This window comes from Bacillus sp. EB106-07-01-XG149, from assembly GCF_058791555.1.
The window spans coordinates 706,408-816,522 of record NZ_JBYTDP010000002.1; the positions used below are offsets into that span (position 1 = coordinate 706,408).

Genomic DNA, 110,115 nt, shown 5'->3' on the forward strand with positions numbered 1-110,115 from the left:
TTGATTATTATCCATTATCGGCATCATATTCGGCATTTGATTGTTATCCATGATTGGCATCATATTTGGCATTTGATTGTTATCCATTATCGGCATCATATTTGGCATTTGATTATTATCCATTATCGGCATCATATTCGGCATTTGATTGTTATCCATGATTGGCATCATATTTGGCATTTGATTATTATCCACGATTGGCATCATGTTTGGCATTTGGTTGTTATCCATTATCGGCATCATATTTGGCATTTGGTTGTTATCCATTATCGGCATCATATTTGGCATTTGGTTGTTATCCATGATTGGCATCGTATTTGGTGGTTGATTATTATCCAACATTGGCATGATGTTTGGTATTGGGTTATTATCCATGATTGGCATCATATTTGGTGGTTGATTATTATCCAACATTGGCATCATATTTGGTGGTTGATTATTATCCAACATTGGCATCATATTTGGTGGCTGATTGTTATCCAACATTGGCATGATGTTTGGTACTTGAATATTTGGCGGTATTACTTGCGGAATGACTACATTCTCTTTCGATACATTTGGTGACACTATATTTCCTACATTTTCTTTCTTTACTTGTGGTGATACTATGTTTCCTACATTTTCTTTCTTTACTTGTGGTGATACTATGTTTCCTACATTTTCTTTCTTCACTTGTGGTGATACTATGTTTCCTATATTTTCTTTCTTTACTTGCGGTGATATTATATTTCCTACATTCTCTTTCTTTACTTGCGGTGATATTATATTTCCTATATTCTCTTTCTTCACTTGCGATGATACTATATTTCCTACGTTCTCTTTCTTCACTTGTGGTGACACTATGTTATCTTTTTTCGTTTGCGGAGAAATGATGTTATTAGGTTTCATTTTAGTAATTTGAGGAGCAATTAACTCGCTTCCTTTTTTAATTACATCTGAAATTTTATATTCTTTTTTTGCTTTTATTGGTGGTTGCGGCGGCTGTGGTAATACATTTATCGAAAACTTCGTGTTTTCTTTTTCTGCTGGTTTTTGTTTTTCTATAACAGGTGGTTTTTGAATAACAGACGGTTTTTCAACTGGTTTTTCTATTTGAATTGGCTTTTCTTTTTGCACCTCTTTTTGTGGCTTTACCTGTACTTCTTTTTGCGGTTTCACTTGCATTTCCTTCTGTGGTTTTACCTGTACTTCTTTTTGTGGTTTTACTTGCATTTCCTTCTGTGGTTTTACCTGTACTTCTTTTTGTGGTTTTACTTGCACTTCTTTTTGTGTTTGTTGCATTGCAGGTTGCTGTGTAATTGGCGCTGATTGATACGTAACTTCTTCCTCATCCTCTATTCCAAGCGGAGTTGGCGTTGCTGCAAATTCTTTTTGTTGTACTTCTTTTACGTATTGTTTTGGAGGTGATGAACCTGCTCCAGCATGTTGTTTCACGTGAACGCTGTTTGATGGTACTTTAATTTTCATACCTGGCATGATTAAATCTGGATTACTAAGTTGTGTATTTGTATTTTTCAACGTATCAAAATCCACTCCGTACTTTTTCGCAATTTTCCAAAGGGTATCCCCTTTTTGCACGATATGAATTTTCAAATTTTCCCCCTCCTGTATAACTTATCTATAAGTAACAAATCTCATGAAGTAACCCTTTCTAAATAACGTTAACTTCTTTTCACTTGTATCACTTCTTCGATTTTCAATATCATTAGAAGTGGAATAAGCATAAGAAAATCGCAATGATTTCTTCAAAACAATGTATGCCCATTTCGTTCTCGTTATGATTATATGCATGAAAAAAAGCAACAGAAATACCGTTGCTTTACACACGCTCTAACATACGATTTAATGCAAGAACCGCTTCTTCAGTCACTTGTTTATCTACGCTAATAACGTTAATTTCTTCTCCTCTTTCTACCGTTTCAAGCACCCATAATAAGTGCGGCAGATCAATTCGGTTCATCGTTAAACACGGACACATAAATGGATTAAGTGAAACAATCTCTTTATCTGGATGTTGCTGAATAATTCGGTTCACTAAATTCATCTCTGTACCAATTGCCCATTTACTTCCAGGTGGCGCTGCTTCAATCATATCAATAATATATTTCGTTGATCCTGCGTAATCCGAAGCATCAACGACCTCATAACAACATTCTGGATGTACAATAATATTCATATCCGGATGATTTTTCCGTATATTCTCAATGTTTTTCACTGTAAAGTTTTGATGAACCGAACAATGCCCTTTCCATAAAATCACTTGAATTCCTTCTATATCTCCATCGTACTCTAATGAATCTGTATGTGGGTCCCATACTGCCATTTTATCTAATGGGATACCTAAATCGTATGCTGTATTTCTTCCTAAATGTTGATCCGGTAAAAAGACAAGACGCTCTTTTTGTGTAAACGCCCAAGACACCATTTGTTTTGCATTAGAAGAAGTTACTGTTGCTCCGCCATTACGACCACAAAACGCTTTAATTGCAGCTGTAGAGTTAACATATGTTAACGGAATCATCGTATCTCCAAATAATTTTGCGAGCTCTTTCCATGCCCTTTCTGTTTGTTCAATATCTGCCATATCTGCCATCGAACAACCTGCACGCATATCTGGCAAAATAATGATTTGATCATCTGTCGTTAACATATCTGCTGTTTCTGCCATAAAGTGTACACCGCAAAATACAATATATTTCGCTTCTTTATTGCTCGCTGCAACTTGTGCAAGCTGAAGTGAATCTCCTGCTGCATCAGAAAATTGTACCACTTCATCTTTTTGGTAATGATGTCCTGGAATAAATAGTGTTTTCCCCATTTTTTCTTTAATTTCACGAACACGCTTTTCCATTTCTTCTGTTGTCATCGTGTAATAACGCTCTGGTAACATCGTTTCAATCGGTTGCACTTTTTCTAAAATACTCATATTCCTTTCTCCCCCTCTAAGCCACTTTCCTTACGCCTCAATATTGAAACTAATATCAAGTGCTTTCACTGAATGTGTTAACGCTCCAAGTGAAATATAATCGACCCCTGTTTTTCCATATTTCGATAAATCTTCAATTGTAATGCCTCCTGATGCTTCCGTAACGATGGCACTTGGTACAATCTTTGAAAACTCCCGGATCTCATCTGGCGTACGGTTATCAAACATAATAATATCTGCACCAGCAGCTACAGCCTCTCTCACTTGCTCCTCCGTTTCTGTTTCCACTTCTACTTTCACCATATGTCCTAATTTTTCTTTCACCGATGTAACAGCTTTCGTAATAGAACCAGCAAAAGCAATATGATTGTCTTTAATCATGACACCGTCATATAAACCGAAACGGTGATTAAATCCGCCTCCGCACACAACTGCATACTTATCAAACATGCGTAGCCCTGGCATCGTTTTTCGCGTATCGCAAATACGTGTATGGCCGCTATCTAAAGCAAGAACAGCTTTATGTGTCATCGTAGCTATCCCGCTCATACGCTGGATAACGTTTAATATAACGCGCTCTGCCGTCAATAACGAAGCAATTGGTCCTTGCGCAGTTGCTATTATTTCGCCTTTTTCTACAAGATCTCCATCTTTTTTATGAAGCTCCACTTCAATTCTTTCATCAATTAATTTAAATCCTTCTTCAATTACTAAACGCCCCGCAAAGACACCTGTATCCTTCGCAAGAAACGTTCCTTTTGAAAGTAAATTGTCTGGAAAAATAAGCTGAGATGTTACATCTCTTTCTCCTATATCTTCTAGAAAAAATCGATTTAATGCTTCTTTCACTTTTATCATGTTCATAGAGCCCTTCTTCCCTTCATCACACAAGTTGTAGTTTTCTTCTCACTCGAACGATCTCTTTTTTTACGCTATTTCTATCTGGATAGTCATTTCGATAATGGCCACCAATACTTTCTTCTCTTTGCAAAGCCGACACGACTATAAGCTCACAGGCTGTTAACATATTAATAAGTGTTATCTCTTCATTTGTAAGAGCATCATGTTGTAATATCATATTTCGAACACCGTACTTTCTAAGCCATCTCTTTGCATAAGATAAACTTTGCTCTGTTCGCACAATCCCAACATATTTCATCATGCATTCTTGTATTTCTTCTTTCGCCGGCAAATGATTCAGAACGATAAACTTCTTTTCCTTCTCAGCCACGTTGTTCCAGCTTTCTTTTGTCGCTTTGGTTAAAATATGTTGTCCTATTCTTTTTCCAAACACAAGACCTTCTAATAATGAATTACTTGCTAATCTATTTGCTCCATGAACACCATTACAAGCTACTTCACCGACCGCATATAAATTTGGAATGGACGTCTCTCCATCACAGTTCGTTTTCACGCCGCCCATATGAAAATGAGCACCGGGTACGACTGGAATGCGTTTTTCATTTATATCGACACCATTCTTTTTACACAATGATGATACAGTCGGAAAACGTTCTTCGAAATTTTGGATAGACTCGATATTTACATACACTTGTTCACCCGCCAAAAGCTGCTCATGAATCGCTCTTGCTACTACATCACGTGGTGCGAGATCGTGATCAGGGTGTATATTCATCATAAAACGCTGCCCTTTTCCATTCATAAGGATAGCTCCTTCACCACGGACAGCTTCAGAGACGAGGCCGCAGCATCGCCCGTTCGCGTATAACATTGTTGGATGAAACTGTACAAACTCTAAATCTACGAGCTCCCCGCCTGCGCGGTACACCATCGCAAGTCCATCACCCGTAATGGTCTTATCGTTAGAAGTAAAGACGTATAAACCGCCAATCCCGCCTGTTGCTAACACCGTATAATCTGCAACGTAACGCTTCAACTTCCCTTCACTAGTTCTTGTTAAAACTCCAACACATTTATCATTTTCTATAATAAAATCGAGCACCATTTCCTGTTCCACTACCGTAACGTGCGGAGCTACTTCTTGAATAAAATGCTCTAATAAATTCTTTCCTGTTGCATCGCCACCTGCATGTAAAATACGACGCTTTCGATGTGCGCCTTCTTTTCCAAGATGAGGACCCGTTTCATCTCCATCAAATTTCATTCCATTTTCAATGAGATTATTCATTTCTTTCGGCCCTTCCTCGACTAAATAACGGACCACATCTTCATTGTTATAATGACATCCTGCTACTAACGTATCTTCAAAATGATCATTTGGATTGTCATATGTTGCAACCGCCGCGGCAATTCCACCTTGCGCTAAATATGTATTATTATTACGATTTGTTTCCTTTGTGATAATAATCACATTCTTTTCGTGACAAATCTCTTTCGCAACACGAAGTGCCGCAACGCCACTTCCAATAATTAAGACATCTGCACTTGGCATAATTGTTGCCTCCTACTTTACACTTTTCAACTGTCTTGACACCTATATTTACATAGTTTTAAAATAATGACAAGAGTTTTTTTATAATTCTTATTTTCACTACCATTAAAAAAATATAAGAAATGTAACTCTTACTAAGGAGAGGAACTTACATGATGATATATCTTGACTATGCAGCTACTACACCTATGAGTGAAGAAGCATTACACACATATATGAAAGCAGCATCGCAATACTTTGGAAATGAACAAAGTTTACATGATATTGGAGGAACAGCCTCTTCTTTATTACAAGTTTGCCGAAAAACATTTGCTGACATGATTGGTGGAAAGGAACAAGGGGTATTCTTCACAAGCGGCGGCTCGGAATCCAACTACCTTGCGATTCAATCCCTTCTCAATGCTCGAAATAAGAAGCACATTATTACGACACCTATGGAACATGCATCCATTCGAAGTTATTTTCAATCCTTACAATCAGAAGGGTATACAATTACTGAAATTCCTGTTGATGAAGGCGGGCTAATTCATTTAGATGATTTAGAAACAGCCATTACAAAAAATACTGTTCTAGCAAGCATACAGCACGGAAACTCTGAAATCGGAACCGTTCAAAACATCACAGAGATCGGGGCACTTTTAAAAAAATATAACGTTTTATTTCATTCAGATTGTGTACAAACATTTGGTAAACTTCCTATCAATGTTTTTGAGATGGGAATTGATAGTCTCTCTGTTTCAGCACATAAAATATACGGACCAAAGGGTGTTGGCGCTTGCTATATAAATCCCCAAGTTCGCTGGGCACAAATCTTTCCGGGAACTTCTCACGAAAAAGGGTTTCGCCCAGGTACAGTGAACGTTCCTGGCATCGCATCTTTTTTAACAGCTGCTGAGAATATATTAAAAAATCAACAAGAAGAGAGCTTACGTTTTAAAGAGTTACGCTCCTACTTTTTAAGACATTTACAAGCGCTTCCTCTAGAAATTCAAGTAGAAGGTCATTCTACTTCTTGTTTACCACATATTATTGGGGTTACAATAAAAGGAATAGAAGGTCAATATACAATGCTAGAATGTAATCGCCATGGTATTGCCATTTCCACCGGAAGTGCTTGCCAAGTCGGTAAACAAGAACCTTCGAAAACAATGCTTGCAATTGGAAAAACGTATGAAGAGGCAAAACAATATGTTCGCTTCTCTTTCGGACAACAAACAACGAAAGATCAAATTGATACTACTATTCATGCACTACACACAATTGGAAATCAATTTTATAGAGGTGTTAAATCATAATGAAACAAAATGACCAAAAAAAGATTTTAGGTGAAGAAAGACGACAGCTCATCCTTCAATGGCTTCTCGCTGCAAATGAACCGTTATCTGGGAATGAACTATCGAAAAAGACAAATGTAAGTAGACAAGTTATCGTGCAAGATATTTCCTTGCTTAAAGCACGAAACGAACCGATTATTGCAACTGCTCAAGGATATTTATATTTAAAACCACAAGAGAAACAACAAGCTTTCGAACGCGTAATTGTATGCCAACATAAACCAGCAGAAGTACGTCAAGAACTTACAATGCTTGTTGATCACGGCGTTACGATTAAAGATGTAAAAGTTGAGCATCCTGTATACGGTGACTTAACAGCATCCATCATGGTAAGTAATCGATTTGATGTAGAGCAATATTTACAAAAAATCGAAAGCACGAATGCTTCCTATCTTTCGCAGCTAACAGATGGTATTCACTTACATACAATTGAGGCAGATTCAAAAGAAAAGTTAGATGCTGCTTGCGAGGCTCTAGATAAAGCAGGATTTCTCGTTTATTAATTCATGTAAAGCACAGAGTTTTTATCATTCTCTGTGCTTTTTTAGTGATATAATATTGTAATCAATTGTAAAGGGGATCAAACATGGGAATTGAACTCGTTCACTTTAGCATTGGCAAACCGAAACAAATGAAATATAGCGAAGATAAAGAAATGATTACTGGTATATGTAAAGAATTTACAGAAGAAGCTTTTCTCTCAAAAGATGGATTTTGTGGTGATGATGTAGCGGATTTAAAACACCACGGGGGACCTGATCGCGCAGTTTGTGTGTACCCACACGAACATTACGCACTATGGGAAGAAGAATTTCAAACTACGCTTCCAGCTTCCACATTTGGCGAAAACATTACCGTAACAAATATGTTAGAGCGTGATGTTTACATCGGAGATACATATCAACTAGGTGAAGCAATCATTCAAGTGACACAAGCGAGAGTACCTTGTAGCACAATTTCAAAGCGCCTTGGTATTCCTGGCATACTGCCGCGCATTGTAGCAACTGGATTTACTGGTTACCTATGCCGCGTTCTTCAAGAAGGTACTGTACGTAAAGATTCTAAAATTACATTACTAGAACGTCAACCGAGCAATGTTTCTGTCTTGTTCTCTAACGAAATTTATTTTCATAATAGAAAAGATAAAGATGGCATCGAAAAGATTCTTGCTGTTCCAGAACTAGCCGATATTTGGCGTGGTCAGTTAGAGGATCGTCTTGCGAAGTTAAAATAAATAGAATCCCACCATTTATAGGTGGGATTCTATTTATATATCACAAAATGTATTATCCGATGAAATTATATTAGCGATTAGAAGGGAAATATCGACAGTTCATCCACTTCTCTCACAACCAATAAGAAGAATAACTCCCCAGCACAGTAACAGAAAAGCCGAGTGCTTCAAGTTCCATCGTTACGCCTGGCAATAATACATCATCGTATGCTTTATCGACATCGATTAAGAAAAAGTAATTTCCAAGACCTGTTTTCATCGGGCGGGATTCGATTTTTGATAGATTTAATTTTCTCCATGCGAAAGCTGATAACACTTGATATAGTGCTCCTGCGTAATCAGCAGGTAACGTTATCATAAGCGTCGTTTTCTCTCCGCGGTTTTCTCCGTTATTTGGGAGTATTGCTTTCTTTTTTTTATGGAGCACGAGGAAGCGTGTATGATTATTTTTATGCGTATGAATGCTACGTCTTACGATCGTTAATCCATATTTTTCTGCGGCTGCTTCATTTGCAATAGCAGCGATTTTTTCTTCAGGATGTTCTTTCACATATTGCGCAGCAGCACTTGTTGATGTCATATCTCGAACAGTTACTCCTTTTAATTCTTCATTTAAAAACTTGTGGCACTGTGCAATGGCATGCGGATGAGAATGCACCGCATATACTTCATCCCACACTCCTGCATACTGCGGATGTACAAGTAAATGCTGCTGAATTGGTACTGTAATTTCTCCTACAATGGAGAGCGGCTGCTCATGTACAAGATAATCAACCGTTATATTCACTGAACCTTCTATGGCATTTTCTAACGGTACAACTGCGAAGTCTACATTTCCATTTGCAGCTGCATCAATACAGTCTGGAATCGTGCGATACGGTACATGCTCTGCTTCCGGAAAAAAACGACTCACCGCCATATTTGTAAATGTTGCTTCCGGTCCTAAATATCCTACTCGAATCATCGTCTTTTCCCCTCTTTTTCGTTTTCTTACTGTTATACCATACTTTTTTATATTCTTCTATGTAAATTTCGAATATTTAAAAAAGACTAGCGTTTGCTAGTCTAAATGTTTCCTATATTCTCTTTGAGCGAAAAAGAAATAAACGATGCATGCAGCGATATAACACAGAATAAACAAGCCTACTTTTCGTAATGAACCATCCATAAAGATCGTATTATGAAACGTATATAGCGCAACTGCACTATGCATACTTCCTACTATAATTGGCGCAAAAAATAGCATACACAATTGCCAACGGGAAACTTTCCACACTTCTTCTTTCGTCATTCCAAGCTTAGAAAGTGCACCGTACCCTTTACGATCCGATGCAATATTATGAAACCATTTAAAATATACGATGCTACATGATGTAAGGAAAAATAATATACTAATGAATGAGCCCATAAATAGAGTAATATCACCGAACGATTTCATATTCACATATAGCTCCATATTACTTCGAAATGCATTATCTTTATCTTGTTTCATATGTTTCCGTAAATCTTCATTTAATTTTTTCGTATTTTCGATATTTGGTAATGTATAGCTTCTATATATCATTTTCTCAGAATCAGAAACCTGATTTGCTATACTGTCAAAGTCTTCATCATTCGTGACGAAGAACAGACCATTAATGTACGAAGGGTGATAGTTAAATTGTACCCCTTCCTTTTGACCGTTAAATACGAATGAATATGTTTGATTCATTACTTGTAATTGAATCTCTTTTTGATCATATATATACGGATGATTGTATTTACTATAATAAACGAGTGTAACTGTCCCTTTTTTAGGATGATACGTTTTCTGTTTTTGTTTTCTTGCCTCTTGATTGTATTCACTTTCTTTAATGAGCGGCGCTACTTCTGTTTCTCCCTTATTGGACTGAAAGGATGCATACACTCCAACAAAACTCATAGTTTGAAAATCATTATACCCATATTGATGCAATAATTGTTCAACCGCACCTTCCGCAAAGACTTCATGAGAAGAAGTACCTTTTTCTATGTAAGAAAATGAGTGTACTCCCCCGCCCCGCCACATATCTTGCATACCAGAAAAATATAAAAATACCGTACCTGTTGCCGTAACTACAAACGTCGTTGCCATTGACATTAGAAAGAAAAAACGACCATTTTCCTTCATTCGATGTGACAATTGATTCACTATAAATAAATACGGGTATGTATACATAATCTTTTTATTTCGTTTTATCATTTCTAATATTTGAGCAGTGCCGTGTGTAAAAGAAAAATACGTTCCGAAAAAGACAAGTATAGACACAGGGAAAAAATAGAATGCTATCGTTGTCACCGTCGCTTGTAACGCTAACGCATATCCTATCCCTAAACAAATAAAGCCGAATATACAAAGCCACATTGATGTTTTCTTCTCTTTTTTATCTGCTCGAAATTCTTTCAATAACCGAATGATTTTTATATTCCATATTCGTAAAGCACTTATAAAAGATAAAACAACAAATACGAACATATACGTAATAAACGTTCCCCCAATTGCTCTCACATCAAATATGACAGGGAGTTCTTTCGGAAGCCCCAGTAACATACTAAACACCATGAAAAAGAGCTTTAAAAAGATTATACCAAGCCCAATACCGAAAATATTAGCAAATACCCCGATCAATATTTGCTCGGTCATAATTACTCCTATTACGTTAGATTTCGTTGCCCCCATTAACATATATAATCCTAATTCTTTCTTACGTGCCTCTATGAAAATAGAAGTAGCGTACAAAATAAATATGACGAAAAAAGAAATAATTATAACATTACATATGATAAGTCCCCAGCGTACGTTTTGATACCACATCGTCTCTTGCATATACGGATGTACAATGACAGACATGTATGCAAAAGACGCAAATATTGCAAAACAACTACTTAAGAAAAACACTTTATAATTACGCCAATTTCCTTTTATATTTTGCAGCGCTAGTTGCCGAATGTTCATCTATCGTCCCCCTATAACTTACTACATAGGCAAAAAGCTAGAGGTTTCTCTAGCTTTGCACGTGTTTCAAATATCCCCTTTGCGCGATCATAAAGTAAATCGCAGAAGCTACAATGTATGCTCCAATTACAATCGCTCCTGATTTCCATAAATCAATATAGAGCATTTTCCCTAACGTATGAAGAGCAAATCCACTATGAATTGCACCGATTAAAATTGGGATAAAGAAGATAACGCCCATTTGTCGAATTGCAATTTTACGAATTTCTTTATCTGTCATACCGATTCTCTTTAACGATTTAAATTGAATACGATCTTGTTCTTTATCGTTAAACCATTTAAAGTATGTCATACTACAAGCGAAGAAGAAGAACAGTACAGCTACAAAGAAACCGATAAACATCGTAATTGCTCCTGATTCCCTTATATCTTTATAAGCGAGCACCGAGTTATTTAATTCCTCTTGCTTATCCGATGCAACTTCCTTTTTCAAATCTAACACAAGGTCTTCCGTACTTTTCCAGTCTTCTATATAATAACCGTAATATTTCGTCTTTTCTTCATCTGGTACGAGCTTTGCGTATTTCTCAAAATCTTGATCATTCACAATGAGATATTCACTATCATTAAAAACAGAAAATGGAGTTGGCTCATTTAATTGAACAGACTGCGTTTGTCCGTTAATTTTAATTTCATACGGTTTCGTACGATCTATCTTCATCATATCGTTTGCCATATCCATTATGACCATCGTTGCACTACCTGGTGCATTATGAACTTCTCTAACTTGCTCTCTCTTTTGTTTACGTACTTCAGCATTATATTCTTTTTCTGAAACAATCGCCATCGGTACTTCATGTTCACTGTTAAACATCGTGATTTTTTGAGTTCCAGGAAGTTTTACGTACATTACTTCTCGCGCTTCTTCAAATCCGTGTTTTTTTATTAATTCTTTTGCCTTTCCTTCTTTGATGACATTATGCGTATTTATTCCCTTTTCCTCATACGAAATAGCATGCGGGGTACTAGTTACTGCCTTATAACTCATATCCTCAAAAAATACGTACAGTGTACCAACTGCTGAAGATACAACGGCCGTAATGATAGAAATTACAAATAGAAAACGAGCATTATCTTTCATTTTATAAATAAGATTGCTAAGTACGAACATATTTGGATATGTATAAAAAGATCTTTTTCTTTTTTGCAATGCTTTTAATACGACTGTACTACCTTGTGTAAACAGTAAATAAGTTCCGCCTATCGTCAGCCCTACAATCGGTAAAAACAGAATGATAAAATTCATAAATGTCACTTGGAAGCTCAGTACATATGCAACAATAATACATCCTATACCAACTACACATAACGATGTAAATGCAAAAGGTTCTACTTTTTGTTTTCTTGCTTCTCTTAATAAATCAATAATTTGCAAGCGCCCTACTGTCCAAACACTAAACAATGATAGGATTAAAAATAGAATAAAGTATATACCTGCTGTAATAAGAATTGCTTTACTATTCCATACGAGTGGAAGTGTTTTATCTATTTTCAATATTACGCTTAATGCTTGGAAAAATAATTTTGAACAAAGCATGCCAAGCCCAATACCTACTACAATTGCAATGCTACCTAACATAAGCTGTTCTAATATAATCATTCGGCCAAGTTGAGATTTTGTTCCGCCTATTAATGTTAATAGACCAAACTCTTTTTTTCTTGCTCGTAAAAATGTTGAATTTGCATATAAAATAAAGAGTGCTGAGAAGATGACTACAATATAATTCATCGATTCTAGCCCTTTTGAGATCATCCCTCTCATACTAATATTACCACTTACGACATCTGGATGATAAATAAAGGAAGCATACATGAAAAATACGACAATCGATAAACAGCTACTAATAAGGAAAGCTTTATAATTACGCCAATTTCCTTTTACGTTATTAAGCGCGAGCTGGCGAAAGTTCATGATATTCCCCTCCTAGCATCGCAAGTACGTCCAGAATTTCTTGGAAAAAGGCTTGTTTCGTTCTTCCTTTATGTATTTCTGAAAAAATTTCTCCGTCGCGAATGAAAAGAATACGTTCGCAATAACTCGCCGCTACTGGATCATGCGTTACCATTGCAATTGTCACTTTCTTTTGTTCATGTAAATCTTGCAACGCGCTCATTAATGATTTTGCTGACTTTGAATCTAAGTTTCCAGTTGGCTCATCCGCTAAAATTAACGTCGGTTCATGAATGATCGCTCTCGCAGCTGCTGCACGTTGTTGCTGTCCGCCTGATACTTCATATACTTTTTTATTTAATATTTCTTCGATATTTAAGAACTTTGCAATCTCAAGCACTTTTGCATCGATTTCATTTACAGATTTCTTCGCCATTACAAGTGGTAAAATGATATTTTCTTTAATCGATAACGTATCAAGTAAGTTAAAATCTTGGAAAATGAACCCTAAATGTGTACGGCGAAACTCTGCTAATTTTGCAGCACGCATTTGATTAATTTCTTCGCCATTTACAAGCACATGACCTGAAGTTTGCTTATCAATTGTTGCTAATAAATTTAAAAGCGTTGTTTTCCCGCTTCCTGAAGGACCCATAATCCCTACAAATTCGCCTTCTTCTATTTTAAAATTTATATCATTTAAAGCAGTCGTCGCTACTGAACCTTTTGATTGGTACACCTTTGTTAATCCTTTTACTTCAAGAACACTCATTTCTAATCCCCCTATGTGTTTTCTTCTTACATTTACTATAAGAAAAATAAGAAAAAGAAACGAGTGATTTCCCTTACAAAACGTTTTGTTATCTTACAGTTTTGTCATTTTTCTCATTAATGTATGATATTCTTCATCTTTTGCAAATTGGAACGTGAATGTTGTCCCTTCCCCTTCAGCCGATTGCACATACATTCCATGATGTAAATTATCGCAAATTTCCTTCGTAATATATAAACCCATTCCAGTCGCTTCTCTCGTTTTACGGCCATTTATTCCCGTAAAGAATGGATCAAATATACGCTTTACATCTTGCTTTGGAATACCAATTCCATTGTCCTTAATATGTAGTAACACCTTTTGATCTTTCTCTTCAATTTGAAATTGAATTTCCTTTTTCTCTGCTTCTGAAATTTTCGTATACTTAATTGCATTTACAACAATTTGCCCTATAGCAATACTTAGCCATTTTCTATCAGATGCAACCATACAAGTATCTTCATCAAACATTACTTTCGGAAATACCGACGATTGAATGAAAGATTTTCGATTTTCATTAATAATCCCCCTGATGATATCTATCACATTTACTACTTCTACTTTATAATCTTTCGCAAATTGCTCTAACCTTGCCATATGTAACGCTAAATCTAAACCATTTAGTATACGATTATTTTCTTCGCGAATACTTTCAACTGTTGCTCTTGCTTCACGATGCTCTTTACCAAACTTTTGTAATAGCAATTCTATAACCGATACTGGTGTTTTCATTTGATGAATCCATTGGTTCATAAATATCATTTGCTGTTGTTCTTTCGCATGTTGTTTATGAACTTCATTCATATATTGCTGTCTTAATAGCGTAAACGATTCAACAACCATCTCTTGCTCTGACGTATAAGAAGTATCAATAAGTAAAGAGTCGTGTAATGTATTTCCGCTAGCAACATATTTTTCGATTCTTTTTAAAAATACACTTCGTTTTCGATAATCGTAAATGAGGTATACAATAAATACAACTGTCCCTAATAAAAGCCCATATAACCACGTACTCCAATCAATGGATCTTTTTTCTAAAAAACTTTGCAACTGCAAAACGAGCCCAAATAAACAAAGGCTACTAATATAAGAAAGAAGTAAAGAAAAACGGTCCATGAAGTAATTTTTAACCTTCATGCCCTTCGCCCCACTCTGTAAGAAGCGCATAACCATATCCGCGTTTCGTTACAATTGCATTTTGAATGCCTAGCTCCTCTAGTTTCTTCCTTACGCGTTTTACATTTACGGTTAATGTATTATCATCAACAAAAGCTATCTCATCCCACAGGGCTTCTAACAGTTCTTCACGCGTTACATATTGATTTGCTTGTTTCATTAAACATTCTAATAAGTAAAATTCATTTTTTGTCAGCTCCGTTTGTTGCCCCTGCCACTCAACAATGTGCTGGGACGGAAATAACAACAGTCCATTTACACCTAAACAATCACTCTCAGCAACAGAGGCATACTCACCATAGCCACGACGAAGTGCACTTTTCACCTTAGCCATTACAATATCTAAATGGAATGGCTTCGTAATGTAATCATCTCCACCATTCTCGATCGCCATTACTTGATCCATTTCCCCTGTTCTTGCAGAAACAAAAATAATCGGCGCATTCGATACAGTACGAATTTGACGACACCAATAAAAACCATCAAAATATGGTAAATTAATATCCAGTAATACGAGATGAGGATTTATTTTTACGAACTCATCTTTTATATGACGTAAATCACTTGCTCTAAATGATTGATAGCCATACCTTTCTAAATGCTCCTCTAATATTCCCGCTATTTTTTCATCATCTTCTACAATTAATATTTTATACATGTTCGTTTTCTCCCCATAAAAAATTCTTCCAAAGCCACTCCTTGTTCTATTATAAATTGAAAATTAAATTAGTGGGTATATTTTCCTATACGAATCAGACATTTACAATAAAAAAAGACTGCCATATTTCGGCAGTCTTAATCGATAAATTCAAATTGATATTCAAGAATTTTTACAATATCTCCGTCTACTGCACCACGTGCACGAAGGGCTTCATCAATACCCATTCCACGCATTTGACGAGCAAATCGGCGTACAGATTCATCACGTGAGAAGTCTGTCATTTTGAATGTTTTCTCAATATCATAACCAGAAATAACAAATGTGCCATCACTTTCGCGTGTAATTTCAAAATTAGATTCAGATTCAAATTTGTACATTACACTTGCTTCAGATTCTTCTACATCATCGTACATTGGGAATTCTGGTGTTGTTTCTAATAAGTTCGCTACTTCAAATAATAAGTCACGAACACCTTGTTTCGTTATAGCTGAGATTGGGAAAATTTTCACTTCGTCTCCCAATTTTTCTTTAAATGCTTGTAAGTTTTCTTCTGCACCTGGCATATCCATTTTGTTTGCAACAACAACTTGTGGACGCTCAGTTAAACGCATATTGTATTCTTTTAGTTCACTATTGATTGTTACATAATCTTCATATGGCTCACGGCCTTCTAAACCAGACATATCGATAACGTGCACGATTACACGTGTACGCTCAATATGACGTAAGAATTGGTGTCCAAGTCCGACGCCGGCATGTGCGCCTTCAATTAGTCCAGGAAGGTCAGCCATAACGAAGCTGCGGTTATCACCAGTTTCAACAACACCAAGATTTGGAACGATTGTTGTAAAGTGATACTCTGCAATTTTCGGACGCGCTGATGATACAACAGATAATAATGTAGATTTACCTACACTTGGGAATCCAACAAGTCCAACATCTGCTAGCACTTTAAGTTCTAACGTGACATCACGTTCTTGACCTGGTTCACCGTTCTCAGCGATTTCTGGCGCTGGGTTCGTCGGTGTTGCGAAACGTGAGTTACCACGACCACCGCGGCCACCCTTTGCGATTACAGCTGTTTGTTCATGCGTTACTAAATCGGCAAGAATTTCACCTGTTTTTTCATCTTTTACTATTGTTCCCGGTGGAACCTTTACGATTAAATCTTCAGATTTACGACCGTGCTGACCTTTACTCATTCCATGCTGACCACGATCAGCTTTGAAATGACGTTGGTAGCGGAAGTCCATTAATGTACGTAAGCCTTCCTCAACAACAAAAACAACATCTGCACCTTTACCACCGTCGCCACCTGCTGGGCCACCTTTAGGTACATACTTCTCACGACGATACGCAACCATTCCGTTACCACCGTCGCCGCCTTTTACATATATCTTGACCTGATCTACAAACATTATTTCACCACACTTTTTTCGATTGGTTGTAATATAACTGAGACTTCTTCGTCTCGTACTGTATAAGAAATGGAATACCATTTATTGTTTTGGTTCGCAAGCCAATTCTGTAGTTCTTCTACACTCGTTAGCTTACCACGAAAATCAAAAAAGAAACGAGCATTCTCCGCGTCACATTCAATTGTGATACAAACATAATTTTCAACATATACGTCTAAACTATGCTGAAGTATTGAGAAAAATTGATTCGTCCATATACATACAGTCTCATCTAAGTGAGATAAGTTATGTAATTTCCCTAATACTTCGTACTCCAATAAGCACGGCTGCTGTTTCCAATTATATGTTAAAATCCACTCTGAAAATAAAGGCATTGATAGCCCTATCAGATTGGATTCTTGTCTCGCTTCTTGGACAAAACGATCGATGAGACTATGAATCTCTTCCACTTTTCCAAGGGAAAGGTTTCCTTTCACCATCTGCATACGATTGAGCCAATCATGTCTTGAATGACGCAATGCATCTATAATTGTCCATTTTTCATTCATTTAGATACCCCTTAATATAGAAAAACTCTAACCTGCACTCAGGTTAGAGTTTTCCGTGAGTTCTTATGCTTCTTGAGCAACAGGATATACGCTCACTTGTTTGCGGTCACGGCCAAGACGCTCAAAGCGTACTACGCCGTCAACTTTCGCGTATAAAGTGTCATCGCCACCACGACCAACGTTAACACCTGGATAAATTTTTGTACCGCGTTGACGGTAAAGAATTGAACCACCTGAAACCGTTTGACCATCTGCGCGTTTAGCACCAAGACGTTTTGACTGAGAGTCACGACCGTTCTTTGTACTACCTACACCTTTCTTAGATGCGAAAAACTGAAGATCTAATCTTAACATACGTTACACCTCCTGCACTTTTTCTATTAAACGGATATACTTTCCGTAATCAAGTTCGATCGTCTTAAGCGAAACAACCAATCCTTCTAAAAGTATCTGTGCTTTTTCTGCTGTATGAACGTCTAAATCATTAGGCAATTCATACGTTAAGAATCCGCCGTCACTTCCGAGTTCAATAGTTGCCTGCACATTACAAAGTTCTTCCACTGCATTTATAGAACCAAACACAACCGCTGTAGTTCCAGCACAGACAAGATCTTGTCCATGTGGCGCATAATTGGCATGTCCAGTCATTTTAAATGATTGGATACTTCCTAATTTCGTGCGACTTATCGTAATTTTAATCATGTTAACCTGGATTAAGCGTTGATAGCTTCAACAACTAGCTTAGTGTAAGGTTGACGATGACCTTGTTTCTTACGATTGTTCTTTTTCGCTTTGTATTTGAAAACGATGATTTTCTTAGCGCGACCTTGTTTTTCAACTTTCGCAGTAACTGTTGCACCTTCTACAACTGGGCTACCAACTTTAACGTTTTCGCCACCAACGAAAAGAACTTTGTCAAAAGTAACAGTTTCACCAGCTTCAACATCTAATTTTTCAATGTAGATTGCTTGACCAGCTTCAACTTTAATTTGTTTTCCACCTGTTTCGATAATTGCGTACATACTTGCACCTCCTCTTAATTACTAAGACTCGCCAAAAACGAGGTAGACATAAATGTCTTTAGGGAACCTGTCTTGTGCGGTTGTAGCATATAGCCGTTTAGGTGCTATAAACTATAACATAAAGATGTTATCATGAATCATAGACGGTTGTCAATAAATGTTCTACTAACTATTTTTTCCGTTCTACAATTTCTGTTTTACTTCCAAAACGAATAATAGCATACTTTTCGATCATATCATCTTTGAAATAAATTTCAAATGGAATATTTTTGTGTAATTCTTTTTGCAAGAATTGTTTTTGTAATTCTTTAGGTGCCGCGATTAATACTGCCTCATCCTCTATATTGCCATATGTAATTAGCTCTCTCTCTAACTCATACGCAATTGTTTCATATGACATCACATACCCCGTCGCTTTGCACGGTACACACTCTTCTAGTAATACGTCGCGTAAAGAATGTTTCTTACGTTTACGTGTCATCTCCAAAATCCCTAACTCTGTAAAACCGAGCACTCTTGTATATGTGCGATCATTTTGCATAGCAGCCATCAGACATTCTCTTACCTTTTCTTTATCTTCTCTTCTTTTCATATTAATAAAATCAATTAATATCATACCACCGATATCACGCAGTCTTAATTGACGTGCAATCTCTTCAGCTGCCACTTCATTTGTACGAAGGACTGTATCTTGTAAATTCTGTTTTCCAGTAAACTTGCCCGTATTCACATCAATTACAGTCATCGTCTCCATTTGTTCCACAATTAAATAAGCACCATTCGGGAGCCACACAATTTTTTGAAGTGCTTTCTCGATCTCACGCTCTATTCCAAAATGGTTAAACATTGAAGATTTTTCATTATAAAAAGATACTTTTTCTTTTCCGATCTTTTCTTCTAATTCTTTTACTATACTTCTTGTATCTACAACTACTTTTTCAATCGTTTCAATCGGATTCTCTTGGAATACACGATCTAAAAAGGTCGCCGGTCGATGAAGTAGTAACGGTGCCTTTCCTTGGCCCTCTTTTCTTTTTAGCTCTTCATATAACTGCTGTAACCTTTGCATTTCAGCTTGTATTTCTTCAATTTCTCCTTTTTCAGAAGCAGAGCGGAAAATATAACCTCCTGTCCCTTCTACCTCAATTTGGAGTAGCTGTTGCCTTCTTTTATTGTTTTTTATTTTCCGAGAAACCGCACGCATTTCATCATATGGCATATAAACGACATATTTCCCGGTAAATTCTATGTTCGCCGTCAATTTCGGTCCTTTCGTATCAATTGCCTCTTTCACAACTTGCACGAGTACTGCTTGCCCTTCATGTATACGATAAGAAGATGGTACATCATCGTATGAAAGGTACGCATGTTTTTCTAAACCGATGTTTACAAAAGCTGCGTTCATTCCAGCAATCGTTCTTACGATACGTCCAACATAAATATGCCCAACAATCTCTTGTTCTTCATTTCGTTTCCATAAAAACTCAACAATTTTTTTCTTCTCTTCAATTGCAACGCGTTTTTCCGATCCTGCATAGTTCATATATAACGTTTTCAAAATTCTTTCCTCACTTTATAATCTTCTTTGCTTTTACAATAATAAAAGGTTAGTGCTATCGTCAACACTAACCGATTAATTCTTCAACAGATGAAGTTGTTCGTTTTTCAGTAAAATACGCATAGAGTAATTCATTTTCATCCAATGTGTAATGTTCTTTATATTTTCCATGGACGATAATAGAGTGCTTATACCCTCTACGAAATTTTGTGAATATCTTATATAAATGATCTTCGGATTGCACTTCAATAGGTGCAATCTTTTCAATTCCTCTTTTGTTCCCATAATAACGTTCTAATAAAAAACGCATAAAGGCATACTGTCTTTGTTTCCACTCTTGATATAACGACACCGCTAAAAATATGAGTAATACCCACATCATAATATTGTTACTATTCCAAAGTAACTGCCACACTAGTATTACACTAAAAAAAACACATGATAATTTCATCATCTTTTCATGTGCTTGTAAATAAGGAAAACGATATGATAATACGTTAAACAATACTTTTCCACCATCAAGCGGCCAAATAGGTAGTAAATTAAATGCTAAAATAATTATATTATTCCATATAAAGAAATAATATAAATCTGCACCCAGCCAACCAGCTTCAAACACTATATAACCTACCACCATCATCCAAATATGTTGTATAGGCCCTGCAATTACAACAACAAGTTCCTCTTTCAATGACTTATTCCCATGTTCCTCAAGCTCAGCCACACCACCAAACGGTAAAAGTTGAATCTTTTTAATACGCCAATTGTAGTGTGCCGCCGCGAAGGCATGCCCAAGTTCATGGATAAGAACGATACAAAATAACAGTAGTAACTCTTTAAAACGTGCCGTAAAAATACCAATGACAATAATAACCCAAAACAACGGATGCACTGAAATCTTCGTTAAAACTTCTCTATATTTAATCAAATGAAATCACCTGGATCGGGTCAATAAATTTTTCATTCTTTTTTATCGCGAAATAAAACTTACCATTTTTATTATTCGCATCATTATTCACCGTTCCAATTTTTTGTTTCTTTGAAACGTAATCATATAATTTCACTGTCATGTCATTTAAATTCGCATACCACGATTCTGTTCCATCTGCATGCTGAATTTGAACCGTATTACCAAGCTCCTCTTTCTTACCTGCAAAAACAACTAGCCCTTCATTCACTGACTCAACAGTTGCATTTGTAGCTGTTTGAACAAATACACCTTGGCCATTTTTTTGAAACCCTTGCATCACCTTTCCAGAAGCAGGGATGGCATAATCTTTTTGCTGAATAGTTCCTTCTTTTTTCTCAGTAGGTGAATAAAATACGAGCGGTTTTCCAAACTGCTTTTCGTACCATTTCGCTACAGTAGCAAACTGAAATTCTTCTTTCATCACTTTTTCTGTAACAGCTTTAGCACCGTCGAAAGAAGGGGGTGCATTCTTATATAAAATAGCGACAGAAAGAACTAATATTGCTGATAACAAAACTTTGAAGAAAAATACTTCTTTTCGAAATAAAGGATGAATTTCCTTTTCTCCTTCTTCAATAAATACTGTTTCACTATCAAAATTTCCACCAGCAAAATACTGCTCTTCCTCCATCCTTTCTTGCTCTGCCTTCCTTTTCGCAATCCGTTTTTTAATTTCTTCTACACGTCTATTCTTCATACTGTCTCCTTTCTTTCGTTAAGCTAATTTAAATAGAAACAGTTGTATACAGTTTGTACATATGTATGAGCTAAGAAAGGAAGATATTCGTGTGAAGAAAAAAGAAAGCACTTCGCATATGTGCGAAGTGCTTTTAACGGATTCCAAAGAAGTTTTTCATCTTTGTAAATACCGATACCTTTTCTTGTCCAAATGCTTGCAATGGTACATTCTCACCCAACAAGCGTCTTGCAATATTACGATAAGCTAACGCTGCTTTTCCGCTCGGTTGCAACGCTACAGGTTCACCTGTATTTGTAGCACGAATAACTTCATCATCATCCTCGACAACCCCAAGAAGCTCGATTGACAATGTACGTACGATTTCATCAACATCTAACATATCCTGCTCATGAAGCATATGACTACGCACACGATTAATAACAAGTTTTGGTGGTTCAATATCCTCTTTTTCTAAAAGCCCGATAATACGATCCGCATCGCGCATTGAGGATACTTCTGGCGTCGTAACAACGATTGCTTTATCCGCACCAGCTACCGCATTTTTAAATCCCTGCTCAATCCCCGCAGGACAATCAATTAATATGTAATCATAATCTTGACGTAATACTTGTATTAATTCATCCATTTGTTCAGGTGTTACCGCTGATTTATCACTCGTTTGTGCTGCAGGTAATAAATAAAGATCATCAAAACGCTTATCTTTAATAAGCGCCTGAGGTAAACGGCAACGCCCTTCAACGACATCAACAAGATCAAATACAATACGATTTTCCAGCCCCATTACTACGTCTAAGTTTCGAAGACCGATATCTGTGTCAATTAAGCACACTTTCTTTCCAGATAACGCCAGGGCTGTACCAATGTTCGCAGACGTTGTAGTTTTACCTACTCCGCCTTTTCCAGATGTAATTACTATTGCCTCTCCCACAGCTATACAATTCCCCTTTCTAACTTTGTTAAATTAGGTCTAAGATGAGTGAGAAGTTGCAGTCGATCGACAACAATGTGATTGTTCTCATTAATATACGCACATTCTGCCGCCTCCGCTCCGTCTTCTTTCTCTTCCGGAGCCCGCATTGCCACATCACTAATTCGAAGTTGCATCGGGTTCATATCAGATGCAGCGATTACAGCATCCGAATCCCCATAATACCCAGCATGCGCAATTCCTCTTAATGATCCTACGACAAAAATATTCCCCCCAGCGATAACCGTTCCGCCTGGATTAACATCTCCAATTAACAATAAATTTCCTTTTACATGTAAAACTTGTCCAGAGCGAACAATTTTGGAAATAGGGACAATTTCTGTTTCTTCTTTCCAAGCTATTGCTTCTGCTTTCGTTATAACATCACTTTCAATTGAATCCACAACAAGATTCTTTTTATTACGAATTAACGTACGAATCTCTTCTTGTTGGACTTCTGTTAAATAACGATTTCCCACTTTCACATGCACTTCAATTAAAGAGCGCCCATCACCATCATAGTAATGTGTAGAAAGCTTTTCATCCAGTTCCTCCAGTAATTCAGAGAATGAACAACAATCATCTAAATGAAGCGTTATTCCGTCTTTTGTCCCTTTTATTGTTACATTTTGTTGCTTTTTTTCTTCCACTAAAGTTCACCCCACCGATTCAATTCGACATAAAATTAGAAAATCCTTTTTTCTTTTTCTTCCATCGCTTTTGAAAGACGCACTAAATATCGTCTCAGTGGGAAACAAACTATCAATAAGAAAATTGCATTTAGCAATAAAGTAGACAGGAGACGATCTGTGAAAAAGACATACGCTGACATATGAGTACGTCCTAACAAAGTTAAAAATCCATACACATAATACTCTAGTGCTACAATGCTAGCTAGTACAATAGAAGCAACAATAAATAAATTCAATTGTAGTATCTTCATCACACTATAAACTAAATACGCTAAAATCGGATACGCAAATATATATATACCGACAAGTTCTGTGTATACGGTATCAAATAAGAAACCAAATAAGAGTCCGTAATAAATCCCTTGGACCGGACTATAGTACACAGTAATAAAACATAACACAATTATAAAGAAATGAGGTGCTGCTATACTGTCTTTCCAAAAAACCTCTGTTGGAACAATAGTAGCAAACATATTTTCAAATAGAAAAACAAAAAGGAGCAAAAGAGGAAGAGCTGCTCTTTTTAAAATCTTCATCATCTCTTCTCCCCCTCCTATTCTAATGGCGCTGAAGGCGTTGCACGTTTAGCAACCATAATATGCTCTACGTCATTCAAGTCAGCGGCCGGTTTTACATAAGCTGTTTTTGTTAAGCCGTATGGATCTGGCTGAACATCAACGATTGTTCCAATTACAAGACCTTTCGGGAAAATATCACCAAGTCCAGATGTTACAACTAATTGATCTTTCGTTACCTGAGCATCAGAGCCAATCTTTGTGAAAAGAAGTAAGTGCTTTTCTTTGTCGTAACCTTCAATCAATCCGAAGATTTTCTCATCACCTTGTACGATAGCAGAAACACGATTTGTTCGGCTCATAGAGCTTAGCAATTCTACTGATGATGTAAACTGGGATACACTTTTCACTCGTCCAACTAGACCTTGTGAAGTTACTACAGCCATATCTTTTTTAATTCCTTGCTGTGCTCCTTTATCAATTCCGATTAAATCGTACCATTTATCTGGATTACGAGAAACAACAGTAGATGGAATTTCAGTATATTGGCTATTCAACTCTTTTTTACCCGTTAACTCTTGTAACTTCTTGTTATCATCTTCTAATTGTTTTACTTTCCCTGATAGACCTGCATAATTATCTAATTTTGCTTTTAATTCTTTATTCTCTTCATACGTGCGCTTTACATCCTCTACATTTTCGAAGAATCCAGCTACGTATTTCGCTGGCTTTTGGAATACACGTTCTACAACACCGACAGTGTCTTTAACAAACTGCTCTGGCCATGTTAAACTGTTCCGTTCTTTCAATGAGATTCCAATCAATGCCACGAGAAGAATAATACTAACTAACAAAACAATTAATCTTTTGTTTAAGAAAAACTGTGGCACGTTCACACCCTCTTAATTTCATTGATTTTTATTTTGCAATATTATCGAGCAGCAGTTTTGAAAAGATCGATATTGTCTAATGCTTTACCCGTTCCAATTGCTACGCAATCTAATGGGTCTTCTGCAACAAGAACTGGCATATTTGTTTCTTCACTAATCACTTTATCTAAGTTACGTAGTAATGCTCCGCCACCTGTTAATACGATACCACGGTCCATAATGTCTGCCGCTAATTCAGGTGGAGTTTTCTCTAACGTATTTTTAACAGATTCTACAATTGCATCTACTGTATCTTTTAATGCATCTGCAATTTCTTCTGGCTGAATTAGTACTGTTTTTGGTAAACCACTTACTAAATCACGACCGCGAATTTCCATAGGCTCGATACCTTCTGGCTCGCCTGCAGAACCGATTTCTAATTTTAATGCTTCAGCCGTTCTTTCACCAATCATTAAGTTATAGCTTTTCTTAATGTACTGAATGATTGAATCGTCCATATCATCACCCGCAACACGAACTGATTGACTTGTTACAATACCACCTAAAGAAATGATTGCAACTTCTGTTGTACCGCCACCGATATCAACAACCATACTACCAGTTGGTTCCCAAACAGGTAAGTTCGCACCAATTGCTGCTGCAAATGGTTCTTCGATTGGATAAGCATCACGAGCACCCGCTTGACGAGTCGCATCGATTACTGCACGTCTTTCTACAGCTGTAATACCAGACGGTACACATACCATTACGTAAGGCTTACGTGAGAAGAATCCATTTGATTTTTGAGCTTGTTGAATGTAATATTTCATCATTGTTGCTGTCGTTTCGTAATCAGCAATTACACCGTCTTTCATCGGGCGAAGTGCCACAACGTTTCCTGGTGTACGACCAATCATTTGTTTTGCATCGCTACCTACAGCAACGATTTGTTTCGTATCAGTTTGTAACGCTACTACTGAAGGTTCACGTAAAACTACACCTTTTCCTTTTACATATACAAGCGTGTTCGCAGTTCCTAAATCTATTCCAAGATCGCGAGTAAAGCCACCAAATCCAAACATATTATTTATCTTCCTTTCTTGTTTTCACGGACTCATTTTTTCTTACTTTATATTATAAAAACAGTACGTTTTTTATATCTTTATCCTTCTTGTAGATAAATTTCTACAAAAAACTCATAAATCACATTATAAAACAAAATAAGTAAAAAGCATAGTCTTAAATATGACCTTTTTCCTTTAAACTCACGAATTTATGGTCACCTATTATAATATGGTCAAGCACTTCTATTCCTATAATCTGGCCGCATTCTACTAAGCGTTTCGTTACTTCAATATCCTCTCGGCTCGGCGTGGGGTCTCCTGAAGGGTGGTTATGAAGACATATGATAGAGGCTGCTGCGCGGCGGAACGCTTCTTTAAAAACTTCTCTTGGATGTACAATTGATGTGTTTAAACTTCCAATGAAAATCGTTTGCCTATGTATAACTTGATTTTTTGTGTTCAAATATAAACATACAAAATGCTCCTGCTGCAGGAAGCGCATTTCTTCCATCATATATCTCGCACAATCTTCTGGGCTTCGAATGCTGTATCTATTTTGATATTCTAAACGTACCATTCTTCTACCAAGTTCAAAAGCAGCTATAAGCTGGGCTGCCTTTGCAATCCCAACACCATGTATACTGACAAGCTCTTCTAACGTTGCATCTTTCAACATACGTAAACCATCAAAGTGATGTAAAATTTTATCTGATAACTTTAAAACTGTTTCTTCTTTAGAACCTGTTCTAAGTAACACAGCAAGAAGCTCCCGATTCGATAAACTTCCAGCTCCTTCTAACAATAAACGCTCCCGTGGCTGTTCTTCTTTGACAACATCACGAATACCGTTCATTTCTCCACCCCTTTATTTGTTCTCTCAAAGAAAATCCCATGCAATTTTACGCATGGGTTACATCAATATTAAATTGTTTTAATTCCCGAACAAGACGTGAAATTGGTAACCCGACTACACTATAGTAGTCCCCTTGAATATGTTGAACAAAAATAGATCCTTTACCTTGAATTCCATAACTGCCTGCTTTATCAAGAGGTTCTTTTGATGCAACATATACGTCAATTTCCTCTTCTGTTAATTCCCAAAACGTAACTTCTGTACGCTCGTAAAAAGTGACTGTTTTGTCTTTTGCTATAATTGCAACACCAGTATACACTTCATGTGTTTTCCCTGATAATAATTGCAACATTTCTTTCGCCTCAGCCTCATTAGAAGGCTTTCCAAGAATACGCGATTCATATGTAACAATTGTGTCTGCACCTAACACAATGTAATCACTATTCGTTTCTGCTACCGCAGATGCTTTTTGCAGGGCGAGGGACATAACGATATCAGAAGGTGATGAGTACGCACCAATCGTCTCTTCTACTTCACTTACAATGATTTCAAATGGTACATCCGCTAACTCAAGCAGTTCCTTCCTGCGAGGTGACCCTGATGCTAAAATAATTTTTCTCATATTTTCTCCTTCCTTTCTCACATGAAGCAGAATCATTTACATCAATCGTATCAAAGGAATAGTTTGTCCACAAATGAAAGAAATATTATTTTCTCTAAATAAAATAATACTTTTTACTAAAATACGATTATATTCCTGCCATAGAGAAAGCACTTTGCTCTAAATTCAAAAGAAAAGAAAGAAGTACCTATACTTCTTCCTTCGTCATTTCATTATCCTATTATTTCACCTTTTGGGAAACAATTTTTTCATATGAAAGTATACCATCAATAATAACTTGATTTAATTTCGCCAAAGATTCCTTATCACCTTTTCCATCCTTCACTGTTTGCACAGCTACTGACGTATACATATACAATTTCTTTGCTTCTTCCTGCTTCATACTTTTCCCTTCTTTTCCAATTGCTTTCCACTCTTTTTCAATCGCACCTATATCTTTTGCATTACTTTTTCCACTAGCTTGTACGCTGGAAGCATATTTTGCTAAATGAGTATATAATGGCTGTACTTTTGTTAAAAACGCCCCAACTTCTTTATCATCTTTAAGTAACGCTTTATCTGTTATATCCCAGTTCTTTTTCAATACGGAGACATTATCATTTTTATACTGCGTCATTAATTGATTTATGCCTTGTTCATCGCTAGCAATACCAACAACTAATGTATACTTATCACCGCTCGGTTTTAAAGCTGCAACGCCTCCATTACCTTTCCACTCTTCAAGAGCGGCCTGTCCCTTTTCTTCGGAAGAATAAATCCCTCCTTGCACAAAAAATAATTTCATTGGATCTAATGACGTTCCTGTCTGTGCTTTTTGTTTTTCCTCTTTTGGTGCCGGTGTTTGTTCTGCCGTTCCACCCACCTTTGATTCTTCATTTCGCATCTGCTTCGAAGCTGTTACTTCGCTTCCGCCTGTCGCACCTTGTCCTTTAAGTAACTGTAGCATTCCCATCCCAAACGCCGTACCAATAACAATCGCAGTTGCAACGATTGCAATTAACGTATTGCTCCACTTCTTTCGTTTTTTTTCCTTAGACACCAATTTCGCTTTTTGAAACGGAACAACGTTTTTCGGTCTTTCACTTTCTACTACCATCCATTCAAATTCATCTTTCTTCTTCTCCTCATACTTCGCTTCTGTTCCATTCACTTTCACTGAGATCGTTCGTGATTGCTTGTCCATACACTCACACCTCACCTCTTATCGTTGTCCGCATCATATCATATTCATTTCACAAAAAAACGAGATATTTGTCAGAGGAATTCGCCAAATAACCCTATATATTTATCTTATATGTATGCATTTGACTTCATTTGTAGAACAAAAAAACTAGATAGCAAAGACTATCTAGTTTTTCTCGCGAATATATTTTCGAACTTCCGAAATGAAATAAAGAGAACCTGTTATGATAAAAACATCATTTTCTCCAATCATTTCAACCTTCGTATCAATTGCCTCTTTCCAATTTTCAAAAACTAGTTTTGACTCTTTCTTTGCATACGATGCAAGCTTGTCAGCAGAAATAGCACGATCAAAGGCGAATGTTGTAAAAATAATTTCATCGGCAATGGTTTCTAATTGATCTACCATATTATGCAATTGTTTATCACCTAGGGCAGTAAATAAAACTATTACATTTTTATTTTTGTAATGTGATTCTACTGTTTTCACAAGACTTTCGATACCTTCTGGGTTATGGGCACCATCTATAATAATATCTGGATTGTTTTGCAGTTTTTCAAATCGCCCAATCCAATACGCTTCCTGTAATCCAGTTCTTATTTCTTCTTCCTCAATTAAAAATGATAAGTATGTTTTGACATACATGACTGCCATAAGTGCAAGTGCTGCGTTTCCTACTTGGTGAACACCTTTCATTGAGATTCGCACATCTTCAAAGGTGGCGAAAGGACAAGTGAAATCGAACTGTTCTCCATCTTCGCCAGACTGTTTATGTAACGCTGTAAAATGCTTGCCCATCTCGTATAAGTTTGCATGATTTTCCTTTGCAACTTTTTGAATGACTTGCAATGCTTCCTCATCTCGTACACCAGTAATAACTGGAACACCAGACTTAATAATCCCCGCCTTTTCATATGCAATTTCTCCTAGTGTGTTCCCTAAAATATGCATATGATCGTGGCCGATATTTGTAATAATCGTAAGAACAGGATGAATAACATTCGTAGAATCAAAGCGCCCTCCAAGCCCTGTTTCAAATAAAACAACATCACAGAAATTAACTTTACCGAAATAACAAATTGCCATAACAGTAATAATTTCAAACTCAGTCGCTTCCCCTAAATCCGTCTCATCTAGTTTTTCAACGACTGGCTTTACCATCTTTACAAGTTCAGTAATCTCTTCATCTGCAATTGGTGTCCCGTTCACACTAATACGTTCGTTAAATGTTTCAATATAAGGAGAGGTAAATGTTCCTACCTTATATTTTGCATCTTCTAACATGTAGCGCATATATGTTAACGTTGAACCTTTTCCATTTGTACCAGCAAGATGAACACATTTTATGTGACGCTCTGGATTTCCGAGCTCTTCTAGCATCCATCTCATTCTTTCTAATCCTGGTTTAATACCAAACTTCAATCGGCTATGAATCCACCCTATCGCTTCCTCGTATGTATGTATCACGTATGCTTTCCCCTTTCAAAAGACAACCTTCATACTCCTATTATACGCAAAGAAAAGAGACTCACCAATATAGTGAGCCTCTAAAAAACATTTTACTTTTCAAGATCTGCTAGACGTTGGCGAACTGCTTCACGTTTTTCTAGGTAGTCTTGTTCTTTCGCACGCTCTCCGTCAATAACTGCTGCAGGAGCTTTCGCTACGAAACCTTGGTTTGAAAGTTTCTTCTGTACACGTTCTACTTCTTTGTCGAACTTCTCAAATTCTTTCTCAAGACGTGCTCTCTCTTCATCAAGATTGATAAGATCAGCTAACGGTAAGAATAACTCTGCACCTGATACGATTGCAGTCATTGCTTTTTCTGGTGCTTGTAAATCCGTTTGAATTATTAATTCGCTTGGGTTACAGAAACGCTCAATGTAAGAGCTGTTTTTTGTAAGTTGAGCAAGTACAGCCTCATCTTTTGCTTTAATTTGCATTTGAACTTTTTTGCTCATCGGCGTATTAACTTCTGCACGGATGTTACGAACAGAGCGAATGATATCAACTAGAAGGTGCATTTCTGCCGCAGCTTCTGTATCTTGTAAATCTTCGCGAACTGTTGGCCACGCTGCTACTGTAATAGATTCGCCTTCATGCGGTAAATGTTGCCAAATCTTCTCTGTTACGAATGGCATGAATGGGTGTAATAGACGCATTGTTTGGTCTAATACGTAAGCTAAAATAGAACGAGTTGTTTTCTTAGCTGCTTCATCTTCACCGTATAGTGGAAGTTTCGCCATTTCAATGTACCAGTCACAGAAATCGTCCCAAATGAAGTTGTATAATGAACGACCAGCTTCACCGAACTCATATTTATCCATGTTACGCGTTACGCTTTCGATTGTTTCGTTTAAGCGAGTTAAAATCCACTTATCCGCAACTGATTTTTCACCAGTTAAATCGATTTCTTCATACTTCATATCATCCATGTTCATTAATACGAAACGTGATGCGTTCCAAATTTTATTAATGAAGTTCCAAGTAGACTCTACTTTTTCCATACTGAAACGTAAATCTTGACCTGGTGCGCTTCCTGTTGATAAGAAATAGCGCATTGCATCTGCACCGTACTTCTCGATAACATCCATTGGATCAATACCGTTACCAAGAGATTTACTCATTTTACGTCCTTGCTCATCACGAACTAAACCGTGAATTAATACATCTTTAAATGGACGCTCACCAGTAAACTCTAAACCTTGGAAAATCATACGAGATACCCAGAAGAAGATGATGTCATAACCCGTTACTAATGCATCTGTTGAATAATAACGTTTAAAGTCTGCTGAATCTTCATCCGGCCAGCCAAGTGTTGAGAACGGCCATAACGCTGAACTGAACCATGTATCAAGTACGTCGTTATCTTGATTCCAGTTTTCAATATCTGCTGGTGCATCTGTACCTACGTATACTTCACCAGTTTCTTTATGATACCAAGCTGGAATACGGTGTCCCCACCATAATTGACGAGAAATACACCAGTCGTGAATGTTTTCCATCCAGCGTAAGTATGTGTTTTCAAAACGTTCTGGTACGAACGTTACTTTCTCTTCTTCTTTTTGTTGAAGCTCTACTGCCTTCTCAGCAAGTGGAGCCATTTTTACGAACCATTGTGTTGATAAGTAAGGCTCAACAACTGCACCACTACGCTCACTATGACCTACTGAATGCATATGAGGCTCGATTTCTACTAATACGCCCGCTTCTTGTAAGTCCTTCACTAACGCTTTACGGCATTCGAAACGATCCATACCGTTATACTTACCAGCTTTTTCGTTCATTGATCCATCTTCGTTCATTACTAAGATACGTGGTAAGTCATGACGGTTACCTACTTCAAAGTCATTCGGGTCATGAGCTGGTGTAATTTTTACAACGCCTGTTCCGAAATCTTTTTCTACGTACTCATCAGCAATAATTGGAATCTCACGGCCTACGATTGGAAGTGTAACTGTTTTCCCGATTAAATGTTTGTAACGATCGTCTTCTGGATGAACTGCTACTGCTGTATCACCAAGCATCGTTTCTGGACGAGTAGTCGCAAGACGAATATGACCAGAGCCATCTGTTAACGGATAGTTCATATGGTAGAATGCACCTTGAACTTCTTTATGAATTACTTCAATATCAGAAAGAGCTGTGCGTGTTGCTGGGTCCCAGTTGATAATATATTCACCGCGGTAAATTAAGCCTTTTTCGTATAATTGAACGAATACTTTATTAACCGCATCAGATAAACCTTCGTCTAATGTGAAACGTTCACGAGAATAGTCTAGTCCTAAACCAACTTTCCCCCATTGTTGACGAATGTGAGACGCGTATTCCTCTTTCCATTCCCAAGCTTTTTCAAGGAATTTCTCACGGCCAAGATCGTAACGTGAAATACCTTCTTCACGAAGTTTCCCTTCTACTTTCGCTTGTGTTGCGATACCCGCATGGTCCATTCCTGGAAGCCATAATACATCGTAACCTTGCATACGCTTCGTACGAGTTAAAATATCTTGAAGAGTTGTATCCCAAGCATGACCTAAGTGTAACTTACCAGTTACGTTCGGAGGTGGAATTACAATTGTGTATGGTTGTTTCTTCTCATCTCCTGTTGCTTCGAAATATTTGCCTTCAAGCCACCATTGATAAAGGCCTTCTTCAACGGACATATGATCATATTTAGTTGGTAAATTCTTTTCCGTGTTTGACATTATTTTCCCTCCTTAAAATAAAAAATGCCCCTCATCCAAAAAGGACGAGGGACATCGCGGTACCACCTTTATTTACAAACAAATTCAGAAATTTGCTTATACTCTTAATTTGATAACGGACAAATCCGTCTTTTCCTAATGAGAACTATTCCGTTCAGAAAAGATGCTCCAGGGCTACCTTCTAACATAACTATCTAGAGAATCTCCCAGCTAATGATTCTCCTCTCTGAAGACGTTTCTTGTTATACTCTTCCCCTTCAAGGCATTTATATGATTGTTAATTATTATATACAATAGTGTAAAAAACGAAACCCTATTCGTCAAGATAAATTTAATACTATGGCTTTTGGGGCAAAAAAAGAAGATAAGTAGCATCCTCTACTTATCTTCTTTATCCCGCTATTTGCGGGCAGTAAGATCCCCCACTAATTAAAGTTTCACTTTATCCGTTCCCTTGCTGGGCAGCTTGTAATTGCGAAAGGAAATATTCTATATTGCTAACGAGCCAATGCGATTGTTGTAAGCTCTTTACTCCGAGAAGTTCATTTTCCTCATTGCGACTCTCTCTTCTTTTCTTATAAGACTGGATTTGCCGAATAAATTGCGATGGATACGTCATATACGCAAACATGAGTAGTTGCTCTTCTTTCGTAAAAGGGAAATTTTTTTGGTACATTTGATACCATTCAAACCGATCACTTCGCGCAATTGGATACGTGTTTAAAGACCGAGAATAAAAACCAACTATATCTTGCACTGGTGTTGCAAACTTCGATTTTTCTAAACTAATAAAATAGCCATTCCGTTCATAATCAAATAAGAAATGATTAAGCGATACGTTACCATGCACAAAAGTAATACGTGTTTTTTCTTTTTCCTTCATCGCATCGTTCCACTCAGTTAATTGCTTCGTTGCAAACTCACGAGCCCTCATTACATGATGATAGTACGTACAATATTGCAATTCAAACGGAGACATATACCACTTCGCTTCAGATTCTACGAGAAACTCTTCTAACATCTCACCATCATTCTCCCAGCGATCGGATATATTTGTATAATGTTTTTCTAAATCTTCTTCTGTATACGTTTCTTCTTTCACCGTTTTTTGATGTAACGTCCCGAGAGTTTGAAACATTTTATGGTATTGATCATTATCCTCGCCGTTGCCTTCCGCACGTTCTAACCAAGGCATTAAATAATAATTATACGTCCCGTCACTTAAAATATAATTTCCATCCGTCGCATGGTATATAGGTACATAATTTGAAAAACCGTTCTCCTTCAAATATTGAATATGGTGCAAAAAGTTATTCCGCTCTAACTTCCCGTCTTCTATTTTCTTGAGCGCATACGGACCTTGATTAGTGTAAATTTTCGTTACACTTCCGTGCTCTTCCATATGCTGTGTATCCAATCTGTATTGCCTTACAATGGGTTCATAGCGATTTCGTAATTCAATATCCATACGAATAACCCTTTCTATTCAAAACATAGCCTTTAGGAAAATAAGCGAGTGAAAACACTCACTTATTTCGCTTTTGCCCTTGAAACAGGAATATAAATAATTTGTCCCGCAGTTAAATATATATCTTCTGTTTGATTGACACGATATAAGTTTTGTACAGACGTTTCATAACGGTCTGCAACAGATTCAATTGTATCCCCTTCTTGAACGAAATACATTCTTAACTTTGTAAATTCTTCTTCCGGTTCTTTCGTAAATATTTTCGTTAAATAAAGTGCATTTTCATCTCGCTGTGAATACGTTTCTTCTTCTTGCTCTTCTTGTTTTTTCGCTTTTTCTTTCTTGAAATCTTTTCTTCCGAACAATTCAAATTGTGGCGTTGATTCTTTCTCCTCTTCACGCTCTACAAATTCATGTTCTTCTATTTCCTCTTCCTCTACTTCCTGCTCTTTTCTTTCCTCTAGTTGGAACGGTTCAAATGCGTAATCTTCCCACTCATCTGATTCCTTATAGACTGGTTCTTCTACGTGCGGCGCAGGTCTATTTTCATCCTCTTGTGCTGAATCAGCCTCTAACTCAGCATACGCTGTTTCTTCCTCTTCATCCTCGATTCTTTCTTCATCACATAAACCAGTGATAGATATATCCGCTAATAATTGTAAGCAACCATTTTCCTTTAATTCATAATCAAATTCTTCAATAGATACATATAGTTCTTCAATTACTTTCACACGGTTTCTCGGAATTGATATTTCAAGCGGAAAGGAATGAACAAGTTCATTAACCCCATCTTCCCTTGTTTCTACATAATCAATTGACTTCGCTGGCGATAGATCTCTTAATGAATAAGCCGAATCATCTTGCCGCGCAACATACTCTCCCGTTAAATCTAATTGCCCTCTCACGATAACTTCATGATCAAGCTCTTCTATCTCAACGTCTGGATCTAACGAAATTGACAAAAGTTCTTCGACTTCCTGTCCTTTTTGGAACCAAACAGATTCTTTTAATGAAAAACGTAATGAATGATCTGTTGCCACTTCTTTTCCCCCTCCCAAACTATATGTCATTACAGATTTATGTATGGAAAGCTGATTTTATGAATAAAAAAAAATCACTCCCCTTATGGAGAGCGATTTTCTTTCAACAATTAAGCTTTTAATTTTGACATTGCAATTTCAGCCGCTGCAATCGTCGCTTCAATATCTGCATCACTATGTGCTGTCGATAAGAATAGACCTTCGAATTGAGATGGTGGCAAGAATACACCTTGTTCTACCATTTCACGATAGTAAGCCGCAAAGAATTCTAAGTTTGAAGATTTTGCTGCATCGTAATTAATAACTTGTTCATCTGTAAAGAAGATACCAATCATAGAACCCGCACGGTTAATATGATGCGGAATGCCATGTTTTTCAGCCGCTTTACGTAAGCCAGCTTCTAACATTTCAGCTTTACGCTCAAATTCTACATATGATTCTGGCGTTAACTGTACTAACGTTTCATAACCTGCTGCCATTGCAAGTGGGTTACCTGATAAAGTACCTGCTTGGTAAATCGGTCCGCTCGGTGCAACTTGGCGCATAATTTCTGCTTTACCACCGTATGCTCCTACTGGTAAGCCACCACCGATTACTTTACCTAAACAAGTTAAATCAGGTGTTACACCGTAATAACCTTGTCCGCAATTATAAGCAACTCGGAATCCTGTCATGACTTCATCAAAAATAAGCAATGCACCATTTTGCTCTGTTACTTCACGAAGACCTTCTAAAAATCCTGGTTGCGGAGGAACAACACCCATATTTCCTGCTACTGGTTCTACAATTATACAAGCAATATCATCACCAAATTGTTCGAAGGCGTATTTCACACTTTCTAAATCGTTATACGCTACGGTAATCGTATTTTTCGCTACACCTTCTGGTACACCAGGGCTATCTGGTAAACCTAGCGTCGCCACACCAGAACCCGCTTTAATTAATAATGAATCACCATGACCGTGGTAACAACCGATGAATTTCAAAATTTTGTTACGACCTGTATAACCACGAGCTAAACGTAGCGCACTCATTGTCGCTTCTGTTCCAGAGTTAACCATACGTACAATCTCAATTGATGGTACGCGCTCAATAACAAGTTTCGCTAATTTATTCTCAATTTCCGTTGGGGCACCGAAGCTTGTTCCTCTTTCAGCAACAGATTTTAAAGCTTCAACAACACGATCATTCGCATGACCATGAATTAAAGGACCCCATGATAATACGTAATCGATGTATTCATTTCCATCGACATCATATACTTTAGAGCCTTTTCCGCGCTCCATAAACAACGGATTCATACCAACAGACTTAAAAGCACGAACGGGGCTATTTACGCCACCAGGCATTAAATCTTGCGCCTCTTCAAACGCCGCAATCGACTTATCAAACTTTTTCATTATTTAGCGCCTCCTTCTTGTAACCATCTTGCTGCATCTTTTGCATGATACGTAATAATTAAATCCGCTCCTGCACGTTTCATGCTAATTAATTTTTCAAGTACAACTTCTTTTTCATTAATCCAACCATTTTGCGCTGCTGCTTTAATCATCGAATATTCACCACTTACGTTATAAGCAACTACTGGTAAATTAAAGTTATTTTTCACATCACGAACGATATCTAAGTAAGAAAGAGCTGGCTTTACAATTAAGAAATCTGCCCCTTCCATTACATCTGATTCTGCTTCACGGAATGCTTCCATACGGTTCGCTGGATCCATTTGATATGTTTTACGATCACCAAATTGCGGGGCACCGTGCGCCGCATCACGGAATGGTCCGTAAAATGCTGATGAATATTTCACAGCGTACGACATTACTGGTACGTGTCCAAAACCATTTTCATCTAATGCATGGCGAATTGCTGTTACGAATCCGTCCATCATGTTTGATGGCGCAATAATGTCCGCTCCTGCTTTCGCTTGGCTTACAGCTGTTTTCGCAAGAACTGCAAGAGACTCGTCATTTAAAATAATACCATCTTCAATTACACCGCAATGACCATGGCTTGTGAATTGACATAAACATGTATCTGCAACTACTACTAGCTCAGGGAATTCACCTTTAATTTGCTTAATTGCACGTTGCACAATTCCATGATCACAATATGCTGATGATCCAACTTCATCTTTTTCAGCAGGTAAACCAAATACAATAACAGAACGAATACCTAAATCAACAACCTCTTGCATTTCAGCTTGCAATAAATCTAAAGACATTTGATATACGCCTGGCATAGAAGGCACTTCATTACGAACATTTTCTCCTTCTAATACAAAAATAGGGTAAATAAAATCTTCCGTATGTAAAAACGTTTCACGCACAAGCGCACGCATATTACCGCTTTGTCTTAAGCGACGATGACGATTAAATTGTAAAGAGTTCATAGATTTCTATCCCCATTCTTTTATTTTATAGATTCACAAATGCATTGTAGTAATGCTTCTACAGTGTACTCTTTCGGTATAATAACATGTGGAAAATAAAGGATCGCCTCTTTTTCCGTAATAGGCCCTATACAAGCAATTGTACAGTTTTTTGTCCATTCTCTCCAGTTTGTACCCTCAAGTAAACGAACAAAACTAGTAACAGTTGAAGGGCTTGTAAATGTAATAATGTCTACTTTTCCTACTTCTAACGCTACTATAAGCTCTTGCCTTTTCCCTACATTCTCTTTCGTACCATATACGATTAGCTCATCTAGAGAAACACCAATTTCGCGAAGTGCAACTGGAATTACATCTCTTGCTAAATTCCCTTTCGGAAATAAAATGCACTCGTTTCCACTTAGTCTTTTTACAAACTCTTCTGCAAATACTTCTGCAACAAATGAAGTTGGAACGAAGTCCACTTGATAGCCCCGCTTTTCTAACTCTAACCTTGTTTTCACGCCTACTGCAGCAATTTTAGTCTTTGCGGGTAGCTTCTTTGTCAAACTATCTAGAAAAAAAGCTACCCCATTTTTACTCGTAAAAATAACCCAGTCATACGAATGCAGCTGTCCTGCTATATGTTGAATTTGCCTATGAGCCATACCTTCCATACGCAAAAGCGGAATTTCCAATGGAATTCCGCTCTTTTCTTTCACCGCTACACTCATTTGTTTCGCTTGATGCTGGGCACGTGTAATTAATACCGTTTTGCCAGCGAGAGCGTTCATATTTATTGTTGCCCCTTATTTGCAGCAAGAATGAGTTCTTTGGCGCCTTGTTTAATTAAACGGTCCGCAGCCTCTAATCCTACTTCCTCTGGATTAGTTCCTACTACTGTCTCTTTCAATAAAATAGAACCGTCCATAGAACCGACAAGAGCTGTTAATTCGATTGCATCATTTTCTGTAAGAGTTGCATATCCAGCGATTGGAACTTGGCAGCCACCTTCAAGTTTATGAAGAAATACTCGTTCTGCCGCCACTGTTCTTTCTGTTACTGCATCATTCATATGCGCTAACAACTGTAGTAAATCCTTATCATCCTCACGGCATTCAATCGCTAATGCACCTTGTCCTACAGCAGGTACACATAACGTCTCATCTAAATGTTCTGTAATAACTTCATTATCCCAGCCCATTCTTTGTAATCCAGCTGTTGCTAAAATGATTGCATCGTAATCTTCTTCTTGTAATTTACGTAAACGTGTATCGATATTTCCTCGAATCCACTTCACTTGTAAATCTGGTCTCGCAGCTAATAATTGTGCACTGCGTCTTAAGCTACTCGTACCTAAAATAGCGCCTTCTGCTAACTCTTTAAACGATGCTCCGCTTTTTGAGATAAAAGCATCACGAGGGTCAACACGCTTCGGTGTACAACCAATCATTAATCCTTCTGGAAGTACGGCCGGCATATCTTTCATACTATGTACAGCCATATCAATTTCTTTCGTAAGTAACGCATGTTCAATCTCTTTAACAAACAAGCCTTTTCCGCCTACTTTTGAAAGAGTAACATCTAAAATAACATCACCTTTTGTGACGATTTCTTTCACTTCAAATTCATATGGTAAACCTAGTGCTTTTAACTGATCAATAAACCAGTTTGTTTGCGTTAATGCTAATTTACTCTTTCGTGACCCTACAATAATTTTGCGCATAATTCTCTCTCCTCATTATAAATACCAAAAGTGGAAGTTGGATAAACTGCTTAATAGAAAAATATTGATTAGCATTACGAGAAATGCTCCGATGTTCCACTGCACGATTTTCTTCCCTTGCAACACATCTGCCACTCGTAAATATAGGCCAGCACAATATACAAATAGAACGACAAAAGACCCAATCACTTTCGTATCATACCAATGGAAATTGTCCAATTTCGTATATCCCCATATGCATCCTAATAAAATAGCTAGTAAGAAAAATGGAACAGAAAATAAATTTAATCCGTAAGACATCGATTCTAACTTCGGTAAATTCCCTAACCTTCTTAATCTCGCATTCCATTTTTTCTTTTTTAATAGGCGATATTGCAATAAATACATAATAGAAAAAATGAACGATACAGTGAAAGTTGCATAAGAAATAATAGCCATACCGACATGTACATATACAAGTTCTGAAACTAATTGCTCTGCCAGTACCGGCGACATCTTTCCGAGCGGTGTAAAAATAGAAAAAGCGCTTACGCCAAATGCGACAACATTTGTAAAAAAGACTAAAAAGTCAATTCTCATAAATCGATTAATGACTAACGACATCGTAATCAATAGCCAAACATAAAAATAAATCCCTGATAATAAAGTTAATATAGGGTTCGTTTCTGAATCTGTAGCCCTGAGTAACATAAAGATAGACTGCAGAACCCATACAATCGAAAGTAACCAAAAAGCAAATCGGTTCGCCTTTCGGTTACTTTGGAAATAATCTATAAAATATAAACTAATGCTACAAGCATATAAAATAATTGCAATATGATAAATAATACTGTTATTAAAAAAACTCATCCGATCATCCTTCCAAATTATAAAGATGGAACGGATGGTGTCCACGCTCTTTTATGTTCTACTTCTTCCGCACAACTCTCTACATCTTCCATTTCCAAGTCAAAAATCTTTGCAAATAACGCTAATTTTTCGTCTGCTCCCTTTTCAGCGGCTATCTCTTTCGCTACTAAAATTGGGTCTTTCAATAATTGATTAATAATACTTTTCGTATGCTTACTAATTACTTTTCTCTCACGATCACTAAGATTCGGTATTTTTCGTTCCAAGCTTTCCATCGTTTCACTTTGGATAGCAAGTGCCTTATCACGAAGAGCTGCTATTAACGGAACAACACCAAGTGTACTTAACCACGTTTTAAATAAAACAATTTCCTCTTCAATCATAAATTGAATTTTCTCTGCTTCTTTCAAACGCTCAGCACGATTTGCTTCCACTACTCCTTGCAAATCATCAATGTCATATAAGAAAGAACCTTCTAGTTCATCAATCGCTGGATCAATATCACGTGGCACTGCAATATCCACCATAAATAACGGACGACCAGAGCGCATTTTCTCTACCTTTGTCATCATCTCTTTCGTAATAACATATTCAGATGCACCAGTTGAACTAATTAAAATATCTGCTTCTAATAATGCACATTGCAATTCACTTAAAGGCTTTGCATGTCCCATATATTTCTCAGCCATTACTTCCGCTTTCGTAAACGTCCTATTCATGACTGTTACTTTTCGAGCACCGCTTCCATATAAGTTTTGCAGTGCCAGTTCACCCATCTTACCAGCACCAAGAATAAGCACATGACAATCTGTTAACTCACCAAATATTTTCTTTCCGAGCTCAACAGCAGCATAACTAACAGACATCGCACTTTCACCAATCGTCGTTTCTGAGTGCGCACGTTTCGCTAACGTAACCACCTGCTTAAACAACTCATTAAAAATTGTGCCTGTCGCTTTTACTTGTTGCGCTTCTAAAAAGCTATCTTTTATTTGGCCTAAAATCTGTGTTTCTCCAACTACCATAGAATCTAAACCGCACGTCACGCGGAATAAATGATCTATTGCACCGTCTTGTTCAAAAATAGTTAAATATGGTGCGACTTCTTCTATTTCAAACTGAAACCAATCAGCTAAAAACTTCTTAATATAATACCGTCCCGTGTGTAATTGATCGACAACAGCGTAAATCTCAGTGCGATTACAAGTTGATACAATGACATTCTCTAACACGCTCTTTTGATTTTGTAATGTAGTCATTGCTTGCTCTAGCTCTGCTGCCTGAAATGTGAGTTTCTCACGAAATTCTACAGGGGCTGTTCGATAATTTACACTAACAACAAGAATATGCACGCAGCATGTCCCCCTTCACCCGTTTTATCACTTTATCTACTATCATAATACAACTTTCCTCTTATGAATCTGACAATCGTGTGAACAACCGATTATTTTTTATTTATTCTCCGTATGTAATAAAGGAGATTCAGTAAAACTAATAAAGATTTTCTACTTTATAATGATTATAAATTAATAACTCTATTTGTACGTTACCAAAAAAAGCCCTCATAATCAAGTGATGGAAACTATTCCATATGAATTATAACATCATCTTTCCTATCTTCTTTCATCATGAAGGAAAATATGTATGATTGTTCCAAATTGTAGCACAAACTTTCTCAATACAATGTATTTGACATTGTATTTCTTTTTCGTTATATTGGTTTTACAAAATTAAATTGTGCACAACTTAATTAGGGAGGAGTTATGTATGACAGAGAATTCTTTACATCTAGATAACCAACTTTGTTTTTCTATTTACGCCTGTTCTAAAGAAGTTACCCGCTTTTATCGACCATATTTAGAAGAGATGGGTATTACGTATCCCCAGTACATTACTTTACTCGTACTATGGGAGCAAGATGGACTAACAGTAAAAGAAATTGGAGAACGTCTATTTTTAGATTCCGGTACGTTAACACCTATGTTAAAACGAATGGAATCATTAAAACTTGTAAAACGCGTTCGTTCCAAAGAAGATGAGCGCAAAGTTTGTATTAAATTAACAGAACAAGGTAAAGATTTAAAAGAAAAGGCTTGTTCATTGCCGACAACAATGGCAACAAATTTAGGAATTACAGAACAAGAATATCGTTCTTTATTAATTCAATTAAATAAACTAATTGAAACAATGAAAACAATTAATGATAGAAAAGGGGAATAAACATGGATAAATTATATACTGCTTCAGTAACTGCTACAGGTGGAAGAAACGGAAGAGTAATTTCAGATGATGGCATATTAAATCTTGATGTAAAAATGCCGAAAGCACTAGGTGGTGCAGGCGGAGAGGCAACGAATCCAGAACAACTATTTGCTGCTGGTTATGCCGCTTGTTTTGATAGTGCATTACAACTTGTCATTCGTACAAAACGTGTGAAAGTAGAAAGTACAGAAGTAACTGCTCACGTTTCTATCGGAAAAGATACAGATGGTGGTTTCGGCCTATCTGCTGTACTTGATGTACACGTTGCTGGCGTCTCTCATGCCGAAGCACAAGAACTTGTAGAAGCCGCTCACGGTGTATGTCCTTATTCGAAAGCAACAAGAGGTAATATCGAGGTTACATTAAACGTAAGATAAAAAAATTTAGTAAATAAAAAAAACGCGCGACATTCGTCACGCGTTTTTTGTTTTTGTCATTCTATGAATTGCCTTCCACGCTTCTTCTTTTCCAAGTCCTGTTTCAGAAGAGAATAGAACGATTTCATCGCCAATTTCAACAGCAAGCGTTTCTTTTACAACTTTTAAATGCTTTTGCCATTTCCCTTTCGGAATTTTATCGGCTTTCGTCGCAATAATAATTGTTGGGATTTCATAATGTTTTAAGAAATCATACATCATCACGTCATCATTTGTTGGTTGGTGACGTAAATCAACTACTAATACAGCTGCGTCTAATTGCTCACGCGTTGTAAAGTAAGTCTCAATCATCTTGCCCCATGCTGCGCGCTCTGTTTTAGATACTTTCGCATATCCATAACCTGGAACGTCAACAAAATGCATCATCTCATTGATTAAGAAAAAGTTCAACGTTTGCGTTTTCCCTGGTTTAGAAGAAATACGTACTAACTTTTTACGATTTAAAATTTTATTAATAAAGGAAGACTTCCCGACATTTGAACGACCTGCTAATGCAATTTCTGGTAAATCACTGTCTGGATATTGTTCTGGTTTAACAGCACTAATTACAATATCTGCTTTTGTTACTTTCATTGTTTCACTCCTACTAATGCGTGCTCCAATACTTCATCTAAATGAGATGCAAGCACAAACGTAAGGTTTTCTTTTACGCTTTCTGGAATATCATCTAAATCTTTCTCGTTTTCTGCTGGCAAAATAATTTTTGTTAAGCCTGCGCGGTGAGCACTTAATGTTTTTTCTTTTAAACCACCAATTGGTAATACACGACCACGAAGTGTAATTTCACCTGTCATCCCCACTTCTTTACTTACAGGAATACCTGTTAGCGCAGAAATAAGTGCCGTTGCCATCGTAATACCTGCTGACGGTCCATCTTTTGGAACTGCTCCTTCTGGAACATGAATATGAATATCATTTTTCTCATGGAAATTCGGATCAATCTGAAGCTCTTCTGCACGAGAACGAATATAGCTAAACGCTGCTTGTGCGGATTCTTTCATAACATCCCCAAGTTTACCCGTTAAAATTAATTTCCCTTTACCTGGCGCTACAGACACTTCAATCGCAAGTGTATCACCGCCTGCTGCTGTATACGCTAACCCTGTTGCCATACCAACTTGGTCTGTTTTTTCGGCTTGCCCATAACGGAATATGTGCTTACCAAGTAGATCAACAATGTTTTTCTCTGTTACTACAATGCGCTTGCGTTCTGCTGTAACGATAATTTTTGCTGCTTTACGACAAACTTTTGCGATTTGACGCTCTAGTGTACGAACACCAGCCTCACGTGTATAATAACGAATAATTTCAAGAAGTGCTTCATCACGTACTTGTAAATTACCTTTTCGTAAGCCATGCTCTTTTAATTGTTTCGGCAATAAATGTTCACGGGCAATGTGAACTTTTTCAAGTTCTGTATAGCCAGCAATCGAAATAATTTCCATACGGTCAAGCAACGGACCTGGAACACTTGAAAGTGTATTCGCAGTTGCTACAAACATAACTTTCGATAGATCATACGGTTCTTCAATGTAATGATCACTGAAGTTATGGTTTTGTTCTGGGTCTAACACTTCAAGTAATGCCGCTGATGGATCTCCACGGAAGTCGTTAGACATTTTATCAATCTCATCTAATAAAAAGACTGGATTAACTGTTTTCGCCTTTTTCATACCTTGAATAATGCGTCCTGGCATCGCTCCAACGTACGTACGACGGTGACCACGGATTTCCGATTCATCACGTACACCACCAAGGGATACACGGACAAAATTACGATTTAATGATGTTGCAATCGAACGCGCTAACGAAGTTTTCCCGACCCCAGGAGGTCCTACTAAGCAAAGGATAGGTCCTTTTAATGAATTCGTTAACTTCTGTACAGCTAAATATTCGAGTACGCGCTCTTTCACTTTCTCAAGACCGTAATGATCTTTGTTCAAAATCTCTTCAGAATGAGCAAGATCAATCATATCTTCTGTCGCTTCTGTCCATGGAAGTGCTAATAACCAATCCATATAATTGCGAATAACACCGCTCTCCGCAGAACTTGCTGGTAACTTTTCATAACGGTCTAATTCTTTCAGTGCGGCCTTCATTGTTTCTTCAGGCATCCCCGACTGTTCAATTTTCTCACGAAGTTCTTCAACTTCCCCGCCCTTACCTTCTTTATCACCAAGTTCAGTTTGAATCGCCTTCATTTGCTCACGTAAGAAATACTCTTTTTGCGTGCGCTCCATTGAACGTTTCACTTTTTGTCCAATTTTCTTTTCTAAACTAAGTAACTCTTGTTCATCTTGAATAATTGAAATAAGTGTATGTAATCGTTCCTTCACAGATACAATCTCTAAGATTTCTTGTTTCTGCTTCGTTTTAATCGGCAAGTGAGAAGCTATTAAATCAGCTAATCTTCCTGGCTCTTCTACATCAGCTACCGTTGCAAATGTTTCATTTGAAACTTTTTTCGAAACTTTAATATATTGTTCGAAATGCTCGAGTAATGTACGCATAAGAGCTTTCTCTTCTAGATCATCTTCCACTTCTTCAGTTACCGTTTTGATAGAAACCTGCACTACATTCTCTTCTTCGATAAACTCTACTACTTCAGCTCTATGTAAACCTTCTACAAGGACACGAAGCGTACCGTTCGGCAATTTTAACATTTGCTTCACTTTCGCCACTGTACCTACACTATATATGTCATCTTCTTTCGGATCATCGATATTCATTTCTTTTTGCATCGCTAAAAAGATGATATTTTCATCCATTGCCGCCTGCTCTAGTGCTTGTATCGATTTATCACGTCCTACATCAAGATGCAGAACCATCGTTGGATATACGAGAACGCCTCTTAATGGTAGGAGGGGTACGATTCTTTCATTCGTATTCATACTAGACATAGCACCTCCATAATAAATTAAACTCCTGTTCAACTATTTTATATTACAATACATCTAGATGCAATTGCAGAGATTTTCCGCAATTGTAAATCTCTCGTTTTTTCTCCCTTTTAAAAAGGAAAAGAGACTCCGCTTAAGCATACAAACTTAAACGAAGTCTGGCAAATTTTATTATCATTCATTCTCACATTGATTGTGCATCTGTTTCGTCTACAGTAGTATGTATATCAAGGTCTCGATGCATATTTTCCTGCATAAATGTTAGCTCAAATACTTCTTTTAACTTACGAACAGGAATGATTTCAATTCCTTTTATTGTATACAAAAACGGTTGCATGTTTTCAGCAGGAATGATGACTTTCTTAGCACCTGCTTTTTTCGCGGCTTTTATTTTTGCGTACACACCACCAATAGGTTTCACTTCCCCGTGTATACTTATCTCACCGGTCATCGCTACTTCATTACTCACATACGTACGATGCACTGCTGAATATACACCTGTTGCCATAGCAATACCTGCCGAAGGCCCATCAATTGGGATACCACCTGGAAAATTAATATGTATATCGTACCCTTCTGGCAATACATCTAGAGAACGAAGTACTGTTAATACATTATCTACAGAACCTTTCGCCATACTTTTACGGCGAATGGATTTCGTTTGACTACCAATACTTTCCTCTTCCACAATCCCGGTAACATTTACGGATCCTTTATCTTTCGCCTTGATTGCTGTTACTTCAATTTCTAATAACGCGCCTGTATTTGGTCCGTATACAGCAAGTCCATTTACAAGACCGATTCTCGGAATAGGATAAATACGTTTTTCATATTTCGGTGTAAGTTGACTAGAGTGAACAACCCACTCTATATCTTCATCTTTAATGAAAGAACGTTCTTCATTTATTGCCATACCAGCAGAAATTTGTACAAGGTTAATCGCTTCTCGTCCATTTCTTGCATACATCCCGATCATTTCAATACCATTTTTACCTATTTGCATTTCCACTTTATCAGCTGCATTCTTCGCTACTTTTTGAATCTCTTCTGTATCTAACTCACGGAAAAACACTTCTAAACAGCGTGACCGAATAGCAGGAGGAATCTCCTCTGGCGAACGTGTCGTCGCCCCAACTAAGCGAAAATCGGCTGGCAAACCTTTTTGAAAAATATCATGTATATACGTTGGAATCATCGAATTTTCTTCACTATAGTACGCACTTTCCAAAAATACTTTCCGATCTTCTAACACCTTTAACATTTTGTTCATTTGAATTGGATGTAATTCACCAATCTCATCAATGAACAAAATACCACCATGCGCATCTGTTACAGCCCCTTTTTTCGGCTGTGGGATACCCGCTTGCCCCATCGCACCTGCCCCTTGATAAATCGGATCATGGACTGAACCAATTAATGGGTCTGCAATACCACGTTCATCAAATCTTGCTGTCGTCGCATCAAGTTCGATAAATGTTGCATTCGTACGAAATGGAGATTTCGGATTGCGTTTCGCTTCTTCCAATACAAGACGTGCTGCCGCTGTCTTCCCGACACCTGGCGGACCATATATAATTACATGTTGCGGATTCGGACCACAAAGAGCCGCTTTTAACGACTTAATCCCGTCCTCTTGCCCTACAATATCTAAAAAGGATGTAGGACGTACCTTCTCCGCAAGCGGCTCTGTTAAAGAAATCTCACGCATTTTACGAAGCTGTTCTAATTCTTTTTTCGATTCTCGATCAATTGAAACTTTTTGTGTTCGCTGATTTCGAAGTAAATGCCAAAAATACAATCCGACAATTACACCAAAAACAAGTTGAACAAGTAAAAATATATTTGTCCAGCTCATAATTTATTTCCTCCCGCAATATTTTATCATTTAGTATTTCCGCGGAGGAACATAGCTAAACATAAAGAAAAACAGCAATTATAAAAATTGCTGTTTCTTCTTCGCACTATGCAGATGTTTTTGTATCAAGTACAGTACCGTCTTGTAACACCAATTTCGGCGGTTCATTATCAGCTACTGTTTCTTTCGTCAAAATACACTTCTCGATATCTTTGCGAGATGGAAGTTCGAACATTACATCAAGCATTAAGCCTTCAATAATAGAACGAAGTCCACGAGCACCTGTTTTACGTTCAATTGCTTTTTTCGCAATCTCAACTAGTGCACCTTCTTCAAACTCTAACTCAACATCGTCAAGCTCCAATAATTTTTGGAATTGCTTAACAAGTGCATTTTTCGGTTTCGTTAAAATATCTACAAGAGCATCTTCATCAAGCGGCTCTAGGTTCGCAATAACTGGAAGACGACCGATAAACTCCGGAATTAAACCGAATCTTAAAAGATCCTCTGGTAAAACGTGAGATAAAACATGCTTCTCATTTACATCAGCATTTTTCTTCTCAGCACCAAATCCAATTACTTTCTCACCAAGGCGACGTTTAATAATTGGCTCAATGCCATCAAACGCTCCACCACAAATGAATAGGATGTTCGTTGTATCAATTTGAATGAACTCTTGATGCGGATGCTTACGACCACCTTGAGGTGGAACGCTCGCTACAGTACCTTCTAAAATTTTCAGAAGTGCCTGCTGTACACCTTCACCAGATACATCACGTGTAATTGATGGATTTTCGGACTTACGTGCCACTTTATCAATCTCATCAATATAAATGATTCCTTTTTCCGCTTTCTCTACATCATAATCAGCTGCTTGGATTAATTTTAGTAAGATGTTTTCTACATCTTCCCCTACATATCCAGCTTCTGTTAAAGATGTTGCGTCCGCGATTGCAAATGGAACATTTAAAATACGCGCTAATGTTTGTGCCAATAATGTTTTACCACTACCAGTTGGCCCAATAAGTGAAATATTACTCTTCGCTAATTCTACATCATCAATTTTACTGTTAGAATTAATACGTTTGTAATGGTTATATACCGCTACCGCTAGTGCTTTTTTCGCGTTATCTTGTCCGATGACATACTCATCTAAGATTTCACGAATTTCTACCGGTTTCGGTACATCTTTGAATTCTACTTCTTCGTCCTTCGCAAGCTCCTCTTGTACAATTTCAGTACAAAGTTCGATACACTCGTCACAAATGTAAACACCTGGACCTGCAACTAACTTTCGAACTTGCGTTTGTGTTTTACCACAGAAAGAACATTTTAATTGACCTTTTTCATCATTAAATTTAAACATATTTTCACACCCCTTACAAAGTGCTAACCTCTTGCCTTCGTATGTACACGATAAATGTATCGTATGTAAATACATATTATGTCACTACGTGGCGAGAAATACAAATAATATGACTAGTTATGTACAAATAAAAAAATTTTAAAACTTTTGAAATATGTATATTCGACTTGTAAAGGAAGTTTTCCTTCTTCATCGAAAAGTTTTATAAATATATTTCTATATTTATAAAACAAGGCACGATTAAAATCGCGCCTTGTTATTTTATTATGCAGCGTTGTCTACTAAGAAGTCTACAGCTTTACGCACTTTAAGGTCTTCAGATAAAGCGTCTACGCTTCCAAGAGCTTGCTTGATAGCGTCTACTGGCATACCGTACATTTCAGCCATTTTTTCAACTTCTGCAGTTACTTCTTCTTCAGTAACTTCGATGTTTTCAGCTTCAATGATAGCTTCAAGAACAAGATTGATTCTTACGCGTTTTTGAGCGTCTTCTTTCATTTGCTCTTTTAACTTGTCAGCGTCAGTACCTGTGAATTGGTAGTAAAGCTCAAGGTTCATACCTTGTTGGCTTAAACGTTGCTCGAATTCACGAACCATACGATCTAACTCAGTGTCGATCATAGCTTCTGGAATCTCGATTTCAGCGTTAGCAGCAGCTAATTCTACTACTTCGTCACGCACTTTGTGCTCAGCTTCGTGCTTTTTGCCTTCTTCTAAGTTTGTACGAAGTTTTGTTTTTAATTCATCAAGAGTTGCAACTTCTTCGTCAGCTTCTTTAGCGAACTCGTCGTTTAACTCAGGAAGTTCTTTTGTTTTGATTTCGTGAATTGTTACTTTGAATGTAGCTGGTTTACCAGCTAATTCAGCAGCGTGGTACTCTTCTGGGAATGATACTTCAACTTCTTTAGAATCACCAGATTTAAGACCAATTACTTGCTCTTCGAAACCAGGGATGAAAGTACCAGAACCGATTGCAAGAGAATAGTTTTCGCCTTTTCCGCCTTCAAATGCTTCGCCATCAACGAAACCTTCGAAGTCGATTACAGCTGTATCACCGTTTTCAACAGTTCCTTCTTCTTTAACAACTAGTTCAGCTTGACGCTCTTGTAAAGATTTTAATTCGTTCTCTACATCTTCGTCAGTTACAGTTGTTTCAACTTTTTCTACTGCTAAACCTTTGTACTCACCTAATTTAACTTCAGGTTTCACTGTAACTTTTGCAGTGAAGATAAGGTTAGCATTTTTTTCGAACTTCTCGATGTTGATTTCAGGATGATCAACTGGGAAGATACCAGCTTCATCGATCGCTTCACCGTATGCTTTTGGTAAGATGATATCTAAAGCATCTTGGTATAAAGATTCGATACCAAAGCGTTGTTCGAATAACGGACGAGGCATTTTCCCTTTACGGAAACCTGGTACGTTGATTGTTTGTACTACTTTTTTGAACGCAGCGTCGATAGAGTTGTTTACTTCTTTAGCATCAACTTCGATTGTTAAAACGCCTACGTTACCTTCTAATTTTTCCCATTTTGCAGCCATTTATTCTTTCCCTCCAACTATAATAATGTATGCACATACCTCTATAGATTAAAATCTTCATTATCTCTTTTTTGAAATAACAAAAGTACAAATAATCCTCTAGCAAAAGCTTTCAGATATAATGTTCCAATCTACTAATTGTCTAAAAGACAACTACGGTATATTTTGTTCGAGAATAATATGAAACATATTAAGTAAGAGAATTACACTTCTCTTCTCTTACAAACAGGCAGATTTCTGCCTTTTGCAACCCTTACATTATAACATAGAATATGCTCGTTTCAAGAACCGAACGATTCTTTTTCATAATTATACGGGCAAATATCCTTCTCTTTCAACACGTAATAACCATTGATAGGCAATATGAAACTCTTCTAATTCAATATTATACGCTGTCATAAGCTCTTCTTCATCAATAGTCAATCCGAAACGCTTTCTTCCAATTCTCTCTAAAACAGCAGCCCAAATCTCCACTTTATCCATTAATAGAGCGAATGGGAAAACGCTAATTCGCAATTCTTTCCAATATGTAACCATAGCATCAAATATATCGGGATAATTTTGCTCTAATCGGCTTGATAGTGTATGTATAATGTTATCGGATTGCTCCTCATTATGACCTGTAAATGCTGGAATCACCTTGATTGTATTCCCAAACTTTTCCACCTCTATCTCTTCTTCTATTTGATTTTCTATCATTTTATATAAAATAGAAGTTTTCAAATAAGGGTGCTGTTTTTCGTCTATTAAAAATTTCTTTAAAATAGGTAATGCAAGATCCAAGTCTTTTAACGAAAGTTGCTGAATCGCTCTTAGCTTTTGTCCAAAGTTTTCTCCAAACATTTCATTAGTAAACTCATCCAATTCAAAATTCGAATCGACTAGTGACGTATCTACTTCACTTAACATACCTTCTGCAAATAAAGCGAGCTGTGCTAATTTTTCCTTTTGCTCAGGCATTACATCTTTCGTTTGCAAAACCTTTTCAACGATTTCAATGACACCTTCATAATCATTTGTTTGAACTAAAATCGTCACATATGTTTCAAGAATATCACCAAATAATACAGCTCCTGTTTCAAGTAACTGTTCACATTTGTCTTTCGCTTCTTCCATATGTTTTAATTCTAACAAACAAATAACAGAAGCGAGTTCCGTTTGTTCCGTTTCTGCATTATACTGACGTAATATTTCAAAGCAGCGCAATGCATCTTCGAATTTCCGCTCTTTCAGTGCTAAAAAACCTTCATCAATATATCGCTCTGATAGTTGTGGAAACAATACGACCGTATTTTCTTTTTTATCCATACGTCCGCCTCTTTTTCTAGATTTTAATTATCTTTAAAGTAAATAATATCAAATGAGTAATAAGAACACAACATCCCAAAACCCTTTGTTTGAAATATGAAAATATTTAATTTTTATATTTCAATATAAACAAATCCTTACTAAAAATTAAAAATGTGCAAATAAAAATCCTCAGCAATTAAAGCAGAGGATTCATCATTAATGGAAAGCTTTTATAATAGTGGGGTATATAACAAGGGTAATAATTTGGAGAACAATAATTGCCATAACAATCATGCTAAAATAGAAGATTGGTTTACTTCGCTTCATTAAAAACATAATAATAAGCATCGTACAAGCAAACAAACTTAAGAAGAACAAACTCGTTGTCGAACTAAGTATACCACTCGGGACAAAGAACAATAACACTACACTACAAGTACCTATAATTCCAAATAACCATTCCATTCATTCACTCATTCCCTTTCCCTCTCATGGCAGTTTTTTTTACTAAGCGATTAAATGTTTTACAACATCAACTACATACGTTAATTTCTCATACGCTACAAATCCAAAAGCAACTGTTAAACCCGTTACGATTAACCCTTTCATCATTTCTTCCTCCTCGTTTTATCGTTGTTACCTTCATTATAGAGGATTAGCAATTTGTTACCATCGAACTTCCTTACAGTTACCTTACAGAATTGTAAGATTTCAAAATGGATAGAAAAAAACCTCATATTACTTGAGAGGTTTTCACGGAATTTCTCTATAATTATTTGCAAAATTAACTTTTTTCTCTTGATTATTTTTCGGAGAATCCACTCTTAAACTAATAGATTTACTAAATAACTTAGGGTTGAAATAATCATTCGTTACTTTTCTTAACTTACCTTCAAATGTTTTTAATTATATGAAAACACTTTATTGAAATCGTGTTAATATATTTTTATACAATTAAGAATTTAATTTACAAGGGGGATTCTATATGTTTAAGAAAATGGCTGCAGATGTATTAGGACTAAGCGATGTAGGTTCTGTCATCACACCGAAAGATTACGATAAAGTTGATGCTGATGATTACGTGATGCATGAAGATGGGGAGAAAATTTATTTTCTAATTAAATCAAAATCAGATGAATATTGTTTCACAAACAAAGGATTACTCCACCTAGATGGTACAAGTGCGACAAGTAAAAAACGCACACTACGCCGCTTTAGCTATAGTAAATATCAAATTAAAAATGTAGCACTTGAAACTGCGGGAACAATTGATTTAGATGTAGAAATTAAGTTTCAAATGGGAGATGAGCATTATTCAATTGATGTTCATAAAAAACATATTGAAGAATTAAAAGATTTATATAAGGCTTTACTTAAAATAGAAGAAATTTCATACGACAACGATATTACATTGCAGTATGCACATAAAAGTCTAGATATGGCATCTAACGCTTTCAGCCGTATTTCAAACGCACAAGTAAATTTAGCAGAACAATTTAAAGAAATGAACGAGATCGCCTTTAACTGGCTCGTTGATACGAAGAAACAATATAACGTGAAAGATTATGGTTTTGTCTTTGACAAATTTATTAATAACTAATTTAAAACAAACAAAAAACCTTGTTATCAAAAGATATCAAGGTTTTTTTAACGTCCCAGGAGAGGTTCGAACTCTCGGCCCGCTCATTTTCGTACTATTTTATATATTTTGATCGCAGTCTTAATATATCTTCTCCTTCACGAATGCCTGCCGATCCCTTCCTCACATTTTTTATGACAGTCCAATCTGGGTTAGTTTCATCACCGATGTTCTGTACTGTAAAGTTGCCATCACCATATTTCCGGTGACCTTCTGCCAATTTCTCCGTTAAATCATTCTCATTTGATCTCGCCATCTTTGCGCCATCTCCCTTTTTTATACAACCTTCTTAAACTGTCCAACCAATCACAAGTCCAGTCAATTGGAGATTCTCGTTTTCCGCTTCTATTAATTGTAACACACTGTCGGGGATAAATTCCGATAACGGTGCTCAATCTTACTAGAATGGTAAAAAGTTTTATAACATTCTAAGTGAACAATTGGGATAATACAGATATGGATTTAAGTTCCTTCATAAGCCTATTGATTCTTTAAATTAAACAAGAGAAATAGGGCGCATAAATGGCGCTCTTTTCTTAATGCACTTTAATCTGTTGTATATAATAATTATCATATGTTACTTTATATTTTTTACACCTCTTGCGCATACATCAATTTTTTTAGCGTCCCAGGAGAGATTCGAACTCCCGATCCGTCTTTAACCAAAATATACAAACACTAGTATAATCTGTTTGTTGAATCGTTCATTTTTTCGATCAACTGACCATTTGTTAAAATTCTACTTTTTGCTTCTTTTACATCTTCCCAACTTAATTTTTTTAAAGGACCAATCCTTCATACGTAAAGGATATTTTGTCCCTCAACCTTCAGGTTCTGTATGGTAAGACATCGTTAAAAAAAGCTGTGTAATAAATCAAGATGATCTACTTCATAAAAAATAACATCTCCCCCAAAATCCTACTATCATCTCCAATTCCCTCTCTTTATATCCCCTATGCGTCTTGTACGAAGTTCTACATACCAATCATTTAGCAATTTTGTAATCTGTTCATTGTTCTTAGTTCGTTCCAATAGCGTAGAGTAAACCCTATTGAGATAAAAAACAATTATTAAGAATAAAGGCTTCGTAATATCTCATATAACTTGTCTCAAATATCTTAACGTTGTAAATCCTCATTCTCGGGACGCTACCTCTAATATAATTTGAATGAATAAAAATGATAGATTAATTATTTTTAGATAAAATATCGAATATTTTATCTATTTTTATTGGAGTAAAATAGATACCAATCCACTCCCTTTTTCAAAACAAAAACACCTCAGAATTTTTCCAAGGTATCTAAGGAAATTATTTACCTAACTTCTCAACTTTCACATCTGATTTGCAATCCTCCGACTCCTTTAGGGCATTTTTTAACAAAGTAAGAAAGTCTGTCCCTTGAATAGAATGGTAGTTTGCTAAGTTAGTTATTTTAGAAGGAATTTTATCTCCCCAAGGTGGTCTTTTAGTTAAGTCCTCAATATCCCATATTACCTCTGATGGAGGTATTTCACTCAATGTTTCTCTGATTTCTTCTACATTTTTCAAAGCCTCAGGGACATCTTGCCACTTTAATTTATCAAAATATAAGTCTTTCATTAGTAGAGGATATTTAGTTCCCCATCCCTCAGGTTCAGTATGATAAGAGATTGTTGAGAAAAAGCTGTGTAAAAAGTCAGGGTGTCCTGCCTCATAGAAAAATATGTCTACAGAAAATCCAACTGCCATTTTCATCAGTCCTTTTTAATAAATTTTATTTCAGGTAATGTATTAGCTTTTTTATGTATTTCTGCTCTAATTTCCCTCAGAATGTCACTAGAAACAGTTTGTCCTCTTGTATCTATAATGATAGTTTGCTTTGTGCCTTCAGGCAAGTGAATGGCTCTATCATTTACTTGTTTAACAATTGTATTTACTAAATTAGTTCTCCTTGATTTAGTGGACAAGTCATAATTTTTCACTTCTATACTATGACCCTCTATATAAAAATCAGGTCTAGTACTACCTTTTGTGTATTTAGAAACTACCTCTCTATCCTTAAAAGCAACTTGGTCATCATAATCAGGATGTATCCCACCAATCTCATTTTCAGACTCTCTCCATGAAGGTCTAGCAAACATGAAATAGCTACTTAAATAATTTCCCCAGTGTCCTGATGATGGCAATGTACTAAGTATAGCTTCGCCAGTTAAACCACCACCTGCAAAAGCAGGTTGTAAACGTGGTGGAAAAGCTTCAGTTACTTTGTACATGTTTGCTCCTCTAGCAAGTTTAAAAGCCTTATCAAGACCTTTCCCACCAAGTAACCCTAGACCGACTGATGTTACTAAATAAGAACCCCAGCGGAATCCACTTTCGACATCTCCATGCCAAACGTCATTCATAAAAGAATCCGAGAAAGCGTTCCACATAGCAGGAAGAGTCTCATCATAATTGACAACAGCACCCCACATGTCTGACCATGTTTCACCGTCACCTAACGCTTTAAATCCTTCCCAAGCATCTCCAACACCTTTTCCTGCACCATCATAAAGACCATCCCAAGCTTTCTCTAAATCAGATTTTGGTTTGCCACACATTGCACCTTCTTCAATTGAATTATCAGCCTGACGATTCCTATCTTCTGCAATCGCTTGAATAGAAGCCACCCACTCCATATTTAATTCTTTCGTACTAAATGTACCACTTGCAGGACTAAATCCTTTTCCACTTTGTACTTCTGCAAGACCTGTTGCAATACTAGCGGCTAGTTGAAGTGCTGTTGCGTAATTATTACTAGACGTTCGATTAAATTCATATAGATGTTCTAATTTTTCCTGAATTTTACGCCGCATCTCAATAAAAAGATTTACCATAGCTTCCATGCCCGAGATTGGCATAGCTTGATTGAGTGCTTCTGTACTTGTCATTCTGTCAATCTCTCGAATTTGTTCTAACAATTCTTGTTCAACTATATCTGTGGAAGCGACTTGTGATTGAAATTGATTTGGAAAGGCATCATTCTGACGGATTAATTCTTCACATAAATAAATGATTCCTTGTGCTAAAGGACGAAAAGTTTCTGCGAAGAATGCTTTTGCACTATCGTAAGTTTGCCCTTGTAGAACAGGTATCGCTTGTAAAAGCATCAATCGACTGAATGGCTTGTTCCATACCTTGAATGGTAGCGGAACATACAGCGTTTATGCTATGAGTTTGGCTTTGTACTTCTCCCAAATACATATTTAAACTCATGCATTGCCCCTCCTTCTTTATAAAGTATTTTATAAGAAAATTATACCATGTCTTGTTATTTCACTGTGCCAAATATTTGAAATTACTAACAGGGAGAATGAATGCAATTAGTTACATAATTGAAAATAAAATTGTTACACAAATGTTGAGAAATATTGAAATTCAATTTCCATCAAATTCTATTCTTGCTATTATTATTTATAAGAATATTCAAAAAGGGAGGGGATTTCATGGACGTTCTAATAAAGGGGAATGGACAAATTTCAAAACTACTTAACGAATGGTATCAAGAAATACGTTCACGTAATATAGATAATGCCCATTGTTTAAAAGAAGAAATTAATTCTATCATTCACACTAACGAAGCAGACCCAAAATTGTTACTCTACTATTACCTTTTAGATTTCGGTTATAAATATTTAGTGGATAATTTAAGCATTTCAAAAAATAGCTTTGATAAAATTGAATCTTTTAATATTCCCACAGATAACTTTTTATCTTACTACTACCATTTTTATAAGGCTATTCATTCTAACGCAATCGGTAATTATAGCCTTGCTAAAGAACATTATGATAAAGCAGCAATTTTACTTAAACACATTCCTGATGAACTTGAAAAAGCAGAATTTCATTATAACTTAGCAACATATCATTATCATATTTATCAAGCACTTTTAGCCATTAAGCATGGTACAAAAGCTAGGGACATATTTTCTAAACATGAAAGCTATGAATTAAAAACAGCCTATTGCGATAATTTATTAGGATTAGCTTGTACGCATTTAAGAGAATTTGAACTGGCTGAAGAATACTTTGTTACTGCAATGAACACATTCCAAAAGCAAAAAAATGAGAAAGCAATCTTACTAGTTCGTCATAATTTAGGCTTAATGTATGCGAGTCAAAATCTCTCTATTTCGGCAATTCGATACCTTTCAGAAGTTGTTGAAAAGAAACCTCATAATTATAAAGCTATTTTTGTTAAAGCCAAGGAACACGTCAAGCTAGGTGAAGAAGAAATTGCATCTCAACTCATTGAAAAAGGTTTAACTATCTGCAATGAATTAGGAAATCAAGAATATCAATACCGCTTTACAATTCTAAGAAAAATAAATAAAAAAGTTACTGCCGAAAAATTAGAACAAGCTATGCTAGCAGGAATGAACTACTTTAAAAACGAAAGATTATGGGAGTATGTTCAAGAATACACGGAAGCAGTAGCAGTCCAATTTCATAACGAAGGAAACTTTGAACAAGGAAGTAAATATTTCTATTTAAGTTATGAAGCTAAAAAAGAAATTTTTAAAAAGGAGGCGTTAAAGTGAAGAAAGTATTATTAGGAATGCTATTGATTACAATTGTAACGATAGGCACACATACTTCAGTTAACACTCAAACAGCTATTAATATTATACAAGGTTTAGCTGATGGTGATACAGGTTGATTTATTAAAAACATAGGACGCTTACCTATTCTTAGGACAGCGTTCTTTTTTATCTAACTTTAACTTTGAAAGGATTGAACAACGAAAATGTTTGACGGACTAACAATAGAGACAACAGGCAAATTTACACCTGCATTGACTACAATTATAGCCACCTTACTTATACCAGCTGTATTATATAGTGTTAATAAACTTGTAATAGCGGCAACAACTAAGGAAGTTGGTAAATATGAATAACGTTTAATTCTTCTAAGTATTGCGTATCTGTTACGTGTAAATAGTAGTCATTTATCGTGCGCTCACGTAAGCCTGTCGCCTTCATTTGACATACAACTATTTCGAGGACTTTCTCGATTGTTAAATTAAATTTATAACGATCCTCTGCGGATACTTTCTTTCGCTGATTGCTTTTCAATCTATCGCCAAAAACATTCGATAAGTCCTCACTAATCGTTAATGAATCACGTCTTTTTGACATAAAAAAATAAGCCCCCTAACTCGTTAGCGACCGCACATTGTACGATTCAACTTACGAATTAGAGAGCTTATATATTGCGGACTTTGACGTCACCGCAAAGGTTTCATTAGCGTCCCAGGAGAGATTCGAACTCCCGACCGTACGCTTAGAAGGCGTATGCTCTATCCGGCTGAGCTACTGGGACATGGAGCGGGTGAAGAGAATCGAACTCTCGACCAGAGCTTGGAAGGCTCTTGTTTTACCACTAAACTACACCCGCATATGTTATTTTATTTTTCTTCGTTAGCGCCGTTGCCCTATCGACAATATTTATTATATGTATAACCATACATAAAGTCAACACCTTTTTTAAAAGAGGATAATTTTTCTTATCCTCTTTTAAAAACTGCTTGTTCAACTAGTTGTCCGTCTAATGTTTCAAAACGAACTTCCATTTGATTTTCATCCATTTCTAATAAAGCAAATGTCTTTTCTACACGCTGACGTGGTAATAAAATGCTGCCTGGATTAATAAATAAAACGCCGTCGATTAATTCTGCACCTAATACGTGAGAGTGTCCGAAGCATGCAACTTGCGCCCCTACCTCTTCTGCGTGGTACGCTAATGTTTGTAATGTCATTTTCACGTTATGACGATGTCCGTGCACAACTACGAAACGAATGCCATCTACATCAGTTACAATTTCGTCTTGAAAGTTAGCATAATCACAGTTCCCTTTTACAACATGGAAACCTTGCAGCTCTTCATGAGCAGGCGTTAGCTCTGAATCACCGCAATGAATCATGACATCTACTTTTCCTTCATATTTCTCTTTCAACTGCTGTAATTCCTTCACAGAGCTATGACTATCGCTTACGATTAAAGCTTTCATCAATCTCTCTCCCTTATTCTCCTAAAAACCATTCTGGGATTTTTTCTTCTAATTTACGAAGAGCACGTCCGCGGTGGCTAATGGCATTTTTCTCATCCGAGCTTAGTTCCGCCATCGCTTTTTTATATTCTTCCACATAAAAAATCGGATCATATCCAAAGCCGTTTTCTCCGCGGCGCTGTTCTAAAATATACCCTTCGCACGTCCCGTTTACAATAACAGGCTTTTTATCACCTTCAGGGAAAGCCACTGCTAATGCACAGTAGAAGCGAGCTTTACGCTTATCAAACGCTACATCATTTAATTCTTGTAACACTTTATCAATATTCGCTTGATCATCTTTCGGCTCTCCAGCAAAACGAGCTGAATACACGCCTGGTTTTCCATTTAAAGCATCTACAATAAGACCTGAATCATCTGCGATTACGATCGCATTCAGCTGTCTACTCAGACTATCCGCTTTTAAGATCGCATTTTCTTCAAATGTTTCACCAGTTTCTTCGACTTCTTCAATATGAGGAAAATCGTGTAATGATTTTACTTCTAAATCAAATCGCTCAAATAACTCAGCAAATTCACGTACTTTCCCCATATTTTTTGTCGCTACAACAACTTGTTTCATACTTTCCACCTCTACTCTATATGAGATACGATGTCACCTAACGCTTCTTTTTGCATGTCAATCAGTTGGAAGATGCCTTGTTCCGCAGCATCAAGCAATTCATTTAACTGCGCTCTGCTAAACGTCGCTTCTTCTCCAGTTCCTTGCACTTCAACAAACTGGCCTTTTCCAGTCATAATCACGTTCATATCAACGTCTGCTTTAGAATCTTCTACATAGTTTAAATCTAAAACAACACCTTGCTCTTCAACAATTCCTACTGACGTTGCTGCTAAATAATCTTTTACTGGAATTTTAGATACTTTTTCTGCTTGTAATAACTTCTCGAACGCTAATACCATTGCTACATATGCACCTGTAATAGAAGCAGTTCTCGTTCCACCATCCGCTTGAATAACATCACAATCGATCCAAACTGTTCTTTCACCAAGTGCTTCTAGGTCAACTACCGCACGTAAAGCTCGTCCAATTAAGCGCTGGATTTCCATTGTACGTCCTGTTACTTTCCCTTTACTTGATTCCCTAATTGTACGTTGTTCTGTTGCACGTGGAATCATCGCATATTCAGCTGTTACCCAGCCCTTTCCTTCTCCACGCATAAACGGTGGGACACGCTCTTCAATTGTCGCTGAGCAAATTACCTTTGTATCCCCAACTTCAATTAATACTGACCCTTCTGGATTTTTTAAATAATTCGTATGAATATGTATATGGCGTAATTCTGTTTTCTCTCTACCATCTACTCGCATAAAAATAACCTCCTCATAACTACTTGTTAGTATAGCCAAATTTAAATGTATGATATGTATACAATAAAAGAAGGGGAACCAAAAAAGCAATTCCCCTTTCTTACTTAAGTATATCAAATTATTGAAGATTAAAAACTACCTGTATTCACGTTTTCTGGACGATCGACAGGTTTTATTAACTTTCCGCCCTTTTCATCTATAAGATTCGCTTTACCATTTACTTCAATAGAAACACTTTTCACGCCTTTCTTTTCTGTTAAAGATAAAACTAACGACTTCAATACGTAATTTGAAACCATATTTTTATCTGGGTTTATAAATATATTTTCATTAAAGTTTAATGTAAGATTTCCATCTTGTAACTTCGGATTCGTAATCAACTTAACTCCTGGATTAAAATCATTCAGAAGCGATTGATGAATCGGTCCTTTTACAAGTTCATCTATAATTGCTGCATAATCATTTTCTTTTCCTTCTACAACGCGGCGTGTTACTGGTACGTAGTATTGCTGCTTATTATTATTTTGTGCCATAAAATAAAGTGTAACAGGTTTTGTATTTGTTACATCCGCTACTTGTTCATCATCGAAGTTGATACCATTAGCACGGCTCACCCCTTCACCAAGTGGTGTACCACCAACAGGCATCTTCGCCAATTTCTCACCATTTATTTGGAACTGCACTTGTTTTATTTCTTTAAATTGCGTCAACGTCCAGGCTATTGACTCAACCATCTGACGCTCTTCCTCTTTTGCATAGTTTTTCATTTCTTTAGAGAAATCAATGACTGCCGTCCCATCTTTTTTCAAATCTAGTGTCATCGATGTATTCGCTGGAATGACTGCACGGAACCCATTCGGTAATAGATTCGTTACCGGCCCATCTTTCACAAGGTACTCTAACGTTTGCTGAATGACCTCATTTGCTTTCGGAGTAGGTATCGCTAACGTTTGCGGTACAACATAGCCATTTTTATCAACAAGGTATAGTTCTCTATTTACCGTTTGTCCTTGCTTATCTTTCTTAGCTACTTCTTTCTTTCCACCCTCTGTATACGTAACTTGTTTTGGTGGATCAATTTGTTCCGTTGCTTTCTCCTGATTTATAAAGCCACACCCTGTTAGTAAAACAGCGCTCACAGTAGCACCAACAACCCATTTAAAAGTGGATTTAGGCATGCCATTCCCCCCTAAAATCTAAGTTTGTACTATTATGTATACGAGCTGTTTCACTTTTTAGAACAAGCTGTGCTTCCTATAAACAAAAAAACTCCCGATTTCTCAGGAGCTCACTTATATGGATTCTACTATTATTCTTTTTCTAAATGAATATGTTTCACATTTTCAATCGGTTGACCGAACCATTTTGATGCAATTTCTTTAAATAGGCCTATTTTTCCTGTCGTTAAGAAGAGATGATCACTTTGTTCCTCTCCCTCATTCAACATTTTACTATGGTATAAAATTGTACTTACTTCGCGCGCTGTTTCATCACCTGAACTAATTAGTTGTACTTTATCTCCCATTACTTTTTTAATAACAGGACCTAAAATTGGATAATGTGTACAACCTAAAATAAGTGTATCAATATCAGTATTTTTCAGCGGTTGCAACGTTTCTCGTACAACTTCATACGCCATTTCACTTTCAAAATTTCCACTCTCTACAAGCTCAACGAAAGGCGGACACGCTAAACTTTCTACCATAACACGGTTATTAATAGACTTTAGCGCTTCTTCGTATGCACCACTTTTCACCGTTCCAATCGTTCCAATAATCCCAACATGATACGTGTTTGTCACTTTTAAAGCTGTACGTGATCCTGGGTGAATAACTCCTACCACTGGAATTGGTAATTGTTTCTGCATCTCTTCTAATACAACCGCAGTTGCTGTATTACACGCAATAACTAACATTTTGATATTTAAATCTAGTAAATGCTCCGTCATTTCCCACGTAAATTGATGCACTTCTTCTCGAGAACGTGGACCATAAGGGCAACGTGCCGTATCCCCTAAATATATAATACGCTCTTTCGGCAACTGACGAATTAATTCCTTTGCTACTGTTAAACCGCCAACTCCTGAATCGATAACACCGATTGCTCTATTCAACTTCATCACCCGTTTTCTCATTCATCATCTTATTTTATCATTATATTTTACACACTTTAAGTTCGCTAACTTAAACTGCTTCTGTATGAAAATTTTCATTTGTACCTGTATAGACTAGGACCTTTTTTATTTTGCTCCTTTTTTTCATAATTTGCAAGACAGAAAAATAACCGACCTTCTATATGAAAGTCGGTTTCTTCTATATAAAATGCGTATTTACCACGTTATTTGCCGGGCAGTAAGACCCCACCTCAAAATTCAGCGAAAGCAAAGAAGTTAGGTGGGGATCGGGCTGCCCGTAAAAGCCCGATTGGTTTAACTAATTAAAGTTTCACTTTATTGCTCCATCTTTTTTGGGAAAGAAGACATTCCTATTAATAAGAAGAAATGAGCAGAGATTAAAATGACGATTAAAATAAAATTCAAACGATAACTATTTGTAGATTCCATAGTTTTGCTCGCTACAGCTGGTCCAAATGCCATACCGAAAAAATTAATTAAATTATATAAACCAAGACCGACTCCAACTTTAGCTGGATGTAATGTTTTCGGTATAAATGTGTTTAATGATACTTGAATAGCTGAATAACTCATAAATGTTAAAATAATTGCCACTACAATAACGACTATGTTCCCATTCGGAATAAACCCCAAAATTAAAAAGCCAACGATCATAATGACAGACGCTACATAAATCATATTCACATTTCCAAACGAAGGGACAATCTTTCCAGTAATAAAACTAGATACAATACCAAAAAGTGATGCAACAAACAAAACAATTCCGATAACAAATGGAGACAATCCGTGCTCTCTGCCTAACAGCAATGGTAATAATAATAAACTAGCACATAGCGCCACATTCATTATAAATCCGACCGCTATTAAACGAAGAAATGGTTTATTTGTAAACAACTCAATATCAATAAATGGATGCTCCGCGTTCTTCATACGAACCGTGAATAAAAATAAGAAAGCTACCGATAACATAAATAGCCAACTATTAATATTTACACCTAATAAAACAGTCGTAATGAACGCAAATAATAACACCGCTCCAATGTAATCAAAATGAAACGCTTCATCCGTATGCTGCGCTTCTTCTGGCATAAATTTTATAAGCAAGAAAATCCCAACTACTGAAATAACCATAAATAAAAATAAATATGGCCACCCCAATGTATTTGTAATAGCCCCGCCAACTAAAGGACCAATACCTATCGCTAATGCAATAGAAGAACTAATCATCGCTAATGCACCAGGCTTCTTATCAGGAACAACTAATTTTGCCACTGCAATCATACTAAGCGCAATAAACGCCGCGCCCCCACTCGCCTGCACTAATCTTGCAAGAATGGTAATCGCATAAGATTGATTCATAAATCCAATAATAGAACCCGCTACAAATATGATAATTGAAATAATTAATAGTTTTTTTACACTATAACGATCAGCCAACTTCCCGTAGATCATCGAACCAATACCGACAACTAAGGAATACCCTACTACAACCCAACTTACTTTCGATTGACTAATGGATAAATCGTTCGCCATATCCTCTAACGCTACATTAAATAAAACCGCATTCATCGGTCCTAATAAAACGATAAAACATAATGTGAAAACAAACCATTTTGAATGGTTACTTATATCTCTCCCCATGTGTAACACCTCTCCTGATTGTAGTAACTGTAAATGAAAAATAAAGTGAAACTTTAATTAACGGGGGCTTCATCCACCGCTGATTATTAGCCTTCACCAATCGGGATCTTACTGCCCAGCAAATAGCGGGGTAAGGTTGTTTAGCTCCGCTATCACAACTAAACAACTTCATCAAATGTATAAATTTATCGCGCGACAAACTGAATTCGAAACGAAGCATGTATATTGTTCGATATTCATGGAACTATCATAGTTTCAGCATTACAGTTTGTCAACGAAAAATATACAAAGTAAACCAATTTCGTCTTTTTGGTTTACTTTGTTCAAAGATTGTTATACACTAATTTCGAATCCGATATAAGGAGGACTGACATGGTTATTCAAATTTGCAATTTCTAACTTAATAAAATTAAGTAAATAAAGAACTTTTATATAGAAGAAACATTATAGGAGGATTATGATGAAGAAAAAAATGTTAGTTGTATTAACGAGCGTAGAAAAATATCCAAATTTAAATAGAGCGACTGGGCTTTGGCTTGGTGAAGCTGTCCATTTCGTTAAAAAAGTTGAAGAAGCTGGTTACACAGTAGATTATGTCAGCCCACAAGGTGGCTATACACCGATTGATCCTCATAGTTTAGCAATGGCGGAGAGCGTCGATTGGGAATGGTATCAAAAGAAAGAATTTATGAATCGTCTCGGTTCTACAATGCAACCGAGTGAAGTGAATCCAGCAGACTACGCTGCGATTTATTACGCAGGCGGTCACGGTGTAATTTGGGACTTCCCAGAAAATAAAGAACTTCAAATGATTAGCCGCAACATTTATGAAAATGGCGGAATCGTCTCCTCTGTTTGTCACGGAGCTGCTGGTTTATTTCATATCACATTAAATAATGGGGAACGCTTAATTAGTGGTAAAAAAGTAACAGGATTCTCAAATGAAGAAGAAAAACTAGTTGAATTGGATCAATTCGTTCCATTTTTAACAGAAGATGAACTCATTAAAAATGGAGGGCTTTACGAAAAAGCCGCGCAACCTTGGGAAGCTTACGCTGTAGAAGATAATCGTGTTATAACTGGTCAAAACCCAGCTTCAGGTGGTCCAGTAGCTGAATTAGTATTACAACACATAAAAAATAACATGTAATAAAAAAAGCAGGTTTTCCATTACTATAGGAAAACCTGCTTTTTTACGAAATCATTTGCAAAATAGCAATAACTTCTTTTTCAATTTCCGAATCATCAATTGCTTCTATATACTCTGGTTTAAAAAGTTGGTACTTCTTTAGTTGATAAAAATCAAGTATCGCTTTCTTTAACGTAATATCGTACTGAATACAAAAAGAATGATCTATAATACGTCTTAACATCACATCATCTTGCACCATAAATAATTGTGCGTTCATTTTATTAAAGTAGCCTTGTTCCATACCAGCTTCAAAAAACATTTGCAAATTATGATTACGATTTTGTTGTGCAGCAACTAACCGATCAGATAAGTGCGGATATGCCTCTTTCAAATCTTGTAAAAAGACATCAGAAATATATGTCACACACTTTAAAGAATGGATAAACGTCTTTTGGAAACGTTCTGCAAAAGACATACTTTCATCTTGATTATCCGCATCTCCTTCAAGAAGGTAGTTCATAAAATCTTCTACCACAGCTTCAATAATCTCATCTTTTGAAGAAAAACGTTTATATAAAGTAGCTTTACTAATATCCATATACTTCGCAATTTCATCTATTTTCAATTGGCTAAAACTCGTTTTTCTAATAACGGGCTTTATTTTATTAATATAAGTGTTTGCACACGCAACTTTCCTCATTAAAAGAGCCTCCCCTTTTGTCCATACAAAATAGTATAGCAAATTCACGATTAATTATAAATGAAGTCATTATACTCAATACATCTTTTTAGTTTAAGGTATTTTCATTTGCACTATAGAAAAAATGCCCGCTACCTTTATTAGTAGCGAACATTTTTTCTATAATTTATTTACAGCTCTTCTTATAGCTTTCCCTATTTCCATACTAGACTGCGGGTTTTGCCCTGTAATTAAACGTCCATCTACTACTACATGCGGTGTGAAATTTGGAGCAACATAAAACAAAGCCCCTTCTTCTTTCAATTTACTTTCTAATAAAAACGGCACTCGCTTTTCTAAATGTACAGCTTTTTCCTCATCATTCGTATAACCTGTTAAACGCTTACCGGCACTAAAAAACGAGCCATCCTTATTTTTCACACCGACTAAAGAACTTACTCCGTGACAAACAGCCGCTACAATTCTGTTATTGTTATACATATTCTCAATTAAATTTGCAACATATGGATTACCTGGAAAATCTACAATCGCCCCGTGCCCACCACCAAATAAAACTGCATCATAATCCGAAAAATGAACATTTGAGATCGGCTTCGTATTTTGCAATAAAGAAGCGACATACTTAAATTCACGAGGTATGCCATTTGGAATAGACACTCTATCAATAGGTACTTTACCGCCCTTTATCGACACAATATCAACATCGAACTTAGCCTTTTTAAACACATTATAAGGAGCTGCGAGCTCTTCCAACCACAAACCAGTCGGGTGTCCATTCATATCATGAGCGCTTGTTGAAACTAACAATATCCTTTTCAACATATCCCCTCCTTACTACCTATTTATGTATGAAATGTTCTTATCATTCATATAGCAAGCGGAAAAAACGATAACAACAAGCTGACCTTTTGTATAAAATTCTGCTTGTTGTTCTCGTTTGAATTATTTCGTACAAAGATGTTCACAATCTGATAGCTTTTATCTCCAACGCCACGCAATCGTTTTATCCTCCATATGAATAGCAGGTATATCAATCCCTAAATACTGCTGATTATCCTCATCAAAAACAGACCAATTTCCTTCATATAAAAATTCAGGATCTATGCTTTCAAAATCAAATCCACTATCTTCGTCTACCATCTCACGAAAATATTTTTGGAACGGTTTACTGTTTTCAGATAGACGAATTGTTCCATACATCCATGGCATGTCTCCAAAAACATCTTTAATTTCACCTATCTCCATATCCTTAAAATACAACTTCATATTTGCACCTTCTTATTCATAAATGACAAAGATACCTACCCTGAATGCCTCATCATATTATAAAGTAGTTATTTTTAACGTTTCTTTCTTAAACATATCTTCCTTCTCAAAGTCTGAGATACCTTTTTAAGTTCAAAATATAAACAAAAAAATAGCCGACTCTTCATATAAAAGTCGGCTTTCTTTTTATAGTTCGAGCTCTCCCATGCGAAGAAGCTCAACAACTGCTTGTGAACGTCCTTTAACTCCTAGCTTTTGCATTGCGTTTGAGATGTGGTTGCGCACTGTTTTTTCACTGATAAAAAGTTCACCTGCAATTTCTTTCGTTGTTTTATCTTGAACCAGTAATTCAAATACTTCTCTCTCTCTCTTTGTGAGTAACGGTTTAGATTGATACGCTTTTTCCTTCAACTGGTATAACCCTCCTTGCTTAAGCCAGAGCCGTGTATGTGTAAGTTGGGTGTTTATTTAGTCAAGATATTGTATGAACGAAATGTGCGGGTGGTGAATGAAAATGGGCTTTATTTCACATGTTATTTTAGACTTTTATACAGTTCGCACACTCTTTGTATCCACTCACTTTTCAGTACGCCATATTTGTTCTAGTAATATACTGACAACTGTACCTACGAACAAACCATTCCCGAATATATATTGCATAACAGAGGGTAAGGATTGGAGTGCTCCAGACGGTAAAAACATAACACCGCTTCCAAATAATACAGCAATTCCTAAAACCGTTACATTCCTTTCGTTCATTGGCACTTGTTTTATATTATGAAATCCAATTCCAATTAGCTGTACGAACGAAGCCATTAAAACCGCAGATGCGACAGCGGATGGCAACGATGCTAAGTAACGAATAATACTTGGAAACAGTGACATTACGACTAGTAACATACATGCTAGTAAGAATGATCGTATATACTTTTGTTTCGTTAAACGTATAAATCCCGCCGTCGCTGGTAATGGTACGACACCTACAGTTGAAAATACAGAAGAAATGATATGTGAAATCCCTCCAACCCACGTACCATCCTTCAACTGTTTCTGTTCAATAGTCCCTTTTTGAATAGTAGCTTGATTAATTGCTATAATCGCTGCCACTGTATTTGAAACTAAAATACATACCATAACGAAACTCGATACAGCCATACCTGTATTCCACTTTGGAAGTCCCCAAGCAAATATTTGCGGAAGTTGCACAAAATGAGTTACTTGAGCTGGAATCGTCACTTTTCCTGCAATTAGAAAAAGAATCCACCCACTAATTAATCCTATTAAAACCGCATAACTTTTGACAAAACCTTTTCCGAAGTTAGATAGTATAATAACGAAAAGAAATATGCTAAACGCAATTATTGCTGTAAATCCATCGATTTGAGAAACAGTAGCAGTAATTCCTAGCATCCCTTTTAGAAATACACCGCTTAATTGCAAACATAATAAAAGTAAAAATGTTCCTGTCACAAGTGGCGTAAATAAAAATAAAATACGTCCGATAAAACCAGTTACTCCTAATCCTATTAAAATAACACCGGAAATTATCATTCCTAATTCTAAAATTTGCAACGTACTATGTAATTGATCTTGTCCGACAGTTGCGTAAGCAAGTACGGTAAATACGCCAACCCAAGATCCAGCTGGGCCATCCGCAATTGGTAGTCTATGTCCAAACCACCCTTGTAAAAAAGAAGATATACCAACTACAAAAAACGTACGCTGCATTAAATAAAATATTTCTTCCGTCGTAAGATGAAATAATCCGCCAACGACAATTGGTAGTGCGATTGAATTCGCTAATAAAAATATAAACCATTGCAAAGTTCCCATAATATGATTTTGGTTATGTTGATTGTCCAAATTTTTCATCCTTTCTAGCTTCCCTATAAGAAATATATTGCAAGCATAACAAAGAAGGGTTCTACACTCACAATTAGAACCCTCCTCTAAACATTCAAACGATTCTTTTACACAAGATTATTTAATTCCACCTCATTTAAACTACCAACAACAATATTCCCTTTATGCACGACTAAACTTTTCTCTGTTTGACGCGCTACCGCTTCAGCAGTACATGTTGCATTCGTCAAAACAAAACTCGCTTCATCTCCTACATTCGGCCACGCTCGCTTCCCTTCATCGTTTAACGTTTCTTTGCCTCCCGTAATAAAGCGAAGAGCTTTTCCTAAAGACCTTTCGTCACTCCACCCAAAACGTTCCGCCAATCGATTTGCCTTTTGCATCATATCACCTGTGCCAAACGGTGACCAATGATCAGTAATACTATCATTTCCTAACGAGACTTTCACACCTTTTTTATCTAATAACGGAATTGGGATTACTTGTTTCCCAATTGGCACCGTTGAAGTAATATCAATGTTTAAAGCAGCTAGTCTTTCCGCCACTTCTTCAACTTCTTTATCCGTAACACCACCAAGTCCAAGTGCATGACTAATTGTTACGCGACCTTGCCATCCCGCTTCTTCTGTTAAACTTGCCAATCGCTTCATCGTAAACGTCCCAAGATTATTCGCATCATGCAGATGAATATCAACATCTGCATTAAATTCTACTGCGATATCCATAATGGTATGTAATGATTTTTCAATATCATTATCCACTGTAGCTGGATCCACTCCACCGACTAGATGCGCACCCATACGCATCGCATCTTTCACAAGTTGCACAGAATTGCTGCGCAATAATCCGTGTTGCGGAAAAGCAACAATTCTACCAGAAACCTGATTTTTATATGTTTCCAACGCCGCTAACGTCGCCTCCAAATTACCAAGTCCAATAATCGGATCAACATTACAATGCGTTCTAATATTCGTTGCACCATTTCGAAGCAATAACGCTAACATATTTTCCGCCCTATCTTGAGCAGTTGCTAATTGCTTCGGCAGAATTTTTTCTTCTTCATGAAAACGCGTAAAAATATTCTCTGCTGGCATACTGGCTTTCCAAGGACCACTATAATACGTCTTATCAATATGAATATGCATCTCTTCAAAAGCAGGCAAAATTAATAAACGCTTAGCATCAAGAATTAATACTCCTTCCTCTTGAACAGCCCCTGCTATCATTTTTTTAATTCGTCCATCTTCAATGAGTAAACTACATAACTCTGTTTCTGCTTGGGAAATTCTCCCCTCTTCATATGTATACCCTGATTCAAGCATTACATTAGTCAACCAATATACTGTCATCTCTATTTCCCCCACCCTTTATTAAAAGTTACCTCTTACTATAATTTTAATATCAACTGAAAATTAAGACAATTAATACGACTGTTCCCTAAAAAAAATGTCATACAACCTCATAGTCTTCTCATAAATTTCCATATAGAATAGAAGTATATAGCTTGGTATAAAGTGAAGCTTTGATCAGTAGGGGGGGGTGTTCATCCCCCCACTGATCATTAGTTAAATCAATCGGGCTTTTACGGGCAGTTAATCCCCACCTAACTTCTTTGCTTTCGCTGAATTTTTAGGTGGAGGTCTTACTGCCCGTTAAAACGGGATAAAAAGGAGTAGATTGGAAGATGTCAAAAAGATTATGTAAATCCGAAACTGATAAAATGCTATTTGGTATATGCGGTGGTTTAGGGGAATATTTTGATATTAGCTCTACTCTCATTCGCATACTTTGGGTCATTGCTATTTTATGTTTTGGGACGGGGTTTTTAGTTTATTTTATTTGTTTATTACTTATGCCACGCTCTTACTAATAACATTCTTTCATCTATTTGAGCATAGCGTATAAAAAATCCCCTATAGATTTTTCTATAGGGGATTTTTTCATGAAGAATATTTCATCGTTAAATGTAATACTGCTACTTCATCTTCTTCATTTCTATAACTATGTTTTTTATTCGCTTCAAATTGAATAGAGTCAAACTCATTTAATTCGTATACATCGCTTTCTACTTGAATCGATACTTTCCCTTTCATTACTGTTACAAGCTCAATAGCACCTTCATGATGAGCTTCTGGTTCATATATACTATTCGACCTTAAACAAGCACGATGCATTTCCATCCCCGTTTCTTTCGTATAGCGGAACATCGTTTCTAAATGCCATGCTTGTCCTACATCTACTGCAAATCCTTCTCCGCAGCGCGCCACAGCTACAGGTTCTCCAACAACCATCAATCGCGATAAAGGAATCGATAACCCTTTCGTTATTTTCCAAATGACAGCTAACGTCGGATTCGTTTCGCCTCTTTCAATCTTTCCTAATGTTAATTTACTAACCCCAGTTTTTTGGGCTAATTCTTCTAAACTTAATTTTTGTTCATTTCGAATTTGTCTTAACAGCTGACCTACTTGCTGAATGACTTCTTTCGTTTGCATATCTTCATGTTCTTTCATCTATAAAACCACCTTAAAGTATAAAATAGTTTACTTTTATTATTTTTAAGTATATTATACTATACATAATCATCAAATTCCGAAAGGAGTGCTATGCTTCATGCGCGCAATTTTATTAGGCCTTTTATCATCAGCCTTTTTTTCCGCAACCTTTATTATTAATCGAGCGATGAATGTATCTGGAACGAGCTGGGCCTGGACAGCTTCCTTCCGTTTTTTATTTGCTCTCCCTATTTTATTCCTTATCGTTTTATTTCGCAAAAACTTAAAGGGTTTATGGGAAGAATTAAAGAAACATCCATTAGCGTGGATCGGATGGGGTTCCGTTGCTGGTATTGGTTTCTATTCTTTATTAAGTTTCGCAGCTGTCTTTTCTCCAGCTTGGCTCGTTGCTGGAACTTGGCAAGTTACTATATTAGCAGGTTTACTTTTATCACCATTATTCTTCGTTAAAATAGAAACGAAATCAGGCACAAAACTTGTACGCGGAAAAATTCCACTTCGTAGTTTATATGTCGCATTATTTATTTTACTTGGTGTAATTTGTATGCAAGTGACTGCAGCAGGTCATATTACAATGACTCAGTTCATTTCAGGTTTTTTACCTGTCGTAGTAGCAGCCTTCTTATATCCATTCGGCAACCGAAAAATGATGGAACTTGTTGGCGGACGTCTTGATACGTTCCAACGTGTATTAGGAATGGCAATAGGGAGTCTACCTATAACAATTTTACTTGGTATATATGGATTTTCTACTACCGGTATTCCAACATCCAGCCAAATGTTGCAAGGATTTTTGTTAGCCTTATGTTCTGGCGTGATTGCGACGATGACATTTTTCTTTGCTACTGACTTAGCCAAAGATAACCTCTCTCTACTTGGAGCTGTTGAAGCAACGCAAGCTGGAACGATGGTCTTTACCGTGCTTGGCGAAATTGTTTTCTTGAATGGTTCATTTCCTGGTGGTCTTTCCCTACTTGGAATGATTATTATTATGTTAGGAATGGTTGCAAATAGCGTTTTAAACCGTTCTGCTCCAGTCGTTAAGCAGAAAAAAACTGCATAAAAAAGAGTATAGTTCTCTAACAAAGAACTATACTCTTTTTTTATTTTCCCCCTATTTCGCCTTATCAGAATAGTATTTCATTAGCTGTTTATACTAAAACCTATGTTATAATACGTTTCATGCGCAATATTAGGAGGTAAATTATGTTAAAAAAAGCAATCGCTGAATTTATTGGTACATTTGTACTTGTATTATTCGGAACTGGAGTAGCTGTCATTGGCGGCGGAATTGAAGGAATTGGAACATTAGGAATCGCTATGGCTTTCGGTCTATCTATTGTGGCTATGGCATATAGCATCGGAACAATTTCTGGATGTCACATTAACCCAGCAGTATCAGTAGCTATGTTCATCAACAAAAGAATGAACGCTATGGAACTTTGTTATTATGTATTAGCTCAAATTTTAGGTGGTTTATTAGGAACTGCAACGTTAGTAACGATTTTGCGCTCTGCTAAAACACCTTTAGATAATTTAGGACAAAATGGTTTTGGAACTCTTGGTTTATCTGGAGCATTTCTAGTTGAATTTATTTTAACTTTCGTATTCATTTTAGTTATCGTTGCTGTAACAGGTAAAAAAGGAAGTTCTTCTCTAGCAGGATTAGTAATTGGTTTCACATTAGTTTTAGTTCACTTATTAGGTATTCCGTTAACTGGAACTTCTGTTAACCCAGCTCGTAGTATCGCACCAGCTTTATTCGTTGGCGGAGAAGCACTTTCTCAACTATGGGTATTCATCGTAGCACCAATTCTTGGTGGTATCGTAGCAGCTATTGTTGGTAAATTCATTTTAAATACTGAAAAATAGAATTTTCAATATTTCTGAATAAAAAAAGGCGAGCCCTCATTATGAGGTTGCTCGCTTTTTTACTCTTTCATTTTAGACTTTAAGTTTGTAACTAATTGATCTACCGTTACATTTGCAAGTACGTTTTCCATCGCTTCTTGCGCTTGCATTAAAATAATTTCTAATACTGATTGAATATTAGCTCCTACTGGACATTCAATGTTGGGATTTTCATGGAAGGAAAATAGTTGTCCTTCTTCTACAACTTCCACTGCTTTATATACATCAAGTAATGTAATTTCTTCTAAATCACGAGCAAGTGTCGTACCACCTTTACCAGCTTGTACATCAACAAGTCCTGCTCTCTTCAACATTCCTGTAATGCGACGAATCACAACTGGATTTGTATTCACACTACCAGCAATCCATTCAGAGGTACAGCGAGAGTTTCGATCTATCGCAAGTAATGTCAGCATATGAACACCTACTGTAAACCGACTACTAATCCCCATCTGCACACCCTCCTTTTTATTCATTCTATTAAAAGACGACTCTTATTATTATATACTATTTTTAATTTATACATAAAGAAAAAGCATGATTTCAATAGGAAATCATGCTTTTCTCTCATTATTGACGCTTTATAAATTTCGCTAAATCTTTAAATTTCACTTTATCTGAGTAATTCATTACGCCGTTTACGTAAATGCGGCTTGCAAGTATATTGATGATAACGATAGTCACCAATAAAATTACTAACGTCACACCAATTTCTACAGCCCCAGCTTCACCAGCTACAAGTCTTGAAAATGTAACCATAGGTGTAAAGAATGGAATATATGAACTAACTACAGCTAATGTACTATTAGGATCAAATAATGATTTAATACTAATGAAAAATGCTGCTATACCTAACATTGTAATTGGGAACGAAAGAGATTGCACATCCTCAATTTTTGATACAACAGCCCCAACTGCTGCATATAGCATTGCATATAGTAAGTAGCCCGTAACAAAATATACAACGAACATACTAATTACTACCGCATCCAATTTAGAAAAGTCTAGTGTAAGTCCTATTAAAGATGCGTTTTCTAAATCTACCCAACCTAATAAATATGGTACAAGAAAACCGAAGGAAGCAATAACTAGTAATAGTAAAGCACTAGAAACAATTGCTAAAATTTTGGCATGTAGCATTGTTAATGGTTTTACTTTCGGAAGCATTAACTCCATAACACGGGATGATTTTTCAGATGCTATCGTCGTTCCAATTGCAGTTCCAAACACAATAATAAACATATATAAAACAAACGAGAAAACATAACCAATTCCAAAGGAAGATGCATGATCCTTTACTGCTTCTTGTTTTAACGGAATTTCCATCTGTAACTGTTTTGCTACTTCGGCAGATACATTATTTTTTTCGATCATTACCGCTGTATACTGTTCCTTTAAATAACTTGCCATAAGTGTAGCAGTTGATTGACTCGGAAAACCACTATACATATACGTCACTTCCGGAATACCATTCTTTTCTGTAATATGGAATAAACCGTCTAAATCCCCATCTTCCACTTGCTTACGTAACTCATTAAATTTATCCTTATTTTCTACAGTTACTTTAGCAGACGGAAGTAACTTTGTTACATCACTTTCTTGAACTTTATAAGTATCGCTTTCCGTTACTACCGCAAATTTATCTTTTCCTTTATCGTTATCAGCAGTGAAATGATTAAATGCGAAAAGTCCAAACACAACTAAAAATAAAATCGCACTCGTAATTAATGATTTTTTAGATAAAAATGCTTCCCTGAAATAAAATGAAAATACGTGAGAAAATTTACGCATCGTTATTTCGCCCTCTCTACAAAGATTTCGTTTAACGTCGGCTCTAACATTTTAAATTGTCGTAAGGTAACACCTTGTTCTTGCAACTGTTGTAAAATCTTTAGAGCTTCTGCATCATCTTGTACTTGCACATAAAGAAGGCCTTGTTGTTTTTCATACGATACATGAATAGCTTCTAATCCCTTCGCATTCTCTTCTGTATCTTCAATCGTTAAATTACGGAAACCGTACTCTTTTTTAATATCACTTAACTGGCCTTTTACGACTGCTTCGCCTTTTTTCAAAATACATACATGTTGGCAAAAAGCCTCTACTTGTTCCATACGATGACTAGATAAAATAATGGTCTTTCCGCTCTGTACTTGTTCTTCAATAATGCTAGCTAACATCCCAGCATTAACTGGATCTAGTCCGCTAAATGGTTCATCTAAAATGAGAAGTTCAGGATTATGAAGAAGGGCAGCAATTAATTGGATTTTTTGCTGGTTCCCTTTTGAAAGCTCTCCTGCCGTTTTAAATTTATATTCCGGTATTGCTAATCGTTCTAACCAGTGATCAATAGCAAGATCTACTTCTTTTTTCGACATTCCTTCTAATCTACCAAAATATCGCAACTGATCTATTACTCTACTTTTTGTATATAAACCTCTTTCTTCTGGTAAATACCCAATCGTTACCCCACTAGTCCCAAATGATTTTCCATCCCATGTAATAGATCCTTCATTAGGCGTTAATAATCCGAGAAGCATTTTGATTGTCGTTGTTTTTCCTGCACCATTTCGTCCAAGTAATCCTAGCACTTCACCTTTTGGTAACGAAATTTGCAAACCGTTCACTGCTTTTGATTCCCCAAATTGTTTCGTTAAGTTCTGAATTTGTAAACTCAAAGTATAAAGCCTCCCCTTTAATATCATTCATACTCTCTTTCAAAGACTATGTTTATTCAGGATAAAATATAGCACTACACTTCATCCTCTTAGTATGTAACATCTCCTTAATCCATCATTTGTTCCATTTAGTTAAAATTGTAAATAATATTACGTCATTTGTCAATTATAATTGTCATTTCGACAATAAAAATTGTCAAAATAATTTCCATCATTTTTCTCATCTTTCTAATATAGGACATACTACTATATATACAAAAGACAATATGCAAATGTTCATAAAAAAATTTTTATATTTTAATATATAATATAAGATGATTTTCTAACATCAAGGAGGATACATATGAAGATGAAGAGGGGTATTACCACTTTATTATCTGTAGCGGTTCTATCTACATCGCTTGTAGCATGTTCAGGAACACCAGAGAAAACAGTGGCAAAAGAAGAAAAAGTAAAATTAACAGAACAGCAATTAATGGCTGATTTATGGTATCAAACAGCCGGTGAAACGAAAGCACTTTACTACCAAGGGTACAATATCGGTCAATTGAAGCTTGATGCAGCTCTTGCAAAAGGGACAGAGAAAAAGCCTGCTATCGTACTTGATTTAGACGAAACTGTTTTAGACAACAGCCCTCATCAAGCAATGAGCGTAAAAACAGGAAAAGGCTATCCTTACAAATGGGATGATTGGATTAATAAGGCTGAAGCTGAAGCCCTTCCAGGCGCAATTGATTTCTTAAAATATACGGAGTCTAAAGGTGTAGATATTTATTACATCTCAAATCGTAAAACGAACCAACTAGATGCAACAATTAAAAATCTTGAGCGTGTAGGTGCTCCTCAAGCAACGAAAGAACATATATTACTACAGGATCCGAAAGAAAAAGGAAAAGAAAAACGACGTGAACTCGTTTCGCAAACACATGATATCGTCTTATTCTTCGGTGATAACTTATCTGATTTCACTGGTTTTGACGGAAAGTCTGTAAAAGATCGAAATCAAACAGTCGCAGATTCAAAAGAACAATTTGGTGAGAAATTTATTATTTTCCCGAATCCGATGTATGGCGATTGGGAAGGCGCTTTATATGATTATGATTTCAAAAAATCAGATGCAGAAAAAGATAAAATCCGTCGCGACAACTTAAAATCATTTGATGCAAAATAAAAGAGGATGGCATTCGCCATCCTCTTTTATTTTACTTTCTCTGTTAAAGGCAAGATAAATACTTCCACACGTCTATTCTTTGCCTTTCCTTCTTGTGTATCGTTTGGAGCAATCGAACGGTATTCTCCGTAACCAATCGCACTAAATTTTTCTGGTTGTAATTCTTTATTTTGCAGTAATACTTGCATAAAATTAACTGCCCGCTGCGTACTTAATTCCCAGTTCGACGCAAACTGCGCATTGGCAATAGGGACATTATCCGTATGACCCGATACTGTAATTTCACGAGGTGACGCTGAAACAAGTAAGCTAGACATCTCTTTTGCAATCCCTAAAGATTCTAATTTCACATCTGCTTTCCCCGAATCAAACAGTATATTCTCTAATATTGTCACCATTAATCCCTTTTCAGTTAATTTAGTTTGAAAAGAAGAGGATAATTGTTTTTCATTAATATATTGATCAATCTTTTTTTGTAATGCTTTCAATTCATCCATCTCTTTTTTTTCTTTCGCTCTAGCTTCTTCTTGTTTTTTTGCTTGTTCTGCCTCAAGGCTACTTGCTGATAATTCTTTTTCATCATTTGGCTTTTGATCACTTAAAAATTCTTTGTTACCTGTTCCACCGGCTAATTCACTTCGAAAAGCAACTGCCATCTGTTTAAACTTCGCAGCATCTATACTACTCATTGCGAATAAAACGATGAACAATGCAAATAACAACGTTAACATATCAGAATATGGAATTAACCAAGTTTCGTCGATATGCTCATCATGTTTTTTCTTTTTGCCTCTTCTATTTTTCTTACTCCGCATTTTTTTCTGCTCCTTTTTCTAGCTTTTTACGCTCAGTTGCAGAAAGTGAACCTAAAATGCGGTTCTTCATAATAAACGGATATGTACCTTCTTGTAACATTAATAAACAATCAATGATTAAACGTTTTTTCTCGATTTCAGCTGCAGATTTTTGTTTTAACTTATTTGCAAATGGATGCCATAATACATAACCTGAAAAAATACCAAAAATCGTTGCAATAAACGCACCTGAAATAGCATGTCCTAACTTTTCAATATCAGTTAAATTACCAAGCGCAGCTACAAGACCAATAACAGCACCTAAAACCCCTAATGTCGGTGCATATGTACCAGCTTGAGAAAAAATTGCTGCTCCTTTTGCATGCCTTTCTTCAATTGCTTCTAATTCAGCTTCTAAAATCTGCTCTAAATCTTCTGCGGATACGCCATCAATCACAAATTTCATACCACGCAAAAGAAATTCATCTTGAATTTTGTCTAATTGTTGCTCTAAAGACAAAATACCGTATTTTCTACTTTCTGATGTCCAATGAACAAATAATTCTAGCAACTGTTCATAACTTAAATCCTTTTTATTTGAACCAAAAAGAACTTTAAATAATTTTGGAACCCTTTTTAGTTGATTCATCGGAAATGCTATACATACTGCAGCAAATGTACCGATAAAAATAATTAATGCTGCGGCAGGATTCAATAAGGCATTTACGTCAGCGCCCTTGACGACCATCCCTACTACCACTGCTACAAATCCTAAAATAAGTCCAATAATTGTTGCAAAATCCATTCCCATTCACTCCTAGTCTATACAAGAAGTTCTTTATTCTCGATAATCGCTACATCTTCTTATGTATATATATTACATAAAAAATTCATTTCATGAAAGATAAGAAATGAATTAAATGAAAAAATACTACAATTTCACACATTTTCTGACATTTTCTTTGCATTTCTATTACGTTACGACTCTTATATTTCTTTTTCAGTAAACTAGACTTATAATAAAAAACGATACATATTTTATTAAGAAAGGACTGTGATTACAAGGTATCATGAAAAAGATAATCATTATTTCTGCCACTACTATTGTAATCGGTATCACTTCTTTCGCTTACTTTAGTTCTAAACCACCACTACAAAATGAGGCGAAAGCTGTCGAAAGTCAACAGCATAGTAATCACCAAAAAGAAGAGATTCCTGCTTTTCCAAAAGCTGATCATACTGCAAAGAAGCTAGAAAATGATTTTTCCGTTGTAACAAATCCAGAGTCTAATCTTGTCTTAGTTAATAAACATCGAAAACTACCAGACGGATACACACCTGAAGACTTAACAAGACCAAACGTACCATTTACTAGTCCAAAAGATAAAGAAAAAACGCTACTGCGTAAAGATGCTGCAGATGCGCTTGAAAATATGTTTGAAGCGGCAAAGAAAGAAGGACTTGAACTTACAGCTGTATCTGGTTATCGTTCATACAAACGCCAAAAATCATTACATGATACATACGTTAGACGTCAAGGAAAAGCTGAAGCTGATTCAGTAAGTGCCATTCCTGGTACGAGTGAACATCAAACTGGTTTAGCAATGGATATTAGTTCAAAATCTGCTAAATTCCAATTAGAGCCTATTTTTGGAGAGACAGCCGAAGGAAAATGGGTTGCAAAACATGCCCATGAATTTGGCTTTGTCATTCGTTATTTAGAAGATAAAACAGAAACAACAGAATATTCATATGAACCGTGGCATTTGCGCTACGTTGGTAATCCATACGCTACATACATATATAAACATCATTTAACATTAGAAGAAGCAATGAAAGACAAAAAATAAGAGAGCAAATTGCTCTCTTATTTTTCTTTCACTCTATCATTGTAGTAATTTTTTCTTCCATTCTTCAGGCCACGGTTCGCCTTTTCCCGTTTTTTTCGATGCTTGAACCATCATTCCACGACCGACTAAACAAGCTTCTCCTTCTGCATTCTTCACCATATAATGCAAATCTAAAGAAGAATTCCCAACCGATCCCGCTTTTACATATACCTTCAACTGTTCATCAAAATATATTTGCTTAATAAAATTACATTGTAAATCTGCAACAACGATCATCGTTTCTGAAGATTCATGCGTCCATTCTTGCATAAATCCAAGTTCTTTAAACAATGCGATACGTGCTTCTTCAAAATAGGTAAAGGCAACGACATTATTTACATGCCCAAACATATCTACTTCACCAAAACGAACTTTTACAGGATTGTAAAATGAAAAACCACTTTCCCATCTCTCAAAGTCTTCAATATAAGAAATCCTCTTCATTGTTCCCTCTCCTTTTCGCCTTCAAAATAAACAGAATAAACAGAAAAATAAAGTTATAAATATTGCCTCTTCAACATGAAGAGGCAATATTTATTAATAGTTATTGTCGCTACCAAAGAAATCTTTGAACGATTGAATTGTTGTATCACGGTTTAATGCCGCAATTGAAGTTGTTAATGGAATACCCTTTGGACATGATTGCACACAGTTTTGAGAGTTACCACAGTTTGCAAGTCCTCCATCTCCCATAATTGCACGTAAGCGATCTGCTTTATGCATTTCACCCGTTGGATGTGAGTTGAATAAACGAGCTTGTGATAACGGTGCTGGTCCAATAAAGTCAGATTTACTATTTACGTTTGGACATGATTCTAAGCAAACACCACATGTCATACATTTTGAAAGCTCATAAGCCCATTGACGTTTCTTCTCAGGCATTCTTGGCCCTGGTCCTAAGTCATACGTACCATCAATTGGAATCCAAGCTTTAACGCGTTTTAGAGCGTTAAACATGCGACTACGGTCAACTTGTAAGTCACGTACCACTGGGAATGTCTTCATCGGCTTTAAGCGAATTGGTTGTTCTAACTGATCAATAAGAGCTGTACATGATTGACGTGGTTTTCCGTTAATCACCATCGAACATGCGCCACATACTTCCTCTAGACAGTTCATATCCCATGCAATCGGAGTCGTCTGGTTTCCTTTTGAATCAACAGGATTACGACGAATTTCCATCAGTGCCGAAATAATGTTCATATTTGGACGATATGGAATTTCAAACTCTTGGTCAAACTCTTGTGCATCTGGTCCATCTTGTCTCGTAATGATGAGGCGGATTGTTTTCTCAGACATGTTGCTTATCCCCCTTCTCTTCACCCTTAGCAGCTACATCATGTTTTGAAGAATAGTCACGTTTACGTGGTTTAATTAATGAAACATCCACTTCTTCGTAATGGAATGCTGGTGCATTTCCTTCTCCTTCAAATTTCGCCATCGTAGTTTTTAAGAAGTTTGCATCATCACGATTTGGGAATTCAGGTTTGTAATGCGCCCCGCGGCTCTCATTACGGTTATATGCTCCAATTGTAATAACACGTGCTAATTCAAACATATTTGCAAGTTGGCGTGTAAATGAAGCACCTTGGTTACTCCATCTCGCTGTATCGTTAATGTTAATGCGTTTGTAACGCGCCATTAACTCTTCAATTTTCGCATCAGTTTCTAGTAGCTTTTTATTTTCACGAACTACTGTAACGTTATCTGTCATCCATTCTCCAAGCTCTTTATGAAGAACATATGCATTTTCGTTACCATCAAGCGTTAAAATATTGTTAAATTTCTCTGTTTCGATTAATTCATTTTGCTCATATACAGTAGATGAAACAGCATCAGACGATTTAGAAAGACCTTTCATATACTCAATCGCGTTCGGTCCTGCTACCATACCACCGTAAATTGCTGATAATAGTGAGTTCGCACCAAGGCGGTTACCACCGTGCATAGAATAATCACACTCACCTGCTGCAAATAAACCTGGAATACTTGTCATCTGCTTATAATCAACCCATAGTCCGCCCATTGAATAGTGAACTGCTGGGAAGATTTTCATTGGTAGTTTACGAGGATCATCACCTGTAAACTTCTCATAGATTTCAATAATTCCACCAAGTTTAATATCTAGTTCTTTCGGATCTTTATGAGAAAGATCTAAGTACACCATGTTTTCACCGTTAATACCTAGTTTTTGCTCTACGCAAACGTCAAAGATTTCACGCGTTGCAATATCACGAGGTACAAGGTTTCCGTAAGCCGGATATTTTTCTTCTAGGAAGTACCATGGTTTACCATCTTTATATGTCCAAACACGGCCACCTTCACCACGTGCCGATTCACTCATAAGACGTAATTTATCGTCTCCAGGAATTGCCGTTGGATGAATTTGAATGAACTCGCCGTTTGCATAATATGCGCCTTGTTGATATACAGCAGAAGCTGCTGTACCTGTATTAATAATAGAGTTAGTTGATTTTCCAAAGATGATACCAGGGCCCCCTGTTGCCATAATCACGGCATCAGCTTGGAAACTTTTAATCTCCATTGTTTGTAAGTCTTGTGCAACGATTCCTCGGCACACACCTTCGTCATCAACAACAGCTCGTAAGAAATCCCAACCTTCATATTTCGTTACAAGTCCTGCTACTTCGTGACGACGTACTTGCTCATCTAATGCGTATAGTAATTGCTGTCCAGTTGTTGCACCAGCAAATGCTGTACGGTGATGTTGCGTTCCACCAAAACGACGGAAATCAAGAAGTCCTTCTTCCGTACGGTTGAACATAACACCCATACGGTCCATTAAATGAATGATACCAGGTGCTGCTTCACACATTGCTTTAACTGGCGGTTGGTTCGCTAAGAAGTCCCCACCATAAATTGTATCGTCAAAGTGGATCCATGGAGAATCCCCTTCACCTTTCGTATTTACGGCACCGTTAATTCCACCTTGGGCACATACAGAATGTGAACGTTTTACTGGTACTAAAGAAAATAGTTCAACATTTACTCCTGCTTCTGCCGCTTTAATCGTTGCCATTAAGCCGGCCAAGCCACCGCCGACTACTATAAGTTTCCCTTTCATGCTCTCCCACTCCTTACTGGTTTGCTAGCTGTGGATCGATGAACGCTAATAATGCACTCACACCTACATAGGATAGACCTAAGAAAATAGCTAATGTTACATAAGTAGAGATTCTTTGTGAACGTGGAGATACTGTAATTCCCCAGCTTATGCAGAATGTCCATAGTCCATTTGCAAAGTGGAAAATTGTTGAAACAACACCAACTAAGTAGAATCCAAACATAGCTGGATTGTTTAAAATATCTGCCATCATATCATAGTTTACCTCTTTACCTAACAATGCTTGAATACGAGTTTCCCAGACGTGCCAAGAAATGAAAATCAGTGTAACGATACCTGAAATTCGTTGGAAGACGAACATCCAGTTACGGAAATAACCGTAAGATACCGCATTGTTCTTAGCTGTAAATGCAATATATAAGCCATATATAGCATGGTACAGTATAGGTAAAAAGATGATGAAAATTTCTAGCGCATACCGGAATGGAAGGAGCTCCATAAAGCCTGCAGCTTTGTTAAAAGCCTCTGCTCCTCTTGTTGCAAAGTTGTTTACAATTAGATGTTGCGTCAAAAAGACACCAACCGGGATGACCCCCATTAATGAGTGCCACTTACGAAACGTATACTCGCGGCCTTTCATGTCCCCATTACCCCCTTGAATGTTTGACTGCTGTTTTCAGATTAATTTACAACAATAATGTTTTTTCACTATTGGCATAAGAAAAACTGAAAAAATTATTCGAAATATTTCAGCATAATTTGATAACAAGTTCATTTTACCCCTATTTTTGTCGAAGCGTCAAGAAAACGTATACATAATTTGCATATAATTTGCCAATTCTTTTTCCCTTCTTATATATTCAGATTTCCCCAAAGAAAAATCTGTTTTTATAAACGAGAAATGTTATATAATAATCCCTATAGAAAGAGGGGAATATTGTGAGTAAAAATACAATCGATACAACATCTTTAGAAGATGTTTCATTGAACGCCTTCGCTTATGAATTGCTACGTGAAGAATTACTACCTGATTTAATCGGTAACGATTTAGATGGTATTTTATACTGGTCTGGTAGAAACCTTGCAAGAAAATATCCACTAGAAACAATTGAAGAAGTCATTCAGTTCTTTGAAAAAGCTGGCTGGGGCACTTTAAGCATTATTGAACATAAGCGTCGTGAAATGCAGTTCCAACTTAAAGGCACACTCATCGCTGAACGTCAAAAACAAAACAGACATTCTTCTTATCAATTAGAAGCTGGATTCATCGCTGAACAAATTCAAAAGCAACGAAACGTCGTTGCAGAGTCCTATGAAGAAAAGAAAAAACGTTCAGACTCTATTACATTTCTTGTGAAATGGGATATAAAAGATCTCATTGAAGTGTAGCTTTACCTACAGTCAACTAGACATATAAGTTTAGTTGACTTTTTTGTATTTTCATTCAGTTAGGTTTATTTTAAATCTTCAGAAATTATACCAGAAAATAGAAGACGTTGTAAACTACAACGTCTTCTTATCCGCTAAATAAGTATAAATCGTCTCTGCGACATTTTTCGGCATACCCGCTTCGACAAATTCAGCTAAAGAAGCTTCTTTCATCTTCTTTAATGAACCAAAATGTTTTAACAATACCTTTTTCCGTTTATCACCGATTCCTGGAATATCATCCAGTGCTGATTGAATAACAGATTTCCCGTGTAATTGGCGATGAAATGTAATCGCAAATCGATGCACTTCATCTTGAATGCGCTGCAATAAATAAAATTCTTGGCTATTTCGCTCAAGCATCACAGGTTCAGGTGGATCTCCAATAATTAAATGGGAGGTTTTATGTTTGTCATCTTTTACAAGCCCTGCCATCGGAATATATAAACCGAGTTCGTTTTCTAGAACATCACTTACAGCTGCCAGATGACCTTTTCCACCATCAATAATGATTAAATCTGGTAAAGGCAAACGCTCTTTCAGTGCCCTTGTATAACGGCGTCTCACAACTTCTCTCATAGACTCATAATCATCTGGTCCTTGAACCGTTTTAATTTTATATTTCCTATATTCTTTCTTAGCTGGTTTCCCATCGATAAAAGCAATCATTGCAGAAACAGGATTTGTCCCTTGAATATTTGAGTTATCAAACGCCTCAATACGATAAGGTGTTTCAATCCCGAGCTGCTTCCCTAAATGATCTACCGCTTTAATCGTTCGCTCTTCATCACGTTCAATTAAGTAGAATTTCTCTTCAAGAGCAATCTTCGCATTTTTATTTGCTAATTCTACAAGATCTTTTTTCTTACCACGTTTCGGCTGTGTCGCTTCAACTTCTAAAAAGCGCTCTACTAACTCTGAGTCTATACTCCCTGGAACGACAATTTCCTTCGGCTTAAAATGACTGCTGTTCTCATAAAATTGACCGATAAACGTTAAAAATCCCTCTTCTGGTTCATCGTAGATTGGAAACATAGAAACATCACGTTCAATTAGCTTTCCTTTTCGAACGAAGAAAACTTGAACACACATCCATCCTTTATCAACTGCATACCCAAACACATCACGATCCACTAAGTCACTCATAATCATCTTTTGTTTTTCCATAATCGCATCGATATGAGCAATTTGATCACGCAACTCTTTTGCACGTTCAAATTCTAGTTTCTCTGAAGCTTCATACATCTTTGTTTCTAATTCTGAACGAACTTCTTTATGCCCACCATTTAGAAACTTAATAATTTCATCTACAATTTCTTTGTTTTGTTCTTCCGTCACTTCTTTCACACAAGGCGCTAAACATTGACCCATATGATAATATAAACAAACTTTATCGGGCATATTTGAGCACTTACGAAGCGGATACATACGATCTAGCAGCTTTTTCGTTTCATGAGCTGATTGTGCATTCGGATAAGGACCAAAATACTTTCCCTTATCCTTTTTTACATTTCGCGTAATAAGTAATCGCGGCTGTTTCTCAGCTGTAATTTTAATAAAAGGATATGTTTTATCATCTTTTAATTGAATATTATATTTTGGATCATGTTTTTTTATTAAGTTTAACTCTAAAATGAGAGCCTCTAGATTTGAGGAGGTTACAATATATTCAAAATCTACAATTTCTCCTACAAGCCGCAGTGTTTTTCCATCATGCGAACCAGTAAAGTACGAGCGCACACGATTTTTAAGCACTTTTGCCTTTCCGACATATATAACCGTTCCTTGCTTATCTTTCATTAAATAACAACCAGGTTGATCTGGTAAAATAGCCAATTTTTCTTTTAAATGTTCGTGCACTCGTTACCCTCCATTTCTACATGCTTAGCATCTTTATTTTCACATGAAAACATACTATGCCAAAACACCCAACATACGTTCCTTTATTGTAACGGAAAGGTGTAAAAAAGGAAAATAAAAAAGGCTACCAAATGGTAGCCCTTTATTTTAGAAGTGTTTAGAAACTAATTCTACTAACGCTTCTTTCGGTTTGTAACCTAACGCTTGATCAACTACTTTACCGTCTTTTAATACGAAAAGAGCTGGAATGCTCATTACTTCGAATTGACGAGCAGTTTCTTGGTTTTCATCCACGTCTACTTTTACTACTTTTACTTTTTCGCCTAATTCTGCATCAATTTCCTCTAATACAGGAGCGATCATTTTACAAGGTCCACACCAAGGTGCCCAGAAATCTAATAATACAACACCTTCGCTAGTTTCAGCTGCGAAGCTTTGGTCATTTGCATTTACAATTGCCATTTTATTTCCTCCTTCAAGTATATTCTACCAAGAGTATATCATTAACTTATATACGTGGCGAATAATATGTATCGTTATGTATTGTAACAAAAAAGTGTTCCTTTATACTATATAAAAATACGGATTAAATACTAAAAAGATGAGAGACAGGGGATCTCTCACCTTTTCTATATATAGGGGTACTTCACTTGGAACTCAAGGGTACTCAAATCATGAATGTACTTTTAACTTTTTAAACTCTTCTGTTAAAAGAGGTAAGACTTCAAATAGATCGCCAACAATACCATAGTCAGCTACTTTGAAGATACTTGCTTCTGGGTCTTTATTAATCGCAACGATTATTTTTGAGTTAGACATACCAGCTAAATGCTGAATCGCACCAGAAATACCGCATGCAATGTATAAGTCTGGCGTAACAACTTTACCAGTTTGACCAATTTGCAATGAGTAATCGCAATACTCAGCGTCACAAGCACCACGAGATGCTCCAACAGCGCCGCCTAATACGTCAGCTAACTCTTTTAATGGCTTGAATCCTTCTTCACTCTTCACACCGCGTCCACCAGCGATAATAACTTTCGCTTCAGAAAGGTCAACACCTTCTGCCGTCTTACGGACGACATCTTGAATAATTGTACGTAAATCTTTCACATCTACTGTAATAGAAGACACGTCACCACTGCGAGACTCATCTTTTTCAAGCGTCGCAATGTTATTTGGACGCACTGTCGCAAATAAGATACCGTCTGTTACAATCTTCTTCTCAAACGCTTTACCAGAGTAAATTGGACGAGTAAAGATAACATTTCCACCTTCAACATCTAAAGCAGTTACGTCAGAAACTAGACCAGCTTCAAGCTTCGCTGCTAATTTTGGTGATAAATCTTTACCAAGTGCTGTATGTCCAAATACAATACCTTCTGGCTTTTCTTCAGCATATACAGCTGAAAATGCTTGTGCATAACCATCAGATGTATATGATTTTAATTTATCATTTTCAACTGTCACAACGCGATCTGCACCGTAATGAATCAATTCATTTGCAAAAGAGGCAACGCTGTCTCCAACTAGAAGACCTACTACTTCACCGCCTTCTGCAATTGTTTTTGCTGCTGCTACCGCTTCAAACGAAACGTTACGTAGCGATCCATCACGAACCTCACCCATTACTAATACTTTACGAGCCATAGATTTTCCCTCCTGCATATATAATTTCGTATTTTATTAGATTACTTTCGCTTCTGTATGGAGCAACGATACAAGTTCTTTTACTTGATCTTGCAGCTCGCCTTGTAACACTTTTCCTGCATCTTTCTTAGGAGGCAAATAGATTTCAATTGTTTTTGTCTTTGCTTCCACATCATCTTCTTCTAAATCTAAATCATCTAATTCTACTTCTTCTAGTGGCTTTTTCTTCGCTTTCATAATACCTGGAAGCGATGGATAACGAGGTTCATTTAAACCTTGTTGTGCTGTTACTAAAACTGGTAATGAAGTTTCAATCACTTCCGTATCACCTTCAACATCACGCTCAATCTTCACGTTTGTACCGTCAATTTCAAGTTTTGTAATTGTCGTTACGTACGGAATATTTAACGCTTCTGCTACGCGTGGACCAACTTGTCCAGATGCACCATCAATTGCAACGTTCCCGCCTAAAATTAAATCTGCATCTTTATCTTTTAAATATTCAGCAAGTACTTTTGCTGTCGTGAACTGGTCACCATTTTCCACATCATCTTCAATATTAATTAATACAGCTTTATCGCAGCCCATCGCTAATGCCGTACGAAGTTCTTTCTCACTATCTTCGCCACCGACTGTTACAACAGTAACTTCGCCACCTTGTGCGTCTCTTACTTGAATTGCTTCTTCAATCGCATATTCGTCGTAAGGGTTGATGATGAATTCCGCTTCGCCATCGTAAATTGCACCGTTTTTAATTACGATTTTTTCTTCTGTATCAAATGTTCGTTTCATGAGTACGTAGATGTTCATTCCATTTACCCCCTTGTTTTTCAGAAAGATTCTATCAATTTTAATTTTCTGTTAATTTATATTAAAAAAATAATTGAACTACCTGCCACTAAATGAAGGCTTACGTTTTTCTAAAAACGCTGCTACACCTTCTCTTCCATCTTCACCCGTAAATACTTCACCAAAGATTTGAGCTTCGCGTTGTACACCTTCATAATAATGAGACGATTTCGTCGTTTGCAATAACTCTAGTACAGCACGAGTCGTCGCTGGGCTTTTTCCAGCAATCTGTTTTGCAACTTTAAGCGTATCATCTAAAAATGTTTCTTCAGCAAAAACTCCGTTAACAAGTCCCCATTTTAATGCTTCTGCACCAGTAATCGGTGTACTTGTTAACATCATTTCACAAGCTTTCGCTTTCCCAACATAACGTGGTAGTCGCTGTGTACCTGCAAATCCAGGGATTAATCCAAGTGTTAATTCAGGTAAACCAAGTTTTGCACTTTCAGTTGCAAAGCGCATGTGGCAAGACATAGCAAACTCAAGGCCGCCGCCAAGTGCCGCTCCATGAATTGCCGCGATAACTGGTTTTGAACATTTTTCAACACGCTCAAACGTAACTTGTCCAAGCTGCGCTAATTCTGTCGCTTGCTTCGCTTCAGTAACAGATGTAAATTCTTTAATATCTGCTCCCGCCGAGAAGAAGCGCCCTTCACCGTGAATAACAACAACACGAATGTTATCATCTTTCTCCACTTGATCAATTAATTCAGTAACATCATGCATAACTTGTGAAGACATCGCGTTGGCTGGCGCATGATTTAACGTCGCCACCGCGATATGATCTTCAACTCTTACAGATAGGAATTTCAACATGATCCCTCCCATTATTGACGATAACCACAAGCTGCAATAAGTAGCCCATGTACCGTTTTTGAAAGTGCGACCAGATCATACTTATGATCGCTCATTACCCAATTGGTCACAACTTCATCTACTGTTCCAAAGATCATTTGTCTTGCCACGCGAACATTTAAATCCGCTTGGAATTCACCTTGCTTTATACCTGTCTCTAAAATCTCATCCATAACTTGTAAGTAGCCTTTTAATACTTCATTTATTTTCAGGCGTAAGTCTTGATTGGACTGTCTTAGCTCTAATTGCGTAACGATAGCAAGAGGATCATTTTGTGATAACAGCAAGAAGTGCGTTTCTACCAACATGAATAACTTCGATACAGCGCTTTCAATTCCTGCTGTTTTTTGACGAATTGTTTCGACAAAATCTCCCATCTTCTCTTGAAATAAGGATATTAATATATCTTCTTTATTTTTAAAATATAAATAAATCGTGCCATCAGCTACCCCAGCTTGCTTTGCTATTTTAGAAACTTGCGCTTGGTGGTACCCATTCTCCGCAATCACAATGACTGCCGCATCAATAATTTGATTGTATTTCGGTCTATTTTTTTTCACTTTACTGTCCCCTTCAAGAAGATGACTGAATGAATAGTCATTCATATTCTTATAATACTGACTATTTAGAAAAGTGTCAATCCTATTTTTTCAAAAAGAAAGGGCCTTAGCCCGTTTGCTCATCCTCATTTTTTCTTTTCTCTTCATCTATTAGGACACGGCGTAAAATTTTTCCGACTGTCGTTTTCGGCAGTTCATCTCTAAACTCATATACTTTCGGCACTTTATAAGCCGCTAAATATTTACGCGCAAACTGGTTTAATTCTTCCTCAGAACACTCCGCACCTTCTTTTAACACAACAAATGCTTTAACTGTCTCTCCCCTGTACGGATCGGGAACTCCAATCGTCACCACTTCTTGCACTTTTTCATGCTCATATAATACTTCTTCTACTTCACGAGGATACACATTAAATCCACTCGCAACAATCATATCTTTCTTACGATCTTTCACATAGAAAAATCCATCTTCATCCATGTAACCAACATCACCTGTATGAAGCCATCCGTCTTGTAATACAGCTGCTGTTTCTTCTGGCTTATTCCAATACCCTTTCATAATTTGAGGTCCCTTTACAACAATTTCACCAAGTTCACCCGGAGGTAAAGCCTCTCCTGTTTCAAGTGACATAATGTTTGCCTCTGTATCTGGCCACGGCACACCAATACTTCCTGGCACGCGTTTTTCCCACAAAAAATTCCCATGTGTAACTGGCGACGACTCCGTTAATCCATAACCTTCTACCAATTTTCCACCTGTAACTCTCTCAAACTCTTCCTGTACTTCTACAGGAAGCGGGGCAGATCCACTAATACAAGCTTGAATAGAAGAAATATCATATTCTTTTAAGAGGGGACTATTTAATAGAGCAATATAAATGGTCGGTGCCCCTGGAAATAGTGTGACTTTATGTTTTTTTATCGCTTCAAAAACCATTTTCATATCAAACTTCGGAATCAGCACCATTTTATATCCTTGCATAATACTTAAATTCATTACAGCTGTCATCCCATACACATGAAAGAACGGAAGGACACCAAGAATTACTTCTTCTCCTTCTTTACAATTATATAGCCAATGAGCTCCCATTAAAGTGTTCGAAACAAGGTTTTTATGCGTCAACATAACGCCTTTCGGAAATCCAGTTGTTCCTCCTGTGTACTGTAAAAGAGCTAGATCATTTTCAGGATCACAAGACACTTCAACATTAACATTACTTTCTCGTTCTACTGATTTCCATAGATGAATCGTTTCGCTTTCCGACACATTCACAACAAGATTTTCCTGCTTTTTTTGTACAAATGGATAAAGTAAATTTTTAGGGAAGGGTAAAAAGTCCGCAATCCGAGTTACGATAATATGTTCAATTTTTGTAGCAGATTGAACATTCGTTACTCTCGGAAACACTAAATCGAGACAAAGAATTACTTTTGCTCCCGAGTCATGAAGCTGGTATTCTAATTCTCTTTCTGTATATAGTGGATTTGTTTGTACTACGATACCTCCCGCAAGTAATGTACCATAATAACCAATTACAGATTGCGGACAGTTCGGCAACATAATAGCAACTCGATCACCCTTTTCCACACCGAGCTTTTGAAGATAATTTGCAAACCTCTTCACCTTATCGTGGAAGTCTGAAAATGTAATATCCTTCCCTAAAAAGTGAAGCGCTTTCTTTTCTGGATAACGGGAAGCCACCTGTTCCACATATCCATGAAGCGGCTGAATATCATAAGAAATCGTACTTGGAATTTCTTCTGGATAACTTTTCAACCATGGTTTTTCCACCTTCATTCCCCCTTCAAATACATAAAAATAAATGAATGTTCATTCATGATGGTTGTTTTCATTATATTATAGTCGCCATAACGTTACAATCATAATATTCTGACTTTTATATAACTATGCTTCACTCCATTAACTTCTTATTATATGTATAAACTCTCCTAATCTTAAAAGAATAAAAGAGTTATTATTTAGCTCAACCTTATTATCGTTAACACAGCTCCTGGTGTAGTTGTTGATAACGTTGCAACAGCTAACAAACCAAATAGTTGCAAACTAATGGCACTTCCAGCCGCAAGAGTCGTAATAATTGTTGCACTAAATGATGTAGTTGCCAACGCAGGAGAATTGATCGTTCCAGCAAGAGGTGCACCATTGATTGTAATCCGCGAACTGACTAATAATGAAGCCGTTATATTAATCGTATATGAAATATAATAATTCCCAGCATTTGCAGCCGTAAATACTGTATTTCCCCCGGACACCGTAATTCCCGGACCGATATTCTGATTGTTTGGAAGTGGGACATTTGTTCCACCGAGAAGTACCGATATTGCTGAACCTGACGTATTATTTGCAAAAGCGTATGTTGCCGTTATACTTGTGCCAGTTGCCCCCGTGTCTCCTGTTGGACCTGTTACTCCTGTTATTCCTGTTGCTCCCGTCGGACCCGTTGAACCTGTTACTCCTGTTATTCCTGTTGCTCCCGTCGGACCCGTTGAACCTGTTATTCCCGTCGCTCCTGTTGGACCTGTTGCCCCTGTTATTCCCGTCGCTCCTGTTGGACCTGTTGCCCCTGTTATTCCCGTCGCTCCTGTTGGACCTGTGTCACCTGTTGGGCCCGTTGCTCCCGTCGAACCTGTGTCACCTGTTGGACCCGTCGGACCTGTTGGGCCAAGCTTAGGAACTGTCCCATCACAACTAAAACAGCATGAATCAACATGTACACTATTTTGATTATTACACCCACAATATCCATTTATATTATTGCTCCATGAAGACATGTTGATCACTTCCTTTACATTCGATCTTTTAAGTACAATCACCGAATTAGAAAACACCTATCTAAATAACAAAGAAATACTTTACCTAGTGGATAAACACAGATTTATTCCATACATTCTAGTAATTATTACATGCGATTCGCTCTCCTTTTGCTTGTACTTTCGCCCCATCTCCACAGATTATTAACCATATACATTACACTTTCGTACACAGCCAAGTTCCCATTTAAACTCTCCCATATTCACCAATTTTTTTAGTAAAGAGTCTTATTCTTCATAAATAGCGACTATAATATATAAAAATCCGTATAATTTGTTGTTTTTCGTCAAAATTTTAAAAAAATATTGACACTTAAAATATCCTCATAGTATGATTTTGGTGTTGTAATTGATAACCATTTTCACTTATGGCGCTAATTACAAAAAATACTTAATTTGGGGGCAGAAGATGAAGAGAATTCTCAGTATTTTCATAGTAGTTCTTCTATTCGCTGTTGGATGTGGACAGCAAAAAGAGGAGAAAAAAGAAACAAAGACAGACGATAAGAAACAAGCTATAACAATTAAACACGCTGAAGGGGAAACAAAGTTAGATAAACCAGCGAAAAAAGTTGTTGTACTTGAGTGGGTATATTCAGAAGACTTATTAGCGCTTGGTGTTCAGCCAGTAGGGATGGCAGACATTAAGAATTATAATAAATGGGTAAATACAGCAACAAAACCAGGTAAAGATGTTGTCGATGTAGGAACACGTCAACAACCAAACTTAGAAGAAATTAGCCGTCTAAAACCAGATTTAATTATCACAGCTTCATTCCGTAGTAAAGCTATTAAAAACGAATTAGAGCAAATCGCTCCTACAGTTATGTTCGATCCATCAACAAGCAATAACGATCACTTTGCTGAAATGACAGAAACATTTAAACAAATTGCAAAAGCAGTCGGAAAAGAAGAAGAAGGTAAAAAAGTATTAGCTGATATGGATAAAGCATTTGCTGATGCAAAAGCAAAAATTGAAAAAGCAGACTTAAAAGATAAAAACATCGCAATGGTACAAGCATTTACAGCCAAAAACGTACCAACATTCCGTATATTGACTGATAATTCTACAGCTTTACAAGTTACAAAAAAATTAGGTTTAACAAACACTTTTGAAGCTGGGAAATCAGAGGCAGATGGTTTCAAACAAACAACTGTAGAATCATTACAAAGTGTACAAGATTCAAACTTCATTTACATTGTAGCGGATGATGATAACATTTTTGACACGCAACTAAAAGGTAACCCTGCTTGGGAAGGATTAAATTTTAAAAAAGAAGACAGAATGTATAAATTAAAAGGCGACACTTGGATTTTCGGTGGTCCTGAGTCTGCAAAATCTTTAGCAACACAAGTAGCAGATGTAATGACAGCGAAGAAGTGATTACACGATGAATAGCTTACAACATACACTTCGAGCAAGTCTTGTATTCGGAGGAGGAGCAGCTCTCTTGCTCCTCCTTTTCTTTATTCATATCGGACAAGGTCAAGCAAACATTTCCTATAGTATGATTATTGATGCTCTTATCTCACCGAACCAATCACTAGAGCATCAAACTTTAATCATGCTTCGATTACCTAGAGCTGTAATTGCCATTTTAGCTGGCGGTGCTCTTGCTGCATCTGGGGTCATTTTACAAACGTTAACGAAAAATCCACTTGCTGAATCCAGTACAATGGGTATTCACTCTGGTGCATATTTCTTTCTAGTAGCAGCTACAATTTTCTTACCGAAAGGTTTGCAAATTAACTCACTTCTTTTCACATTTATCGGCGGTGCTATTACTGCTTTATTTGTATACCGTATTTCTGGTGGAAAAAAGGGAACCCCACTTAGAATGGCACTAGCTGGTATGGTCGTTACATTAATGCTTTCTGCCTTTACCGGAACGATGCAGCTTTTCTATGAAAATGAAACAGCTGGTTTATTTTTATGGGGAGCTGGATCTCTTATTCAAAATAACTGGGATGGCGTTCAATTCGCTTTTCCATTTATCATTATTTCTTTCCTAGTTTTACTATTTATGTCTCGTAAACTCAACATTCTCTTACTTGGTGATGATGTTGCTGTTTCTCTTGGTGAAAAAACAGCAGTAACACGTCTTATCGCCTTCATTGCTGCGATCTTTTTAACAGCAGTAATTGTAACTGTTGTTGGACCAATTGGATTTGTCGGCTTAGTTGCACCACATTTAATGCGTCTTATTGGCTACCGTCAACACTTTACTCTCCTTCTCTCTTCTTTCTTATGGGGAGCTGTACTATTACTTGGAGCTGATGTCGTTGGTAGACTAATAGATCCAACTGGGGCTGAACTTCCTGTCGGAGCAGTCACGGCAATGATTGGATCACCTTGGCTTATTTATTTAGTGTATCGAATGATGAAATCGAAACAATATATGAATGATAACGGCGCAAATGCAGCTGGAGCTAGTTCTCGCTATTACTCTTATAAAAAGGTAATCATTATCTCTATCACACTTTGCATTGTGACGATTGCTCTTGGTGTTACAATCGGTAGTAACGCTTATATCGAAAGTATTAAAAATGTTATATCAGGACAATTAACACAATTTGATAAAAATATGATGATGAACCTTCGTTTACCAAGAATGCTCGTTGCTGCTATTGCTGGCGCATGCCTTGCAATAAGCGGGCTTGTTTTCCAAGGTATATTACGAAACCCACTCGCCGATCCTTCTATTATTGGTATTTCATCGGGAGCTGGTGTTGGTGCTTTAACTATTATGTATGTCTTTCCCGCACTTCCTGGTTTCTTCCTACCAATTGGTGCATTTATCGGCGGACTACTTGCAGTTGGAATTGTCCTCTTCTTCTCATGGAAATCAGGATTTAGCCCAACAGCCCTTGCTTTAATAGGAATTGGTATTTCAGCTCTTTGCTCAGCGATTATTCAGATCTTTATCGTTAGAGCAAATTTGAACGTTGCTGCTGCTTTAACATGGCTATCAGGTAGCACGTATGCAAGAGGATGGAATCACTTAGAAAATATCATTCTATATCCATCGCTAATTCTTGTGTTCATTATCTTTTTCTTAATAAAACAACTTGATGTTCTCGTACTTGGAGACGATTTAGCAACGGGACTCGGGCAACCAGTAAATAAAACGCGCCTTGCTCTCATTGTGTTAGCAACACTACTTGCATCTGTAAATATCGCAGCTGTCGGTACGATTGCCTTTCTAGGTCTTGTTGCACCACACTTAGCACGAATCGTCGTTGGTATGAATCATCAAAGATTATTCGTTTGCTCCGCACTATTTGGAGCAATCCTTCTTTCCATTGCTGATTTACTCGGACGAACAATTGCATACCCGAAAGAAATCCCTTCTGGCCTTGTCGTTGCTGTACTTGGAGCACCTTATTTCTTATGGTTGATGAGGAAGAATGGGAAGAAGGTTGGTTAAAAAAAGAGGCTTCTTAATATGAGAAGCCTCTTTTTTATTCGTTCTGATAGGTTAAAAGGAAACTATCTTTTTTTCACGAATGTAACCTATGAACATAACTAGGAGGGATAAATATGTACCAAACTATTGAAGGCTTCTTGCAATCATGGACATACGAGGCTGAGTCTACTCAAAAGATGCTCGATGCATTAACCGATGAATCTTTATCACAAGAAATTGCACCTGGACACTGGACGTTAGGCAGAGTTGCTTGGCATATCGTGACGGCAATTCCTGTTATACTATCTGGCACAGGGCTTAAGTTTGAAGGAGAAACGAAAGATTATCCTGTTCCACCTTCTGCAACAACAATTGCTGATCAATACCGTAAAGTGAATGTAGCTTTTGTTGAAGCTCTTCAAGGCGAATGGACAGATAAAGACTTAGCTACTATTAATGACTTCTTTGGTCGTCCTATGCCGAATTTTATATTTTTAATGACACTCATTAATCATCAAAATCACCATCGTGGACAAATGACGGTTTTAATGCGACAAGCTGGCTTAACAGTCCCTGGCGTATATGGTCCTGCAAAAGAAGAATGGGCTGCAGCTGGAATGGAAGCTCCTAAAATGTAACAACAAAAAAGGACAAGGTGTTTACACATCTTGTCTTTTTCTGTAACTTGTTTCATGTGAAACTATTTTCTACTAAATGGTATTTTATGAGAAAATACGTTAAGATAAATTCATATTAATTGGAGGGAACTAAATTGAATACAAAAAACAAAAAAATAACAATAAGAACTCTCTTATTAACTTCTATCATTGGCGTTATCGGTGTATCTCCTTATTTCACAAGTTATGGTACCCCTTGGGGAAAACAAACAGCAATTGCTGAATCAAAAGAGTATATTACAAAATACTTTAATCTAGATGCAAAAGTCAAAAATACTTCTTACGATTCTAAAATGAATAGCTATGCAATCGCCTTTGAAACAATTGAAGATGGAGAATTTACTATCGAATATAAAGGTCCTAATAACTTTAACATTTCTCCAGGAGTACAAGAGTATTTAAGCAAACACTATAATTTTACAGAGTAGTAACGAAGCATACATATACAAAAAAGAGTTGGTATAACGCCAACTCTTTTTTTATTCTTGTCATACTGTTATATCTTCCTTCTCTATATTTTTAATTCCGTAATATGCAATCGCAGCTCCAATCGCTGCAAATGTGAATTGAAGAGGAAGAAACGTCGCTATAGGAAATATGGGCTGGTTATTAATTGCGATTAATACAACGATAATAGAAGAAACGATTGTAGTCGGCACTGAACGTTTACGCATTCCGAAATATAGAGGAATTAAGCTTATTCCTGCCGTGGCAATGGCTAAAGGAATAAGATTTATCCCTTCTTGAATCAATTGATCTACTGTGAATGAATTAGGAAGAATTGAAAAATAACTATCTATCCCAAAGAAAATTCCTACTACTAAAATGTTCGATACAATAACTGTTATAAATGTTAATGTTGCTGTAATGGCCAACTTACTAACCATCATTTTCTTTCGGTTAATGGGATAAGAAAACATGAGTAATATTGTTTTGTTTTTATATTCATCAATTATTAGTTTCGCTATGAGTACACCACCAAAAATAATGAATGTTGCTCGTACTAATGTACTAGCCATCAACAACATTGTCTGTGGATCCCTTATTTCCGGATCACCTTCTACTTGAGCAACGATGCTCGTAAAGATCATTAATGCCAGTATAGCGATATTTGTAATAACTGCCCCTTTCACATACCAGCCAAGCTTAAACTTTTTCAATTCTAGCTTCATAAGACGTAGCATAATAGTCCTCCTTTCATTTTAAATTTAATCGATATAAATCGCCCCTGTTTTACTTAAAATCTTCACTTCGTTTTTTGCATCACCGATGGTTCCTTCTTTTATCTTTTCTGTATTTTTATCTTTCTTAAGTCCTTTTAAATCTATCATTATGTCAGTCGAATTACTTTTGGCCGTAAGTTTCAATGAAGCTGGGACATCTTTATACCTTACGCCAATGTCGCCTGATTTTGTTTCTATAAATAATGATTGTCCTTCTGTCATATCTTTCAATAATACTTCCCCAGATGTTGAAGTGATGTTCATATTTTCATTTTTTATATTTTTCACATAATTATCACCAGTAGTAGAAGTTATATTTACTTCTTGTAATGAACTATCTTTTAACATTAAATCTCCACTTTCGAATGTGAACTCCCCCTTATCTGCCGATAGTCCTACAATCATTTCATCTCCAGACTTGCCTTTTGTCACAATACTTTTTACTACTATATCGCTTATTTTCACATCACCCGCTTTATTATTTAATACAATTTTATCTATTTCTTTCTTCGGAATAGCTATAGATATACTATTTTTCTTCCTAAACGTAAAACCATTAAAGAATCTGTTCATCCTTTGCTTTTGCTTAATCACAACTTTATTTCCTTCATGTTCTATTTCGACGGGATCTAGATTGTTATCTGCTCGTTGACCTTGAGCGAAAATCACTATTTTGTTAGCGTCTGTACTTTTAAATTCAATATCCCAGTTTTCATTGTCCACTTCTATTTCTTTTATATGATTTATCTCAAAAGACTTTTCTTTCTTAAAATCTTTCCCCTGAAATGTCTTAAAACCAAAAACCACACTAGCAATTGTAATTAATAATATCGCAATTACTATTATTTTTTTCACCATTCATACCCCAGTTCGTTTTTGTTTTAGGCTTGCTTCACGCCACATCGATCTTGTCGATTTTACGAAACGATAGATAACTAATGAAAATCCCTAATAAACAGAGCACTATTGGGATAGCTATAAAATCAAACATACTTACTTGATTGCTTTCAGCCCCAACGTTACCACTAATCAGCATACCAATTATTACTGCCGAAGTAATCGTTGTCGGTGTTGATTTCTTTCTCATCCCAAAAAATAAAGGAATTAAACTTATACCAGATATCATAAATGCACTTATAATAGTAGCTGGAACGATAGCTATTATTTCGCCTATCGTAGCAGGTGTTTCAATCAGTCCCATCATTGGACTCACAAAATATACGAGCAAACTAATAATAAAAGTAGCGATAATCGTGCTCACAAAACAAAAACAAAAAACAATTGTTAATTTCGCTCTCATTAACATTTTCCTTTGCAGTGGGTACATAAATGATAGTTGTATCGTTTTGTTCTTATACTCATCAATTACTAAACGTGATAAAATGACCGAACTAAAAATAATGAATGTTATTCTAATAAAAATATTTGCTAAAGCCATGTTCTGTGTGAAGTCAGAGAAGAGCACGGCTCCCTCGGCTTTCATTCCCAATGCCATAAGGCTTACTGCAGCGAAAATTGCTATAATACAAATTGCTACACTTTTAAAGTAACTAGATAATCGATGCTTTTTCCACTCAAGCTTCATTAATCTAAGCATACAAACCACTCCTCCATTCTTTATATAACTATCTCTACGCTGCTAACATTCTAATTCCAGCAGTAACGAAGCTTAACATTCCTATTACTATTAGAATTAATAACCATTTCCGCTCAGGTTTTCTATAATATAAAATCCCACTTAGGAACATTACGATCAATCCACTTAGTAGATTCACTAACAATCCATTAAGCATGAATGCCCTCTCCATCCATTACATTTAAGAAATATTCCTCTAAGGAACTATGTTTCTTATTAATACTTTCAATTTCCACATCATTCATAATAAGTGCTTTTGAAATAGCTTGCTGCGTCACCTTTAATTCGTACACACGAATCATGTTTCCACTCATTATTTTGTAATTTTTTATACCGAGTTTATCTTCTAAAATATAAGCTGCACGCTTCACATCAGGAACAGTAATTTCAATGTACTCTGTTTGTTTTCCGTTAATACTCTTCATTGAAACTTCTTTTATTAGTTTTCCATTTTGAATTACACCAATTGTATCCGCCATTAGTTCCATCTCGCCTAAAATATGACTAGAAACTAATAACGTAATACCATATTCTTTGCAGAGCATTTTAAATAAGTCTCGTAATTCTTTAATACCAATTGGATCTAAACCGTTAATCGGTTCATCTAAAATGAGTAATTCTGGCTTTGTCATGATTGCTCTTGCAATACCCAGTCGTTGCTTCATACCTAATGAAAAATCTTTTACTTTTTTATCATCTATACCGTGCAGTTTCACTAAATGTAAAGCATGATCAATTGCGCTCTTGTCGTAATACCCCATATATTCACAATGTAATTCTAGGTTTTCCTTCGCCGTTAATTTATCATAAAAGATTGGATATTCGATAATTGTCCCCATGCGCTTTAACAATTCATAAGATGTATCCGTTAACTTCTCACCAAAAATTTCAATATCACCGCTCGTCGGTTTTATTAAATTTGTGATCATTTTCATAATCGTTGTTTTACCTGCACCATTCGGTCCTAAGAAACCGTATATCTCTCCTTTTTTTACATGCATGTTAACGCTAGAAATAACTTCTTTCCCTTTAAACACTTTCGTTAGCTGATTCGTTTTTAATATATATGTCATGTCATTTTCTCCTTTCGCACTACTTTATATTTCTATAATAGACAACGGAAATCTCTTTTTTCTTACCCGTTCCTTACAAATTCCTTACGCTGAAAAAAAGCTTGTAGAATTTACTTCTCTACAAGCTAAAACAGCATCTTTTTTAATACAACTGTAAAAATTGTTTTTTCATACGGCTTACTAGAAAGATGTATTTCTCCGTCCATCGCTTCCACAAGCCTTTTCGTAATCGTTAATCCTAGACCGCTTCCTTGATACAATCTATTTCTTGAATCTTCAAGTGTGTACATACGCTCAAACACTTTATCAATATGAGATTCATCAATTCCTTTTCCTGTATCCCATACATCTATATACACACTCGTTTCATCGTCTCTTAATGTCATCCCAAGTGTCTTTCCATCGTCTCCATATGTAATTGCATTTGATATTAAATTATTTAATACTCTACCTAATACTTCTACATTTCCAAGTGCATATATATTTCTTTCTGGTATATCAATATGAACTTGAAATCCTTTCGTCGTCACTAAATCATAAAAAGACAAAATCTTCTCCCGACAAACTTCATTCATATTTACTTTTGTCATCTCGATTGCCTTGTCACCAGACTCTAGTTTTGCCAAATCAAAAAACTTATGAATCAGTTCCATTACTTCTAGTGTTTTTACATGCACCTTTTCAAGTAATGTTTGCTGTTCTTCTTTATTTATCGTTTTATCCTTATTTAACATTTCTGTATATCCAAGAATAACTGTTAGTGGTGTCTTTAAATCATGTGAAATATTTGAAAGCATTTTTCTCATCGAAATTTCTACTTTTGCATGATCCGCATTCGTTTTCTGTTTTGCATCTAATAGTTGATTAATTGCCACTAATAATTTTTGCAATTCTAGATCATCTGTCATAACGAGTAACTTCTCGCCTGTTTGTCCATTTACAATGCTCTCTAACTTTTCATATGTGTATCGTAAATTTTTGCTACTATTTTTTCTCATTTTATATTGTATATAAATGACACATAACAATATAAAAATAAGAGCCATTAATAAATTGACCATATTACATCACTTCCAGCTTATAACCGATGCCCCATAACGTTTTAATATATTCTGGATTAGATGGATCACTTTCAATTTTCTCGCGCAACCTTCTCATATGAACATTAATAACGTTATCATCACCGTAATACTCTTCGTTCCAAACTAACGTATATATTTGCGCTTTCGTAAATACACGATTTTGATTCTTTACGAATAGCTTTAAAATCTCAAATTCTTTTAAAGTAAGTTTGAGGGGCTTCCCGTTTTTTTCAACCGTAAAATTAATTGGATTAATTGTTAAATCACCAATTTGAATTATCTTTTCTGTTGTTTCTGTAGTCGAATATTTCGTAGACCTCCGAATACCCGCTTTTACACGTGCAGCCAATTCAATCATAGAAAATGGCTTACAAATGTAATCATCTGCTCCCAGTCCTAATCCAACAGCTTTATCAACATCTGTATCTTTTGCCGACATCATTAAAATCGGAACTGCACTTTTTTCCCGAATGATTCGCACAACCTCTAAGCCATCTAGCTTTGGCATCATAATGTCGAGGATAACTAAATCAAAGGATGATTTAAAAAATGCTTGCACCCCTTCTTCTCCGTCAGACGCGATTGTAACTTGAAAACTTTCTTTTATTAAATACTTTTCCACCATCTCTTGAATTGAGATATCATCTTCAACTAATAAAATATGATGTGACATATGTCTATCCCCTTTTTCACAAACATTAACATTTCAATTGTATCGTAACCAATGAATACTGGAAAGAATTATATGAATTTTCAAACCAACTTCCCTTCCTTCCTTAACAATGATATGATAAAATTCACTACTATTGTTCATAATTAACTTTATATAAAGGAGACTTATCATGTCAGAAAACAAAAAAGTAAGCTTAGCTGATTTAATGCGTGAACAACTTGCAAAGAAAAAGCAAGGAAATGGAAATGGTTCAAATAATACAAATCAAAGCCAAGAAACGAAAAAATTACAAAACCAACAAACAAAGAAAACAAACAACCAACGTAGACGTACAGGTGTATAAATGAACGGACAAAAACGCTCTAATATCGCACCCGGTCTTGAAGTTGATATTGTATTAAAACAAGATCAACGCACCGGTAAATTAACACGTGGAATTGTAAAAGATATTTTAACTAACTCCCCTTCTCATCCGCATGGCATTAAGGTGCGATTGCAGGACGGGCAAGTCGGTAGAGTACAAAATATCGTTCAATAAGAAAAGGAGCTCAAGTAAACTCGAGCTCCTTTTTCTTTATTAACCTTTAATTTTCTCGATGAAAACTACTTTTAAATAGTCTCCCTCTTTAAATTGATCAATGGTACGAAAATCTTCTGGTAAAGAATGTTCTTCTAATATTTTGTATTTACCATTCATTTCTTTAAATGCTGTATCGATAAAGCCTTTAAACTTTTTCATATCGAATGCGCTACAATTTGTAGAGGCAACGATAATCCCATTATTTTCTGTAATCGCAATTGTTTCTTTTAATAAGTTTTTATAATCTTTCGCTGCACTAAATGTATATTTTTTTGAGCGTGCAAAGCTTGGAGGATCAAGTACAACCATATCAAATTTCATCTTTTTCTTAGCTGCATATTTGAAGTAAAGAAATACATCTTCTACAATAATATCTTGCGCTTCATAATCAACTTCATTTACACTAAATTGCTCAATCGTTTTACTTAAACTACGATTTGCAAGGTCGACACTCGTCGTTTTATTCGCTCCGCCAAGCGCTGCAAATACAGAGAAAGCACCTGTATAAGAGAACATATTTAATACTGTTCTCCCCTTTGCATATTTATCACGAATTTGTTTTCGAACGTTACGCTGATCTAAAAATACACCAACCATCGCTCCGTCATTTAAATAAACAGCAAAGTTCACACCATTTTCTTTTACGATAAGCGGGAACTCGCCGCGCTCTCCTGCTACGAAATCATCGCCTTCAATGTATTTCCCTTTCGTATCAAAACGCTTTTTCTCATAAATACCTTTAAAGTTTGCTACTTTTTGAAGAGCTGCTATAATCTCATCTCTGAAAGTATAAATCCCTTCACTATACCAACTGACTACATAATAGCCGTCATAATAATCGATAATTAAGCCTCCAAGACCATCACCTTCACCATTTAGGGCACGGAATGCTGTCGTATCACTTGATTTGTAAAATTGCTTTCGTTTATGTAAGGCAGATTTTATTTTACTTTCAAAGAAAGATTGATTAATTTGTTCACTCTCTTTTCTCGTTAAAATCCAGCCGTATCCTTTATTTTGTTTTCCATAATAACCTTTTCCGACAAAATTGTTCTTCTCATCTACTACTTTAATGATTGTTCCTTCTTCCTGAACATCATTTAAATTTTGAATCGCATCTTTTAAAATAAGCGGATATCCACTTTTAATTTCTTTTATAAATTTCGGTTTTATTTTTACAGTTATTTCTGATCGCATATAATAACTTCCTTTCCATTTGCATGCTTTCTCTATAGGAAGCATTTAAAAAACGAGCCTGAAAAAACAGCCTCGTTTCACTATACCATATTATTGCTTTGCTAGTACAACTCGCTCATTCTCTCACTTAACCGCCACATATTTACTACATTTTGAAACGGAAATCCCACTGTTCAAAATAATAAAAAAACTTATTTATTCCACATTTACCATTGACAATGATAATGATTTTCATTATCATTTAATGTATATGAGTTCTCGAAAATAAAGGCTACATTTATAGGAGGAATAAAACATGATTATTGTTACAAATACAGCTAAAATTACAAAGGGAAATGGACATAAATTAATTGAGCGTTTTAATAAAGTAGGTCAAGTCGAAACGATGCCAGGCTTTTTAGGATTAGAAGTTCTTTTAACGCAAAATACAGTTGATCATGATGAAGTAACAATTAGCACACGCTGGAATGCAAAAGAAGATTTCCAAGGTTGGACGAAGAGCTCAGCATTTAAAGATGCTCACTCACATCAAGGCGGGATGCCAGAATATATTCTTGATAATAAAATCACTTACTACAATGTTGAAGTTGTACGTATGCCAATGGCTGCAGCACAGTAAACATATTTCTTTTTTAAAGTATAGAATATGAGAAGCGTTACCACTTCTCATATTCTATACTTTTTTTACTGTCTCTTTACTAGTTTCGCATGCACGACTAACCTTCCTGCTTCCGGATCAAGTGCATAGTCACACGTCGAAAGTGTTACGATTTGATCATTTGCTGTCAATTTTGTATCCGTTTTGTACAGCGACTTTTCTTGAATTTTCTCCAAAAATGATGTGTATTCCGTATCATTGCTAAAATCCGTTTCAATGTAATAAAAATCAGTTGTTGTTGTATACACCGAGAACACTTCAAGATCATATCCTTCAAATAATGTATCGTAATATAATTTATGATGCGACATGAAGAACTCTTCATCTAACATTTTCTTTAAACTTCCAAACATAGAACCATCTTTCATACGGTGACCATATAAAATAGTATTTCGATTTTGAGATTTCACATCATTACGATAGTCCATAAAAATGCTGCCTGCTCTCATATCTTCACCTTTATAATTACGAAATAAATAGTAATCATTGTCTTTCGCCTGAACGATTGGATAATTAATTTGTGTATCGTCCATCGTAATCCATCCAACTATTTCTTGGTTAATTTGCTGCAGAGCTTTGAACTGTTTACGTACTTCCCCGTCTTCTGATTGCTCTTCCATCGGACTCTTTTCATAAATGTTTTGTGCTTCGGCCATTACTTTACGATTTTCATAGTAATCCATAAAAATATCACCTAATTCATATACTGAATAGAAAAAGGTACCTAAAAAAACAACTGTAAGTATTCGTTGAAAAAAAGAATTCTTCTTCCGTTCTTTTTTACTACTCAAATTATCACCTCAAAACGGATTGTTCGCATATTTAAATACCCATCGGGACCATATACAACCCTGTATCTTCATCTTGCTTTACAACGACATCTACACCGTATATCGTCTTTATCATACTTTCTGTCACAACATCATTCGGCTTACCTTTCGTAACAATTTCGCCATCTTTCATAACGATGATATGATCACTATAGCGAATCGCCTGATTGATATCATGTAATACCATAACGATTGTCAATCCATGTACTTCATTTAACTCTTTTACTAGCTCTAATATTTCAAGTTGATAATAAATATCTAAATAGGTGGTCGGTTCATCTAAAAAGAGCATTGGTGTTTTCTGAGCTAACGTCATAGCAATCCAAACACGTTGTCTTTCTCCACCAGATAAAGCATGAATCTCTTTATCACGTTTACTTAGTAAATTCGTACATGCTAAAGCCCTTTCGATTGCTTCTCTATCTTCATCAGTTTGCGAGGAAAAAATATTTTTATGAGGCATACGACCATAACTTGTTAATTTCTCTACCGTCATATCTGCCGGTGCTTCATTTTGTTGATGGACAACGGCTAACTTTCTAGCAAACTCTTTCGGTTTATATTGACTAATCGCCTTTCCATCCAGTATTATCTCTCCGCTACGAGGGTCGTGATTTCTTGACATCACGCCAAGTAATGTCGATTTCCCGCAACCGTTTGGACCAATAATTGTTGTAATTTTACCAATTTCTATTTCACTACTAACCGACTTTAATCGATCCGTTACATTATCATACGAAAAGGTTACATTTTTAATTTCCATGAACTTTATCACTCTTTCTAAGCAAGAATATTAAGAATGGGCCACCAATAACTGCCATAATCGTCGCCGCTGGAATTTCGTTAGGTGGCACAATTAACCTTCCAATCGTATCCGCCGTCAAAATTAATAACGCTCCTGCAAGAGCAGAAAATGGAATTAATACTTTATGATCTGAACCGACTAGTTGTCTTGAAATGTGCGGAACGAGTAATCCTACGAAAGCGATAACTCCTGCAATCGCTGTTGATACTGCTGCTAAAAGTACTGCAATAGCAGAAATAATAAGACGAACTCTCGTTACGTGCAAACCTAAGTTTTTCGCAGTCTTATCTTGTAGCGATAATAAGTTACACCAAGCTCCTACAAACAGAGCAAGAATAAGACCAATTGTTCCATATGTAACCATTATTTCTACATCGCCCCACGTCTTCATCGTTATGTTAGAAGTCGTCGTTTGCTTAATACTCTTAATGAAGTATCCGCAAATCGTAATGAACGATTCATTTAATCCAGTGAACATTGCATTAATAGCTATACCAACTAAAATAATGCGAAGCGGACTTAACCCTGACTTCCATGAAAATGCATAAACGAGATAACATGCAAACGCACCACCTAAAAAGGCGAATACGGGTGTCCAGAAAAAGAATTGCGGGAATAACGTAATAATAACAAGTGTCATAAAACTTGCCCCAGAAGATATCCCGATTACCCCAGCATCAGCAAGTGGGTTTTTCATAACAGCTTGAAAAAGCACACCTGAAACGGCCAGAGCTGCTCCAGTAAATAGTGCAATAATAATACGTGGGAAACGTAAATCTTTAATCACTTCAACATCTTCATTCCCCCCTGTAAATATCCCTTGCACAAGCTCAACAATACCTATTTCTAAACTCCCTTTCATCGCTGACAATGATGTCATAACAATAAGCAATGCAGTAACAATGAGGAAACTCCAAGTTTTTTTATTCATTCCACTCTTCCTTTATATTAAAATGCATCACGGATACATCATTTTTTTCAATTCATCTAACGCTTCCATTGCTGCTAAATTACCTGTCGTCCCAAATAAGCGCTCTTCTAAATCGTAAACACGGTTATTTTTAACTGCAGCGAAATGTTTCCAAATATCATTTGTTTTAAATTCTTTATCAAACATTTTCACAACTTCATCAGGCATACCATGAGCTGCTCGTAAAATAATATCTGGATCAGCTTTTTTTAAATACTCTGTATTAGAAGCTAAATACTCTACTTGTTCACCTTGCACAATATTTTTACCACCTAGTTGTTTCACTAAATCTCCAATATAAGAATGCTCTGTTGCTACTAAATAACTCCCTGGTACACCTAATAAAATAAGCACTGTCGGTTCTTTCTTTCCCTTTACTACTTTTTTAATCTCTGCAACCTTGTTATCTAACTTCGTTACAACTGCTTCAGCCTGCTTTTCACGTCCATATTGCTTACCTAAATCGCTAATGGAATTTTGCATATTTTTCAAGCTTGTTAAATCTAAAAAGTTTGCTTTCATGCCCACACCATCAAAAACTGGCTTTAATTCATATTCAAGTGTTGTCACGGATAATACTTCTGACGGCTTTAACGATTTTACCTTTTCCATATCAGGACTCATCGGATTCCCGACTTCTGGTAAACCTTTATATCTCTTTGGTAAATCTTTCGTACTTGTTGGAACACCAACTAAATCTACTTCTAACGCATCCATAATTTCAGTAACAGCAACTGTCGTTGCAACAATTCTCTCTTTACTCTCACTCTTTACCTGTTTTGCTGCTTCTTTTTTGGGCGCCGAGCATCCAGCTATACTCACTAATAGAATGATAGCCATTAGTACACTAGCAATTTTCTTCACTCTCAATCACCACTCCTTTCCAAACAATATGAAACAAGTCTTGATGCATGCGAACATGCATCAAGACTCCAAAAATTACAATCTTCCTGCTCTATATTTACGAACTAGTAAAGCAAGTGACCCAAGCAATAGCACCATGTATAAACCTAGTTGTGCTGTATCTGCCGTTTTTGAGTTTTTCTCTTTTTTTGGATCATTTTTTTGATCTTCTTTTTTCTTCTTATCATCTGCATTTCGGTTAAAGTCAGGATTATCTACTTTTTTCACATTATCTACTTTCGGTGTAATCACTGGATTGTTCGGATCATTTTTCGGATCTTTTTTTGGATCCTCTTTAATTGTGCCTAACGCACCAATATTATTTGTATCAAATTGAATTTGGACATCGTAGAAATGATGGTAGTTCATTTCATTGATATCAACTTTTACTTTTGCATTTAATTTTGCAAATAAATCACTTACTTCAAATTGCACTACTCTCGTATTTGCATTTTTATCTTCGCTTACTACTTTCGCATCAGCAAAAAGACTGTTATTTTCCGTTTGGAATTTTGTAATCCATGCACTATTTTTCAACGTCATCTCAATGTACTTTTTACCATCTTTAACGATTAATTTTGCTGGGTGTACAGTATAGTCATGCATCTTTGAAAGCTCATTTGTTTTATCTTTTAACACTTTAAATGGAATATCATATTGACCATCCACTAAATTTTTCGGATCAACTATTACTTTTGGTTGATTATTTCCGCCTTGGTTGTCGTTTCCGCCTTGGTTGTCGTTTCCACCTTGGTTGTCGTTTCCGCCTTGGTTGTCGT

The 110,115-nt window shown here is 36.4% G+C and carries 109 protein-coding genes, 2 tRNA genes, 3 pseudogenes and 2 other annotated features; of the genes and pseudogenes, 22 read left to right on the forward strand and 92 right to left on the reverse strand.

Annotation, left to right across the window (positions count from 1 at the left end; all coding sequences use genetic code 11):
- Positions 1-1,436 precede the first annotated feature (1,436 nt).
- The 4 genes and pseudogenes from safA to nadB form a co-directional block, all read right to left on the reverse strand.
- Positions 1,437-1,593, reverse strand: a pseudogene (gene safA / locus AC3WTA_RS09780) (SafA/ExsA family spore coat assembly protein); the annotation flags it as partial.
- Between the two features lie 226 nt (positions 1,594-1,819).
- The gene (nadA, locus tag AC3WTA_RS09785; RefSeq protein ID WP_000025322.1) at positions 1,820-2,926 is read right to left on the reverse strand and encodes a quinolinate synthase NadA; all 1,107 of its coding nucleotides are present in this window, start codon (positions 2,924-2,926) and stop codon (positions 1,820-1,822) included.
- 30 nt (positions 2,927-2,956) lie between these two features.
- Complete coding sequence (nadC, locus tag AC3WTA_RS09790) at positions 2,957-3,790, reverse strand: carboxylating nicotinate-nucleotide diphosphorylase (RefSeq protein ID WP_001055981.1); 834 nt, start codon at positions 3,788-3,790, stop codon at positions 2,957-2,959.
- 19 nt (positions 3,791-3,809) lie between these two features.
- Positions 3,810-5,339, reverse strand: coding sequence for an L-aspartate oxidase (gene nadB / locus AC3WTA_RS09795; protein WP_001138554.1), 1,530 nt, complete (start codon positions 5,337-5,339; stop codon positions 3,810-3,812).
- A 152-nt stretch (positions 5,340-5,491) separates the two neighbouring features.
- Here nadB and AC3WTA_RS09800 point away from each other — a divergent pair, with 152 nt between their 5' ends.
- The 3 genes from AC3WTA_RS09800 (at position 5,492) to AC3WTA_RS09810 (ending at position 7,907) form a co-directional block, all read left to right on the forward strand.
- A complete protein-coding gene (locus tag AC3WTA_RS09800) occupies positions 5,492-6,634 on the forward strand; it encodes an IscS subfamily cysteine desulfurase (protein WP_000973752.1) in 1,143 nt (380 codons plus the stop codon).
- Positions 6,634-7,176: a transcription repressor NadR gene (locus AC3WTA_RS09805; RefSeq protein WP_000812241.1), complete on the forward strand. Its 543-nt coding sequence runs from the start codon at positions 6,634-6,636 to the stop codon at positions 7,174-7,176. The genes AC3WTA_RS09800 and AC3WTA_RS09805 overlap by 1 nt, the downstream gene beginning before the upstream one ends.
- Before the next feature lie 83 nt (positions 7,177-7,259).
- A complete protein-coding gene (locus tag AC3WTA_RS09810) occupies positions 7,260-7,907 on the forward strand; it encodes an MOSC domain-containing protein (protein WP_000510680.1) in 648 nt (215 codons plus the stop codon).
- Between the two features lie 112 nt (positions 7,908-8,019).
- Here the strand turns inward: AC3WTA_RS09810 and pheA are convergent, their stop codons facing one another.
- From pheA to hemA, 32 genes are all read right to left on the reverse strand, one after another.
- Entirely contained in the window at positions 8,020-8,871 is an 852-nt protein-coding gene (gene pheA / locus AC3WTA_RS09815; protein ID WP_000621716.1) for a prephenate dehydratase, read from the reverse strand.
- A 96-nt stretch (positions 8,872-8,967) separates the two neighbouring features.
- Positions 8,968-10,881, reverse strand: a complete 1,914-nt coding sequence (locus tag AC3WTA_RS09820) for an ABC transporter permease (protein WP_001026329.1) — start codon at positions 10,879-10,881, stop codon at positions 8,968-8,970.
- A 49-nt stretch (positions 10,882-10,930) separates the two neighbouring features.
- The gene (locus tag AC3WTA_RS09825; protein WP_001011405.1) at positions 10,931-12,853 is read right to left on the reverse strand and encodes an ABC transporter permease; all 1,923 of its coding nucleotides are present in this window, start codon (positions 12,851-12,853) and stop codon (positions 10,931-10,933) included.
- Positions 12,828-13,604: an ABC transporter ATP-binding protein gene (locus tag AC3WTA_RS09830; protein ID WP_000114530.1), complete on the reverse strand. Its 777-nt coding sequence runs from the start codon at positions 13,602-13,604 to the stop codon at positions 12,828-12,830. Before AC3WTA_RS09830 ends, AC3WTA_RS09825 begins: the two co-directional genes overlap by 26 nt.
- 93 nt (positions 13,605-13,697) lie before the next feature.
- A complete protein-coding gene (locus AC3WTA_RS09835) occupies positions 13,698-14,780 on the reverse strand; it encodes a HAMP domain-containing histidine kinase (protein ID WP_000865390.1) in 1,083 nt (360 codons plus the stop codon).
- Positions 14,770-15,477, reverse strand: a complete 708-nt coding sequence (locus AC3WTA_RS09840) for a response regulator transcription factor (RefSeq protein WP_000276709.1) — start codon at positions 15,475-15,477, stop codon at positions 14,770-14,772. The genes AC3WTA_RS09835 and AC3WTA_RS09840 overlap by 11 nt, the downstream gene beginning before the upstream one ends.
- A gap of 137 nt (positions 15,478-15,614) precedes the next feature.
- Entirely contained in the window at positions 15,615-16,898 is a 1,284-nt protein-coding gene (gene obgE, locus AC3WTA_RS09845) for a GTPase ObgE (protein ID WP_000497116.1), read from the reverse strand.
- Positions 16,898-17,446: a sporulation initiation phosphotransferase B gene (locus AC3WTA_RS09850; protein WP_001003578.1), complete on the reverse strand. Its 549-nt coding sequence runs from the start codon at positions 17,444-17,446 to the stop codon at positions 16,898-16,900. The genes obgE and AC3WTA_RS09850 overlap by 1 nt, the downstream gene beginning before the upstream one ends.
- Positions 17,447-17,509: 63 nt before the next feature.
- On the reverse strand, positions 17,510-17,800 hold the full coding sequence (gene rpmA / locus AC3WTA_RS09855) for a 50S ribosomal protein L27 (protein WP_000944957.1): 291 nt from the start codon (positions 17,798-17,800) through the stop codon (positions 17,510-17,512).
- Positions 17,801-17,803: 3 nt separating this feature from the next.
- Positions 17,804-18,148: a ribosomal-processing cysteine protease Prp gene (locus AC3WTA_RS09860; protein WP_002008596.1), complete on the reverse strand. Its 345-nt coding sequence runs from the start codon at positions 18,146-18,148 to the stop codon at positions 17,804-17,806.
- 11 nt (positions 18,149-18,159) lie between these two features.
- Complete coding sequence (gene rplU, locus AC3WTA_RS09865; RefSeq protein ID WP_000270907.1) at positions 18,160-18,468, reverse strand: 50S ribosomal protein L21; 309 nt, start codon at positions 18,466-18,468, stop codon at positions 18,160-18,162.
- Positions 18,469-18,482: 14 nt separating this feature from the next.
- Positions 18,483-18,560: a sequence feature (ribosomal protein L21 leader region), on the reverse strand.
- Positions 18,561-18,637: 77 nt separating this feature from the next.
- The gene (locus tag AC3WTA_RS09870) at positions 18,638-20,026 is read right to left on the reverse strand and encodes an Rne/Rng family ribonuclease (protein ID WP_000855438.1); all 1,389 of its coding nucleotides are present in this window, start codon (positions 20,024-20,026) and stop codon (positions 18,638-18,640) included.
- Positions 20,027-20,093: 67 nt separating this feature from the next.
- Complete coding sequence (gene spoIVFB, locus AC3WTA_RS09875; protein WP_000599080.1) at positions 20,094-20,954, reverse strand: stage IV sporulation intramembrane metalloprotease SpoIVFB; 861 nt, start codon at positions 20,952-20,954, stop codon at positions 20,094-20,096.
- Complete coding sequence (gene spoIVFA / locus AC3WTA_RS09880; RefSeq protein ID WP_000797469.1) at positions 20,947-21,693, reverse strand: stage IV sporulation protein SpoIVFA; 747 nt, start codon at positions 21,691-21,693, stop codon at positions 20,947-20,949. The genes spoIVFB and spoIVFA overlap by 8 nt, the downstream gene beginning before the upstream one ends.
- Before the next feature lie 133 nt (positions 21,694-21,826).
- A complete protein-coding gene (gene minD / locus AC3WTA_RS09885; protein WP_000503312.1) occupies positions 21,827-22,624 on the reverse strand; it encodes a septum site-determining protein MinD in 798 nt (265 codons plus the stop codon).
- Between the two features lie 2 nt (positions 22,625-22,626).
- Positions 22,627-23,313, reverse strand: a complete 687-nt coding sequence (gene minC, locus AC3WTA_RS09890) for a septum site-determining protein MinC (RefSeq protein ID WP_000391511.1) — start codon at positions 23,311-23,313, stop codon at positions 22,627-22,629.
- Positions 23,314-23,348: 35 nt separating this feature from the next.
- Positions 23,349-23,894 (reverse strand): rod shape-determining protein MreD, encoded by a 546-nt coding sequence (mreD, locus tag AC3WTA_RS09895; protein ID WP_000975757.1) that lies wholly within the window; start codon positions 23,892-23,894, stop codon positions 23,349-23,351.
- A gap of 14 nt (positions 23,895-23,908) precedes the next feature.
- Positions 23,909-24,760 carry a rod shape-determining protein MreC gene (mreC, locus tag AC3WTA_RS09900; RefSeq protein ID WP_001135497.1) on the reverse strand — a complete coding sequence of 284 codons (852 nt, stop codon included), beginning with the start codon at positions 24,758-24,760 and terminating at the stop codon, positions 23,909-23,911.
- A 41-nt stretch (positions 24,761-24,801) separates the two neighbouring features.
- The gene (gene mreB, locus AC3WTA_RS09905) at positions 24,802-25,821 is read right to left on the reverse strand and encodes a cell shape-determining protein MreB (RefSeq protein ID WP_000466737.1); all 1,020 of its coding nucleotides are present in this window, start codon (positions 25,819-25,821) and stop codon (positions 24,802-24,804) included.
- A gap of 157 nt (positions 25,822-25,978) precedes the next feature.
- The gene (gene radC / locus AC3WTA_RS09910; RefSeq protein WP_001013378.1) at positions 25,979-26,656 is read right to left on the reverse strand and encodes a DNA repair protein RadC; all 678 of its coding nucleotides are present in this window, start codon (positions 26,654-26,656) and stop codon (positions 25,979-25,981) included.
- Between the two features lie 46 nt (positions 26,657-26,702).
- A complete protein-coding gene (locus tag AC3WTA_RS09915; RefSeq protein ID WP_001226270.1) occupies positions 26,703-27,278 on the reverse strand; it encodes a Maf family protein in 576 nt (191 codons plus the stop codon).
- A gap of 220 nt (positions 27,279-27,498) precedes the next feature.
- The gene (locus tag AC3WTA_RS09920; RefSeq protein WP_492332869.1) at positions 27,499-28,461 is read right to left on the reverse strand and encodes a stage II sporulation protein B; all 963 of its coding nucleotides are present in this window, start codon (positions 28,459-28,461) and stop codon (positions 27,499-27,501) included.
- A 165-nt stretch (positions 28,462-28,626) separates the two neighbouring features.
- The gene (locus tag AC3WTA_RS09925; protein ID WP_000582057.1) at positions 28,627-29,928 is read right to left on the reverse strand and encodes a bifunctional folylpolyglutamate synthase/dihydrofolate synthase; all 1,302 of its coding nucleotides are present in this window, start codon (positions 29,926-29,928) and stop codon (positions 28,627-28,629) included.
- Positions 29,929-30,020: 92 nt separating this feature from the next.
- Positions 30,021-32,666, reverse strand: coding sequence for a valine--tRNA ligase (locus tag AC3WTA_RS09930; protein WP_000072220.1), 2,646 nt, complete (start codon positions 32,664-32,666; stop codon positions 30,021-30,023).
- Between the two features lie 37 nt (positions 32,667-32,703).
- Positions 32,704-32,936: a binding site (T-box leader), on the reverse strand.
- A 172-nt stretch (positions 32,937-33,108) separates the two neighbouring features.
- Positions 33,109-34,134, reverse strand: a complete 1,026-nt coding sequence (ysxE, locus tag AC3WTA_RS09935; protein ID WP_000350663.1) for a spore coat protein YsxE — start codon at positions 34,132-34,134, stop codon at positions 33,109-33,111.
- 62 nt (positions 34,135-34,196) lie between these two features.
- Positions 34,197-35,174, reverse strand: a complete 978-nt coding sequence (gene spoVID / locus AC3WTA_RS09940) for a stage VI sporulation protein D (protein WP_000179735.1) — start codon at positions 35,172-35,174, stop codon at positions 34,197-34,199.
- Positions 35,175-35,284: 110 nt separating this feature from the next.
- Positions 35,285-36,574: a glutamate-1-semialdehyde 2,1-aminomutase gene (gene hemL, locus AC3WTA_RS09945; protein ID WP_000712956.1), complete on the reverse strand. Its 1,290-nt coding sequence runs from the start codon at positions 36,572-36,574 to the stop codon at positions 35,285-35,287.
- The gene (gene hemB / locus AC3WTA_RS09950) at positions 36,574-37,563 is read right to left on the reverse strand and encodes a porphobilinogen synthase (RefSeq protein ID WP_001087076.1); all 990 of its coding nucleotides are present in this window, start codon (positions 37,561-37,563) and stop codon (positions 36,574-36,576) included. The genes hemL and hemB overlap by 1 nt, the downstream gene beginning before the upstream one ends.
- Before the next feature lie 20 nt (positions 37,564-37,583).
- Positions 37,584-38,336, reverse strand: coding sequence for a uroporphyrinogen-III synthase (hemD, locus tag AC3WTA_RS09955; protein ID WP_000992326.1), 753 nt, complete (start codon positions 38,334-38,336; stop codon positions 37,584-37,586).
- Between the two features lie 2 nt (positions 38,337-38,338).
- Positions 38,339-39,268 carry a hydroxymethylbilane synthase gene (hemC, locus tag AC3WTA_RS09960; RefSeq protein ID WP_001226427.1) on the reverse strand — a complete coding sequence of 310 codons (930 nt, stop codon included), beginning with the start codon at positions 39,266-39,268 and terminating at the stop codon, positions 38,339-38,341.
- Between the two features lie 15 nt (positions 39,269-39,283).
- The gene (locus tag AC3WTA_RS09965) at positions 39,284-40,117 is read right to left on the reverse strand and encodes a cytochrome c biogenesis protein (protein ID WP_098819426.1); all 834 of its coding nucleotides are present in this window, start codon (positions 40,115-40,117) and stop codon (positions 39,284-39,286) included.
- A gap of 17 nt (positions 40,118-40,134) precedes the next feature.
- Entirely contained in the window at positions 40,135-41,469 is a 1,335-nt protein-coding gene (gene hemA / locus AC3WTA_RS09970) for a glutamyl-tRNA reductase (protein WP_000547843.1), read from the reverse strand.
- Between the two features lie 415 nt (positions 41,470-41,884).
- On the opposite strand from hemA, the gene AC3WTA_RS09975 reads away from it, so the two are divergent.
- Positions 41,885-42,337, forward strand: coding sequence for a MarR family winged helix-turn-helix transcriptional regulator (locus AC3WTA_RS09975; RefSeq protein ID WP_000138543.1), 453 nt, complete (start codon positions 41,885-41,887; stop codon positions 42,335-42,337).
- Positions 42,338-42,339: 2 nt separating this feature from the next.
- A complete protein-coding gene (locus tag AC3WTA_RS09980; RefSeq protein ID WP_000359787.1) occupies positions 42,340-42,756 on the forward strand; it encodes an organic hydroperoxide resistance protein in 417 nt (138 codons plus the stop codon).
- A 36-nt stretch (positions 42,757-42,792) separates the two neighbouring features.
- Here the strand turns inward: AC3WTA_RS09980 and ysxC are convergent, their stop codons facing one another.
- From ysxC to AC3WTA_RS10015, 7 genes are all read right to left on the reverse strand, one after another.
- Positions 42,793-43,389: a ribosome biogenesis GTP-binding protein YsxC gene (gene ysxC, locus AC3WTA_RS09985; protein ID WP_000869124.1), complete on the reverse strand. Its 597-nt coding sequence runs from the start codon at positions 43,387-43,389 to the stop codon at positions 42,793-42,795.
- A complete protein-coding gene (lon, locus tag AC3WTA_RS09990; RefSeq protein WP_000097312.1) occupies positions 43,386-45,716 on the reverse strand; it encodes an endopeptidase La in 2,331 nt (776 codons plus the stop codon). Before lon ends, ysxC begins: the two co-directional genes overlap by 4 nt.
- Positions 45,717-45,900: 184 nt before the next feature.
- Positions 45,901-47,571 (reverse strand): ATP-dependent protease LonB, encoded by a 1,671-nt coding sequence (gene lonB, locus AC3WTA_RS09995; RefSeq protein ID WP_000119165.1) that lies wholly within the window; start codon positions 47,569-47,571, stop codon positions 45,901-45,903.
- Between the two features lie 106 nt (positions 47,572-47,677).
- Positions 47,678-48,937, reverse strand: coding sequence for an ATP-dependent protease ATP-binding subunit ClpX (gene clpX, locus AC3WTA_RS10000; protein WP_000472285.1), 1,260 nt, complete (start codon positions 48,935-48,937; stop codon positions 47,678-47,680).
- 264 nt (positions 48,938-49,201) lie between these two features.
- A complete protein-coding gene (gene tig / locus AC3WTA_RS10005) occupies positions 49,202-50,479 on the reverse strand; it encodes a trigger factor (RefSeq protein WP_000729261.1) in 1,278 nt (425 codons plus the stop codon).
- Positions 50,480-50,788: 309 nt separating this feature from the next.
- Positions 50,789-51,787, reverse strand: a complete 999-nt coding sequence (locus tag AC3WTA_RS10010; protein WP_000358261.1) for a hypothetical protein — start codon at positions 51,785-51,787, stop codon at positions 50,789-50,791.
- Between the two features lie 198 nt (positions 51,788-51,985).
- Positions 51,986-52,234 (reverse strand): hypothetical protein, encoded by a 249-nt coding sequence (locus tag AC3WTA_RS10015; RefSeq protein ID WP_001983650.1) that lies wholly within the window; start codon positions 52,232-52,234, stop codon positions 51,986-51,988.
- Between the two features lie 520 nt (positions 52,235-52,754).
- Between AC3WTA_RS10015 and AC3WTA_RS10020 the strand changes: the two genes are divergently transcribed.
- Positions 52,755-53,369, forward strand: coding sequence for a PH domain-containing protein (locus AC3WTA_RS10020; RefSeq protein ID WP_000473874.1), 615 nt, complete (start codon positions 52,755-52,757; stop codon positions 53,367-53,369).
- Between the two features lie 94 nt (positions 53,370-53,463).
- Here AC3WTA_RS10020 and AC3WTA_RS10025 read toward each other — a convergent pair whose 3' ends face one another.
- The 3 genes and pseudogenes from AC3WTA_RS10025 to AC3WTA_RS10035 all read right to left on the reverse strand — a co-directional run bounded on the left by AC3WTA_RS10025 (position 53,464) and on the right by AC3WTA_RS10035 (position 56,643).
- On the reverse strand, positions 53,464-53,664 hold the full coding sequence (locus tag AC3WTA_RS10025) for a hypothetical protein (protein WP_000124457.1): 201 nt from the start codon (positions 53,662-53,664) through the stop codon (positions 53,464-53,466).
- A 1,053-nt stretch (positions 53,665-54,717) separates the two neighbouring features.
- Positions 54,718-55,137, reverse strand: a complete 420-nt coding sequence (locus AC3WTA_RS10030; RefSeq protein WP_002096291.1) for an Imm70 family immunity protein — start codon at positions 55,135-55,137, stop codon at positions 54,718-54,720.
- A gap of 5 nt (positions 55,138-55,142) precedes the next feature.
- Positions 55,143-56,643: pseudogene (locus tag AC3WTA_RS10035) on the reverse strand (T7SS effector LXG polymorphic toxin).
- Between the two features lie 230 nt (positions 56,644-56,873).
- On the opposite strand from AC3WTA_RS10035, the gene AC3WTA_RS10040 reads away from it, so the two are divergent.
- Both AC3WTA_RS10040 and AC3WTA_RS10045 read left to right on the forward strand, forming a co-directional pair.
- Complete coding sequence (locus AC3WTA_RS10040; protein WP_000382782.1) at positions 56,874-57,968, forward strand: response regulator aspartate phosphatase; 1,095 nt, start codon at positions 56,874-56,876, stop codon at positions 57,966-57,968.
- A complete protein-coding gene (locus tag AC3WTA_RS10045) occupies positions 57,965-58,087 on the forward strand; it encodes a hypothetical protein (RefSeq protein ID WP_000756801.1) in 123 nt (40 codons plus the stop codon). Before AC3WTA_RS10040 ends, AC3WTA_RS10045 begins: the two co-directional genes overlap by 4 nt.
- Before the next feature lie 220 nt (positions 58,088-58,307).
- Here the strand turns inward: AC3WTA_RS10045 and AC3WTA_RS10050 are convergent.
- From AC3WTA_RS10050 to AC3WTA_RS10090, 9 genes and pseudogenes are all read right to left on the reverse strand, one after another.
- Positions 58,308-58,565, reverse strand: a pseudogene (locus AC3WTA_RS10050) (hypothetical protein); the annotation flags it as partial.
- A 110-nt stretch (positions 58,566-58,675) separates the two neighbouring features.
- Positions 58,676-58,749, reverse strand: a tRNA-Arg gene (locus AC3WTA_RS10055).
- 1 nt (position 58,750) lies between these two features.
- Positions 58,751-58,824 (reverse strand) — tRNA-Gly (locus AC3WTA_RS10060).
- Between the two features lie 109 nt (positions 58,825-58,933).
- Complete coding sequence (locus AC3WTA_RS10065) at positions 58,934-59,437, reverse strand: metallophosphoesterase (RefSeq protein ID WP_000645515.1); 504 nt, start codon at positions 59,435-59,437, stop codon at positions 58,934-58,936.
- Between the two features lie 13 nt (positions 59,438-59,450).
- Positions 59,451-60,059: an XTP/dITP diphosphatase gene (locus AC3WTA_RS10070; RefSeq protein WP_000815934.1), complete on the reverse strand. Its 609-nt coding sequence runs from the start codon at positions 60,057-60,059 to the stop codon at positions 59,451-59,453.
- An 11-nt stretch (positions 60,060-60,070) separates the two neighbouring features.
- The gene (gene rph, locus AC3WTA_RS10075) at positions 60,071-60,808 is read right to left on the reverse strand and encodes a ribonuclease PH (protein ID WP_001261774.1); all 738 of its coding nucleotides are present in this window, start codon (positions 60,806-60,808) and stop codon (positions 60,071-60,073) included.
- Positions 60,809-60,936: 128 nt separating this feature from the next.
- Complete coding sequence (gene gerM / locus AC3WTA_RS10080) at positions 60,937-61,986, reverse strand: spore germination protein GerM (RefSeq protein WP_001126754.1); 1,050 nt, start codon at positions 61,984-61,986, stop codon at positions 60,937-60,939.
- A 131-nt stretch (positions 61,987-62,117) separates the two neighbouring features.
- The gene (racE, locus tag AC3WTA_RS10085; RefSeq protein ID WP_000773993.1) at positions 62,118-62,927 is read right to left on the reverse strand and encodes a glutamate racemase; all 810 of its coding nucleotides are present in this window, start codon (positions 62,925-62,927) and stop codon (positions 62,118-62,120) included.
- A 330-nt stretch (positions 62,928-63,257) separates the two neighbouring features.
- Positions 63,258-64,583, reverse strand: coding sequence for an MFS transporter (locus tag AC3WTA_RS10090; RefSeq protein ID WP_000532198.1), 1,326 nt, complete (start codon positions 64,581-64,583; stop codon positions 63,258-63,260).
- Between the two features lie 460 nt (positions 64,584-65,043).
- Between AC3WTA_RS10090 and AC3WTA_RS10095 the strand changes: the two genes are divergently transcribed.
- A complete protein-coding gene (locus tag AC3WTA_RS10095) occupies positions 65,044-65,733 on the forward strand; it encodes a type 1 glutamine amidotransferase domain-containing protein (protein ID WP_000728524.1) in 690 nt (229 codons plus the stop codon).
- Between the two features lie 43 nt (positions 65,734-65,776).
- Here AC3WTA_RS10095 and AC3WTA_RS10100 read toward each other — a convergent pair whose 3' ends face one another.
- The 6 genes from AC3WTA_RS10100 to AC3WTA_RS10125 form a co-directional block, all read right to left on the reverse strand.
- On the reverse strand, positions 65,777-66,415 hold the full coding sequence (locus AC3WTA_RS10100; RefSeq protein ID WP_001233026.1) for a TetR/AcrR family transcriptional regulator: 639 nt from the start codon (positions 66,413-66,415) through the stop codon (positions 65,777-65,779).
- 159 nt (positions 66,416-66,574) lie between these two features.
- Positions 66,575-67,237 (reverse strand): type 1 glutamine amidotransferase domain-containing protein, encoded by a 663-nt coding sequence (locus tag AC3WTA_RS10105; protein WP_000919622.1) that lies wholly within the window; start codon positions 67,235-67,237, stop codon positions 66,575-66,577.
- A gap of 156 nt (positions 67,238-67,393) precedes the next feature.
- Positions 67,394-67,681 carry a hypothetical protein gene (locus AC3WTA_RS10110; RefSeq protein WP_000780756.1) on the reverse strand — a complete coding sequence of 96 codons (288 nt, stop codon included), beginning with the start codon at positions 67,679-67,681 and terminating at the stop codon, positions 67,394-67,396.
- Positions 67,682-67,867: 186 nt separating this feature from the next.
- Positions 67,868-68,092, reverse strand: coding sequence for a spore germination transcription factor GerE (gene gerE, locus AC3WTA_RS10115; RefSeq protein WP_000659484.1), 225 nt, complete (start codon positions 68,090-68,092; stop codon positions 67,868-67,870).
- A gap of 165 nt (positions 68,093-68,257) precedes the next feature.
- Positions 68,258-69,553, reverse strand: coding sequence for a purine/pyrimidine permease (locus AC3WTA_RS10120; RefSeq protein WP_098655762.1), 1,296 nt, complete (start codon positions 69,551-69,553; stop codon positions 68,258-68,260).
- Between the two features lie 98 nt (positions 69,554-69,651).
- On the reverse strand, positions 69,652-70,893 hold the full coding sequence (locus tag AC3WTA_RS10125; protein WP_000219570.1) for an amidohydrolase family protein: 1,242 nt from the start codon (positions 70,891-70,893) through the stop codon (positions 69,652-69,654).
- A gap of 335 nt (positions 70,894-71,228) precedes the next feature.
- On the opposite strand from AC3WTA_RS10125, the gene AC3WTA_RS10130 reads away from it, so the two are divergent.
- Complete coding sequence (locus AC3WTA_RS10130) at positions 71,229-71,414, forward strand: PspC domain-containing protein (protein ID WP_000044335.1); 186 nt, start codon at positions 71,229-71,231, stop codon at positions 71,412-71,414.
- Between the two features lie 70 nt (positions 71,415-71,484).
- Here the strand turns inward: AC3WTA_RS10130 and AC3WTA_RS10135 are convergent, their stop codons facing one another.
- Positions 71,485-72,057 (reverse strand): helix-turn-helix domain-containing protein, encoded by a 573-nt coding sequence (locus AC3WTA_RS10135; RefSeq protein ID WP_000658052.1) that lies wholly within the window; start codon positions 72,055-72,057, stop codon positions 71,485-71,487.
- Between the two features lie 100 nt (positions 72,058-72,157).
- Between AC3WTA_RS10135 and AC3WTA_RS10140 the strand changes: the two genes are divergently transcribed.
- Positions 72,158-73,123, forward strand: coding sequence for a DMT family transporter (locus AC3WTA_RS10140; RefSeq protein ID WP_001201647.1), 966 nt, complete (start codon positions 72,158-72,160; stop codon positions 73,121-73,123).
- 143 nt (positions 73,124-73,266) lie between these two features.
- Positions 73,267-73,932: an aquaporin gene (locus AC3WTA_RS10145; RefSeq protein WP_000913205.1), complete on the forward strand. Its 666-nt coding sequence runs from the start codon at positions 73,267-73,269 to the stop codon at positions 73,930-73,932.
- Between the two features lie 59 nt (positions 73,933-73,991).
- On the opposite strand, the gene AC3WTA_RS10150 is transcribed toward AC3WTA_RS10145, so the two are convergent.
- The 3 genes from AC3WTA_RS10150 to AC3WTA_RS10160 all read right to left on the reverse strand — a co-directional run bounded on the left by AC3WTA_RS10150 (position 73,992) and on the right by AC3WTA_RS10160 (position 76,649).
- Positions 73,992-74,423 carry an Rrf2 family transcriptional regulator gene (locus AC3WTA_RS10150; RefSeq protein WP_000512998.1) on the reverse strand — a complete coding sequence of 144 codons (432 nt, stop codon included), beginning with the start codon at positions 74,421-74,423 and terminating at the stop codon, positions 73,992-73,994.
- Between the two features lie 118 nt (positions 74,424-74,541).
- The gene (locus tag AC3WTA_RS10155; RefSeq protein ID WP_001225001.1) at positions 74,542-75,762 is read right to left on the reverse strand and encodes an ABC transporter permease; all 1,221 of its coding nucleotides are present in this window, start codon (positions 75,760-75,762) and stop codon (positions 74,542-74,544) included.
- Between the two features lie 2 nt (positions 75,763-75,764).
- On the reverse strand, positions 75,765-76,649 hold the full coding sequence (locus tag AC3WTA_RS10160) for an ABC transporter ATP-binding protein (RefSeq protein WP_000058125.1): 885 nt from the start codon (positions 76,647-76,649) through the stop codon (positions 75,765-75,767).
- Between the two features lie 343 nt (positions 76,650-76,992).
- On the opposite strand from AC3WTA_RS10160, the gene AC3WTA_RS10165 reads away from it, so the two are divergent.
- On the forward strand, positions 76,993-77,820 hold the full coding sequence (locus tag AC3WTA_RS10165; protein WP_000782761.1) for a 5'-nucleotidase, lipoprotein e(P4) family: 828 nt from the start codon (positions 76,993-76,995) through the stop codon (positions 77,818-77,820).
- Between the two features lie 26 nt (positions 77,821-77,846).
- Here the strand turns inward: AC3WTA_RS10165 and motB are convergent, their stop codons facing one another.
- Complete coding sequence (motB, locus tag AC3WTA_RS10170; RefSeq protein ID WP_001256734.1) at positions 77,847-78,635, reverse strand: flagellar motor protein MotB; 789 nt, start codon at positions 78,633-78,635, stop codon at positions 77,847-77,849.
- Positions 78,625-79,419: a flagellar motor stator protein MotA gene (gene motA / locus AC3WTA_RS10175; RefSeq protein ID WP_000344854.1), complete on the reverse strand. Its 795-nt coding sequence runs from the start codon at positions 79,417-79,419 to the stop codon at positions 78,625-78,627. Before motA ends, motB begins: the two co-directional genes overlap by 11 nt.
- A 265-nt stretch (positions 79,420-79,684) precedes the next feature.
- On the opposite strand from motA, the gene AC3WTA_RS10180 reads away from it, so the two are divergent.
- Entirely contained in the window at positions 79,685-80,464 is a 780-nt protein-coding gene (locus tag AC3WTA_RS10180; protein ID WP_000720204.1) for a M15 family metallopeptidase, read from the forward strand.
- A 36-nt stretch (positions 80,465-80,500) separates the two neighbouring features.
- Here the strand turns inward: AC3WTA_RS10180 and AC3WTA_RS10185 are convergent, their stop codons facing one another.
- From AC3WTA_RS10185 to sdhC, 4 genes are all read right to left on the reverse strand, one after another.
- Positions 80,501-80,947: an acyl-CoA thioesterase gene (locus tag AC3WTA_RS10185; RefSeq protein WP_000822749.1), complete on the reverse strand. Its 447-nt coding sequence runs from the start codon at positions 80,945-80,947 to the stop codon at positions 80,501-80,503.
- A 93-nt stretch (positions 80,948-81,040) separates the two neighbouring features.
- Positions 81,041-81,802: a succinate dehydrogenase iron-sulfur subunit gene (sdhB, locus tag AC3WTA_RS10190; protein WP_001291830.1), complete on the reverse strand. Its 762-nt coding sequence runs from the start codon at positions 81,800-81,802 to the stop codon at positions 81,041-81,043.
- A complete protein-coding gene (sdhA, locus tag AC3WTA_RS10195) occupies positions 81,795-83,588 on the reverse strand; it encodes a succinate dehydrogenase flavoprotein subunit (protein ID WP_000676749.1) in 1,794 nt (597 codons plus the stop codon). Before sdhA ends, sdhB begins: the two co-directional genes overlap by 8 nt.
- A 13-nt stretch (positions 83,589-83,601) precedes the next feature.
- Entirely contained in the window at positions 83,602-84,228 is a 627-nt protein-coding gene (gene sdhC / locus AC3WTA_RS10200) for a succinate dehydrogenase cytochrome B558 (RefSeq protein WP_088107389.1), read from the reverse strand.
- A gap of 299 nt (positions 84,229-84,527) precedes the next feature.
- On the opposite strand from sdhC, the gene AC3WTA_RS10205 reads away from it, so the two are divergent.
- Complete coding sequence (locus tag AC3WTA_RS10205; protein WP_000042225.1) at positions 84,528-84,977, forward strand: YslB family protein; 450 nt, start codon at positions 84,528-84,530, stop codon at positions 84,975-84,977.
- A gap of 114 nt (positions 84,978-85,091) precedes the next feature.
- On the opposite strand, the gene uvrC is transcribed toward AC3WTA_RS10205, so the two are convergent.
- The 8 genes from uvrC to AC3WTA_RS10245 all read right to left on the reverse strand — a co-directional run bounded on the left by uvrC (position 85,092) and on the right by AC3WTA_RS10245 (position 93,583).
- Positions 85,092-86,876, reverse strand: coding sequence for an excinuclease ABC subunit C (uvrC, locus tag AC3WTA_RS10210; protein WP_000544266.1), 1,785 nt, complete (start codon positions 86,874-86,876; stop codon positions 85,092-85,094).
- Positions 86,877-87,023: 147 nt separating this feature from the next.
- Positions 87,024-87,338 carry a thioredoxin gene (trxA, locus tag AC3WTA_RS10215; protein ID WP_001018943.1) on the reverse strand — a complete coding sequence of 105 codons (315 nt, stop codon included), beginning with the start codon at positions 87,336-87,338 and terminating at the stop codon, positions 87,024-87,026.
- A gap of 210 nt (positions 87,339-87,548) precedes the next feature.
- Positions 87,549-88,526, reverse strand: coding sequence for an electron transfer flavoprotein subunit alpha (etfA, locus tag AC3WTA_RS10220; RefSeq protein ID WP_000101967.1), 978 nt, complete (start codon positions 88,524-88,526; stop codon positions 87,549-87,551).
- A gap of 36 nt (positions 88,527-88,562) precedes the next feature.
- Entirely contained in the window at positions 88,563-89,336 is a 774-nt protein-coding gene (etfB, locus tag AC3WTA_RS10225; RefSeq protein WP_001029031.1) for an electron transfer flavoprotein subunit beta, read from the reverse strand.
- Between the two features lie 78 nt (positions 89,337-89,414).
- Positions 89,415-90,191: an enoyl-CoA hydratase gene (locus tag AC3WTA_RS10230; RefSeq protein WP_000911294.1), complete on the reverse strand. Its 777-nt coding sequence runs from the start codon at positions 90,189-90,191 to the stop codon at positions 89,415-89,417.
- A gap of 11 nt (positions 90,192-90,202) precedes the next feature.
- Positions 90,203-90,790, reverse strand: a complete 588-nt coding sequence (gene fadR, locus AC3WTA_RS10235) for a fatty acid metabolism transcriptional regulator FadR (protein ID WP_000742213.1) — start codon at positions 90,788-90,790, stop codon at positions 90,203-90,205.
- Between the two features lie 106 nt (positions 90,791-90,896).
- The gene (locus AC3WTA_RS10240; RefSeq protein WP_000414732.1) at positions 90,897-92,582 is read right to left on the reverse strand and encodes a long-chain-fatty-acid--CoA ligase; all 1,686 of its coding nucleotides are present in this window, start codon (positions 92,580-92,582) and stop codon (positions 90,897-90,899) included.
- Between the two features lie 188 nt (positions 92,583-92,770).
- Complete coding sequence (locus tag AC3WTA_RS10245; RefSeq protein WP_088107390.1) at positions 92,771-93,583, reverse strand: BclA C-terminal domain-containing protein; 813 nt, start codon at positions 93,581-93,583, stop codon at positions 92,771-92,773.
- Between the two features lie 448 nt (positions 93,584-94,031).
- Here AC3WTA_RS10245 and AC3WTA_RS10250 point away from each other — a divergent pair, with 448 nt between their 5' ends.
- The 4 genes from AC3WTA_RS10250 (at position 94,032) to AC3WTA_RS10265 (ending at position 98,134) form a co-directional block, all read left to right on the forward strand.
- Positions 94,032-95,006, forward strand: coding sequence for an ABC transporter substrate-binding protein (locus tag AC3WTA_RS10250; RefSeq protein WP_097860503.1), 975 nt, complete (start codon positions 94,032-94,034; stop codon positions 95,004-95,006).
- A 7-nt stretch (positions 95,007-95,013) separates the two neighbouring features.
- A complete protein-coding gene (gene fhuB, locus AC3WTA_RS10255) occupies positions 95,014-97,050 on the forward strand; it encodes a Fe(3+)-hydroxamate ABC transporter permease FhuB (protein ID WP_001087097.1) in 2,037 nt (678 codons plus the stop codon).
- Positions 97,051-97,163: 113 nt separating this feature from the next.
- A complete protein-coding gene (locus AC3WTA_RS10260; RefSeq protein WP_000284969.1) occupies positions 97,164-97,667 on the forward strand; it encodes a DinB family protein in 504 nt (167 codons plus the stop codon).
- A gap of 134 nt (positions 97,668-97,801) precedes the next feature.
- Positions 97,802-98,134 (forward strand): YfjL-like protein, encoded by a 333-nt coding sequence (locus AC3WTA_RS10265; RefSeq protein ID WP_088107391.1) that lies wholly within the window; start codon positions 97,802-97,804, stop codon positions 98,132-98,134.
- A 60-nt stretch (positions 98,135-98,194) separates the two neighbouring features.
- On the opposite strand, the gene AC3WTA_RS10270 is transcribed toward AC3WTA_RS10265, so the two are convergent.
- The 7 genes from AC3WTA_RS10270 to AC3WTA_RS10300 all read right to left on the reverse strand — a co-directional run bounded on the left by AC3WTA_RS10270 (position 98,195) and on the right by AC3WTA_RS10300 (position 103,393).
- Entirely contained in the window at positions 98,195-98,890 is a 696-nt protein-coding gene (locus AC3WTA_RS10270) for an ABC transporter permease (RefSeq protein ID WP_000945190.1), read from the reverse strand.
- A 24-nt stretch (positions 98,891-98,914) separates the two neighbouring features.
- Entirely contained in the window at positions 98,915-99,787 is an 873-nt protein-coding gene (locus tag AC3WTA_RS10275; RefSeq protein ID WP_141402910.1) for a DUF4097 family beta strand repeat-containing protein, read from the reverse strand.
- A 34-nt stretch (positions 99,788-99,821) separates the two neighbouring features.
- A complete protein-coding gene (locus tag AC3WTA_RS10280) occupies positions 99,822-100,526 on the reverse strand; it encodes an ABC transporter permease (RefSeq protein WP_000945222.1) in 705 nt (234 codons plus the stop codon).
- Positions 100,527-100,560: 34 nt separating this feature from the next.
- Positions 100,561-100,722: a hypothetical protein gene (locus AC3WTA_RS10285; RefSeq protein ID WP_165690484.1), complete on the reverse strand. Its 162-nt coding sequence runs from the start codon at positions 100,720-100,722 to the stop codon at positions 100,561-100,563.
- A complete protein-coding gene (locus AC3WTA_RS10290; protein ID WP_000221080.1) occupies positions 100,715-101,638 on the reverse strand; it encodes an ABC transporter ATP-binding protein in 924 nt (307 codons plus the stop codon). Before AC3WTA_RS10290 ends, AC3WTA_RS10285 begins: the two co-directional genes overlap by 8 nt.
- Positions 101,639-101,763: 125 nt before the next feature.
- On the reverse strand, positions 101,764-102,699 hold the full coding sequence (locus AC3WTA_RS10295) for a HAMP domain-containing histidine kinase (RefSeq protein ID WP_000247695.1): 936 nt from the start codon (positions 102,697-102,699) through the stop codon (positions 101,764-101,766).
- Position 102,700: 1 nt separating this feature from the next.
- On the reverse strand, positions 102,701-103,393 hold the full coding sequence (locus AC3WTA_RS10300; protein WP_000018044.1) for a response regulator transcription factor: 693 nt from the start codon (positions 103,391-103,393) through the stop codon (positions 102,701-102,703).
- Positions 103,394-103,562: 169 nt separating this feature from the next.
- On the opposite strand from AC3WTA_RS10300, the gene AC3WTA_RS10305 reads away from it, so the two are divergent.
- Complete coding sequence (locus tag AC3WTA_RS10305) at positions 103,563-103,736, forward strand: hypothetical protein (RefSeq protein WP_001293585.1); 174 nt, start codon at positions 103,563-103,565, stop codon at positions 103,734-103,736.
- Complete coding sequence (locus tag AC3WTA_RS10310) at positions 103,737-103,931, forward strand: YwbE family protein (protein ID WP_001014310.1); 195 nt, start codon at positions 103,737-103,739, stop codon at positions 103,929-103,931. It abuts the gene before it with no gap.
- 39 nt (positions 103,932-103,970) lie between these two features.
- Here AC3WTA_RS10310 and AC3WTA_RS10315 read toward each other — a convergent pair whose 3' ends face one another.
- On the reverse strand, positions 103,971-105,170 hold the full coding sequence (locus AC3WTA_RS10315) for a class I SAM-dependent rRNA methyltransferase (RefSeq protein WP_001255863.1): 1,200 nt from the start codon (positions 105,168-105,170) through the stop codon (positions 103,971-103,973).
- Between the two features lie 295 nt (positions 105,171-105,465).
- Here AC3WTA_RS10315 and isdG point away from each other — a divergent pair, with 295 nt between their 5' ends.
- Positions 105,466-105,789: a heme oxygenase gene (gene isdG, locus AC3WTA_RS10320; protein WP_000587823.1), complete on the forward strand. Its 324-nt coding sequence runs from the start codon at positions 105,466-105,468 to the stop codon at positions 105,787-105,789.
- A gap of 65 nt (positions 105,790-105,854) precedes the next feature.
- Here the strand turns inward: isdG and srtB are convergent, their stop codons facing one another.
- From srtB to AC3WTA_RS10345, 5 genes are all read right to left on the reverse strand, one after another.
- Positions 105,855-106,619: a class B sortase gene (srtB, locus tag AC3WTA_RS10325; protein ID WP_000095588.1), complete on the reverse strand. Its 765-nt coding sequence runs from the start codon at positions 106,617-106,619 to the stop codon at positions 105,855-105,857.
- A gap of 31 nt (positions 106,620-106,650) precedes the next feature.
- On the reverse strand, positions 106,651-107,421 hold the full coding sequence (locus tag AC3WTA_RS10330) for an ABC transporter ATP-binding protein (RefSeq protein WP_000403736.1): 771 nt from the start codon (positions 107,419-107,421) through the stop codon (positions 106,651-106,653).
- Positions 107,411-108,394: a FecCD family ABC transporter permease gene (locus tag AC3WTA_RS10335; protein ID WP_001036828.1), complete on the reverse strand. Its 984-nt coding sequence runs from the start codon at positions 108,392-108,394 to the stop codon at positions 107,411-107,413. Before AC3WTA_RS10335 ends, AC3WTA_RS10330 begins: the two co-directional genes overlap by 11 nt.
- Positions 108,395-108,421: 27 nt before the next feature.
- On the reverse strand, positions 108,422-109,303 hold the full coding sequence (isdE, locus tag AC3WTA_RS10340; RefSeq protein ID WP_002096287.1) for a heme ABC transporter substrate-binding protein IsdE: 882 nt from the start codon (positions 109,301-109,303) through the stop codon (positions 108,422-108,424).
- A gap of 69 nt (positions 109,304-109,372) precedes the next feature.
- A partial coding sequence (locus tag AC3WTA_RS10345) for an NEAT domain-containing protein (protein WP_492332870.1) occupies positions 109,373-110,115 on the reverse strand: 743 nt, incomplete at its 5' end.

Excerpts from the sequence above, each read along its gene's own strand:
- mreB (WP_000466737.1), bottom strand. The coding sequence starts at position 25,821 with ATGTTTGGATTTGGTGGCTTTACTCGCGATCTTGGAATAGATTTAGGA.
- AC3WTA_RS10030 (WP_002096291.1), bottom strand. The coding sequence starts at position 55,137 with ATGGCAGTTGGATTTTCTGTAGACATATTTTTCTATGAGGCAGGACAC.
- AC3WTA_RS09800 (WP_000973752.1), top strand. The coding sequence starts at position 5,492 with ATGATGATATATCTTGACTATGCAGCTACTACACCTATGAGTGAAGAA.
- motA (WP_000344854.1), bottom strand. The coding sequence starts at position 79,419 with ATGGATTTTGCAACAATTATTGGACTTATTTTAGGATTTGTAGCAGTG.
- AC3WTA_RS10270 (WP_000945190.1), bottom strand. The coding sequence starts at position 98,890 with ATGCTACGTCTTATGAAGCTAGAATTGAAAAAGTTTAAGCTTGGCTGG.
- hemB (WP_001087076.1), bottom strand. The coding sequence starts at position 37,563 with ATGAACTCTTTACAATTTAATCGTCATCGTCGCTTAAGACAAAGCGGT.
- etfA (WP_000101967.1), bottom strand. The coding sequence starts at position 88,526 with ATGGCTCGTAAAGTATTAGTAATGGGTGAGGTTCGTGATGGATCGCTA.
- AC3WTA_RS10285 (WP_165690484.1), bottom strand. The coding sequence starts at position 100,722 with ATGCTTAATGGATTGTTAGTGAATCTACTAAGTGGATTGATCGTAATG.
- AC3WTA_RS10025 (WP_000124457.1), bottom strand. The coding sequence starts at position 53,664 with ATGGCGAGATCAAATGAGAATGATTTAACGGAGAAATTGGCAGAAGGT.
- AC3WTA_RS09835 (WP_000865390.1), bottom strand. The coding sequence starts at position 14,780 with ATGAAGGTTAAAAATTACTTCATGGACCGTTTTTCTTTACTTCTTTCT.
- AC3WTA_RS10140 (WP_001201647.1), top strand. The coding sequence starts at position 72,158 with ATGCGCGCAATTTTATTAGGCCTTTTATCATCAGCCTTTTTTTCCGCA.
- nadA (WP_000025322.1), bottom strand. The coding sequence starts at position 2,926 with ATGAGTATTTTAGAAAAAGTGCAACCGATTGAAACGATGTTACCAGAG.
- AC3WTA_RS10300 (WP_000018044.1), bottom strand. The coding sequence starts at position 103,393 with ATGTCACATCATATTTTATTAGTTGAAGATGATATCTCAATTCAAGAG.
- AC3WTA_RS10165 (WP_000782761.1), top strand. The coding sequence starts at position 76,993 with ATGAAGATGAAGAGGGGTATTACCACTTTATTATCTGTAGCGGTTCTA.
- AC3WTA_RS10275 (WP_141402910.1), bottom strand. The coding sequence starts at position 99,787 with ATGGTGAAAAAAATAATAGTAATTGCGATATTATTAATTACAATTGCT.
- AC3WTA_RS10150 (WP_000512998.1), bottom strand. The coding sequence starts at position 74,423 with ATGGGGATTAGTAGTCGGTTTACAGTAGGTGTTCATATGCTGACATTA.
- AC3WTA_RS10280 (WP_000945222.1), bottom strand. The coding sequence starts at position 100,526 with ATGCTTAGATTAATGAAGCTTGAGTGGAAAAAGCATCGATTATCTAGT.
- hemD (WP_000992326.1), bottom strand. The coding sequence starts at position 38,336 with ATGAACGCTCTCGCTGGCAAAACGGTATTAATTACACGTGCCCAGCAT.
- lonB (WP_000119165.1), bottom strand. The coding sequence starts at position 47,571 with ATGAGCTGGACAAATATATTTTTACTTGTTCAACTTGTTTTTGGTGTA.
- nadC (WP_001055981.1), bottom strand. The coding sequence starts at position 3,790 with ATGAACATGATAAAAGTGAAAGAAGCATTAAATCGATTTTTTCTAGAA.
- hemL (WP_000712956.1), bottom strand. The coding sequence starts at position 36,574 with ATGAAAAAGTTTGATAAGTCGATTGCGGCGTTTGAAGAGGCGCAAGAT.
- AC3WTA_RS10155 (WP_001225001.1), bottom strand. The coding sequence starts at position 75,762 with ATGCGTAAATTTTCTCACGTATTTTCATTTTATTTCAGGGAAGCATTT.
- AC3WTA_RS10305 (WP_001293585.1), top strand. The coding sequence starts at position 103,563 with ATGTCAGAAAACAAAAAAGTAAGCTTAGCTGATTTAATGCGTGAACAA.
- AC3WTA_RS09965 (WP_098819426.1), bottom strand. The coding sequence starts at position 40,117 with ATGAGTTTTTTTAATAACAGTATTATTTATCATATTGCAATTATTTTA.
- mreD (WP_000975757.1), bottom strand. The coding sequence starts at position 23,894 with ATGATGAAGATTTTAAAAAGAGCAGCTCTTCCTCTTTTGCTCCTTTTT.
- gerM (WP_001126754.1), bottom strand. The coding sequence starts at position 61,986 with ATGCCTAAATCCACTTTTAAATGGGTTGTTGGTGCTACTGTGAGCGCT.
- AC3WTA_RS09830 (WP_000114530.1), bottom strand. The coding sequence starts at position 13,604 with ATGAGTGTTCTTGAAGTAAAAGGATTAACAAAGGTGTACCAATCAAAA.
- AC3WTA_RS10125 (WP_000219570.1), bottom strand. The coding sequence starts at position 70,893 with ATGACAGTATATTGGTTGACTAATGTAATGCTTGAATCAGGGTATACA.
- etfB (WP_001029031.1), bottom strand. The coding sequence starts at position 89,336 with ATGAACATCTACGTACTCATGAAACGAACATTTGATACAGAAGAAAAA.
- obgE (WP_000497116.1), bottom strand. The coding sequence starts at position 16,898 with ATGTTTGTAGATCAGGTCAAGATATATGTAAAAGGCGGCGACGGTGGT.
- sdhC (WP_088107389.1), bottom strand. The coding sequence starts at position 84,228 with ATGAAAGGCCGCGAGTATACGTTTCGTAAGTGGCACTCATTAATGGGG.
- tig (WP_000729261.1), bottom strand. The coding sequence starts at position 50,479 with ATGGCTGCAAAATGGGAAAAATTAGAAGGTAACGTAGGCGTTTTAACA.
- hemC (WP_001226427.1), bottom strand. The coding sequence starts at position 39,268 with ATGCGCAAAATTATTGTAGGGTCACGAAAGAGTAAATTAGCATTAACG.
- AC3WTA_RS10015 (WP_001983650.1), bottom strand. The coding sequence starts at position 52,234 with ATGGAATGGTTATTTGGAATTATAGGTACTTGTAGTGTAGTGTTATTG.
- AC3WTA_RS09915 (WP_001226270.1), bottom strand. The coding sequence starts at position 27,278 with ATGAGAAAAATTATTTTAGCATCAGGGTCACCTCGCAGGAAGGAACTG.
- radC (WP_001013378.1), bottom strand. The coding sequence starts at position 26,656 with ATGAACGGTATTCGTGATGTTGTCAAAGAAGAACAGCCACGGGAGCGT.
- AC3WTA_RS09810 (WP_000510680.1), top strand. The coding sequence starts at position 7,260 with ATGGGAATTGAACTCGTTCACTTTAGCATTGGCAAACCGAAACAAATG.
- isdG (WP_000587823.1), top strand. The coding sequence starts at position 105,466 with ATGATTATTGTTACAAATACAGCTAAAATTACAAAGGGAAATGGACAT.
- AC3WTA_RS10135 (WP_000658052.1), bottom strand. The coding sequence starts at position 72,057 with ATGAAAGAACATGAAGATATGCAAACGAAAGAAGTCATTCAGCAAGTA.
- AC3WTA_RS09840 (WP_000276709.1), bottom strand. The coding sequence starts at position 15,477 with ATGTATAAAATATTAATTGTAGAAGATGATGAAAAAATAGCGGGAATA.
- AC3WTA_RS10105 (WP_000919622.1), bottom strand. The coding sequence starts at position 67,237 with ATGTTGAAAAGGATATTGTTAGTTTCAACAAGCGCTCATGATATGAAT.
- AC3WTA_RS10180 (WP_000720204.1), top strand. The coding sequence starts at position 79,685 with ATGAAAAAGATAATCATTATTTCTGCCACTACTATTGTAATCGGTATC.
- AC3WTA_RS10290 (WP_000221080.1), bottom strand. The coding sequence starts at position 101,638 with ATGACATATATATTAAAAACGAATCAGCTAACGAAAGTGTTTAAAGGG.
- AC3WTA_RS10330 (WP_000403736.1), bottom strand. The coding sequence starts at position 107,421 with ATGGAAATTAAAAATGTAACCTTTTCGTATGATAATGTAACGGATCGA.
- AC3WTA_RS10020 (WP_000473874.1), top strand. The coding sequence starts at position 52,755 with ATGTTTAAGAAAATGGCTGCAGATGTATTAGGACTAAGCGATGTAGGT.
- lon (WP_000097312.1), bottom strand. The coding sequence starts at position 45,716 with ATGTCTAGTATGAATACGAATGAAAGAATCGTACCCCTCCTACCATTA.
- AC3WTA_RS10090 (WP_000532198.1), bottom strand. The coding sequence starts at position 64,583 with ATGGGGAGAGATATAAGTAACCATTCAAAATGGTTTGTTTTCACATTA.
- fhuB (WP_001087097.1), top strand. The coding sequence starts at position 95,014 with ATGAATAGCTTACAACATACACTTCGAGCAAGTCTTGTATTCGGAGGA.
- AC3WTA_RS09975 (WP_000138543.1), top strand. The coding sequence starts at position 41,885 with ATGACAGAGAATTCTTTACATCTAGATAACCAACTTTGTTTTTCTATT.
- AC3WTA_RS10010 (WP_000358261.1), bottom strand. The coding sequence starts at position 51,787 with ATGGATAAAAAAGAAAATACGGTCGTATTGTTTCCACAACTATCAGAG.
- spoIVFA (WP_000797469.1), bottom strand. The coding sequence starts at position 21,693 with ATGAAGAATAGACGTGTAGAAGAAATTAAAAAACGGATTGCGAAAAGG.
- AC3WTA_RS09920 (WP_492332869.1), bottom strand. The coding sequence starts at position 28,461 with ATGGACAAGCAATCACGAACGATCTCAGTGAAAGTGAATGGAACAGAA.
- clpX (WP_000472285.1), bottom strand. The coding sequence starts at position 48,937 with ATGTTTAAATTTAATGATGAAAAAGGTCAATTAAAATGTTCTTTCTGT.
- AC3WTA_RS10120 (WP_098655762.1), bottom strand. The coding sequence starts at position 69,553 with ATGAAAAATTTGGACAATCAACATAACCAAAATCATATTATGGGAACT.
- AC3WTA_RS10145 (WP_000913205.1), top strand. The coding sequence starts at position 73,267 with ATGTTAAAAAAAGCAATCGCTGAATTTATTGGTACATTTGTACTTGTA.
- AC3WTA_RS09930 (WP_000072220.1), bottom strand. The coding sequence starts at position 32,666 with ATGTCAAACACGGAAAAGAATTTACCAACTAAATATGATCATATGTCC.
- AC3WTA_RS09860 (WP_002008596.1), bottom strand. The coding sequence starts at position 18,148 with ATGATTAAAATTACGATAAGTCGCACGAAATTAGGAAGTATCCAATCA.
- rph (WP_001261774.1), bottom strand. The coding sequence starts at position 60,808 with ATGCGAGTAGATGGTAGAGAGAAAACAGAATTACGCCATATACATATT.
- rpmA (WP_000944957.1), bottom strand. The coding sequence starts at position 17,800 with ATGTTAAGATTAGATCTTCAGTTTTTCGCATCTAAGAAAGGTGTAGGT.
- motB (WP_001256734.1), bottom strand. The coding sequence starts at position 78,635 with ATGCGGAGTAAGAAAAATAGAAGAGGCAAAAAGAAAAAACATGATGAG.
- AC3WTA_RS09820 (WP_001026329.1), bottom strand. The coding sequence starts at position 10,881 with ATGAACATTCGGCAACTAGCGCTGCAAAATATAAAAGGAAATTGGCGT.
- rplU (WP_000270907.1), bottom strand. The coding sequence starts at position 18,468 with ATGTACGCAATTATCGAAACAGGTGGAAAACAAATTAAAGTTGAAGCT.
- racE (WP_000773993.1), bottom strand. The coding sequence starts at position 62,927 with ATGAAGTTGAATAGAGCAATCGGTGTTATCGATTCAGGAGTTGGCGGT.
- AC3WTA_RS10130 (WP_000044335.1), top strand. The coding sequence starts at position 71,229 with ATGTCAAAAAGATTATGTAAATCCGAAACTGATAAAATGCTATTTGGT.
- trxA (WP_001018943.1), bottom strand. The coding sequence starts at position 87,338 with ATGGCAATTGTAAATGCAAATGACCAAAGCTTCGCAGCTGAAACTAGC.
- AC3WTA_RS10260 (WP_000284969.1), top strand. The coding sequence starts at position 97,164 with ATGTACCAAACTATTGAAGGCTTCTTGCAATCATGGACATACGAGGCT.
- nadB (WP_001138554.1), bottom strand. The coding sequence starts at position 5,339 with ATGCCAAGTGCAGATGTCTTAATTATTGGAAGTGGCGTTGCGGCACTT.
- sdhB (WP_001291830.1), bottom strand. The coding sequence starts at position 81,802 with ATGTCTGAGAAAACAATCCGCCTCATCATTACGAGACAAGATGGACCA.
- pheA (WP_000621716.1), bottom strand. The coding sequence starts at position 8,871 with ATGATTCGAGTAGGATATTTAGGACCGGAAGCAACATTTACAAATATG.
- ysxE (WP_000350663.1), bottom strand. The coding sequence starts at position 34,134 with ATGGATATTGAATTACGAAATCGCTATGAACCCATTGTAAGGCAATAC.
- AC3WTA_RS10040 (WP_000382782.1), top strand. The coding sequence starts at position 56,874 with ATGGACGTTCTAATAAAGGGGAATGGACAAATTTCAAAACTACTTAAC.
- AC3WTA_RS10245 (WP_088107390.1), bottom strand. The coding sequence starts at position 93,583 with ATGTCTTCATGGAGCAATAATATAAATGGATATTGTGGGTGTAATAAT.
- AC3WTA_RS10335 (WP_001036828.1), bottom strand. The coding sequence starts at position 108,394 with ATGAATAAAAAAACTTGGAGTTTCCTCATTGTTACTGCATTGCTTATT.
- sdhA (WP_000676749.1), bottom strand. The coding sequence starts at position 83,588 with ATGAAAGGGAAACTTATAGTAGTCGGCGGTGGCTTGGCCGGCTTAATG.
- AC3WTA_RS10230 (WP_000911294.1), bottom strand. The coding sequence starts at position 90,191 with ATGTTGAAATTCCTATCTGTAAGAGTTGAAGATCATATCGCGGTGGCG.
- AC3WTA_RS10065 (WP_000645515.1), bottom strand. The coding sequence starts at position 59,437 with ATGAAAGCTTTAATCGTAAGCGATAGTCATAGCTCTGTGAAGGAATTA.
- AC3WTA_RS09980 (WP_000359787.1), top strand. The coding sequence starts at position 42,340 with ATGGATAAATTATATACTGCTTCAGTAACTGCTACAGGTGGAAGAAAC.
- AC3WTA_RS10100 (WP_001233026.1), bottom strand. The coding sequence starts at position 66,415 with ATGAGGAAAGTTGCGTGTGCAAACACTTATATTAATAAAATAAAGCCC.
- AC3WTA_RS10185 (WP_000822749.1), bottom strand. The coding sequence starts at position 80,947 with ATGAAGAGGATTTCTTATATTGAAGACTTTGAGAGATGGGAAAGTGGT.
- AC3WTA_RS09805 (WP_000812241.1), top strand. The coding sequence starts at position 6,634 with ATGAAACAAAATGACCAAAAAAAGATTTTAGGTGAAGAAAGACGACAG.
- AC3WTA_RS09850 (WP_001003578.1), bottom strand. The coding sequence starts at position 17,446 with ATGAATGAAAAATGGACAATTATAGATGCATTGCGTCATTCAAGACAT.
- AC3WTA_RS10070 (WP_000815934.1), bottom strand. The coding sequence starts at position 60,059 with ATGAAACAAGTTGTTGTAGCGACAAAAAATATGGGGAAAGTACGTGAA.
- AC3WTA_RS10310 (WP_001014310.1), top strand. The coding sequence starts at position 103,737 with ATGAACGGACAAAAACGCTCTAATATCGCACCCGGTCTTGAAGTTGAT.
- AC3WTA_RS10095 (WP_000728524.1), top strand. The coding sequence starts at position 65,044 with ATGAAGAAAAAAATGTTAGTTGTATTAACGAGCGTAGAAAAATATCCA.
- AC3WTA_RS10295 (WP_000247695.1), bottom strand. The coding sequence starts at position 102,699 with ATGGTCAATTTATTAATGGCTCTTATTTTTATATTGTTATGTGTCATT.
- AC3WTA_RS10315 (WP_001255863.1), bottom strand. The coding sequence starts at position 105,170 with ATGCGATCAGAAATAACTGTAAAAATAAAACCGAAATTTATAAAAGAA.
- AC3WTA_RS09825 (WP_001011405.1), bottom strand. The coding sequence starts at position 12,853 with ATGAACTTTCGCCAGCTCGCGCTTAATAACGTAAAAGGAAATTGGCGT.
- AC3WTA_RS10250 (WP_097860503.1), top strand. The coding sequence starts at position 94,032 with ATGAAGAGAATTCTCAGTATTTTCATAGTAGTTCTTCTATTCGCTGTT.
- ysxC (WP_000869124.1), bottom strand. The coding sequence starts at position 43,389 with ATGAAAGTAACAAAAGCAGATATTGTAATTAGTGCTGTTAAACCAGAA.
- AC3WTA_RS10110 (WP_000780756.1), bottom strand. The coding sequence starts at position 67,681 with ATGAAGTTGTATTTTAAGGATATGGAGATAGGTGAAATTAAAGATGTT.